General features: G+C 70.2%; 116 protein-coding genes, 3 tRNA genes, 1 other RNA gene and 1 pseudogene (1 of these 121 only partly in view). 48 read left to right on the top strand and 73 right to left on the bottom strand.

Annotated elements, in window-relative coordinates:
• Both IEY12_RS06770 and IEY12_RS06765 read left to right on the top strand, forming a co-directional pair.
• Window positions 1-91: pseudogene (locus IEY12_RS06770) on the top strand (cbb3-type cytochrome c oxidase subunit I); its annotated part reaches 1,747 nt to the left of the window's first position; the annotation flags it as partial.
• 88 nt (window positions 92-179) lie between these two features.
• Window positions 180-455 carry a DUF7520 family protein gene (locus IEY12_RS06765; RefSeq protein ID WP_188881059.1) on the top strand — a complete coding sequence of 92 codons (276 nt, stop codon included), beginning with the start codon at window positions 180-182 and terminating at the stop codon, window positions 453-455.
• Here IEY12_RS06765 and IEY12_RS06760 read toward each other — a convergent pair whose 3' ends face one another.
• From IEY12_RS06760 to IEY12_RS06675, 18 genes are all read right to left on the bottom strand, one after another.
• Window positions 456-1,124, bottom strand: a complete 669-nt coding sequence (locus IEY12_RS06760; protein WP_188881056.1) for a haloacid dehalogenase type II — start codon at window positions 1,122-1,124, stop codon at window positions 456-458.
• Between the two features lie 90 nt (window positions 1,125-1,214).
• Window positions 1,215-3,224, bottom strand: a complete 2,010-nt coding sequence (acs, locus tag IEY12_RS06755; RefSeq protein ID WP_188881048.1) for an acetate--CoA ligase — start codon at window positions 3,222-3,224, stop codon at window positions 1,215-1,217.
• A gap of 146 nt (window positions 3,225-3,370) precedes the next feature.
• Window positions 3,371-4,177 carry a CBS domain-containing protein gene (locus IEY12_RS06750; RefSeq protein ID WP_188881045.1) on the bottom strand — a complete coding sequence of 269 codons (807 nt, stop codon included), beginning with the start codon at window positions 4,175-4,177 and terminating at the stop codon, window positions 3,371-3,373.
• A 46-nt stretch (window positions 4,178-4,223) separates the two neighbouring features.
• Complete coding sequence (locus IEY12_RS06745; RefSeq protein ID WP_188881024.1) at window positions 4,224-5,735, bottom strand: DHH family phosphoesterase; 1,512 nt, start codon at window positions 5,733-5,735, stop codon at window positions 4,224-4,226.
• 54 nt (window positions 5,736-5,789) lie between these two features.
• Window positions 5,790-7,262, bottom strand: a complete 1,473-nt coding sequence (locus IEY12_RS06740; RefSeq protein WP_188881014.1) for an NADH-quinone oxidoreductase subunit N — start codon at window positions 7,260-7,262, stop codon at window positions 5,790-5,792.
• Window positions 7,263-8,780, bottom strand: coding sequence for a complex I subunit 4 family protein (locus IEY12_RS06735; protein WP_188881005.1), 1,518 nt, complete (start codon window positions 8,778-8,780; stop codon window positions 7,263-7,265). It lies immediately after the preceding gene.
• Window positions 8,781-10,811 carry an NADH-quinone oxidoreductase subunit L gene (gene nuoL / locus IEY12_RS06730; protein WP_188880997.1) on the bottom strand — a complete coding sequence of 677 codons (2,031 nt, stop codon included), beginning with the start codon at window positions 10,809-10,811 and terminating at the stop codon, window positions 8,781-8,783.
• A gap of 1 nt (window position 10,812) precedes the next feature.
• Window positions 10,813-11,115, bottom strand: a complete 303-nt coding sequence (gene nuoK / locus IEY12_RS06725; protein ID WP_188880985.1) for an NADH-quinone oxidoreductase subunit NuoK — start codon at window positions 11,113-11,115, stop codon at window positions 10,813-10,815.
• Window positions 11,115-11,411, bottom strand: a complete 297-nt coding sequence (locus IEY12_RS06720) for a hypothetical protein (protein ID WP_188880967.1) — start codon at window positions 11,409-11,411, stop codon at window positions 11,115-11,117. Before IEY12_RS06720 ends, nuoK begins: the two co-directional genes overlap by 1 nt.
• The gene (locus tag IEY12_RS06715; protein ID WP_188880964.1) at window positions 11,408-11,671 is read right to left on the bottom strand and encodes an NADH-quinone oxidoreductase subunit J; all 264 of its coding nucleotides are present in this window, start codon (window positions 11,669-11,671) and stop codon (window positions 11,408-11,410) included. The genes IEY12_RS06720 and IEY12_RS06715 overlap by 4 nt, the downstream gene beginning before the upstream one ends.
• A complete protein-coding gene (locus IEY12_RS06710; RefSeq protein WP_123073988.1) occupies window positions 11,668-12,129 on the bottom strand; it encodes a NuoI/complex I 23 kDa subunit family protein in 462 nt (153 codons plus the stop codon). Before IEY12_RS06710 ends, IEY12_RS06715 begins: the two co-directional genes overlap by 4 nt.
• Window positions 12,126-13,178, bottom strand: a complete 1,053-nt coding sequence (locus IEY12_RS06705; protein ID WP_123073987.1) for a complex I subunit 1/NuoH family protein — start codon at window positions 13,176-13,178, stop codon at window positions 12,126-12,128. Before IEY12_RS06705 ends, IEY12_RS06710 begins: the two co-directional genes overlap by 4 nt.
• Window positions 13,178-14,860, bottom strand: coding sequence for an NADH-quinone oxidoreductase subunit D (locus IEY12_RS06700; protein WP_188880961.1), 1,683 nt, complete (start codon window positions 14,858-14,860; stop codon window positions 13,178-13,180). Before IEY12_RS06700 ends, IEY12_RS06705 begins: the two co-directional genes overlap by 1 nt.
• Window positions 14,857-15,561 (bottom strand): NADH-quinone oxidoreductase subunit B, encoded by a 705-nt coding sequence (locus tag IEY12_RS06695; RefSeq protein ID WP_188880959.1) that lies wholly within the window; start codon window positions 15,559-15,561, stop codon window positions 14,857-14,859. Before IEY12_RS06695 ends, IEY12_RS06700 begins: the two co-directional genes overlap by 4 nt.
• Window positions 15,558-15,953, bottom strand: a complete 396-nt coding sequence (locus IEY12_RS06690; RefSeq protein ID WP_123077226.1) for an NADH-quinone oxidoreductase subunit A — start codon at window positions 15,951-15,953, stop codon at window positions 15,558-15,560. The genes IEY12_RS06695 and IEY12_RS06690 overlap by 4 nt, the downstream gene beginning before the upstream one ends.
• 85 nt (window positions 15,954-16,038) lie before the next feature.
• A complete protein-coding gene (gene purE / locus IEY12_RS06685; RefSeq protein WP_188880956.1) occupies window positions 16,039-16,674 on the bottom strand; it encodes a 5-(carboxyamino)imidazole ribonucleotide mutase in 636 nt (211 codons plus the stop codon).
• A gap of 7 nt (window positions 16,675-16,681) precedes the next feature.
• Complete coding sequence (locus IEY12_RS06680; RefSeq protein ID WP_188880914.1) at window positions 16,682-17,806, bottom strand: 5-(carboxyamino)imidazole ribonucleotide synthase; 1,125 nt, start codon at window positions 17,804-17,806, stop codon at window positions 16,682-16,684.
• Between the two features lie 67 nt (window positions 17,807-17,873).
• The gene (locus IEY12_RS06675; RefSeq protein ID WP_188880897.1) at window positions 17,874-19,631 is read right to left on the bottom strand and encodes a flippase activity-associated protein Agl23; all 1,758 of its coding nucleotides are present in this window, start codon (window positions 19,629-19,631) and stop codon (window positions 17,874-17,876) included.
• Between the two features lie 81 nt (window positions 19,632-19,712).
• On the opposite strand from IEY12_RS06675, the gene ribH reads away from it, so the two are divergent.
• The 5 genes from ribH (at window position 19,713) to IEY12_RS06650 (ending at window position 24,035) form a co-directional block, all read left to right on the top strand.
• On the top strand, window positions 19,713-20,123 hold the full coding sequence (gene ribH / locus IEY12_RS06670; RefSeq protein ID WP_188880883.1) for a 6,7-dimethyl-8-ribityllumazine synthase: 411 nt from the start codon (window positions 19,713-19,715) through the stop codon (window positions 20,121-20,123).
• A 2-nt stretch (window positions 20,124-20,125) separates the two neighbouring features.
• Complete coding sequence (locus tag IEY12_RS06665) at window positions 20,126-21,268, top strand: pyridoxal phosphate-dependent aminotransferase (protein WP_188880872.1); 1,143 nt, start codon at window positions 20,126-20,128, stop codon at window positions 21,266-21,268.
• Window positions 21,269-21,357: 89 nt separating this feature from the next.
• Window positions 21,358-22,266: a LysO family transporter gene (locus tag IEY12_RS06660; protein ID WP_188880868.1), complete on the top strand. Its 909-nt coding sequence runs from the start codon at window positions 21,358-21,360 to the stop codon at window positions 22,264-22,266.
• A 58-nt stretch (window positions 22,267-22,324) separates the two neighbouring features.
• Window positions 22,325-22,750: a DUF7112 family protein gene (locus tag IEY12_RS06655; RefSeq protein ID WP_188880862.1), complete on the top strand. Its 426-nt coding sequence runs from the start codon at window positions 22,325-22,327 to the stop codon at window positions 22,748-22,750.
• Window positions 22,751-23,054: 304 nt separating this feature from the next.
• A complete protein-coding gene (locus IEY12_RS06650) occupies window positions 23,055-24,035 on the top strand; it encodes a transcription initiation factor IIB (RefSeq protein ID WP_188880858.1) in 981 nt (326 codons plus the stop codon).
• 30 nt (window positions 24,036-24,065) lie between these two features.
• Here IEY12_RS06650 and IEY12_RS06645 read toward each other — a convergent pair whose 3' ends face one another.
• Window positions 24,066-24,614: a DUF1684 domain-containing protein gene (locus tag IEY12_RS06645; protein ID WP_188880848.1), complete on the bottom strand. Its 549-nt coding sequence runs from the start codon at window positions 24,612-24,614 to the stop codon at window positions 24,066-24,068.
• Window positions 24,615-24,738: 124 nt separating this feature from the next.
• Here IEY12_RS06645 and rtcA point away from each other — a divergent pair, with 124 nt between their 5' ends.
• Window positions 24,739-25,746 (top strand): RNA 3'-terminal phosphate cyclase, encoded by a 1,008-nt coding sequence (gene rtcA, locus IEY12_RS06640; protein WP_188880844.1) that lies wholly within the window; start codon window positions 24,739-24,741, stop codon window positions 25,744-25,746.
• On the opposite strand, the gene IEY12_RS06635 is transcribed toward rtcA, so the two are convergent.
• From IEY12_RS06635 to ppc, 3 genes are all read right to left on the bottom strand, one after another.
• Window positions 25,736-26,509, bottom strand: coding sequence for an ABC transporter permease (locus IEY12_RS06635; protein ID WP_188880834.1), 774 nt, complete (start codon window positions 26,507-26,509; stop codon window positions 25,736-25,738). The genes rtcA and IEY12_RS06635 overlap by 11 nt on opposite strands.
• Entirely contained in the window at window positions 26,506-27,507 is a 1,002-nt protein-coding gene (locus tag IEY12_RS06630) for an ABC transporter ATP-binding protein (protein ID WP_188880831.1), read from the bottom strand. Before IEY12_RS06630 ends, IEY12_RS06635 begins: the two co-directional genes overlap by 4 nt.
• A gap of 194 nt (window positions 27,508-27,701) precedes the next feature.
• Entirely contained in the window at window positions 27,702-30,419 is a 2,718-nt protein-coding gene (gene ppc / locus IEY12_RS06625) for a phosphoenolpyruvate carboxylase (RefSeq protein WP_188880824.1), read from the bottom strand.
• A gap of 290 nt (window positions 30,420-30,709) precedes the next feature.
• Between ppc and IEY12_RS06620 the strand changes: the two genes are divergently transcribed.
• Window positions 30,710-31,318, top strand: a complete 609-nt coding sequence (locus IEY12_RS06620; RefSeq protein WP_188880815.1) for a response regulator transcription factor — start codon at window positions 30,710-30,712, stop codon at window positions 31,316-31,318.
• On the opposite strand, the gene IEY12_RS06615 is transcribed toward IEY12_RS06620, so the two are convergent.
• The gene (locus IEY12_RS06615) at window positions 31,319-33,109 is read right to left on the bottom strand and encodes a DUF7261 family protein (RefSeq protein ID WP_188880813.1); all 1,791 of its coding nucleotides are present in this window, start codon (window positions 33,107-33,109) and stop codon (window positions 31,319-31,321) included.
• Between the two features lie 115 nt (window positions 33,110-33,224).
• On the opposite strand from IEY12_RS06615, the gene IEY12_RS06610 reads away from it, so the two are divergent.
• A complete protein-coding gene (locus IEY12_RS06610; RefSeq protein WP_188880805.1) occupies window positions 33,225-34,127 on the top strand; it encodes a ketopantoate reductase family protein in 903 nt (300 codons plus the stop codon).
• Here IEY12_RS06610 and IEY12_RS06605 read toward each other — a convergent pair.
• The 4 genes from IEY12_RS06605 to IEY12_RS06590 are packed head-to-tail and all read right to left on the bottom strand — an operon-like array spanning window position 34,124 to window position 36,710.
• A complete protein-coding gene (locus tag IEY12_RS06605; protein WP_188880801.1) occupies window positions 34,124-34,705 on the bottom strand; it encodes a DUF6663 family protein in 582 nt (193 codons plus the stop codon). The genes IEY12_RS06610 and IEY12_RS06605 overlap by 4 nt on opposite strands.
• 45 nt (window positions 34,706-34,750) lie before the next feature.
• On the bottom strand, window positions 34,751-35,227 hold the full coding sequence (locus IEY12_RS06600) for a metal-dependent hydrolase (protein ID WP_188880799.1): 477 nt from the start codon (window positions 35,225-35,227) through the stop codon (window positions 34,751-34,753).
• A gap of 53 nt (window positions 35,228-35,280) precedes the next feature.
• A complete protein-coding gene (locus IEY12_RS06595) occupies window positions 35,281-36,450 on the bottom strand; it encodes an MFS transporter (protein WP_188880797.1) in 1,170 nt (389 codons plus the stop codon).
• Entirely contained in the window at window positions 36,447-36,710 is a 264-nt protein-coding gene (locus IEY12_RS06590; RefSeq protein WP_123077210.1) for a hypothetical protein, read from the bottom strand. Before IEY12_RS06590 ends, IEY12_RS06595 begins: the two co-directional genes overlap by 4 nt.
• A gap of 135 nt (window positions 36,711-36,845) precedes the next feature.
• Between IEY12_RS06590 and IEY12_RS06585 the strand changes: the two genes are divergently transcribed.
• Window positions 36,846-37,958 carry a M24 family metallopeptidase gene (locus IEY12_RS06585; RefSeq protein ID WP_188880790.1) on the top strand — a complete coding sequence of 371 codons (1,113 nt, stop codon included), beginning with the start codon at window positions 36,846-36,848 and terminating at the stop codon, window positions 37,956-37,958.
• Here IEY12_RS06585 and IEY12_RS06580 read toward each other — a convergent pair.
• Window positions 37,955-39,361, bottom strand: coding sequence for a PGF-CTERM sorting domain-containing protein (locus IEY12_RS06580; protein ID WP_188880786.1), 1,407 nt, complete (start codon window positions 39,359-39,361; stop codon window positions 37,955-37,957). The two genes, IEY12_RS06585 and IEY12_RS06580, sit on opposite strands and share 4 nt — an antisense overlap.
• A 132-nt stretch (window positions 39,362-39,493) precedes the next feature.
• Here IEY12_RS06580 and IEY12_RS06575 point away from each other — a divergent pair, with 132 nt between their 5' ends.
• The 3 genes from IEY12_RS06575 to IEY12_RS06565 are packed head-to-tail and all read left to right on the top strand — an operon-like array spanning window position 39,494 to window position 41,682.
• On the top strand, window positions 39,494-39,940 hold the full coding sequence (locus IEY12_RS06575; RefSeq protein ID WP_188880780.1) for an acyl-CoA thioesterase: 447 nt from the start codon (window positions 39,494-39,496) through the stop codon (window positions 39,938-39,940).
• Window positions 39,941-39,993: 53 nt separating this feature from the next.
• Entirely contained in the window at window positions 39,994-40,671 is a 678-nt protein-coding gene (locus IEY12_RS06570) for a phosphoglycolate phosphatase (protein WP_188880777.1), read from the top strand.
• Window positions 40,672-41,682 carry a PfkB family carbohydrate kinase gene (locus IEY12_RS06565; RefSeq protein ID WP_188880753.1) on the top strand — a complete coding sequence of 337 codons (1,011 nt, stop codon included), beginning with the start codon at window positions 40,672-40,674 and terminating at the stop codon, window positions 41,680-41,682. It begins immediately after the preceding gene.
• 159 nt (window positions 41,683-41,841) lie between these two features.
• On the opposite strand, the gene IEY12_RS06560 is transcribed toward IEY12_RS06565, so the two are convergent.
• Window positions 41,842-42,180 carry a DUF5789 family protein gene (locus tag IEY12_RS06560; protein ID WP_188880751.1) on the bottom strand — a complete coding sequence of 113 codons (339 nt, stop codon included), beginning with the start codon at window positions 42,178-42,180 and terminating at the stop codon, window positions 41,842-41,844.
• Window positions 42,181-42,279: 99 nt separating this feature from the next.
• Entirely contained in the window at window positions 42,280-43,029 is a 750-nt protein-coding gene (locus tag IEY12_RS06555; protein ID WP_188880748.1) for a ribonuclease H-like domain-containing protein, read from the bottom strand.
• Window positions 43,030-43,163: 134 nt separating this feature from the next.
• Between IEY12_RS06555 and IEY12_RS06550 the strand changes: the two genes are divergently transcribed.
• Together IEY12_RS06550 and IEY12_RS06545 are read left to right on the top strand one after the other, a co-directional pair.
• The gene (locus tag IEY12_RS06550) at window positions 43,164-44,267 is read left to right on the top strand and encodes a DUF7345 domain-containing protein (protein ID WP_188880739.1); all 1,104 of its coding nucleotides are present in this window, start codon (window positions 43,164-43,166) and stop codon (window positions 44,265-44,267) included.
• A gap of 181 nt (window positions 44,268-44,448) precedes the next feature.
• The gene (locus IEY12_RS06545; RefSeq protein WP_188880731.1) at window positions 44,449-45,438 is read left to right on the top strand and encodes a hypothetical protein; all 990 of its coding nucleotides are present in this window, start codon (window positions 44,449-44,451) and stop codon (window positions 45,436-45,438) included.
• Between the two features lie 38 nt (window positions 45,439-45,476).
• On the opposite strand, the gene IEY12_RS06540 is transcribed toward IEY12_RS06545, so the two are convergent.
• Window positions 45,477-45,677, bottom strand: coding sequence for a hypothetical protein (locus tag IEY12_RS06540; protein WP_188880727.1), 201 nt, complete (start codon window positions 45,675-45,677; stop codon window positions 45,477-45,479).
• Window positions 45,678-45,774: 97 nt separating this feature from the next.
• Here IEY12_RS06540 and IEY12_RS06535 point away from each other — a divergent pair, with 97 nt between their 5' ends.
• Window positions 45,775-47,151 (top strand): NAD(P)/FAD-dependent oxidoreductase, encoded by a 1,377-nt coding sequence (locus IEY12_RS06535; protein WP_188880725.1) that lies wholly within the window; start codon window positions 45,775-45,777, stop codon window positions 47,149-47,151.
• Here IEY12_RS06535 and IEY12_RS06530 read toward each other — a convergent pair.
• From IEY12_RS06530 to IEY12_RS06505, 6 genes are all read right to left on the bottom strand, one after another.
• Window positions 47,148-48,224 (bottom strand): Gfo/Idh/MocA family protein, encoded by a 1,077-nt coding sequence (locus tag IEY12_RS06530; RefSeq protein ID WP_188880718.1) that lies wholly within the window; start codon window positions 48,222-48,224, stop codon window positions 47,148-47,150. The genes IEY12_RS06535 and IEY12_RS06530 overlap by 4 nt on opposite strands.
• A 90-nt stretch (window positions 48,225-48,314) precedes the next feature.
• Window positions 48,315-48,518, bottom strand: coding sequence for a DUF8005 family protein (locus tag IEY12_RS06525; RefSeq protein ID WP_188880717.1), 204 nt, complete (start codon window positions 48,516-48,518; stop codon window positions 48,315-48,317).
• A 2-nt stretch (window positions 48,519-48,520) separates the two neighbouring features.
• Window positions 48,521-49,660 carry an ABC transporter ATP-binding protein gene (locus IEY12_RS06520; protein ID WP_188880711.1) on the bottom strand — a complete coding sequence of 380 codons (1,140 nt, stop codon included), beginning with the start codon at window positions 49,658-49,660 and terminating at the stop codon, window positions 48,521-48,523.
• Window positions 49,661-49,663: 3 nt separating this feature from the next.
• A complete protein-coding gene (locus tag IEY12_RS06515) occupies window positions 49,664-50,650 on the bottom strand; it encodes a carbohydrate ABC transporter permease (RefSeq protein WP_188880706.1) in 987 nt (328 codons plus the stop codon).
• A 1-nt stretch (window position 50,651) separates the two neighbouring features.
• Window positions 50,652-51,638 (bottom strand): carbohydrate ABC transporter permease, encoded by a 987-nt coding sequence (locus IEY12_RS06510; RefSeq protein ID WP_188880703.1) that lies wholly within the window; start codon window positions 51,636-51,638, stop codon window positions 50,652-50,654.
• Window positions 51,639-51,662: 24 nt separating this feature from the next.
• Complete coding sequence (locus IEY12_RS06505) at window positions 51,663-53,153, bottom strand: extracellular solute-binding protein (protein ID WP_188880702.1); 1,491 nt, start codon at window positions 53,151-53,153, stop codon at window positions 51,663-51,665.
• A gap of 135 nt (window positions 53,154-53,288) precedes the next feature.
• Here IEY12_RS06505 and IEY12_RS06500 point away from each other — a divergent pair, with 135 nt between their 5' ends.
• From IEY12_RS06500 to IEY12_RS06485, 4 genes are all read left to right on the top strand, one after another.
• A complete protein-coding gene (locus IEY12_RS06500; protein WP_188880684.1) occupies window positions 53,289-54,128 on the top strand; it encodes a DUF8054 domain-containing protein in 840 nt (279 codons plus the stop codon).
• 58 nt (window positions 54,129-54,186) lie between these two features.
• Window positions 54,187-55,263, top strand: a complete 1,077-nt coding sequence (locus tag IEY12_RS06495) for a M24 family metallopeptidase (RefSeq protein ID WP_188880676.1) — start codon at window positions 54,187-54,189, stop codon at window positions 55,261-55,263.
• A 37-nt stretch (window positions 55,264-55,300) separates the two neighbouring features.
• Window positions 55,301-55,531 carry a DUF7543 family protein gene (locus tag IEY12_RS06490; protein WP_188880657.1) on the top strand — a complete coding sequence of 77 codons (231 nt, stop codon included), beginning with the start codon at window positions 55,301-55,303 and terminating at the stop codon, window positions 55,529-55,531.
• 114 nt (window positions 55,532-55,645) lie between these two features.
• On the top strand, window positions 55,646-56,395 hold the full coding sequence (locus IEY12_RS06485) for a PGF-CTERM sorting domain-containing protein (RefSeq protein WP_188880641.1): 750 nt from the start codon (window positions 55,646-55,648) through the stop codon (window positions 56,393-56,395).
• 30 nt (window positions 56,396-56,425) lie between these two features.
• On the opposite strand, the gene IEY12_RS06480 is transcribed toward IEY12_RS06485, so the two are convergent.
• The 3 genes from IEY12_RS06480 to IEY12_RS06470 form a co-directional block, all read right to left on the bottom strand.
• Window positions 56,426-57,088: an O-methyltransferase gene (locus IEY12_RS06480; RefSeq protein ID WP_188880592.1), complete on the bottom strand. Its 663-nt coding sequence runs from the start codon at window positions 57,086-57,088 to the stop codon at window positions 56,426-56,428.
• Window positions 57,089-57,124: 36 nt separating this feature from the next.
• Entirely contained in the window at window positions 57,125-58,078 is a 954-nt protein-coding gene (locus tag IEY12_RS06475) for a mechanosensitive ion channel family protein (RefSeq protein WP_229871018.1), read from the bottom strand.
• 219 nt (window positions 58,079-58,297) lie between these two features.
• Window positions 58,298-58,936: a uracil-DNA glycosylase family protein gene (locus IEY12_RS06470; protein WP_188880588.1), complete on the bottom strand. Its 639-nt coding sequence runs from the start codon at window positions 58,934-58,936 to the stop codon at window positions 58,298-58,300.
• A 200-nt stretch (window positions 58,937-59,136) separates the two neighbouring features.
• On the opposite strand from IEY12_RS06470, the gene IEY12_RS06465 reads away from it, so the two are divergent.
• Window positions 59,137-59,505, top strand: coding sequence for a winged helix-turn-helix transcriptional regulator (locus tag IEY12_RS06465; RefSeq protein WP_188880586.1), 369 nt, complete (start codon window positions 59,137-59,139; stop codon window positions 59,503-59,505).
• Window positions 59,506-59,567: 62 nt separating this feature from the next.
• Here the strand turns inward: IEY12_RS06465 and IEY12_RS06460 are convergent, their stop codons facing one another.
• From IEY12_RS06460 to IEY12_RS06450, 3 genes are all read right to left on the bottom strand, one after another.
• A complete protein-coding gene (locus IEY12_RS06460; protein WP_123077163.1) occupies window positions 59,568-59,831 on the bottom strand; it encodes a MarR family transcriptional regulator in 264 nt (87 codons plus the stop codon).
• Between the two features lie 79 nt (window positions 59,832-59,910).
• Window positions 59,911-60,207 (bottom strand): PadR family transcriptional regulator, encoded by a 297-nt coding sequence (locus tag IEY12_RS06455; protein WP_188880584.1) that lies wholly within the window; start codon window positions 60,205-60,207, stop codon window positions 59,911-59,913.
• Between the two features lie 81 nt (window positions 60,208-60,288).
• Entirely contained in the window at window positions 60,289-60,522 is a 234-nt protein-coding gene (locus IEY12_RS06450) for a heavy-metal-associated domain-containing protein (protein ID WP_188880573.1), read from the bottom strand.
• Window positions 60,523-60,621: 99 nt separating this feature from the next.
• On the opposite strand from IEY12_RS06450, the gene IEY12_RS06445 reads away from it, so the two are divergent.
• Window positions 60,622-62,298, top strand: coding sequence for a potassium channel family protein (locus IEY12_RS06445; protein ID WP_188880566.1), 1,677 nt, complete (start codon window positions 60,622-60,624; stop codon window positions 62,296-62,298).
• A 100-nt stretch (window positions 62,299-62,398) separates the two neighbouring features.
• On the top strand, window positions 62,399-63,055 hold the full coding sequence (locus tag IEY12_RS06440) for an RAD55 family ATPase (protein WP_188880558.1): 657 nt from the start codon (window positions 62,399-62,401) through the stop codon (window positions 63,053-63,055).
• A 12-nt stretch (window positions 63,056-63,067) separates the two neighbouring features.
• Here the strand turns inward: IEY12_RS06440 and IEY12_RS06435 are convergent, their stop codons facing one another.
• The gene (locus IEY12_RS06435) at window positions 63,068-63,484 is read right to left on the bottom strand and encodes a GIY-YIG nuclease family protein (protein WP_188880555.1); all 417 of its coding nucleotides are present in this window, start codon (window positions 63,482-63,484) and stop codon (window positions 63,068-63,070) included.
• Window positions 63,485-63,569: 85 nt separating this feature from the next.
• Here IEY12_RS06435 and IEY12_RS06430 point away from each other — a divergent pair, with 85 nt between their 5' ends.
• Complete coding sequence (locus tag IEY12_RS06430) at window positions 63,570-63,998, top strand: EamA family transporter (RefSeq protein ID WP_188880546.1); 429 nt, start codon at window positions 63,570-63,572, stop codon at window positions 63,996-63,998.
• 88 nt (window positions 63,999-64,086) lie between these two features.
• Here IEY12_RS06430 and IEY12_RS06425 read toward each other — a convergent pair whose 3' ends face one another.
• From IEY12_RS06425 to IEY12_RS06375, 11 genes are all read right to left on the bottom strand, one after another.
• Window positions 64,087-65,061, bottom strand: coding sequence for an aldo/keto reductase (locus IEY12_RS06425; protein ID WP_188880543.1), 975 nt, complete (start codon window positions 65,059-65,061; stop codon window positions 64,087-64,089).
• 31 nt (window positions 65,062-65,092) lie between these two features.
• Window positions 65,093-66,139 (bottom strand): ABC transporter permease, encoded by a 1,047-nt coding sequence (locus IEY12_RS06420; RefSeq protein ID WP_188880541.1) that lies wholly within the window; start codon window positions 66,137-66,139, stop codon window positions 65,093-65,095.
• Entirely contained in the window at window positions 66,132-67,904 is a 1,773-nt protein-coding gene (locus tag IEY12_RS06415; protein WP_188880518.1) for an ABC transporter permease family protein, read from the bottom strand. The genes IEY12_RS06420 and IEY12_RS06415 overlap by 8 nt, the downstream gene beginning before the upstream one ends.
• Window positions 67,901-68,773 carry an ABC transporter ATP-binding protein gene (locus tag IEY12_RS06410; protein ID WP_188880495.1) on the bottom strand — a complete coding sequence of 291 codons (873 nt, stop codon included), beginning with the start codon at window positions 68,771-68,773 and terminating at the stop codon, window positions 67,901-67,903. Before IEY12_RS06410 ends, IEY12_RS06415 begins: the two co-directional genes overlap by 4 nt.
• A gap of 165 nt (window positions 68,774-68,938) precedes the next feature.
• Window positions 68,939-69,703 carry a helix-turn-helix transcriptional regulator gene (locus IEY12_RS06405; RefSeq protein ID WP_188880490.1) on the bottom strand — a complete coding sequence of 255 codons (765 nt, stop codon included), beginning with the start codon at window positions 69,701-69,703 and terminating at the stop codon, window positions 68,939-68,941.
• A gap of 444 nt (window positions 69,704-70,147) precedes the next feature.
• Window positions 70,148-71,188, bottom strand: coding sequence for a lysylphosphatidylglycerol synthase transmembrane domain-containing protein (locus tag IEY12_RS06400; RefSeq protein WP_188880485.1), 1,041 nt, complete (start codon window positions 71,186-71,188; stop codon window positions 70,148-70,150).
• Between the two features lie 102 nt (window positions 71,189-71,290).
• A complete protein-coding gene (locus tag IEY12_RS06395) occupies window positions 71,291-71,971 on the bottom strand; it encodes an SOS response-associated peptidase (protein WP_188880474.1) in 681 nt (226 codons plus the stop codon).
• Window positions 71,972-72,068: 97 nt separating this feature from the next.
• Window positions 72,069-73,205: an ABC transporter permease gene (locus IEY12_RS06390; protein ID WP_188880470.1), complete on the bottom strand. Its 1,137-nt coding sequence runs from the start codon at window positions 73,203-73,205 to the stop codon at window positions 72,069-72,071.
• Window positions 73,202-73,864 (bottom strand): ABC transporter ATP-binding protein, encoded by a 663-nt coding sequence (locus IEY12_RS06385; protein ID WP_188880452.1) that lies wholly within the window; start codon window positions 73,862-73,864, stop codon window positions 73,202-73,204. Before IEY12_RS06385 ends, IEY12_RS06390 begins: the two co-directional genes overlap by 4 nt.
• Window positions 73,865-73,867: 3 nt before the next feature.
• Window positions 73,868-75,343 (bottom strand): COG1361 family protein, encoded by a 1,476-nt coding sequence (locus IEY12_RS06380; protein WP_188880447.1) that lies wholly within the window; start codon window positions 75,341-75,343, stop codon window positions 73,868-73,870.
• Between the two features lie 93 nt (window positions 75,344-75,436).
• Window positions 75,437-76,081 carry a Yip1 family protein gene (locus tag IEY12_RS06375; protein WP_188880445.1) on the bottom strand — a complete coding sequence of 215 codons (645 nt, stop codon included), beginning with the start codon at window positions 76,079-76,081 and terminating at the stop codon, window positions 75,437-75,439.
• An 85-nt stretch (window positions 76,082-76,166) separates the two neighbouring features.
• Between IEY12_RS06375 and IEY12_RS06370 the strand changes: the two genes are divergently transcribed.
• The 4 genes from IEY12_RS06370 to IEY12_RS06355 are packed head-to-tail and all read left to right on the top strand — an operon-like array spanning window position 76,167 to window position 78,794.
• Window positions 76,167-76,931: a DUF2797 domain-containing protein gene (locus tag IEY12_RS06370; RefSeq protein WP_229871016.1), complete on the top strand. Its 765-nt coding sequence runs from the start codon at window positions 76,167-76,169 to the stop codon at window positions 76,929-76,931.
• Between the two features lie 40 nt (window positions 76,932-76,971).
• The gene (locus IEY12_RS06365; protein ID WP_188880436.1) at window positions 76,972-77,970 is read left to right on the top strand and encodes a DUF7490 domain-containing protein; all 999 of its coding nucleotides are present in this window, start codon (window positions 76,972-76,974) and stop codon (window positions 77,968-77,970) included.
• Window positions 77,967-78,308, top strand: a complete 342-nt coding sequence (locus tag IEY12_RS06360) for a DUF8060 family membrane protein (protein ID WP_188880407.1) — start codon at window positions 77,967-77,969, stop codon at window positions 78,306-78,308. Before IEY12_RS06365 ends, IEY12_RS06360 begins: the two co-directional genes overlap by 4 nt.
• A 57-nt stretch (window positions 78,309-78,365) precedes the next feature.
• Window positions 78,366-78,794 (top strand): hypothetical protein, encoded by a 429-nt coding sequence (locus IEY12_RS06355; protein WP_188880406.1) that lies wholly within the window; start codon window positions 78,366-78,368, stop codon window positions 78,792-78,794.
• Here IEY12_RS06355 and IEY12_RS06350 read toward each other — a convergent pair.
• Window positions 78,791-79,888 carry a glycosyltransferase gene (locus IEY12_RS06350; RefSeq protein ID WP_188880405.1) on the bottom strand — a complete coding sequence of 366 codons (1,098 nt, stop codon included), beginning with the start codon at window positions 79,886-79,888 and terminating at the stop codon, window positions 78,791-78,793. The genes IEY12_RS06355 and IEY12_RS06350 overlap by 4 nt on opposite strands.
• 23 nt (window positions 79,889-79,911) lie before the next feature.
• Complete coding sequence (locus IEY12_RS06345; protein WP_188880404.1) at window positions 79,912-80,997, bottom strand: glycosyltransferase family 4 protein; 1,086 nt, start codon at window positions 80,995-80,997, stop codon at window positions 79,912-79,914.
• A gap of 72 nt (window positions 80,998-81,069) precedes the next feature.
• Here IEY12_RS06345 and IEY12_RS06340 point away from each other — a divergent pair, with 72 nt between their 5' ends.
• From IEY12_RS06340 to IEY12_RS06330, 3 genes are all read left to right on the top strand, one after another.
• Complete coding sequence (locus IEY12_RS06340; protein ID WP_188880403.1) at window positions 81,070-81,345, top strand: ribonuclease P protein component 4; 276 nt, start codon at window positions 81,070-81,072, stop codon at window positions 81,343-81,345.
• A gap of 71 nt (window positions 81,346-81,416) precedes the next feature.
• On the top strand, window positions 81,417-81,659 hold the full coding sequence (locus tag IEY12_RS06335; RefSeq protein WP_188880402.1) for a YhbY family RNA-binding protein: 243 nt from the start codon (window positions 81,417-81,419) through the stop codon (window positions 81,657-81,659).
• On the top strand, window positions 81,656-82,576 hold the full coding sequence (locus IEY12_RS06330) for a mechanosensitive ion channel family protein (RefSeq protein ID WP_188880401.1): 921 nt from the start codon (window positions 81,656-81,658) through the stop codon (window positions 82,574-82,576). The genes IEY12_RS06335 and IEY12_RS06330 overlap by 4 nt, the downstream gene beginning before the upstream one ends.
• 88 nt (window positions 82,577-82,664) lie before the next feature.
• Here the strand turns inward: IEY12_RS06330 and ffs are convergent.
• Window positions 82,665-82,980: signal recognition particle sRNA (gene ffs / locus IEY12_RS06325), an RNA gene on the bottom strand.
• A gap of 86 nt (window positions 82,981-83,066) precedes the next feature.
• Between ffs and IEY12_RS06320 the strand changes: the two genes are divergently transcribed.
• Window positions 83,067-83,330: a DUF5798 family protein gene (locus IEY12_RS06320; RefSeq protein WP_188880400.1), complete on the top strand. Its 264-nt coding sequence runs from the start codon at window positions 83,067-83,069 to the stop codon at window positions 83,328-83,330.
• Between the two features lie 2 nt (window positions 83,331-83,332).
• On the opposite strand, the gene IEY12_RS06315 is transcribed toward IEY12_RS06320, so the two are convergent.
• Both IEY12_RS06315 and IEY12_RS06310 read right to left on the bottom strand, forming a co-directional pair.
• A complete protein-coding gene (locus tag IEY12_RS06315; RefSeq protein ID WP_188880399.1) occupies window positions 83,333-83,740 on the bottom strand; it encodes a CoA-binding protein in 408 nt (135 codons plus the stop codon).
• Window positions 83,741-83,791: 51 nt separating this feature from the next.
• Window positions 83,792-84,622 (bottom strand): geranylgeranylglycerol-phosphate geranylgeranyltransferase, encoded by an 831-nt coding sequence (locus tag IEY12_RS06310; protein ID WP_188880398.1) that lies wholly within the window; start codon window positions 84,620-84,622, stop codon window positions 83,792-83,794.
• A gap of 95 nt (window positions 84,623-84,717) precedes the next feature.
• On the opposite strand from IEY12_RS06310, the gene IEY12_RS06305 reads away from it, so the two are divergent.
• From IEY12_RS06305 to IEY12_RS06295, 3 genes are all read left to right on the top strand, one after another.
• A tRNA-Arg gene (locus tag IEY12_RS06305) sits at window positions 84,718-84,792 on the top strand.
• Window positions 84,793-85,021: 229 nt separating this feature from the next.
• Window positions 85,022-86,887 carry an SLC13 family permease gene (locus IEY12_RS06300; RefSeq protein ID WP_188880397.1) on the top strand — a complete coding sequence of 622 codons (1,866 nt, stop codon included), beginning with the start codon at window positions 85,022-85,024 and terminating at the stop codon, window positions 86,885-86,887.
• A 67-nt stretch (window positions 86,888-86,954) separates the two neighbouring features.
• On the top strand, window positions 86,955-87,146 hold the full coding sequence (locus IEY12_RS06295) for a hypothetical protein (RefSeq protein WP_188880396.1): 192 nt from the start codon (window positions 86,955-86,957) through the stop codon (window positions 87,144-87,146).
• On the opposite strand, the gene IEY12_RS06290 is transcribed toward IEY12_RS06295, so the two are convergent.
• The 3 genes from IEY12_RS06290 to mvaD all read right to left on the bottom strand — a co-directional run bounded on the left by IEY12_RS06290 (window position 87,147) and on the right by mvaD (window position 90,185).
• The gene (locus tag IEY12_RS06290; RefSeq protein ID WP_188880395.1) at window positions 87,147-87,926 is read right to left on the bottom strand and encodes a proteasome assembly chaperone family protein; all 780 of its coding nucleotides are present in this window, start codon (window positions 87,924-87,926) and stop codon (window positions 87,147-87,149) included.
• 90 nt (window positions 87,927-88,016) lie between these two features.
• Window positions 88,017-89,168 carry an NAD(P)/FAD-dependent oxidoreductase gene (locus IEY12_RS06285; RefSeq protein WP_188880394.1) on the bottom strand — a complete coding sequence of 384 codons (1,152 nt, stop codon included), beginning with the start codon at window positions 89,166-89,168 and terminating at the stop codon, window positions 88,017-88,019.
• Between the two features lie 39 nt (window positions 89,169-89,207).
• Entirely contained in the window at window positions 89,208-90,185 is a 978-nt protein-coding gene (mvaD, locus tag IEY12_RS06280) for a phosphomevalonate decarboxylase MvaD (RefSeq protein ID WP_188880393.1), read from the bottom strand.
• Window positions 90,186-90,284: 99 nt separating this feature from the next.
• Between mvaD and nth the strand changes: the two genes are divergently transcribed.
• Window positions 90,285-90,971: an endonuclease III gene (gene nth, locus IEY12_RS06275; RefSeq protein WP_188880392.1), complete on the top strand. Its 687-nt coding sequence runs from the start codon at window positions 90,285-90,287 to the stop codon at window positions 90,969-90,971.
• Window positions 90,972-91,027: 56 nt separating this feature from the next.
• Here the strand turns inward: nth and IEY12_RS06270 are convergent, their stop codons facing one another.
• A complete protein-coding gene (locus tag IEY12_RS06270) occupies window positions 91,028-91,765 on the bottom strand; it encodes an NAD(+)/NADH kinase (protein ID WP_188880391.1) in 738 nt (245 codons plus the stop codon).
• A gap of 37 nt (window positions 91,766-91,802) precedes the next feature.
• A complete protein-coding gene (locus tag IEY12_RS06265) occupies window positions 91,803-93,104 on the bottom strand; it encodes a M28 family peptidase (RefSeq protein WP_188880390.1) in 1,302 nt (433 codons plus the stop codon).
• A gap of 96 nt (window positions 93,105-93,200) precedes the next feature.
• On the opposite strand from IEY12_RS06265, the gene IEY12_RS06260 reads away from it, so the two are divergent.
• Window positions 93,201-93,530: a hypothetical protein gene (locus tag IEY12_RS06260; protein WP_188880389.1), complete on the top strand. Its 330-nt coding sequence runs from the start codon at window positions 93,201-93,203 to the stop codon at window positions 93,528-93,530.
• On the opposite strand, the gene IEY12_RS06255 is transcribed toward IEY12_RS06260, so the two are convergent.
• Complete coding sequence (locus tag IEY12_RS06255; protein ID WP_188880388.1) at window positions 93,527-93,784, bottom strand: MTH865 family protein; 258 nt, start codon at window positions 93,782-93,784, stop codon at window positions 93,527-93,529. The two genes, IEY12_RS06260 and IEY12_RS06255, sit on opposite strands and share 4 nt — an antisense overlap.
• Window positions 93,785-93,881: 97 nt before the next feature.
• Entirely contained in the window at window positions 93,882-95,108 is a 1,227-nt protein-coding gene (locus tag IEY12_RS06250) for an orc1/cdc6 family replication initiation protein (RefSeq protein ID WP_188880387.1), read from the bottom strand.
• A 761-nt stretch (window positions 95,109-95,869) separates the two neighbouring features.
• Between IEY12_RS06250 and IEY12_RS06245 the strand changes: the two genes are divergently transcribed.
• Window positions 95,870-96,922, top strand: coding sequence for a M42 family metallopeptidase (locus IEY12_RS06245; RefSeq protein ID WP_188880386.1), 1,053 nt, complete (start codon window positions 95,870-95,872; stop codon window positions 96,920-96,922).
• A 323-nt stretch (window positions 96,923-97,245) separates the two neighbouring features.
• On the opposite strand, the gene IEY12_RS06240 is transcribed toward IEY12_RS06245, so the two are convergent.
• Window positions 97,246-97,845, bottom strand: a complete 600-nt coding sequence (locus IEY12_RS06240) for an SRPBCC family protein (protein WP_425433163.1) — start codon at window positions 97,843-97,845, stop codon at window positions 97,246-97,248.
• A gap of 129 nt (window positions 97,846-97,974) precedes the next feature.
• Between IEY12_RS06240 and IEY12_RS06235 the strand changes: the two genes are divergently transcribed.
• Together IEY12_RS06235 and coaBC are read left to right on the top strand one after the other, a co-directional pair.
• Window positions 97,975-98,724, top strand: a complete 750-nt coding sequence (locus tag IEY12_RS06235) for an FAD-dependent oxidoreductase (protein WP_188880384.1) — start codon at window positions 97,975-97,977, stop codon at window positions 98,722-98,724.
• Window positions 98,725-98,770: 46 nt separating this feature from the next.
• On the top strand, window positions 98,771-99,922 hold the full coding sequence (coaBC, locus tag IEY12_RS06230; protein WP_188880383.1) for a bifunctional phosphopantothenoylcysteine decarboxylase/phosphopantothenate--cysteine ligase CoaBC: 1,152 nt from the start codon (window positions 98,771-98,773) through the stop codon (window positions 99,920-99,922).
• Here coaBC and guaB read toward each other — a convergent pair.
• On the bottom strand, window positions 99,919-101,418 hold the full coding sequence (gene guaB, locus IEY12_RS06225) for an IMP dehydrogenase (RefSeq protein ID WP_188880382.1): 1,500 nt from the start codon (window positions 101,416-101,418) through the stop codon (window positions 99,919-99,921). The genes coaBC and guaB overlap by 4 nt on opposite strands.
• Window positions 101,419-101,694: 276 nt before the next feature.
• Here guaB and IEY12_RS16065 point away from each other — a divergent pair, with 276 nt between their 5' ends.
• The 4 genes from IEY12_RS16065 (at window position 101,695) to IEY12_RS06210 (ending at window position 103,288) form a co-directional block, all read left to right on the top strand.
• A complete protein-coding gene (locus IEY12_RS16065; protein ID WP_483866963.1) occupies window positions 101,695-101,919 on the top strand; it encodes a DUF8099 family protein in 225 nt (74 codons plus the stop codon).
• A 3-nt stretch (window positions 101,920-101,922) separates the two neighbouring features.
• On the top strand, window positions 101,923-102,795 hold the full coding sequence (locus IEY12_RS06220; RefSeq protein WP_188880381.1) for a DUF5794 domain-containing protein: 873 nt from the start codon (window positions 101,923-101,925) through the stop codon (window positions 102,793-102,795).
• Between the two features lie 45 nt (window positions 102,796-102,840).
• Window positions 102,841-103,068, top strand: coding sequence for a DUF5795 family protein (locus IEY12_RS06215; RefSeq protein WP_188880380.1), 228 nt, complete (start codon window positions 102,841-102,843; stop codon window positions 103,066-103,068).
• 43 nt (window positions 103,069-103,111) lie between these two features.
• Window positions 103,112-103,288, top strand: a tRNA-Trp gene (locus tag IEY12_RS06210).
• A 65-nt stretch (window positions 103,289-103,353) separates the two neighbouring features.
• Here IEY12_RS06210 and IEY12_RS06205 read toward each other — a convergent pair.
• Both IEY12_RS06205 and IEY12_RS06200 read right to left on the bottom strand, forming a co-directional pair.
• Window positions 103,354-103,707: a TRAM domain-containing protein gene (locus IEY12_RS06205; protein WP_188880379.1), complete on the bottom strand. Its 354-nt coding sequence runs from the start codon at window positions 103,705-103,707 to the stop codon at window positions 103,354-103,356.
• Window positions 103,708-103,749: 42 nt separating this feature from the next.
• Window positions 103,750-104,262: a DUF7549 family protein gene (locus IEY12_RS06200; RefSeq protein WP_188880378.1), complete on the bottom strand. Its 513-nt coding sequence runs from the start codon at window positions 104,260-104,262 to the stop codon at window positions 103,750-103,752.
• A gap of 204 nt (window positions 104,263-104,466) precedes the next feature.
• Here IEY12_RS06200 and hpt point away from each other — a divergent pair, with 204 nt between their 5' ends.
• From hpt to IEY12_RS06185, 3 genes are all read left to right on the top strand, one after another.
• Window positions 104,467-105,033 carry a hypoxanthine/guanine phosphoribosyltransferase gene (hpt, locus tag IEY12_RS06195; protein ID WP_123076988.1) on the top strand — a complete coding sequence of 189 codons (567 nt, stop codon included), beginning with the start codon at window positions 104,467-104,469 and terminating at the stop codon, window positions 105,031-105,033.
• A 93-nt stretch (window positions 105,034-105,126) separates the two neighbouring features.
• Window positions 105,127-105,807 carry a type 1 glutamine amidotransferase domain-containing protein gene (locus tag IEY12_RS06190; protein ID WP_188880377.1) on the top strand — a complete coding sequence of 227 codons (681 nt, stop codon included), beginning with the start codon at window positions 105,127-105,129 and terminating at the stop codon, window positions 105,805-105,807.
• A 71-nt stretch (window positions 105,808-105,878) separates the two neighbouring features.
• A tRNA-Met gene (locus IEY12_RS06185) sits at window positions 105,879-105,953 on the top strand.
• Window positions 105,954-106,108: 155 nt separating this feature from the next.
• Here the strand turns inward: IEY12_RS06185 and IEY12_RS06180 are convergent.
• Together IEY12_RS06180 and IEY12_RS06175 are read right to left on the bottom strand one after the other, a co-directional pair.
• Window positions 106,109-106,381: an HAH_0734 family protein gene (locus IEY12_RS06180; protein ID WP_123076984.1), complete on the bottom strand. Its 273-nt coding sequence runs from the start codon at window positions 106,379-106,381 to the stop codon at window positions 106,109-106,111.
• 48 nt (window positions 106,382-106,429) lie between these two features.
• Window positions 106,430-107,287, bottom strand: coding sequence for a hypothetical protein (locus IEY12_RS06175; RefSeq protein WP_188880376.1), 858 nt, complete (start codon window positions 107,285-107,287; stop codon window positions 106,430-106,432).
• Window positions 107,288-107,373 lie beyond the last annotated feature (86 nt).

Below are 107,373 nucleotides of genomic sequence, written 5' to 3'. Positions count from 1 at the left end.
CGAACTAGACCGGGTTACTCGCTTTTCGCGTTCACTACGAGACGGCGACGGCGATGGCGGCCGCCATCATCACGACCGCGATACCGAAGAGCATGACGAGGAGTTTCTCCTTCTCTTGCATGGCCGTTCGTACGGTCGACAGCGCAAAAGGCTAATCGCTCCGGGCCCAAACGCCGCCTATGTCCTTCGCCACCGGCGGTCGTCGCGTCGTCTTCACGATCTACGGCGCGGCGGTCGCGATCGCGGGCCTGTTCGGGTACGCGCTCGGTTACGTCATCCAGCCGAACCTCCTCGACGGCCACGTCGGCTCGCTCGGCCCCGTGACGTTCGCGCTGACGCCGCTGAACCTCGCGATTTACGGGATGGTGATGGTCGGGGCGATGCTCGGCGTCCTCCTCCTTCTCGTCTCCTACGTCTCGCGTTTCGACGACGCGACGCCCGTCGAGGTCGAGTAACTAGAGGGCGTCGGCGAGCGCGGCGAGCGAGTCGACTTCGAGGTCGGCGTCGCCGCCCACTCGCTCACGCGGTTCGTTCGCTCTGTTCACCCACGCGGTCCGCATGCCGGCGGCGCTCGCGCCCGCGACGTCCCACGCGTTCGAGGAGACGAGCCGACAGTCCGCGAGCGCTCGCCCGCGTTCGCGCGCGACGTGCTCGTACACGGCCGGCGTGGGTTTGAGTGCGCCCGCGCCGTCCGCGCTCACGAGGCCGTCCACGTGCGCGTCGATGTCGGTGTTCGCGGCGAGCGCGTCGAGCATCGCCGGCGTCCCGTTCGAGAAGACGACGGTCTCGTAGTCGGCACTCAGCGCCTCGAGCGCGTCCAGCGTGTCCGGGTACGGGTCGAGGTCGTCGTACGCGTCGACGAGCGCGTCCGCGACGCCGGCGTCGAGGCCGTAGTAGTCGAGCGCGTACTCGAGCGCGTCGCGCGTCACGACGTCGAAGGGCGCGTAGCGCTCGGTCGCACCCCGGTGAAAGGCGTACTCGAGTTGTTTCTCGCGCCAGAGCGCGTCGACGTCCGCGGCGATGGCGGCGGGGACGTCGAACTCGGATTCGATGGCGTCCGCGACGCTGGAGACGTCGCAGAGCGTCCCGTACATGTCGAAGCAGAGCAGTTCGTCGTCGGCCATACGTGCGTCCGGGGTCGCGACGCCCCTAAGCCCCCCGGTCGCGGGGGTGTCCGTCGCGACTCGCGCGAGAACCGAGCGGACCGTCGTCCCTCAGTCCCCGCTGTGGACCTTATCGCGGATGTCGCCGACGATGTCGGGGTTCTGGAGGGTCGAGGTGTCGCCGAGTTCGGCTTCGTTCGCGATGTCCTCGAGGAGGCGGCGCATGATCTTCCCGGAGCGGGTCTTCGGGAGCTCGGGCGTGAAGACGACGGATTCGGGGCGTGCGATGGGGCCGATGGCGTCCTCGACGCCCTCGACGATGCGCCCGCGCATCTCCTCGTCGCCGTCGTAGCCCTCTTCGAGGATGACGTAGGCGTAGACGGCTTCGCCCTTCAGGTCGTGCTCGCCGCCGACGACGGCGGCTTCCGCGACGCCTTCGACGCCGACGATGGCGGACTCGATCTCCATGGTTCCGAGGCGGTGCCCGGAGACGTTGATGACGTCGTCGACGCGCCCGAGGACGGTGATGTAGTCCTCGTCGTCGATCTTCGCGCCGTCCTCGGGGAAGTAGACCCAGTCCTCGGGGTCGTCGGAGTCGGTGTCCGAGTACTCGGCCCAGTACTCCTCGATGAAGCGCTCGTCGTTCTGATAGAGGGTGCGCAGCATCCCGGGCCACGGCTTCTGGACGGTCAGGTAGCCCGCGCGGCCGGGTTCGACCTGCTCGGCGTTCGTGTCGACGATTTCGACGTCGAGGCCGGGGAGTGCGGGGCCGGCGCTCCCGGGCTTCATGTCGTTGACGGCGGGGAGCGTCGTCACCATGTGGCCGCCGGTCTCGGTCTGCCACCACGTGTCGACGATGGGGCACTCCTCGTTGCCGATGTGCTTGTAGTACCACTTCCACGCGCGCGGGTTGATGGGTTCGCCGACGGTCCCGAGGAGGCGGAGACTGGAGAGGTCGTGGTTCGCGGGGTACTCCTCGCCCCACTTCATGAACGAGCGGATGGCGGTGGGCGCGGTGTAGAGCTGGTCGGCCTCGTACTCCTCGATGATCTGCCAGAGGCGCTCGCGGGTGGGGTAGTCCGGGGTGCCCTCGTACATCATGGAGGTGGTGCCGAGCGCGAGCGGGCCGTAGACGATGTAGGAGTGGCCGGTGATCCAGCCGATGTCGGCGGCGCAGAAGTAGGTGTCCTCGGGCTTGATGTCGAGGACGGCCTGCGAGGTCCACGCGGTCCACGCGAGATAGCCGCCGGTGGTGTGTTTGACGCCCTTGGGTTGGCCGGTGGTGCCGGAGGTGTACATGAGGAAGAGCATGTCCTCGGCGTCGCGCTCGACGGGCTCGACCTCCGCGCCGGCGTGGTCGGCGACGAGGTCGTCGTAGTCGTACTGGTCGTCGCCGAGTTCGTGGCCGAAGTCGTCACCGTTCGGACCGAGGCGGTCGACGACGACGGTGTCGACGTCGTGGTCGGCGTCGGCGAGGCCCTCGTTGGTCTTCCCGAGGTGGTCGAGGGGGTCGCCGCGCCGGTAGTAGCCGTCGCAGGTGACGAGGTAGTCGGAGTCGGCGGCGTTCAGCCGAGTGGCGAGCGCTTCGGCGGAGAACCCGGCGAAGACGACGGAATGGGGGGCGCCGATGCGCGCACACGCGAGCATGGCGACGGGGAGCTCCGGAATCATCGGCATGTACATCGTGACGACGTCGTCCTCGCCGACGCCGAGGTCGCGGAGCGCGGCGGCGAACTCGTTGACCTCCTCGTGGAGCTCCTCGTAGGTGATCGAGCGGTTCTCCTCCTCGACGGGCTCGCCGACCCACTCGAGCGCGACTTCGTCGCCGCGCTCCTCGAGGTGGCGGTCGACACAGTTGTACGAGGCGTTGAGCTTCCCGTCGGTGAACCACTCGTAGAACGGCGGGTTCGAGTCGTCGAGCACCTCGTCGTACCCCTCGTCCCAGCTCAGGAGGTCGGCGGCGCCCTCCCAGCACTCCGGCCAGTTCTCCTCGAACTCCTCGTAGATGTCCTCGTCGGTGACGTTAGCCTGCTCCACGAAGGACGCGGGCGGCTCGAATACCTCCTGCTCCGCGAGATGTGCCTCCAGTTCCACGTCTTCGGGGTCTGCTTCGCCAGCCATGTTCATCTACACAGTAACCCATGAACGCTATAAATCTTGCCGATGGATAGTGATAGATAACTCTTACCACGCCCCTCGATCGCCGCGCCGTGGCCGTCACGTCTGGCGATTCGACGGCCCGCCGACCGGCCGCGACGACCGGGGCGTTACTGGAGGCGCTCGGTCGTCTCGACGAGCGGATGGCGCGCGTAATCGACGACGTTCACGTCCTCCACGGACTCGAGGCCCTCGTTGCGTGCCGTACGCGCCATCCCGAGGTCGACGCGCTCGGCGAGCACGATCACGTACGCGTCCATCTCCTCGACGTCCGTCGTGTGTGCGGCCATCGCGCGATGGTGGCCGTCCGCGAGCAGGAGGTCGCCGGCGTTGTCGATGACGACCAGCGGCTCCGTCAGCCCGTGCTCGAGTTCGTAGCGCCGTCCCTCGAGCTCGTCCGCGTACACCTTCCCCTGCGTCGGCACGAGGTCGTCGATTGCGACGCGCCGGCGCTCCTCGTCCGCGCGTACGTCGTGGATCGTCTCCAGCGTTCGCAGGAGCTTCCCGACCTTCTCGGGCGTCGCGCGCTCGATCTGCGAGCGGATGACGTCCGCGTTCGAGATGATGCCGACGAGCGTCCCCGCGTCGTCCACCACGGGGAGCTTTTGGATGCCCGAGCGGAGGATGACGCGCGCCGCGTCGTTCACGTCCATCTCCGGGTGCGCGACGATCAGGTCGTCCGACATCACGCGGAACATCGGGGCGGCGTCGTCGGCGCGCAGGAGGTCGCGCGCCGTCACGAACCCCTCAACCTTCCGGCCCTGCGCGACCGGGAAGCCGTTGTGGCCGTCGCTCTCCACGATCCGCCGCGAGACCTCCCCGACCGTGTCCTCCGGGGCGACCGTCGCGACGTCCCGCGTCATGTAGTCTCGCACCCGTGGTTTCCCCTCGGTGCTCGCGTCGAACGGCTCGTCCATTACGCACAGGGAGGCGAGCGACGGACAAAAAGCCGTTGCCGCCGCCTCACACGCCGCTGTCGTCGTCCACCGCCCCCTCCGTCCCGCCGTCGCTCCCGCTGTCGCCGTCCCGGCCGCCCGCCGGTACCGTGCCGCTCGTCGCGGTGCGCCCGCGCTTGCGGACGGCGTCGAAGAACCGTGGCGTGATCGTGTCCGCGAGGACGGACGCGAGCGTCTCGCCCTCCTCCTCCTGGAGCACGTCGAAGATGCCGAGCGGGATCTGCGCGCCCGCCATGTCCGTGTGGCCGCCCGCGCTCCCCATCCCGTCGAACGCCGCGCGCAGCGCCTCCCCGAGGTCGACGTCGTTTCCGCGACCCCGCGCGGACGCGTAAATCGTCCCGTCCGTGAACCCGTAGACGAACGTCACGGTCACGCCCTGGATCGCGAGCAGGCGGTCGGCGGCCTGCGCGAGCGCGTCTCGGTCGGCGATCTGGCCGACGCAGGAGGCGAGCACGGAGCCGTCGAGCTCGCGATTGCGGATGCCGCGCGCCACCACCTCGAAGGTGTCCGCGCTGATCGACGGGCTCTCGATGCGCTCCAGCACGTCGACGTCCGCGTCCGGCAGGAGCGTCGCCGCCGCCTCGAAGTCCTGCTGGGTGATCTCGCGGCGGAAGTCCTTCGTGTCGATGCGGATGCCGTAGAGGAGCGCCGTCGCGATGTCGCGCTCGACGGTGACGCCGAACCGCTCCAAGTACTGCGTGAGGATCGTGCTCGTCGCGCCGACGTCCTCGCGGATGTCAGAGAAGCGCGCCGTCACCGCGCCCTTCGGCGGGTGGTGGTCGACGACGACGTCCACCGGCGTCTCGGGGTCGAGTTGGTCGTTCACGCCCGGCGCGGAGTGATCGACGAGCGCGACCGCGTCGAACTCGCGCTCCTCCTCCGGGTCGAGGCGTGTCAACTCCAACTCGAGGAGGTTGACGAACGCGCGGTTCTCCTGGTGGCTTATCTCCCCGAAGTAGCACGGTTCGGCGTCGACGCCCACGGATTCCGCGATGCGACAGAGCGCGACCGCGGCCGCGATCGCGTCCGGGTCGGGGTTGTCGTGTGCGAGCACCGTCAGCGTCCCCTCGACCGATTGGAGGGTCTCGCGCAAGCGCCGGACGCGCGTGTCCATCCCGTGCTCGAGAACGGCCCCGACCTCGTCGAGTATCGCCGCGCCCGCCGAGCAGACGCGGTCCGCCGTCTCGGTGAGCGTTCGACGCTGGTCGGCGGTCGCACCCGTCCCGGTGTACGCGACGAGGTACGTCCCCGGGAAGGCCTCGGCGGCCGCCTCGGCCGCGAGTACGTTCGTGGTCGGGTCGTCGCCGCCGACGAATACGACGTCCGGGGCGCCCCCCATCCGCCGGAGGTCCGTGGCGTCGGTGACGTCCGCGACCTCGGCGGCGACCTTCTCGTTGCGCAGCGACTCGATGCGGCTCTCGTCGGGGTCGAGAACAAGGAGGTCGCCGGACCGCTCGCGAACCGTCTCGAGGACGGCGTGACAGACCGTCCCGCTACCGAGCACCAGCCGAGATACCATCTGCTCCGAACATCGGGCGGGTGGAAAGTAAAGTGTGCCGTCTGTGACTCGCGTTCAGGCGCCGACGAGGACGGACGCGGCGGAGAACGCGGCGTCGGAGACGACGCCGAAACCGACGAGGAGCGCGACGGTCGCGACAGCCGCGACGATGACGGCGGCGTAGATGCCGGTCGGCCGCTCGCGGATGTCGAAGTCGCCCTCCGGTTCGTTCACCCAGACGGCCTTCACGAGGCGGCTGTAGTAGAACAGCGAGAGTGCGCTGTTCACGACGCCGAGCGCGGCGAGCCACCAGAGCCCCGAGTCGACCGCGCCGAGGAAGAGGAAGAGCTTCGAGAGGGCGCCCGCGCCGACGGGGATGCCGGCGAGGCTGAAGAGGAAGACGGCGAGCGCGGCGCACGCCACGGGCGCTTCGCGCGCGAGGCCGTTGTAGTCCTCGAACGTCCGCCCGACGCCCCACTGCTCGGCGAGCGCGACAACGAGGAACGCCCCCGTGTTCATGAACCCGTAGACGAGCAGGTGCGCGAGCGCGGCGCCGACGACGAACGTCTCCGCCGGCCCGCCGAGCGCGGCGAGCGCGATGAGCACGTAGCCGGCGTGCCCGATGCTCGAGTAGGCGAGCATCCGCTTGACGTTCTCCTGTGTCGCCGCCGCGAAGTTCCCGAGCGTCATCGTGACCGCGGCGAGCACCGCGAAGACGACCGGCCACGGGACGCCGACGTCGGCGAGCGTGCCGGCGGGGAGCGCGAGCGTGAAGACGCGGAAGGCGAGCGCGAACCCGGCGGCCTTCGAGGCCGACGAGAGGAACGCGCTGACGGGCGCGGGCGCGCCCTCGTAGGCCTCGGGCGCCCAGAAGTGGAACGGGACGCTCGCGGTCTTGAACGCGAACCCGCCGATGACCATGACGATACCGACGCCGAGCAACTCGACGTGCTCGTTCCCGGCGACGGCCGACGCGAGCGCGTCGAAGCCGAAGACACCGGTCGCGGCGTAGATGAGCGCGATACCGTAGACGAGCACGCCCGAGGAGAGCGCGCCGATGAGGAAGTACTTCAGGCCGGCCTCGACGCTCCCCTCGTCGTGTTTGAGGTACGCGGCGAGCGCGTACGCGGGGAGGCTGACGAGTTCGAGCGCGACGAACCCGGTGACGAGCGAGTTCGCCGCCCCCATCAGCGACATCCCGGCGGTCGCGAGGAGGACGAGCGAGTAGTAGGCGGCGCGATGCGGCTCATCGCGGACGTAGTCGTAGCTCGCGAGCGAGACGAGCGCCGCGACGCTCCCGACGATCACGGTGACGAAGAGCGCGAACTGGTCGACGGCGAGCGCGCCGTCGAAGCGCGACAGCGGCGTCACGCCGACGCCGGCGGCGAGGAACCACGCGGCGATACCGGCGCTCCCCGCGCTCGCGAGCGTCGCGATGCCGGCGAGCAGGCTGTTCTTGCGGTCCGTCGGCCACAGCGCGTCCGCGGCGAGCACGAGCAGCGCGGCGAGGCCGAGGACGTACTGCGGTGTGAGGGCTGGGAGTTCCATCTAGAGACCACCTCCGAGGACGCCGACGAGCGCGCCGGCGGCGTTCTGAATCATCCCCATGAGCGTCCCGGGGGCGACCCCGAGCAGGATCGAGAGGAGCACGAGGACGACGGCGGGCGCGAGGTCGCGTCGCGACACCGCCGACACCGACTCGGGCGCCTCGAACGGTCCCATGAGGACGCGCTGGAGGAGCCTGAGGAGGTAGCCGGCGACGACGACGATGCCGAACATCGCGACTGCCGTGACGAGCGGGGCGTTCGCGTAGCCGGCGGCGAACGAGCCGGTGAAGACGAAGAACTCGCCCGCGAACCCGCTCATGAGCGGGAGGCCCATGTAGCCGAACGCGCCCGCGACGAGGACGGCGGCCGCGACCGGCATCCGGTCGGCGAGGCCGCTGACCTTATCCAGCATCCGCGTGCCGGTCTCGTTCTCGACGTAGCCGACGCCGAGGAAGAGTACGCTGACGAGCAGGCCGTGGCTCACCATCTGGAAGGTGGCGCCGGCGACACCGTAGCTCGTCGTCGCGACCAGCCCGAGGAGGACGAACCCCATCGACGGGATGGACGTGTAGGCGACGAGGCGCTTGGCGTCGCGCTGGGCGAGCGCGGCGAGCGAGCCGTAGAGCACGGTCACGACGGCGACGACGGCGAGCGGGAGCGCCCACTCGCGCAGGAGGTCGGGGAACATCGTGACGTTGAAGCGCAGCAGCGAGTACGTCCCCATCTTCGTGACGACGCCCGCGAGGAGCACCGTCACGGCCGTCGGCGCTTCCGTGTAGGCGTCCGGGAGCCACGTGTGGAACGGGACGAACGCGCTCTTGACGGCGAAGCCGAAGAAGAGCGCGAGGAACGCGACGGCGGTGATCGTGCTCCCGGCGAGGCCGAACGCCGAGCCGACTTCGCCGGCGCGGACGGCGGCGGCGATGGCGCCGAACTCGAAGCTCGTGACGGGCGTCGCGACGACGAGCGCCATCAGCCCGACGAAGAGCACGAGGCTCGCGACGTTCGTGTAGACGAAGAACTTGATCGCGGCGTAGCGCCGGCGCGGGCCGCCGTACACCGAGACGAGGAAGTACATCGGCACGAGCACGAACTCCCAGAAGACGAACCAGACGAAGAAGTCGAGCGCGGAGAAGACGCCGAGCAGGCTCGCCTCCGTGAACAGGAGGAGCGCGTAGAACAGCGACTTGCGCTCCGAGACGTCGCCCCACGCGGCGACGACGGCGAGCGTCGTCAGCACGGTGGTGAGGAGGACGAGCGGCAGGCTGATACCGTCGAGACCGACGTGCCAGTCGATGGTGTAGGCACCGGCCTGAATCCACTCCGCTGTCGTCTCGAACGCGGGCGTCCCGCCGAGGACGGCGTTACCGCTCGCGTCGAACGTCGCGTACGCGTAGAGGCTCCCGACGAGCGGGAGCAGGCTCAGCGCGGCGGCGAGTCGACCCGCGTACTTCTCCGGGGCGAGCAACACCGCGAACGCGCTGGCGAACGTGACGGCGAGTAGGGCTTCGATGAGCATTTAGAACCACCTCCCGAGCAGCAGGACCAGAACGAGCAGGACGACGAGCCCGAAGACGAGCTGCGTCGCGTACGTCGTCACGACGCCGGTCTGGGCGCGCCGAACGCGGTCGCCGGCGGTGAGGCTCACGGAGGAGACGCCGTTGACGACGCCGTCGACGATACTGCCGTCGAAGACGTCGACGCCGCGCGCGACCGGTGCGGCGACGCCTTCCGCGAGCCACGTCTGGAACTCGTCCTGGTAGTAGTTGTTGTACAGTACGGTCTTCGCCGGGCCGAGCGCGTCCGTGCGCTCGCTCGGGTTCGGTACGTTGTACCACGACCACGCGAGCATGACGCCGAGCAGCGCGACGACGAGCGTCACGCCGGCGGCGACGAGCGGACTGAGCGACGCCGCGTGGAAGCCCGCGACGTCGACGACGAGTTCGTGGTAGTGCTCGGCGGTGTGCCCGGCGAGGCCGGGGAGTTCGCCGTCGAGCCATCGCTCGAGGAAGAGCACCTGACTGCCGACGAGGCCGCGGATCGCGTCGACGTTCACGAGGCCGACGACTGCGGCACCGACGCCGAGCACCGCGACGGGATAGCGCATGTTCGCGGACGCCGGCGTGGCCTCGCGCGCGGCGTCGCTCCGGGGCTCGCCGTGGAACGTGAGGAACACCATCCGGAAGGTGTAGAGCCCCGTGAAGAACACCGCGAGGAGGCCCATGGCGTAGGCGAGCAGGACCAGCGGCTGCCCGCCGAGGCCGACGGTCAGGGCGTGGTAGAGCACGGCGTCCTTCGACCAGAAGCCCGCGAACGGCACGATGCCGGCGAGCGCGAGCGACCCCGCGAGGAACGCCCAATAGACCGTGGGCATCCGCTCCTTGAGGCCGCCCATCTTCCACATGTCCTCGTCGTGGTGCATCGCGACGATGATGGCGCCGGCGCCGAGGAAGAGGAGCGCCTTGAACGTCGCGTGCGTGAGCAGGTGGAAGACGCCGGCGACGTACCCACCGGAGCCGAGGCCGAGCATGATATACCCGTACTGACTGATCGTCGAGTAGGCGAGCACCTGCTTGATCTCGCGTTTGACGAGGGCCATCGTCGCGGCGAACAGCGCGGTGAAGCCCCCAATGAGCGCGATGACGGTGAGTGCGGTCGGGGTGAGCGCGTAGAAGCCGTAGATGCGCGCGACGAGGTAGACGCCGGCCGCGACCATCGTCGCGGCGTGGATGAGCGCGGAGACGGGCGTCGGGCCCTCCATCGCGTCCGGGAGCCACGTCTGGAGCGGGAACTGCGCGGACTTCCCGATGACGCCGCCGAGGATCAGGAGGCCGAGGAGCGTGAACCACGTCTGCGGGTCGAACCCGAACGTGTTCACGGACGCCTCGCCTTCGAGGGCGGCGTGCGCGAGCGCGGGGAAGGACTCCGCGCCGGCGAACGCGGCGGTGCCGAACGTCCCGAGGACGCCGACGAGGCCGACGAGGAGGAAGTAGTCACCGAAGCGGGTGACGAGGAACGCCTTCTTCGCGGCGGACGCCGGGCCGGGCTCGCGGAACCAGAAGCCGATGAGCCACCACGAGCAGAAGCCGACGAGCTCGAAGAAGACGAACGCCTGCAGGAGGTTCGACGCGAGCGAGAACGCGAGCATGCTCGCGGTGAAGAGGCCGAGGCCGGCGTAGTACCGGGGGAGGCCGCGCTCGCCCTCGTCGTTCATGTAGCCGAGGCTGAAGACGTGGACGAGCAGGGAGACGCCGGAGACGATGACGACCATCAGCGCGGAGAGCGGGTCGACGAGCACGCCGAACGTCAGTTCGTACGCGCCGTTCGCCGCCGGCACCCACGTCCAGACCTGCGAGTACGTCGTCTGGCCGACGCTCACCGCGAGGAGCGCCCACGCGGAGAGGGCGAGCGAAACCGCCGTCGCGGCGATTCCGACGAACGCGCCGCCCTTCGGGAGGGCGCGCGGCCGGTAGTGGCCGACGAGGAGCGTGACGAGGAACGCCGCGAACGGCAGCAGCGCGATCATCGCGAAGGAGAGTGCACCCGACATGTTACCACCTCATAGCCGTCGCTTTCGTGACGTCCACGCCTTTGAACTTCCGATACACCACGAGCACGATGCCGATGCCGACCGCGACTTCGGCGGCGGCGAGCGCCATCGTGAACAGGCTGAACACCTGCCCGCTGATGGTGCCGTACTGGCCGCTCGCCGCGACGAAGACGAGGTTCGCGGCGTTCAGCATGAGCTCGACGCTCATCAGGAAGATGAGCGCGTTCCGGCGCGCGAGCACGCCGAAGACGCCGATGCAGAACACCGCCGCCGAGAGCACGAGGTAGTACTCGAGGGGGACCATCAGGCCTCACCCCCGTCCCGGCGTGCGAGCGTCACCGCGGCGACGAGCGCGGCGACGAGCACGAAGTCGACCGTCTCGAACGCCGCGAGGAACCCATCGCTGACGAGCGGCGTCTGCGCGCTCATGTCGAAGAGCGCGTAGCCGATGCCGGCGGTGATGGACGCGCCCTCGGGGTACCACGCCGCCGGGCCGAACTCCGTGAGGAGGAACGCGCCGGCGAGCACGACGAAGAGGACGAGCGCGCCGAGGCCGCGCGCGAGGTTCGCGTCCGTCGCGAGCGACGGGCGCGTCGTCATGCGGCCACCTCCTGCTCACCCTCGGTGAGCATGACGGCGAACGCGAGCAGCACGAGGACGCCGCCGACGTACACCAGCACCTGCATCGCGGCGACGAACTCGGCGTCGAGCATCACGTAGTGGATGGCGACCGTGAAGAGCGCGCCGCCGAGCGAGAGCGCGGAGTGCCACGCCTCCTTCGCGAGCACGACGCCGAGACTGAAGCCCACCGTCGTGAGCGCGAAGAGCGCGAACGCCGCGAGTTCGAGCGTGGAGCTCACTGGTAGTCGACCTCCCCGTCACCCTCGCCGACCCACGCGCCCCGGTCGGGCTCGCGGGCCGCCAGCGGGTCGATGTCCTTGTACCACGGGACGTTCCCGAGCTGTTCTTTGTTGTAGACGAGGTCGTGTTTCGTGTCGCCGTTGAACTCGAAGTTCTCCGTGAGGAGGATGGCGTCAACGGGACAGACCTCCTCGCAGAGCCGGCAGTAGATGCACTGCGCGACGTGGAGGTTGTACTGTTCGCCCTGCCGTTTGTCGTCGGTGACGATCTGGATGGTGTCGTTCGGACACACCTTCTCGCACTGGCGACACCAGATACAGCGCTCCTGGCTGAACTTGTGGATGCCGCGGAACCGCGGGGAGACCTCCGGGGCCTCCTCGGGGTACTCGACGGTGAACGTCTTGCCGTCCAGTGCGTGCTTCATCGTCGTCGCCATCGACTTGAGGAGTCCGATCATGCTATCACTCCCACGATGATGGCCGTGAGAACCAGGTTCGCGAAGGAGAGGACGAGGAGTCCCTTCCAGCCGATTTCGAGCATCTGGTCGATCCGTACGCGCGGGACCGCAGAGCGACACCACTGGGTGAAGAGGAAGACCGCCCAGATCTTCACGACGAACCAGACGATGCCGAGCCACGCGGGGCCGGGCCCGGCGGGGCCGCCGAGGAAGAGCGTCGTGATGACGGCGCCGCTGAGGAAGATGTGGAGGAACTCACCGAGGAAGAAGAGCACGAAGTAGATGCTCGAGTACTCGGTGATGTAGCCGCCGACGATCTCCGTCGCCGCTTCGCCGATGTCGAAGGGGTTGCGCCCGACCTCGGCGAGGCTTGCGACGAGGAAGAGCGCGAGCGCGAACGGGTTGAGGAAGCCGTACCACGCGGGCACCGCGATGGGCCCGAGCGCGAACAGCGTCCCCTGCTGTGCGGCGACGATTTCGCTGAGCTGGAGCGTCCCCGTGAGGAGGACGATGGAGGCGGCGGTGACGACGAGCGGGATCTCGTAGGCGATGCTTTCCGCGACCGAGCGCATCGACCCCAAGAGCGAGTACTTGCTCCCGGAGGCGTAGCCGCCGACGACCATGCCGACGCTCGCGATGCCGGAGACGGCGAAGACGTAGACGAGGCCGATCTCGGGGTCGGCGAGCTGGAGCCCGCTTCCCATCGGGATGACGGCGAAGCCGAGCAGCGCGGAGAGCGGGAGGATCGCGGGCGCGATGTCGAAGGCGGGGCGGTCGGCGCCGTCGGGGATGATGAGTTCCTTCGACATCAGGCGGACGGCGTCGGAGACGATGGTGAGGACGCCGAACGGCCCGATGCGGTCGACGGCGATGCGGTCGGTGAACATCGCCGTGATCTTCCGCTTCGCCCACGGGCCGGCGACGGCGGACGTGAGCAGGAGGATGGTGACGATGACGCCCGCGACGAGCGCGTCGAGCACGAGCTCGAGCCAGAGCGGCGGCGTCGCGTAGCCGAGCCACTCCGCGAGCGCGACGGGTGCCGTCGTCATTACCGGTCCACCTCGCCGAGGATGATGTCGAGGCTCCCGAGGGTGGCGACGAGGTCGGGGATGTACTCGCCCTCGGCCATCTCGGGGAGCGCCTGCAGGTTACTGAAGCAGGGACTGCGGATCTTGAAGCGCGCGGGCTTGTCCGTCCCGTCCGAGCGGACGTAGATGCCCAGTTCTCCCTTCGCGCCCTCGACGGCGCGGTAGGCTTCGGTGTCCGGGTCCGGGTTGAGGGTGCGCGGGACGTTCGACTGGATCTCGCGGTCGTCTTCGTCCCAGTCCTCGAGGAGGTCGACGCACTGCTGGATGATGCGCGCGGACTGTTCGACCTCGCGCATGCGGACGAGGAGCCGGGAGTAGTTGTCCTTCCCGTCGTCAGTGACGACCTTCCAGTCGAGGTTCTCGTAGTAGCCGTAGGGGTCGTCGCGCCGGAGGTCGTAGTCGATGCCGGAGGCGCGCGCGACCGGCCCGGTCACGCCGTAGTCCTTCGCGACGTCGGGTTCGAGGACGCCCGTGTTCACGGTGCGGGCCTGGAAGATCTCGTTCTCCGTGATGAGGTCGTGGTACTCCTCCATGCGACCGGGGAGCTGGTCGAGGAACTCCTGGACGGTCGCGAAGAACTCCTCGCGGGGCTCGGGGACGTCCCAGACCACACCCCCGAGACGGAGGTAGTTGAACATCATCCGCTGGCCGGTGAGGTCCTCGAGGATGTTCTGGACGACTTCGCGGTCCCGCATCGCGTACATGAAGATGGCGGTGAAGTCGCCGTAGATGTCGAGGCAGAACGTCCCGAGCGCGAGCAGGTGGGCGGCGATGCGGCAGAGCTCGGCGCTCATCGTCCGCACGACCTGCGCGTACTCGGGGACCTCGATGTCGTTCAGGTCCTCGGCGACGCGCGCGTACGCCCACTCGTTCAGGATGCCGGCGGAGCCGTAGTCCCAGCGGTCGGGGTACGGCATGATCTGGTGGCGATACGTCCCGGACTGGGCCATCTGCTCCTCGCAGCGGTGCAGGTAGCCGATGTCGGGTTCGACGTCCGCGACCTGCTCGCCGTCGAGGATCGTCTTCAGGTGGAGGACGCCGTGCGTGGCGGGGTGGTGGGGCCCGATGTTGAGGAGCATCGTGTCCTCGTCGCGGTGGTCGTCCGCGAGCGGGTTCTCGTGCTCCTCGAACGTGACGATCTGCGGTTTGTCCTGGTTGTAGTCGCGCCCGAGCGGGTGGCCCTGCCACGTCTCCGGGAGGAGAATGCGCCGGAGGTCGGGGTGCTCGTCGTACTCGACGCCGACGAGGTCGTAGGCCTCGCGCTCGTGCCAGTCGGCCGTCCGAAAGACCGGCTCGGCGCTCTGGCTGACGGGGTCGTCGCGCGTCGTCGGCACCACCACGGAGACCTCCTGCGTGGGGTCGTCGTACTTCTTCAGATGGTAGATGGACTCGAAGCGGTCCGCGTACTCCTGTGCGGAGACGTTCGAGAGGTGGTCGAAGCCCGCCTCCTGCTTGAGCGTCGAGAGGGCGTCCTGCACGCGGTCGGCGCGCACGACGAAGCCCTCGGCGTTCGTGTGCGTCTCGCGACGCACCACGGCGTCGCCGAGGAGCGCCTCGATGGCGTCGTAATCGACGCCCTCTACGGGGACGCTCTCGGGGTCGATCTCGGCGTCCTCGGCCGGGTCCTCGGTGGCCTGACTCATGGCGAATCAGCCCAGTTGTAGCGCATGACGAGGTCGTCCTCGTCGATCTCGGCGGCGAGTTTCTGGACGAGCTCGTCCTGTTCGAGGTCGCCGAACTCCTCGAGCTCGTAGGGCTTGACGGTCACGGGCGACGTCTCGCCGTTCTTGATGCGCTCCTGGAGCTTGACGACGCCGTAGACGAGGGCTTCGGGGCGCGGCGGGCAGCCGGGGATGTGGATGTCGACGGGGATGACCTCCTCGGCGCCCTTGACGACGTTGTAGCCCTGCTGGAACGGGCCGCCGGAGGTCGAGCAGCTGCCCATGTTCACGACGAACTTCGGCTCGGGCATCTGGTCGTAGACGCGCTTCATGCGCGGGGCGAACTTGGAGACGATCGTCCCGGGGACGATCATCACGTCCGCCTGCCGGGGCGACGCGCGCGGGACGCCGGAGCCGAAGCGGTCGAGGTCGTGCTTGACGGCGTACGTGTGCATCATCTCGATGCTGCAGCACGCGATGCCGAACTGGAGCATGAACATGGAGGAGCCGCGAACCCAGTTCATGAACTCGTCGAACTTCGTGAGGATGAACGGCGTGGAGCCGAAGGCCTCCCGGAGCGTCGAGTTGAACCGGGAGTCGACCTCGCCCATCCGGTCCTCCCGTGTCTTCGTCTGCGGTGCGGTCGTGTCGATGATGTCGTCTCGGGGGTGGTCGCTACTCATGTGTTGAACTCCGATTTGGGTGTGCTCGCCCACCGGATGGCACCGGTGCGCCAGGCCCAGACGAGACCGACGACGAGGACAGCGATGAAGGCCAGCATCGGGTAGAGCGCTGCGCCGAGACCGACGGCGCTGACGGCGTCCTGATAGATAACGGTCCACGGAAAGATCAGGACGGTCTCGATGTCGAAGACGAGGAAGAGGAGCGCGACCAGGTAGTACTGGATGTTGAAGTTGAGCCGCGTCCCTCCCGTCGGGACCTCACCGCTCTCGTAGACGGTTTCTTTCCCTTTCTCCGGCACGCTCGGCCGCAGCAGCTTCGACGTCTGCACCATCACGGCTGGTATCGAAGCGGCCACGACGGCGAACACGCCGACGGCGATCCATTCGTTCATCGTCCGTATCACGCGGCACTTCACCCCCCATGCGTATAAACGTTGATTCTTCCGGATAGGTCCTAAAACGCCGTATTCCGGCGCTTCAGGCGTCCTTCTCGAATCCGGGCGTCCCTCTCTCGTGCAGGCGACGGGAGACGTCGCCGACGCCGTCGCGCTGCTCGTCGTGGAGGGCGACGAGCCGGTCACGGAGGTCGTCGTGTTCGCGGGCCAACACCTGTGCGGCGGAGAGCGCGGCGTTGTAGGACTTCCCGGCGTCGACTGCGGTGATAGGCGCGCCGGTCGGCATCCCGAGGACGGAGTCGACGGACTTCTCCTGCACGGGGACGCCGACGACGGGCACCGGGTAGGCGATGGACGCGGTCATGTTCGGGAGGTCGGCGGACTTCCCGCCCGCGCCCGCGACGATGACGTCGAGGCCGCGCGCTTCGGCGGTCTCCGCGTACGCGTACATGAGGTCGGGCGTGCGGTGGGCGGAGACGACGTACGTCTCGAAGGTGAAGCGCTCCTCGGGCGGGTCGTCGTAGTCGGTGACCTCGGCGAAACCGAGGTCGGTGAGCGCCTCGTAGGCGCCGCGCATCGTCGGGAGGTCCGAATCGCTCCCCATCACGATGCCGACGTCCGGGGTCCGCTCGCGCTCGCGGTCGGCTTCCTCCCGGAAGGTCTCGCAGAGTTCGTCCACGCTGTCCTGCACGTCGTCGGGGTCGGAGAGGCTGGTCATGGTCGGATCACTCGAAGTGGAGTTCGTCGCGCGCCTCGTTCGCGCGCGCGCTCGCTTCGTCGACGTCGTCGCCGAGGGCGGTGACGTGGCCCATCTTCCGCAGCGGGCGCACGTCGCGCTTGCCGTACCAGTGGAGCGCGGCGGTCGGCACCGCGAGCGCCCCGGGGACGCCGCCGAGGTCGGCGCGCTTCGTCTCCTCGACGTCGCCGAGGACGTTCACCATCGCGGTCGGCCCTCGCAGCGAGGGGTCGCCGAGCGGGAGGCCGAGGACGGCCCGGACGTGCTGTTCGAACTGGGAGGTGACGGCGCCCTCGATGGTGTAGTGCCCGGAGTTGTGCGGGCGCGGGGCGATCTCGTTCACGAGCACCTCCCCAGAGACCTCGAAGAGCTCGACGCCGTAGACGCCCCGGCCCTCCAGGACGTCGAGGACGTCGCCGACGACGTCGCGGGCCGTTCGAACCACGTCCGAGTCGGCGGCGGGCGGGACGCGCGTCTCGCGCAGTATCTCCGCCTCGTGGACGTTCTCGACGACGGGGAACTGCGCGTCCTCGCTCGCGCCCTTCGCCCCGATGACGGAGAGCTCGCGCTCGAAGTCGACGAGCTCCTCGGCGACTAACCCCTCGAGGTCGTCGAAGTACTCCTCGGCGTCCGCGACGCTCTCGGTGACGTGGTTGCCACGGCCGTCGTACCCCCCGTGGCGCGCCTTCAGCATGAGGGGCGCCCCGAGGTCGTCGAACGCGCTCTCGAGGTGGGCGGCGTCGTCGACGCACCGGAACGCGGGGACGGGGACGCCCGCCTCGGCGAGCGCCTCCTTCTCCGCGAGTTTGTCCTCGGTCGTGCGGAGCGTCGCGGGCTTCGGATGCACCGGAATATCGACGTCCGCGAGGAGGTCGGCGTCGGCGAGTTCGATCTCGAACGTGAGCGCGTCCGAGCGCGCCGCGAGTTCGGCGAACGCCGCCGGGTCGTCGAAGTCGCCTTCGATGTGGTCGGCGGCGGGCGTCGACGCGGAGCAGTCCGGTGTGGGGTCGAGGACGACCACGTCGACGCCGAGCGGTGAGGCGGCCTCGGCCAGCATCCGACCGAGTTGGCCGCCGCCGACGACGCCGAGCGTGGTCCCGGGTGGCGTCTGCATACGCGAGGGATGTGGACGGGAGTGTATAAGGATTGCCGAACCGTTCGCTCAGGTACGCACGAACGTGCTACCCCGCGGTGGATGCGGGCGCGGGTGCGGCGGGGAGCGTCGGCGTCGCGGCGCCCGCCGCCGACGCGTTCGCGGCCGCACCCGGACTCGCGTTCGCCGCGCTCGCGTTTCCGGCACCGCTCTGACGGACGAAGAACACCGTCGGCGTCCCCGCCGAGGTGAGTTCGTACGTCGTCGCGTCGTACCCCTCGAGACGGGGGGCGACCTCGCCGTAGTTCGACGCGCGCGTTACGACGACCGGCGGCGTCGACCCGTTCAGCGCGGCGAGGTCGGTGGTACTCGCCGTCTCGGCGCCCATTCCCTCGAAGTACCACGGGAGCGGGAGGCGCCACGTCCAGTGGCCGGGTTCCGAGAAGTTCTCGTCGGGCGCCGGCGAGGGCTCGCTCGCGGCGTAGAAGTGCGCCCCGTAGTAGAGGACGTCCGGGCCCGACCCGCCCTGATGGGCCTGCACGGCCTCATCGATCTCGGCGAGCGTCGGGTGGAGGTCGCCGTTCGGCTGGCCGTACTGGACGAGCGGCCCCGGCTCCTGTGGGTGGACGAAGGCCGCCGTGACGCCCGTGAACGCCATCCAGCCGACGACGGCGGCGACGAGGACGAGCGCAATGGCGGTGCCGGCGTCGTCGCCGTCGTGGCGCGTCGAGCCGACGGCCGAGAGGAGGAGGCCGCCGCCGACGGCCGCCGGCACCGCGAGCGGGACGACGACGTGAATCATCGCCCACGGCGCCTGAATGTCGGAGACGGCGGGGTAGATGACGAGCGAGGCGAGCGCCCAGTAGCCCGCGAAGGAGACGAGTGCGCGCGGGCGCTCACCCCGGTAGCGGTCGTGGACGAAGCCCGCGACTCCGAGCACGCAGACGGCGGCCGCGCCCGCGACGAGCGTCTCGACGTCCCCCACGAAGAAGTCGACGTAGCTGTGCGGGTGCCCGCCCACCCACGTGCTCGCGAACTTCTCGACGGAGCTGACGGTGGCGCGCCGGACGACGTCACCGAACAGGACGGGGGTCGAGAACGCGCGCCAGAGCTCCGGGCGCGGCGCGTAGAAGAACACGACGACGGCGAGGAAGAGGAGGGCGCTCGCGGCGACGTCGCGCGCCCACGCCCGGAGGCCGCGTGCGGTCGCGAACAGCCGCTCGGCGAGGACGGCCGTCGGGTCCTCGCCGCGCTGTCTGGCGGCGAGGAGCGCCCAGTCGAGGAGGAGGACGAGCGCGCCGACCCAGCAGGCGACGTAGACGAGGACGTTCTCCTTGGTTGTGAACGCGAGCGCGAGCGAGAGCGCGCCCGCGTAGAGGTGGCGCCGACGGCCGGTGTCGTGCGCGCGGACGAGGAACGCGAGCGCGGCGAACGCGAACGCGCCGACGAGCACGTCGCTGCGCATGAACCGCGAGTAGTAGAGGAGGAGCGGGTTCGCGGCGAGGAGGACGGCGAGCGAGACGGTCTCGGCGGGCTTCAGTCGGTCGCGGAGGAGCCACGCCGTCGCGGGGAGGAGGCCACCGATGAGCGCGACGACGGCGCGCATCGACGCGTCGCCCGCGCCGACGAGGTCGAAGACGACGCCGTTGACGTGAAAGAGGAACGGGCCGTGAACGATCGGGTGGTAGGTGTATTGGCCGGTCTCGACGTAGCGTAGCACCCAGTAGCCGACGCGGCCCTCGTCCCAGTGGGCGACGCGGGCACCGAGGGCGACGAGGCGGGCGACGAGTGCGACGGCGGTCGCGGCGGCGACGGCCGCGGCGACGCGGCGGTCCGAGTCGGGCATCTATCCCTGTAGTTCGGGGGGACCCATACGGGCTTTTCGGAGAACGGTAGCGTTTTGACGGCGCGCGTGAACGAATCCGGTATGGTATCCCTGGGTCTGGTCGTCGCCGAGTTCAACCGCAGCGTCACCGGGGGCATGGAGGAAGCCGCGCTCTCGGCCGCCGCGGACGCCGACGCGACCGTCGCCGAAACCGTCCGCGTCCCGGGCGCCTACGACGCGCCGCTGGTGGCGGACCGACTCGCTCGACGCGCGGACGTCGACGCCGTCGCGGTGCTCGGCGCCATCGTCACCGGCGACACCGACCACGACCAAGTCATCGGCCACGCCATCGCAGAGAAGCTCACGGACGTGAGCCTCGAGCGCGACGTCCCGGTGACGCTCGGCGTCATGGGTCCGGGGATGTCCGGTGCGGAGGCGCGCGAGCGCGTCGAGAAGGGCGCGGACGCCGTCGTCGCCGCCGTCGACCTCGCGGAAACACTGGAGGACCTCTAACAATGGAATTCGCAGACCGAGTCACGCGTGTCGAACCGAGCGCGACGCTCGCGGTGAGCAACCTCGCGAAGGAACTGGAAGCCGAGGGCCACGACGTCGTCGACCTCTCGGTTGGTGAGCCGGACTTCGAGACCCCGGAGAACATCGTCGAGGCCGCCGAGGAGTCCGTCGAGCGCGGCGACACGGGCTACGCGCCGTCGAACGGCGTGCCCGCGCTCCGCGAGGCCATCGCGACGAAACTGCAGGACGACGGTCTCGACTACGAGGCCGGGAACGTCATCGTGACGCCGGGCGCGAAGCAGGCGCTCTTCGAGACGTTCCAGACCGTCGTCGACGAGGGCGACGAGGTCGTCCTCCTCGACCCCGCGTGGGTTTCCTACGAGGCGATGGCGAAGGTGGCGGGCGGCGACCTCACGCGCGTCGACCTCTCGCCCCACGGCTTCCAGCTCGAACCCGCGCTCGACGACCTCGCGGACGCGGTGAGCGACGACACCGAGCTCCTCGTCGTGAACTCCCCGAGCAATCCGACGGGCGCCGTCTACAGCCGGGCGGCGATGGAGGGCGTGCGCGACCTCGCCGTCGAGCACGACATCACCGTCATCAGCGACGAGATCTACCAGCACATCAACTACGGCCCCGAGCACGTCAGCCTCGCCGGCCTTGAGGGGATGTACGAGCGCACCGTCACCATCAACGGCTTCTCGAAGGCCTACTCGATGACCGGGTGGCGTCTCGGCTACCTCGCCGCGCCCGAGGACGTCGTCGCGGAAGCCGGGAAGATCCAGTCCCACTCCGTCTCCTCGGCGACGCACTTCGTCCAGTACGCGGGCGTCGAGGCCCTCGAGAACACGGACATCGCGGTCGAGGAGATGGTCGAGGCGTTCGCGGAGCGCCGCGAGTTCCTCCTCGAGTTGCTCGCCGAGCACGGCGTCGAACCCGCCACGCCCGAGGGCGCGTTCTACATGATGCTCCCCGTCGACGAGGACGACGAGTCGTGGTGTACGAACGCCCTCGAGGACGCGCACGTCGCCACCGTCCCCGGGTCGGCGTTCGGCGCGCCCGGCTACGCGCGCATCTCCTACGCGAACAGCAAGCAGCGCCTCGCCGAGGCCGTCGAGCGCCTCGCCGCCGAGGACTACCTATAAGCGCGCCCGCCCCGACGCCGCCCTGCGAAACCACACCACGGCGGCGACGTTCCGACGTGTATTTCTCCGCGAGCCGACTCCGATAGCGCGTGCTCTGGCTCTTCGTCTCCCTGCTCGGCGGCGGCGTCGCCGGCCGTCTCGCGCCGGACGCGTGGCCGGTGGCGCGCGTCGCGGACCGCGCGCTCGAAGCCGGTCTGCTCGTCCTCCTCGCGATGATGGGCGTGCGCCTGGGCGCGAGCGAGCGCGTGCTCTCGAACCTCGGACCGCTCGGACTTCGTGCGGTGGCGCTCGCCGCCGGGAGCATCGCGGGGAGCGTCCTCCTCGTGGTGGCGGCGGGCCGCTACCTCCCGTCGCTCGAACCCGACGGCGGGGCGTCCGCGACGCCGGACGCCACCGACGAGGGCGCGACGCTCCCCGCGCTCGTCCTCGCCGCGCTCCTCGTCGGCGGGGTCGTCGGCTGGGTCGCCCCCGACCGTGTCGTGGCGCTCGTGGCGGCGGCGACGACGCCCACGCTCTACGCGCTCCTCGTCGCAGTCGGTGCGACGCTCGCGGCGGGCGCGGACGTGTTCGCGTCCGCGCGACGCCTCGGACCCACGGTGCTCGTCCTCCCGGCCTGCATCGCGCTCGGCAGTCTCGCCGGCGCTGTCCTCGTCGGGTCGGCGTTCGGGATGGCGAGCGCGGAGGCCGCCGCCGTCGGTGCGGGCTTCGGGTGGTACTCGCTCTCCGGCGTGCTCGTGAGCGACCTCCACGGCGTCTATCTCGGGTCGCTGACGTTCCTCGCGAACGTCCTGCGCGAGCTCCTAACGTTCCTCGTCCTCCCGTTCGTCGTGCGCCACTTCGGCCGGGCAGCGGGCGTCGCGCCCGGCGGCGCGACGGCGATGGACGTCACCCTCCCGGCGGTGCGTCGCACGGCCGGCCGCGAAGCGGTGGTGCCGGCGGTCGTGAGCGGCGCGACGCTCAGCCTGCTGGTGCCGATACTGATTCCGTCGCTCGTCTAGCCGTACTCGCCCGCCCGGCGACGAAACGGCCTTCCGGGGTGACGCCGTTCGGTTCCGTATGGCCGATCGCGTCACGAGCGAGGGCGTTCGCACCGTGGAGACGACTCTCGAGCGCTACGGACCGACGAACCGCCCGCAGCTACGGGTGGGTGACCCCGACGCCGTCCCCGTGGGTGAGGTGGTTCGCCTCGTCGTCGACGGGACGGAGTATCGCGCGCGCGTCGAGTCGAACGCGGACGGCGAACCCGTGCTCAGGGGGGCGTTCGAGACGCCGCGGCTCGCGCGGACACCCGGCGAGGGGGGGAACCACCTGCGGGCGTGGCTCGACGACGTCGGCCTCGATTACGGGCGGACGGTCCACCTCGACGTCGTCACGCCCGACTACAAGTACGGGGTGCGAGCGCCGGGCGAGCGCGCGACGTACGCGGCGACGGAGACGCCGGATTCGGGGCTGGCGTCGATCGCGCGCGACCTCGACGGCTAGACGCCGGTGGCGTCGCGGCCGACCGCGCTCGGCGCTGACCGACGCGTGCCCCCGTTCTCCACCGATCTTCCGTGGCCGGGAAGAAAGACACATATAGGTCTACCGGAGACCCCATCGCGTATTAGGTGGGCCAAAAACAACCGCGAGTGTACACGTCACGCACGCTCCGTCCCTATTGGTACTAGATAACACACGTTACATTGGCGAAAGGTTTAAGTAGGTTACGGCCTTATCTGTGGTTAGGAAGAAGCGGGTCGGAGGCCTTTATACGTTCCTCCTCCACCCGGTCCCAGAGTACCCCATAATGAGCGACACCAGCATCCGCACGTTCACCAGCGACCGCCAGCACACCGAGAGCACCGTCGAGGAGGAGTCCGAGACGCGAACCGACACCACGATCTGTCCCGAGTGTGGGGGCGACCTCCGCACCGACGAGGGGCACGGCGAAACCGTCTGTTCGGACTGTGGCCTCGTCGTCGAGGACGACGCCATCGACCGCGGGCCCGAGTGGCGGGCGTTCAACTCCCAGGAGAAGGACCAGAAATCGCGCGTCGGGGCCCCCACCACGAACATGATGCACGACAAGGGCCTCTCGACGAACATCGGCTGGCAGGACAAGGACGCCTACGGCAACTCCCTCTCGAGCCGCCAACGCCAGAAGATGCAGCGCCTCCGCACCTGGAACGAGCGCTTCCGCACCCGTAACAGCAAGGAGCGAAACCTGAAGCAGGCGCTCGGCGAAATCGAGCGCATGAGCTCCGCCCTCGGCCTCCCGAAGGAGGTCCGCGAGACGGCGTCGGTCATCTATCGCCGCGCGCTCAACGAGGACCTCCTCCCCGGGCGCTCCATCGAGGGCGTCGCCACCGCCGCACTCTACGCGGCGGCGCGCCAGATGCAGACGCCGCGCTCCATCGACGAGGTCGCGACCGTCTCGCGCATCGACGACATGGAGTTCAAGCGGACGTATCGCTACATCGTCCGCGAGCTCAAGCTCGAAGTCGCGCCCGCCGACCCCGCGAGCTACGTCCCGCGCTTCGTCAGCGAACTCGACCTCAACGACGAGGTCGAGCGACGCGCACGCGACCTGCTCAAGACCGCCGGCGACAAGGGCGTCACCAGCGGGAAGTCGCCGGTCGGCCTCGCCGCCGCCGCGATCTACGCGGCGAGCCTGCTCGCCAACCAGAAGGTCACCCAGAGCGAGGTCAGCGCCGTGACCGACGTCTCCGAGGTCACCATCCGCAACCGCTATCAGGAGCTCCTCGAGGCCGCCGAAACGGTCCAGTAAGGACCTCCCGGCGCGGATTCTGGTGTTCTTCTAGGGCGCTCGCTCGCCCGCTCGTACCGGTACGCTGACGTGGTTCTTTTCCGGTGGAATGACGCACGCGAAGCCCTCGTTGTACGCGCAGAAGGGGCTGTACGCGGTGTTGAAGTCGACGGCGACGTCGTCGCCCGTCTCGAACGTCTCGACGTCGAGTTCGAGATAGCGCCCCTTCCCGTAGGTCTCCTCGCCGCTCGTCGCGTCCGTGAAGGGCACGAAGAGCCCCTCCTGTGACGGCGCGGCGTACGCCTCTAAGACGTGGTGCTCGTCCTCGAGCGTGAACCCGAGCGTCGCGACCCGCTCGTACGTCCGGTCGGGGCCGCTCGTCGTCTCCAACTCGACCTCTTCGATCTCGCTCGGCTCCTGGATGCGCGCGACCACGCGGTATTTGGGGTCGGGCGCGTAGTAGTCGAGGCCGTCGAAGTCGTCGCGCTCCTCGGGCGGAATCGGCGACTGGGGGTGCTCGGCGAGGAACTCGTCCTTTTCCGCGCGGTACTCCTCGATACGCTCGCGCCACGCCGGCTCGTCGAAGTCCTGCTCGGGCATGGGTCGTCCTCGGGGAGCCGTGGCGGTAAGGCTACTGGATGCGCGCGAGTCCCCTCGGGTCCACCACGTCGAACTCGCGGCCGCGAACGCCGACGTTTTGCCTCCGACGCGCCTCCGGGCGGGCATGATGTCGGTCGACGGCTCGATGGGGGGTGGCCAGCTCGTCCGGACGGCCGCGACGTTCGCGGCGCTCACCGGCGAGTCCGTGGAAGTGACGGACGTCCGCGGGGCGCGCGAGGAACCCGGCTTGAAGCGCCAGCACGTCGCGGCGCTGGAGGCGGTCGCAGCGGCGTGCGACGCGGACCTCGCGGGCGCCGAGGCGGGGTCCGAGCGCGTCGCCGTCGACCCGGGCGCGCTCGATGGTGGCGAAACGCGCGTCGACGTCGGGACGGCGGGGAGCGTGCCGCTCATCCTCGACGCCGTCCTCCCGCTCGCGGCGCGCCTCGAGGCGCCCTATCGCGTGACGGTGTCGGGCGGGACGGACGTGCAGTGGGCGCCGCCGCTCGACTACCTCACCGACGTGAAGCTTCCGGTGCTCCGCGCGCACGGCCTCGACGCGAGCGTGACGCCGACCCGTCGCGGGTTCTACCCGGCGGGCGGCGGCGCGGTGACGCTGACCGTGCGGCCCTCAACGCTCACTCCGCTCGACCTCCGGGAGCGCGGGCGACTGCGACACCTCGCGGTCGAATCGGCGGCGAGCGAGTCGCTCCGCGAGGCCGACGTCGCCGAGCGGCAGGCGGACGCGGCCGTCGAGGCGCTCCAGTCGACGGCGGCGGTGCCCGTCCTCCGCGAGTCCGCCTACGACGAGACGGCCTCGTCGGGGTCGGTGGTGACGGTGGTCGCGGCGTACGAGCACGCTCGCGCGGGGTTCTCGGCGCTCGGGGAGCGCGGGACGCCGGCCGAGGCGGTGGCCGAGGGCGCCGTCGAGTCGTTCCGTGCGTTCGACCGGACGCCGGCGAGCGCCGACGCCCACCTCGCCGACCAGCTCCTCCCGTACCTCGCGCTCGCGGGCGGGGTGTACACGACGCCCGAGCGGACGGCACACCTCGAGACGCACGCCGACCTCCTCGGGACGTTCGGGTTCGACGTCGACGTCGCGGACGCGGACGGGGTCGTCCGCGTCAGTCGGTGAGGCCGTAGCCGCGCTTGAAGAGGTAGACGTCGACGGCGAGCACGACGACGGTCAGTCCCGTCAGGACGCCCAGCGCCTCGTTCACGGGGATGTCAGACACTCCGAGGACGCCGTAGCGGACGCCGTTCACCATGTAGACCATGGGGTTGAGGTAGGAGGCGGTGAGCGCCGCGCCTTCGAGGGCGTCCAGCGAGTAGAAGACGCCGCCGAAGAAGACGAGCGGCCGGAGGATGAACTGGTTGAGGACCGTGAGGTGGTCGAAGTCCTCGGCGACGAGGCCGCCGATGACGCCGAAGCCGGCGAAGAGCACGGTGATGATGAGGAGGAACGCGACGGCGTACGCCGGGTGGGCGAGCGAGTGGACGGGCGTGAAGAACGCGCCGATGACGGCGATGAGGACGCCGATGATGATACCCCGGAGCGCCGAGGAGGCGACGTAGCTGAACACCATCGACCGATAGGAGAGCGGGGACGTGAGCGGTTCGTGGATGTACTCGTTCCAGCGCCCGTGGAAGATGGAGAACGAGGCGTTCTCGAAGGCGTTCCCGATGGCGCCGAGGACGACGAGGCCGGGGAGGATGAACTGGATGTAGGGGACGCCGCCGACCTCGCGGATGCGCGCGCCGAGGATGACGCCGAAGACGGAGAAGTAGAGGACGTTCGTGATGAACGGCGGGAGGAAGGTGTTCCACGGCCGGCGGAGGAAGCGCAGGATCTCGCGCTTCGTGAGCGTCTTCAGTCCCGTCGGGAACAGCGCACTCATCGCTGTGTCTCCGCGACGGCGCGCTCCGCGTCCGCCGCGTCGTCCTCGCCGTCGGTGTCGTTCGATTCGCGCGTCTCCTCCTCGTCGCGGCGCGTCAGCTCGACGAACACCTCCTCGAGCGACGTGCGCTCGATGTCGATGTCGACTGCGGTGTAGCCCTGCGCGTCGAGTTGGCGGACGACCTCGGGGACGAGTTCGCTCGCCGACGGCGTGCGGACCACGAGCTCGTCGCCGTCGAGTTCGAGGCTCTCGACGCGCTCGTCGTCGATGTCCGGTACGTCGTCGGGTTCGGCGTCGAGCGCGACGGTGAGGGTGTCACCGCCCTTCTCGGTGAGTTCGTCGGGCGTCGCGACCGTCACCTTCCGCCCGGAGTCGATGATCGCGACCTCGTCACAGAGGCGTTCGGCCTCCTCGATGTAGTGCGTGGTGAGGAGGACGGTGGTTCCCTCGTCGTTCAGGTCGGTGATGACCTCCCAGAGGTCGTGGCGCAACTCGACGTCGACGCCGGCCGTGGGTTCGTCGAGGATGAGGAGGTCGGGGTCGGTGACCAGAGCGCGCGCGAGCATGAAGCGCCGCTTCATCCCGCCGGAAAGCCAGTCGAAGCGGACGTCGCGCTTGTCGTAGATGCCGACGCGCTTCAGCGCGCGCTCGGCGCGCTCGGCGGCCTCGTCCTCGGGGACGCCGTGGTAGCCCGCCTTGTGCATCAGCACCTCGCGGATGGGGAAGAAGCGGTCGACGTTGAACTCCTGTGGCGCGAGGCCGATGGCGTCGCGCGCGCCCTGGTAGTCGTCCTCGACGTCGTGGCCGAACACCTCGGCGCGGCCGCCGCTCTTGCGCACGAGGCCGACGAGGACGTTGATGAACGTCGTCTTCCCCGCGCCGTTCGGCCCGAGGAGCCCGAAGAACGACCCCTCGGGAACGGTGAGGTCGAGGCCGTCGAGCGCCCGGACGTCGCCGTAGTCCTTCTCCAGGCCCTCGACGCGTATCGCTGGTGGCATTCGTGGTCGGGACGACGCCGCGTACGGGATTAAGGCCGACGGAACCCGAACGCCGGGCCGAGAACCGCGAGACGGAGTGACACGCTCGCCGTCCGGTGGTCGGCGGGGCCTCGCGTCGCACGGGTCGCTCGCGGGTCGTAGGCTCCCCGCTCGCCGTCCGGCGGGCCCTCGCTCCGCTCGGTCCCGCCGACCGCCTACCCGGTGTTCTTCATGCCGGCGGCGATCCCCTTCACGCTCAGGCGCAGCGTCTGCTCGGCCGCCTCGGTGCGGTGGCTCTGCCGGAGGAGGTCCACCTGCAGGAGGTTGAGCGGGTCGACGTAGGGGTTGCGGCGTTCGAGGCTCTCGGTGAGCCACTCGCGCGTGATGAGCGCGTCCGCCTCGGTGATGTCGAGGACGGCGTCGCTCGAGCGCCCGTACTCGGACTCGATGGTGGGGAAGATGCGCTCGCGGAGGTCGGGGTCGGCGAGGTCGGCGTACTCCTCGGCGATCTCCATCTCGGTGCGCGCGAGCGCCATGGACGCCCGGTCGAGCATCGTCCGGAAGAACGGCCACGCCTCGTACATCTCGCGTAGGGTCTCGACGTCACCGCCGGCGTCGAGATAGGCCTCGATGCCGGTGCCGACGCCGAACCACCCGGGGACGATACAGCGGCTCTGCGTCCACGAGAACACCCACGGGATCGCCCGCAGGTCCTCCACGGAGCGCTCCTTCGAGCGGCTCGCGGGCCGCGAGCCCATGTTCAGCTCCTCGATGACCGTGATGGGGGTCGCCTGCTCGAAGTACTGGACGAACCCCTCGGTGCCGAGGAGGTCGACGTACGCGTCGCGGGCGGCGCTCGCCATCGTCTCCATCGCCGTCTCCCACTCGGCGTCGATGTCGGAGCCGGGGTCGTCGAGGGCCGTCGAGTCGCCCCGGGAGACCGCGTCGTGGCGCGCGCGGATCTGCGCGTTCAGCATCTGTTCGAGGTTCCGCTCGGCGATGTAGGGGTTGCCGTAGGTTTCGGCGATGGACTCGCCCTGCTGGGTGAACTTCACCTCGCCCGTGACGGTCTCCGGCGGGAGCGCGAGGAGCGCCTCGTTCATCGGGCCGCCGCCGCGGGAGATGGAGCCGCCGCGACCGTGGAAGAGGCGCAACTCGACGCCGAGGTCGTCCGTGATCGCCGCGAGTTTGCGCTGGGCCTCGTTGAGCGCCCAGTTCGCGGCGAGGAAGCCGTTCTCCTTGTTCGAGTCGCTGTAGCCGAGCATGACTTCCTGAACGGTGCCCCGCGCTTCGAGGGCCGCGCCGTAGGCGTCGTTGTCGAAGAGGGTCTCCATGGTCTCGCGGGCGTTCGCGAGCGCGGACTCCGTCTCGAGGAGGGGGACGACGTCGAGCCCGCAGTGCTCGGGGAGGTCGACGACGCCCGCCTGATCGGCGAGGAAGAGCACTTCGAGGACGTGGCTCGGGCGCTCGGTCATGCTGATGCAGTAGGTGTCGATGGCCTCCTCGCCGTACTCCTCGTGCCAGCCGCCGAGCGCGTCGAAGCGCGAGAGCACGCGCGCGGCCTCGTCGCTCAGGTCCTCGGTGTCGGTGAGGTCGAGGACGTTCTCCGTCTGGAGCGTGGCCTCGGTGAGGAACTCGACGCGCTCGTCCTCGTCCATACTCCTATAATCGACGCCCTCGCGCTCCAGTGCCTCCTCGAGCGCGCCCGTGTGCATCTCCTGGTGGTCGCGGAGGTCGAGGCTCGCGAGGTGGAAGCGGAACGTCCGGACCTGGCGCTCGAGCGGGTCGATGTACTCGTCGGCGATGCGGTCGGCGTCGTTCGCGCGCAGGGCGTCCTCGACGACGTCGATGTCCGCGAGGAACTCCTCGTAGTCGTCGTAGCCGCCGGGACGGACGTCGGTGATGCGCCCGAGCCGGCGCCACATCACGAGCACCTTCTGGCGCAGCGGCTCGTCGGGGTAGCGCTCGCGCGCGCCGGAGACGAGCGAGGGGACGCGCTCGGCGTCCCGGTCGAGCGACGCCTCGACGCTGGCGAGGTCCATCCGCGTCGCGTCCTGACTGAGGACGCCCGAGACGTCGTCGAGGGCGTCGCGGTAGTTCTCGACGACGAGGTCGCGCTGGCGCTCGAGGGTCTTCGTCGTCACCTCCGGGGTGACGAACGGGTTACCGTCCCGGTCGCTCCCGGCCCACGAGCGGAAGTCGAGGATTTCGGGGACGGCCGGCGGCTCCTCGTAGTGCTCCTCGAGGGCGTCCTCGAGACGCGCGTACATCTCGGGGACCTGGTCGAAGATGACGTTCGCGAGGTACCAGTGGACGTTGCGCGCCTCGTCGAACGGCTCGGGGCGGCGCCCGCGGACCTGCTTCGTCGTCCAGAGACTCTCGACGAGCGCGTCGAGGCGCGCGAGTTTGTTCGCGCGCTCGCGCTTCGTGAGGCGGTGCTGGTCGAGTTCCTCGAGGAGGTCGGTCACCCGGACGAGCGTCGCCTTCACCGTCTTCCGGCGCGCTTCGGTCGGGTGCGCCGTGAACGTCGGGACGACGCGAACCGCCTCGAGGACGTCCCGAACGTCGGACGGAGCGGCGCCGTCGTCGGCGAGGCGCTCGACGGCGGCGGGGAGGCTGTCGGCGAGCGTGCCGTCGTCCTCGTCCTCGCGGAGCGAGCGGACGCGCTCTCGCTCCTCGGCCAAGTTCACTAATTCGAAATACGTCGTGAACGCCCGGGCGACGGAGGCGTTGACTTCCTCGTCGTTCTCCGCGAGGACGTTCCGGAGTTCGTCGCGCGTCGACGTCTCCCCCTGACGATAGTCGATCGCGGCGGTTCGCGCGTCTTCGACGGCCTCGAAGGCGTCTCGGGACGCGTGTCGTTCGACCGCTTCACCCAGGAGGTCGCCTAACTCCCGTACGTCCTGCCGGACGCTCCGTCCGTGTAAACCCATGCCTCGACATTACGTACCACTGTAGTTAAATCCCAGGAAGCGCGCAAATCGTTTCCGATAGGCGGGACGAATTCCCAATGCGTTCGCTCATGTAGAACGAGGCTGTGTGGTAGCGTGCAACGACCACGCCGCCGGGCTCCCCCCGGATCGCCGTCCGCGATGCCGACACCGAGGGCCGCGCTTTCGGGTGTCACGGCGTGCGTGCGCGCGATCGAGTGCCCGTCAACTAGGCCACAAGACTATACCGTCACGCCACCCTACCCACCAAGCGACGACCGAGTCCCCCCACTATGATACCCGACTCCCCGGCCGACGGCACACCCTCCGGCGTCGACACCACCGAGGAGGACCGACCGACCGTTCTCGCCGTCGACGACGACGAGGACCTCGCCGACACGTACGCCATCTGGCTCGACGGCGACTACGACGTCCGAACCACCTACGACGGGGAGAGCGCTATCGACGCCGTCGACTCCGACGTCGACGTCGTCCTCCTCGACCGCCGCATGCCCGACATGTCCGGCGGCGACGTGCTCGACGCCATCCGCGAGCGGGGCTACGACGTCCGGGTCTCCATGCTCACCGCCGTCGAGCCGGACGAGGACATCCTCGACATGCCCTTCGACGAGTACCTCGTGAAGCCCGTGACGCGCGACGACGTCGTCGACACCGTCGAGAACCTGCTCGCGCGCTCCGAGTACGACGACGACCTGCAGGCGTACTTCGCCGTCTCCGCGAAGCTCGCCACACTCGAGGCCCAACTCACCCCCGACGAGCGCGACGAGAGCGCCGCCTATCGGGACCTCCAACGCCGCAAGGCCGACCTCGAAGCGCGCGTTCAGGACTCCCTCGACGACGTCGAGGGGTTCGAGGACGCCTTTCGGGAAGTCGAGAACTAGTTACGCGACGCCGGTCGACGGATCGACGGGGATCTGACTCCCCGTCGCATTCTCGAACTTGATGGCGTTCGCTGACGCAGTCACGTCGTCGATGTACGCGATTTTTCCGTTTTCGTTTACGTAGACAAGCTCGGGGCGGCCGTCACCATCCACGTCGAATCCCGCCATCGGTGCGGTGAGCGCTAGGTCGTCGACGAGCGACTCGGAGTCGAGTCCGCTCGCGTCTCCGAGATATATGTGGGACGACTGCACGACCGGTATCTTCGCCCGTCCGTCCCCGTCGAAGTCTATCGGCGGACCGACGCCGCGTCCGCTCGGATTTCCGTCGTTTGTATACGCCTTGAACATCTCCCCCTCCGCGGTATCGTACTTACCGCTTGGGTCATGGTACGTGACGATTCCGCTATTGTCGACGAAGACTAGCTCGTCCTCCCCGTCTCCGTCGATGTCGCCGATCCCGGAGACGGCAGAGACACCGTCGTTATCCAGATCGGCGAACAGTCGCTCAGGTGTGTCCATTGAGGGATTGACCCGATAGACGTAGTCGTTGTTACTGCCCGCGTAGAAGACCGATGGACGACTCCCGTTCCAGCTTCCGACTGCGAGGAGCGAGCCCGATTGCTCCGCATTCTCAGCTATGACGAACGACCCGCTCTCGTTCGCGAGCCGGACGTCCCCCGAATCGTTCACGTACGGCGTGTCGAGCACGTCGTCGCCCGTGAAGTCGTACTCGCGCGGGCCGATGACGGTGGCGTTCGTCGGCGCGAAGCGCGTCACGCCGCCGAGCGCGTCGACGGTGGAGAGGTTCGTCGGGTCGTTCGCGTACGTGAAGACGACGCGATCCGCGAGCGGGACGACGCCGTAGCGCGGTCCCTGCGGGGCGGCGTCCGGTTCGAGGCGGACCTGCGTCTCGTATTCGATATCGGGCGCGCGGTAGGTGAGGTTCAGCGTCGCGGCGTAGACGGCGTCGAGCGCGTACGGCGACGGCGTGTCCGCCGTGTAGTAGTGGTCCGTGTAGCTCCCGCTCGCGTAGAGGTCGCCGGTCGTGGCGTTCGCGACGACGACGTAGCGGCCGGTGACGGCGTCGCCGTTCGTGAAGGCGATCTCCTCGACCGTCCCGCTCGTGAACCCCTCGAGCGCGGCGCAGTGCGCGCCGTCGACGCTCGCGCTCGAGAAGTCGACGGTGGCGGGCGCGGGCGCCGAACAGCCGCCGTCGACGGTGACGTTCGAGCCGGTGTCGACGTCCACGCTGTGCGTCGAGCCGTCGGCGAACGTCGTCGTGACGGTGAGCGTACCGGACCGGTCGTCGGTGAGGTTCATCTTGAAGCGCCGCGCGCCGTCCGCGTCGTCGAAGAGCGACCAGTCCGCCGCCCCGCTCCGGTCGGTGAACTCGCGCACGCTCGCCTGATGGATCCCCGTGCCGTTCGTGACGTCGTGTATCGCGACGCTCGTGAGCGTCCCCTGGGCGGCGTACTGCCGGAGCGTGAGGTTCGCCCACTCGGCGGTGTCGTCGCGGAAGGCGGCGTCGAGCGCGCCGTGGCGGACGTACTCGCGCTCGTTCGCCTCCGCGAGGACGCCGCCGACGCCCTCGACGACGACGTCCTGATACTCCATGGCGTCCGCGCCGCTCGCGGAGGGGCGCGTCGCGAGGTTGTGCGTGAAGACGACGCTGTTCACGACGAGCGCGAGCGCGACGAACGCGACGGCGATACCGAGGCCGGCGACGAGGAGGAGCTGACCGCGGTCGCGTCGCTGGTCGGTCGCCGCCTCAGAGGGTGGCCCACGCTGCATTCGCCTCCCCTTCCGGCGGCGCGCGGAAATAGTTTCGCTCGCCGACGAGCGCCGAGCGTGCTCCGACGGCCGCCGAATGGACGGGTACAAGCGGGCGGCGCCGCCACCGTCGGGTATGCGTATCGGCGTGCTCGGCGCGGGGTCGATGGGGTCGCTGTTCGCGGGCCTGCTCGCGGCGAGGGAGACGGAGACGGTACTGTTCGCGCGGGAGAGCGACCACGTCGCGGCGCTCCGGGAGTCTGGGCTGCGCGTCGTCCACGCTGACGGGACGGCCGAGACAGTCGACGTCCCCGTGGTGTGTGACCCCGGCGCGGCGCCGCGCTGTGACTACGTGCTCGTCTGCGTGAAGAGCTACCAGACGGACGACGCGCTCGCGACGTGGGCCGGGGCGTTCGGGGACGCGGCGGTCGCGACGCTCCAGAACGGCCTCGGGAACGCGGAAGCGCTCGCCGCGTACGTCCCTGAGGAGCGCGTGCTCGCGGGGGCGACGAGTCACGGCGCCCACGTGCCCGAGCCGGGCGTCGTTCGGCACGCCGGGCGGGGCGACACCCGCCTCGGGAGCTACTTCGCGCTGAACGACGCGAACGTGCGCGCGCTCGCGACGCAGCTGTCGCTCGCCGGCATCGAGACGCACGTCGTCGACGACGTCCGGCGTGCCATCTGGCGGAAGGCGCTCGTGAACGTCGGCATCAACGCGGCGACCGCGCTCGCGGGCGTCGAGAACGGCGCGCTCGCGGCGACGGCGCCCGGGACGCGACTCGTCCGGCGGTCGGTCGCGGAGGCCGCGCGGGTCGCGCGCCACGAGGGCGTCGACACCGAGGGAGTCATCGAGGAGACGCTGACGGTGGCGCGGCGGACCGCGTCGAACGTCTCCTCGATGCGCCAGGACGTCGAGGCGGGACGCGAGACGGAGGTGGAGGCGATTCACGGCGCCGTCGTCTCGCGCGCGGAGGACGCGGGGCTGCCGGCGCCAGTGAACCGGACGCTCGCGGACCTCGTGCGGCTCGCGGACGCCTAAGGCTCCGAGGGGCGCGGACAGCCGTAGGTGTCGCGCATCGTGTCCGCGTACGTGCCGCCCTTCTCGGCGACGAGCGCGACGAGGACGAACTGGTGAGTGGCGGGCCGGAGGACGAACACCTCGTTCGGGGCGTCGAAGTCGGAGTCCTCGCGGAAGCGCGCGAGGAGCGGTTCGAGCGGCGCGGTGCCGTCGCGGAGTTCGGCGTAGACGTCGCGTTCGCCCTGCTGTTCGGCGAACGTGTAGACGGCGCCGTTCGGGTCGCCGCCGGTGTCGTAGGTCGGGCGGGCGTTCACGCCGAGGCCCTCGTGGCGCGCCTCCTCCCACGTGTCGAGGGCGACCTCGAAGAGGTTCGCGACGCCCTCGGCGTACGCGAAGAGCGTCCGGTCCTCGACGGTGAAGTCGGTGAGGCGGGCGTCGCCGTCCTCCCACGCGAGGTCGCCGGTGAAGCGATAGCCCGGTCGGAGGCCGTCCGCGGGCGCGACGTCGACGGCCTCGCCGTCGTCGAGGTCGACGCAGCGAAGCGTCCCCTCGGGGCGTCGCGAGCGCACGCGGTAGGTCCCGGTCGTCGTGGGTGTCACGCCTCCGAGGAGGGGCCGGAGGGAGAAAAGCCACCCGACACCGCGTCAGGCGAGGAGGAGGAGGACGGCGACGGTGGCGGCGACGCCCGCACCGAGCAGGCCGTAGTTCGCGAGCGCGTTATCGGCCGTCCAGAGCGCGAGCGAATAGCGGGTGTCCCGGAGCGGCCAGAGCGGCCTGATGCCGGCGGGCGTGAGGACGTCGCCGAGGAGGTGGGCGACAACGCCGAGGGCGCCGACGCCGAAGCCGAAGCTGGCGAGCGCGAGGCGCTCCGGGCCGGCGGCCGGGAGGAAGAGGGTGAGGCCGGCGAGCGTCGTCCCGACGAGCCACGCGAAGACGAGCGTGTGGGTGACGCCGCGATGCGTCACGAACGGGACGCGCTGGTCGTAGTCGGGGAGGGGCGCGAGCGCGAGCATCGCGGCGCCGCCGACGAGCGCGGGGACGCGGTAGCCGGCGGCGAGGAGGGCGGCACCGAGCGGAGCGTACACGAGCAGGGAGACGCCGTAGTGCCCGGTGCGGTACATACGGTGGATGGGAGGGCCGACGCGCAGTTAAACCCACCACCCGAGCCGGGGCGTCAGTCGGTGAGGCGGCCGGCGACGAGCGCGCAGGCGACGCCGGCGGCGACGCAGACGGCGAGGAGGTTCCAGCCGGCCGCGTAGCCCGCCGTATCGGCGAGCCACCCGAACGTCGGCGGGACGAGGAGGCCGCCGAGGTTGATGGTGGTCTGGCCGGCTGCGGTCGCGGCGCCGGACTCCTCGTCGCTCGCGAGCGCGACGAGCGCGCCGTGATAGAGGCCGGTGACGCCGAGGAGGCTCACGCCGAGTATCGCGAAGCCGGCGGCGGCGCCCGGCATCGCGAGGAGCGGGATCGCGGCCATCGCGAGCGCGCCGACGCCGGTCTGCCAGTTGAAGACGCGGATGGACGCGCGCGCGGCCGTCCCGCGAACGCGGTCGGCGACCCAGCCGGCGCCGATGCGGCCGACGCTCCCCGTCACCTGCGTGAGGCCGAGGACGACGCCGGCGGTCGCCTTCGAGGCGGTGGTGTCCGCTTCGAGGTAGGGGACGGCGTAGCCGGTCGTGGTGAAGATGGCGGCGCCGACGAAGAAGCCGCCGGCGGCGAGCGCCATCAGCGCGCGGTTCCCCCAGAGCGCGCGGACGTCCGGGAAGCCCACGTCGCCCGTCCCGCCGGTGCCCTCGTAGGCGACGAGGAAGCCGAGCGCGACGACGCCCGCTGCGCCCGCCGCGACGAGGAAGCCGAGTTGCCAGCCGAGCGCGAGCGCGGCGAGGCCGGCGACGACGAACGCGGCGAGCGCGGAGCCGGCGGTGACGCCGACCTGCTTCACGCCGACGGCGAGGTTGTACGCGCCGCGCGGGGCGCGCTCGGCGACCGCGATGTTCGTCGCGGGCATCGCCGTCGAGTACGCGGCGCCGAGGACGAACACCGCGAGGAGCAGGGTGAGGTAGCTCGTCGCGAGCGAGACGCCGACGGCGCCGAGCGCGAGGCCGACGAGGCCGGCGACCATCGCGGGGCGGTCACCGTAGGCGTCGACGAACGCGCCCGCCGGGAAGAGGAAGAGCGTGTAGCCGAGCGTGAGCGTCGTGATGACGAGGCCGACCTGCACGCCGGTGAGCCCGAAGTCCGTCTGGAAGGAGTCCGTCGCGGGGAACGCCGAGTAGTAGCAGAGGCTCGCGACGACCTGCCAGAGCGCGACGGCGAGGACGCCGCGCCAGCTCCCCTCGCTCACTGCCGCGCGGCGCCGACGATGGCGATGCCGACGACGAACGCGAGGACGTACGCCGGGTGGGTGCTCGCGTACCCGCCGAAGCCGCCGGCGGCGAGGGAGAGCTGGCCGGCCTGCAGGTCGGCGAGCGCGCGCGTGCCGTCGCCGTTCGCCGCCCACGCGGCGAAGTGCAGGAGGCCGACGCAACTGAGCGCGACGCCGAGGAGCTCCTGGACGCGGGAGCTCACGGCGCCGAGGAGACGGGAGGCGAGACCGGAACTCATCGCTGGAGAATCGGGCCGGCACGAGCAAAAACGTGGCGGGCTCGGGTCGCGGACGCCCGCTCGCAGTCGGGCGGTTCTCCCGCCGGCGTGTGTCCGGCACGGCACTTTCTTGCTCGCTCGCGTCCACGTGGCGGTATGTCCGAGACGCCGTTCGAGCGCCGCACTCGCGACGCACAGGCCCGCCTCCGCGAGCGCGGGGCGAGCGCGCTCGCGCTCTTCCCGAGCCCGAACACCTACTACCTCGGCGGCTTCGAGGAATCGCCCGGCGAGCGTCACTTCTTCCTCTTCGTCCCGGCCTCGGGCGACCCGGTGTTCGTCGTGCCCGCCCTCTACGGCGCGCAGGTCCGCGACGCGACGTGGGTCGCGGACGTGCGGACGTGGGCGGACGGGGACGACCCGCTCGCCGTCGTCGCGGACGCGCTCGCCGACCTCGGCGTCGCGAGCGGCGAGGTGCTCCTCGACCCGACGATGCACGCGCGCTTCACGCTCGACCTGCGCGACTGCCTCCCCGCGTGCGAGTTCGGCCTCGCCGGCGCCGTCCTCGACGCCCTCCGGGTTCGCAAGGACGCCGCCGAACTCGACGCGCTCCGTGCGGCCGGGCGCGCGGCGGACGCCGCGATGCGCGACGTCCGAGAGCTGGGCGCGGACGCCGTCGGGATGACCGAGACGGCGCTCGCGCGCTACGTCGAGGAGCGCCTCGTCGCGCACGGCGGGACGGGCACGTCCTTCGAGCCCATCGTCGCGTCGGGGCCGAACGCCGCGAACCCGCACCACGGGCACGGCGAGCGCGAGATACGCGCGGGCGACCCCGTGACGCTCGACTTCGGGACGCGCGTCGAGCAGTACCCGAGCGACCAGACGCGCACCGTCGTCTTCGCGGGCGACCCGCCCGAGGGCTACGCGGAAGCGCACGACGCGGTCGTCGAGGCCCAGCGCGCCGCCGTGGACGCCGTCGAACCCGGGGTCGAGGCGCAGGCCGTCGACGCGGCCGCCCGCGACGTGCTCGAGACGGCGGGCTACGGCGACGCGTTCGTCCACCGGACGGGCCACGGCGTCGGTCTCGACGTCCACGAGGAACCCTACATCGTCGCCGGGAACGACCGCGCGCTCGAAGCGGGGATGGTGTTCAGCGTCGAACCCGGCGTCTACGTCGAGGGCGAGTGGGGCGTCCGCGTCGAGGACCTCGTCGTCGTCACCGAGTCGGGCTGTGAGCGGCTGAACGACACGCCGCGCGGGTGGCGCGTCTAGTCGCCGTCTCGACGCGCGAGGAGCGCCGCACCGGCGAGCGCGAGGACGCCGGCGACGAGGCCGAACCCGGGCGAGTCGCCGACCGTCGTCCCACCGCCGGTGCCGTCGGTGGTCGTGGTCGCGTTCGTCGTCGTGGTGGCGCTCGTCGTGGTGCTCGTGGTGGTTGTCTCGCTCGCGCCGTTCTCGCCGGGCGCCGTCGCGGTGCTGTTCGCCTCGCCGCTCGCCGGAGCGGAGGCCGCGAGCGTGACGGTCGCGTCGTCGCGGACGCCCGTGTCGCCCGCTATCGCGGTCAGGTCGTAGCTCCCGCTCGCGAGCGCGGACGCGTCGAGGTCGAGGGTGGCGTTCGCGCCCACGTCACCGACGAGGACGCGGCCGTCGCGAACCGCGCTCGCGGGGACGAGCGCGTGGAGTTCGTCGGTCGTGAGCGCGTCGGAGCGGAGGACGAGCGGGTAGTCCGCGCGGTTCGACGTGACCGTGAGCGTCCCCTCGGAGCCCGTCGCGTCGAGCGACTGGCGGGCGACGCTGAACGCGGCGGCGTCGGTGGCTGTCAGCCGGTAGTCGCCGACGTCGAGTGACGCCGTCTCGAGGGTGACGTGCCCGTCGTCGGCGGCGAGCTGGCGCACGAACGCGCCGTCGCCGGTTCGAAGCGTGGCGTCCCCCTCGACGTCGAAGCGGAGCGTGAGGCCCCGCCAGTAGACGCCGCCGTCCTCGGCGTCGACGGTTCGGTCGAGCGGCGCATCGGCCTCGGACCCGGCGCGCTCGTCGGCTGTCGTGGTGGTCGGAGTCGTCGTGGTCGTCTCGTCCACGCCGTCGACGGTGAACGAGGCGACGACGGTGCCGTCGGCGTCGACGAGTCGGTACGGGCCGTCGAGGTCGCCGGTGTCGAACGCCACCGTCCCGCCGTCGGCGGCGAGCTGTCGCACGAACGCGCCGTCGCCGGTGCGGAGGACGTACTCCTCGCCGGCGACGTCGCGAGTGAGCGTCACGCCGGCGTCGTGGGTGGCGCCGTCCTCGAGCGCCACCGTCTCGCCACCGTCGTCGGTGTCGTCGGTCGTGTTCGCCGTCGTCGTGGTCGTCGTGGTCGGCGCGCCGTCGACGCCGAAGGCGAACACCGTCGCGCCGTCACCGTTCCTGAGCGTGTAGTCGCCGTTCCGGAGGGCGCCGGTGTCGATCAGTACGGTTCCGTTCTCGGCGGCGAACTCCGCGACGAACGCACCGTCGGCGTTCCGGAGGACGTGGCTCTCGTTCGTCGAGACATCGACGGCGATGATGGTGCCGTGGTCGTAGGTGGTTCCGTTCGTCGCCTCGACGGGGTCGGCGGCGACGGCGGGGCCCGCGAGGAGGGCGGCCGTCACCCCGACGAGGAGGAGCGATCCGAGCGCGAGTGCGTGTGGAGGGCGCATCGTCACGGCTGTTCGACAGGTCCGCCCATAACGGTTCGGTAGGGTACAGTCGCCGCTTCACGGCCCGCCGGACGCGGTGGCTCTACCTGCCGCCGTCGCGGGATTCATTGCCGTCCACATCCACGCCAAGGTATGGCACGCGTCGAGGAGACCTATATAGAGAACCGGAACCGGGTTCAGCCGAACCACGCGAACAACTACGAGACCGTCCACGGGGGGAACGTCATGAAGTGGATGGACGAGGTCGGTGCGATGAGCGCGATGCGCCACGCGGGCGAGACGTGCGTCACCGCGAGCATCGACCACATGGACTTCATGCGCCCCGTCCCGGTCGGCGACATCGTCGTCATCGAGGCCTACGTCTACGACGTCGGCCGGACGAGCGTGAAGGTCCGCCTCAGGGCGTTCGGCGAGAACCCGCGCACGGGCGAGCGCCACCAGACGACCGAGTCCTACTTCGTCTTCGTCGCCGTCGACCAGGACGGCCGCCCGACCGAAGTGCCGGACCTCGACGTCGAGACCGAACGCGACGAAGCCCTCGTCGAGGCCGCACGCGAGGGCGAGAACGGCGAGGAGTGAGCGCGCGAGCGGGTGACGCCGACTTTTTGTCCGCGCGCGTCCGACGCGTAGCTATGGTACCACCGCTCGCCGTCGACATCGACGGCACGCTCACCGACGGCGACGGCGCCGTCGACCCGCGGATATTCGCGGCGCTCCAGTCGTGGGGGGCGCCGGTCGTCGTCGCGACCGGGAAGGCCTTCCCGTACCCGGTGGCGCTCGCGCACTTCCTCCGCATCGAACGCACCGTCATCGCCGAGAACGGCGGTATCTCGCTCGTCGGCGACGACCTCGTCGTCCACGGCGACCGCACGGGCGCACAGGCCGTCGCGGACGCCTACCGCGAACGCGGCCACGACCTCGGCTGGGGCGAGTTGGACCTGACGAACCGCTGGCGCGAGACCGAGGTCGCGGTGAGTCGCGACCGGCCGCTTGAGCCCCTCGAAGCGCTCGCCGCCGAACAGGGCCTCGAAGTCGTCGACACCGGCTACGCCTACCACGTGAAGGACCCGACGATAAGCAAGGGCCGCGCGCTCGCGAGCGTCGCCGACCGCCTCGGCTACGACGTGACCGAGTTCGCGGCCGTCGGGGACTCACAGAACGACGCCCACATGTTCGAGACGGTCGGTGTCGCCTACGCCGTCGCGAACGCGGACGAGCACGCCAGCGCGGCCGCCGACTACGTCACGGACGCCGCGTACGCCGACGGCTTCCTCGAAGCCGTCGCGGAGATCGAGGCGGCGAGCGAATAGATGGAGGAGATCGAGGCCCGACTCGCCGAGTCCCCCGCAGTCACCGTGACGTGTCTGCCGGACGGGAGCGTCGACCGGCGCTACGCGGTCGAGGACGCCGCCGGCCACGTCGAGTCCCGCGCCGACCTCGGCGAGCGCATCGCGAGCGGGCACGCGAAGTCCTTCCTCGTCGACCACGAGACGACGGAACCGGGCGGGCAGGCCGTGAACGCCGCCCGACAGGCGCACGCGCTCGGCGCCGACACCGCGCTCTACGGCCACCTCGACCACGCGGTCTTCGACGCACTCGACTGCGAGACGCACTCGATGGGCCGGCCCGCCGACGTCGCGGTCTTCGAGTTCGAAGACGACGCCGTGATGTTCACCGAGGAGTCGCCCGACATCGCGGACTGGGCGCTCGCCGACCTCGACCGCGTCGCCGACCTCGACGCCGCCCTCGGCGCGGACGCCGTCGTCTGGACGAACTGGGCGTCCGTGCAGGCCGGGACGCTCGCCCTCGACGCGCTCGCCGAGCGGGCCGCCGGCGACGGGGACTGGCTCGTCGTCGACCCCGGCGACGTGACCGTCCGCGAAGCGCGCGCCGTCGCGCCGTTCCTCGACGCGCTCGCCGGCCTCGAGGAATGGCGCGTCGCGCTCAGCGTGAACGACGACGAACTCGCCTTCCTCGCCGAGGCGGTGTCGGACGCCGAGGAGGCGCCGGCCACGCGCGCCGACGCGTTGGCGCTCCTGCGCGGCCTCGGCGCGCTCGACGTCGCCGTCCTCCACGCCGAGGACGCGGCCGTCGCCGCCGACGCCGCCGGCGTCACGCGCTGTCCGACCCTCAGCGTGGACGCCGTGCGCTACACGGGCGCGGGCGACCGGTTCAGCGCCGGCCTCGCGTACGCGCTCGCCGCCGGCTGGCCACTCGGTGAGGCGCTCACGCTTGCGAACGCCTGTGCGACCTTCTACGTCACGCACGCGCGCTCCGGCGACCGCGAGGCGCTGGCCGCTTGGCTCGCCGAGCGCCGTTAACCGACGTGCTCCGGCGTGCACCCGTGGCCGCACGCCGTACACCGATAGGAACCGAGTCCGCGCGTCCGTACCGCGTCCGTCCGCCCGCACGCCGGACGGGGGATGTCGAGGACTATCACGGCCGCCATACGCCTCCGGCGGCGACGAACCGCTCGCCCGCTACCGGAGCACGCTCGGGATGAGCGAGCGGACGTAGCCGAGGACGCCCGCCGCCCCCGACTGGCGCGCGTCCTCGAGGACCGGATGGAGCGCGTTCAGGAGGTCGCGACGCGAGTCGAAGCGCTCCCGCTCGGTGCGTTCGAGTGCCGTCGAGAAGGCGATGGTGCGACCGCGCGTGTCGATGGGCACCTCGGGGTCGCCGGTCGCGGCGACGAGCGCCTCGCGGTCAACGGGATACGTGATGTCGGCCGCGTCGAGGAACGATTCCGCGGCCGGGATGCCGAACTCGACGACGTCCGGTCCGTCGTCGTCGTCGCTCGTTGGCGGGCGTGCAGCCATGCGCGTAGATAGCTGTCTGCTCCGCCGAAAGCGCTACGGTATTCGCGACGACGCGCGGGAACCGCCGTCGTCCCGGCGGGCCGACCGGTCGGGGGCGACTCAGCGGTGCGGGACGAACGTCTCCTCGTGGAGGTCGCTCGTCACCCGGTCGGCGAGCGCGCGGAGGTTCTCCGCGTCGTAGCGGTTGTACGTGACGAGTCGGTCGAGCGCCGCCTCGTCGTTCTCGCGCTCGTAGCGCTTCCAGAGCCGGACGGCCTCGCGGCCGTCCACGTCCTCGACGCCGTCGCGCTCGAGGCCGAGGTCGGACTCGATGGCCTTCAGCCCGCCCGAGAGGTCGAGCTTCTTGCAGGTGTACATGAGGTCGAGGTGCGGCGTCGTGACGTCGAGGTCGAAGCTCTGCGCGAGGAACGGGACGTCGAAGCGCTTGCCGTTGAACGAGACGAGCAGGTCCGCCGAGTCGAGTTCCGCGCGGACGGTCTCGCGCGTCAGGTCGTCCCCGCGAACGAGCGTCCGCGTCCCGTCCGAGCGGTGGAAGCTCACCGTCGTCACGTCGTTCGTCGCGGCGTCCAAGCCCGTCGTCTCGATGTCGAAGAAGCACGCGCCGTCCGCGAAGTTCTCGTACGCCCGCCAGAGCTCGCCCGACGGGAGCGTCTCCGCGAAGAACGACGCGTCGCCCGATTCGAGGCGCGCGCGGCCCGTCTCGATGTAGTCGGCGACTCGCCGGCCGGTCTTCTCGCCGAGGTAGTCGGTGTCGAAGTCGTCCCAGTGGTGGACGCCGTCCGCCCAGAGCGAGCGCTCGGTCGCGGGACCGACGCCCTCGGCGGCGATGAAGGAGTTCTCGACGCGCATACCCGTCCGTGGGCGTCGAGGCGTATGAGTCCTCCGTCAGGGCGCCGTCGGGCGAACGGAGGGCGGGCGCTACCCGAGCGCGGCGCCATCGCCGGAGAGAAACGGCTTTCAGTCGCCCGCCCCCCCACACGGGTATGCAGCGGACGGTCGCGGCGGCGCTCGCGTGCGTCGTCCTCCTACTCGCGACGCCGGTCGGGGCGGCGAGCGGCGGGTTCGCCGCGCTCGCCCCCGGTGGCGTTTCGCCCGACAGCGTCGACCTCACCGTCGACGTCGCCGAGAACGGGTCGGCGACGTGGACCGTCACCTATCGGCTGGCGCTCGCGACGGAGAACGAGACGGCGGCGTTCGAGGACCTCCAGCGGGACGTCCGGGCGAACCGGAGCGCCTACCTCGACCCGTTCGCCGAGCGCATCCGAACGACGGTGCGGACGGCCGAGAACGCGACCGGCCGGCCGATGAACGCCACGGCCTTCTCGGTGTCGACGCGCGTCCAGTCCATCGGCTCGCAGTACGGCGTCGTCGCCTACCAGTTCACGTGGCACGGGTTCGCCGCCGTCGACGGTCGGACGGTGCGGGCCGGGGACGCCATCGCGGGCTTCTATATCGACGAGGACACCACGCTCACCCTGAGCGCGCCCGAGGGCTACCGCGTGGCCTCGGTGTCGCCGCCGCCGACGACGCGGAGTGAGACCGCGGTCGCCTGGGAGGGCCCGGTGACGTTCACGGACGAGCAACCGCGCGCGACGTTCGCCCCGCCCGCATCGCCGGTCCCGTGGCCGCTCGTCGCGGGCGTCGTCGCCCTCCTCGCCGCCCTCGCGGGCGCCGGTCTCTGGTACCGGCGTCGCGCGCGGGCCGGCGGTACTGCGGGGAGCGACGGGGAGGCGGATGGCGAGGCGGACGGGACGGCCGCGGGTGGCGCGAATGCGGGGAGCGGGTCGGACGCCGCCGCGTCGGACGCCGAGCCGGACGCGGCCGCCGGCGAGCGTGAGCGCGACGGTGCGGACGAGCGACCGCCGGCGGAGCTGTTGAGTAACGAGGAGCGCGTGAAACGCGTGCTCCGCGAGCACGGCGGGCGCGCGCGCCAGCAGGAGGTCGTCGCCGAGACCGGGTGGACGGAGGCGAAGACGAGTCAGGTCGTGAGCGGGATGCGCGAATCCGGCGACCTGGAGTCGTTCCGGATCGGTCGCGAGAACGTGCTGAAGCTTCCCGACGCCGACGAGGGGGTCGAGGAGTCGTGAATCGCCCGACTGCGTACGGGTCGAAACCGTTCAAATCCGGCTTAACCGTTCGAAATTCGAGTCAACGGTCTGCCGAGTATATGGTCCCCACCGACCTACGGAGGACTGCATGGTGACGACCCGTGTCCGTCTCGTGGTGCTCGCGCTGGTCGTAGCCACGGCCGGGGTCGGTCTCCCGGCCGTGGCGGCACAGCCGGGCCCGTCGAGTACGACGACCACAGCGTCGAACGCGAGCGCGAACGCCGTCGCGCCCGGGGCACAGCTCGCCGGCGCAATCGGCGCGCAGGGCGCGACCGTCGACGGGGCGCTCGAGTCCCGAGCGTTCGACCACGCGCTCGCCACCATGCAGTCGAACGCGTCGAAGGCGCGACTCGTCGCGTCGCGACAGGCGGCCCTGAGCGACCGCGTCGACGCGCTCGCCGACCAACGGGCCGCGCTCGTCGCCGCCCACCGTAACGGGTCGCTGAGCGACGGCGCCTTCGCCGCGCGAATGGCGGCGCTCGCCGCACGCGGTCAGTCCGCGAGCGCGCTCGCCGACCGGGCCGCCGCCGCCGCGGACGCGCTTCCCGCATCCGTCCGCACCAGCCACGGCGCCGACCCGCAGGCGCTCCGCGCGACCGGCGCACGGGCGCGCTCGCTCGCCAACGTCACCGAGTTCCCGGGGGCCGACGCCGTCGTCACTCCCCCCACTCCCCCCATCGCGACCTCCGGGAACGCGAACGCCACGGGCGCGCTCGAACGCGCGTCGAGCGCCGTCGAGCGCCTCGACGCCGCCGTAAACGCGACGCCCGACGCGAGCGCGGACGCCCGCTCGGCACTCGAACGGGCGCACACCGCGCTCGAGGCCGCCCGCGACGCTCGCGAGGCCGGGAACGAGACCCGCGCGGCCCGCCTCGCGACGCGGGCGGTCGTGCGTGCCGAGACGGCGCGCTCGCACCTGAACGCGAGCGCCGACGTGGCCGTCGGAACGGGGGCGGTCGACACGACGACCGCCGACTCGGATGGGAACGCGACGGCCACGCACACGTCGACGGCGGCGCCCGACGGCGCGCCGTCCACCAGCACCGCCTCCGTCGGTGACGTGGTGAACGAGACGGTGAGCGCCACGCGGGACGGCGTGCTCGACGCCGCGTCGAACACCACCGACGCGGACGCGAACGAGACCGTCTAGAGGCACGGTGTCTCGTCGACGCACGTCGCCCGCCGGTTCTACGTCTCGAAGTACGTGAGGAGGCCGACCGTCACGAGCACGAGGAAGCCGAAGCCGCCGAGCGAGAACCAGAGGACCGCCACCGTCGGTCGCGCGACGACCGCCGGGGCGAACAGCCAGACGCCCGTGAGCAGGCCGACGACGACGAGGGAGGCGACGTAGAGCGCGACGACCCGATAGAGAAGGCGGCCCGCGTCCATGCCCGTCGATGCGCGAGTCGGTGGCATAAGCGTAGGGGAGGGCGGATCGGATACCGGAAGTTGAAGGCTTTTAGTCGGCGGGTATAGAGGAAGTGGTATGAACCACGTAGACGTGGCCGTCGTCGGCGGTGGGCCCGCCGGCACCGCCGCCGCGGAGCGTGCGGCCGACGAGGGCGCCGACGTCGTCGTCTTCGAGAAGGGCGTTCCGCGTGCCGACCGCGACCGACTCGGCCCGGACTCCACGGACGCCGCCGGCTTCCTGAACTACTGGGTGGACATCGCGCAACTCGACGTCGAGGAGCTCCCCGAGGGCGTCGTGCAACGCGAACTGAACGCGGCCGAGTTCATCGGCCCCGAGGAGTCGGTCGTCGTCGACCGCACGGGCATCGACTCGACCTACGAGGGCTTCGGCTTCACCTTCCAGCGCGCGCGCTTCGACGACTGGCTCCGCGAGCGCGCGCAAGAGGCGGGCGCGGACTACCGCGTCGGCGACAGCGTCCTCGACGTCGAGACGGACCTCTCGGACGGTCACGAGCACACGCTCACGCTCTCGAACGGCGAGGAGTGGACGGCCGACTACGTCGTCCTCGCGGACGGCCCGCAGCGCCGCATCACCATCCCCGTCCTCGACTCCTTCCTCCCCGAGGACAAGCCGGCGAGCGAGCGCCTCAGCCCCCCCGAGACGAACCACATCGCCTACCAGGAATACCGGAAGTTCCCCGAGGGGGCCCTCGAACAGGACCGCATCAAGTTCTGGTGGGGATGGATGCCGGGCGAGACCGCCTACCCGTGGGTGTTCCCGAACGCCGACAACGTCGCGCGCGTCGGCCTCACGATGCCGATCGGCATGGACATCGACGACTTCGAGAAGGGCGACTATCGCCTCCTCCGCGAGGACGACGACGCCATCCCGAAGGGCGCCGAGTACATCCGCCGGCTCCTCGAGGAGCTCTACGGCGACGAGTACGACGTCGAGGAGGACTTCCCGGTCGTCGAGGAGGGCTACGGGAAGTCGAAGGGGACGGAGACCTACTCCATCTCCTCGACGCGCCCCATCGACTCGCCCACGGACGCCGGAATCGCCGTCGTCGGCGGCGCGATGGGTACCACGTCGGCGTTCCACGAGGGCGGCGACCACGTCGCGCTCCGCACCGGGAAGCTCGCCGGCGAGCTCGCCGCGCTCGGCGAACTCGACGCCTACAACGACGCGTGGAAGGACGCCATCGGCGACGAGATACTGCGCAACGTCGCGATCGCCGACGTCGTCGAGGAGTACGGGCCCGGCGAGTGGGACACGACGTTCCGCGTCGCCAGCAAGATGCTCGACGCCGCGGACTCCGGGAAGATACTCACCCGGCAGAACGCGAGCGTCGGCGTCGACGGCCTCCGTCTCTACAAGGACTACAAACAGGCGAAGTTCCGCTACCGCAAGGGGAAGTACGTCCAGCTGCGCGAGGCCGAGTACCGCTACTAGTCGAGGCGGACGGCCGCGCCGGATTCGCTGGAGCGGTAGATGGCGTCGATGACGCGCTGGACCTGCAAGCCCTGCTCGACGGTGTTGCGCTCGGGCGCCTCGCCCGCACGCACCGCGTCGAAGAAGCACTCCTGTTCGGCCTCGTGGATGTCGACGTCCCGAGTCTCCACGACGGTGTCCTCGTGGTGCGGTGCGCCCTCGTCGCTCGTCTCGTGGACGGTGAGCTCGCCGCTCTCGCGGTCGAAGGACGCGCCCGCCTTCGTGCCCTGTATCGAGAACTCGTTCTTCGGCGGGCGGTTCGCCGCCCACGCGACCTCGAGGGCGATACTCGCGCCGCTCTCGGTGCGGAGGTAGGCGGTCACGGAGTCGTCGACGTCGAAGGAGATCTCGGCCTGATCCTCGCCCCACATCTCGAGGTAGGTGTAGTCCTCGCGGCCGCCGAACTCCGCGCGCGTCTCACCGGAGACCTCGACGACCTCCGGGAAGCCCGCGAAGTGCAGCGCGAGGTCGATGATGTGGACGCCGATGTCGATGAGCGCGCCGCCGCCCGAGATCTCCTTCGTGGTGAACCAGCCGCCGCGTCCGGGGACGCCGCGTCGCCGTACCCAGTTCGCCTCGACGTGCATCACGTCGCCGAAGCGGCCCGCCGCCTGCTCGGCCTTGAACACCTCGACGCCGGGGTGGAAGCGGTTGTTGAAGCCGACCATGCAGAAGCCCTCGGCCTCGCGGGCGGCCGCTGCGATGCGCTCCGCGGATTCGAGGGTGTTCGCGAGCGGTTTCTCGAGGAGGACGTCGACGCCCGATTCGAGGGCCTGAACGGCGTACTGCTCGTGGAACTTGTTCGGGGTCGTGACGATGACGGCGTCGATGCCGGCCTCGTAGAGGTCGTCGTAGCTCTCGTAGGTCGGGACGTCCCAGCGCCCGCTGAACGCGTTCCGGGCGTCCTCGACGACGTCGACGCCGCCGACGAGGTGCTCGCCGAGGTCGGTGAGTCGCTGCGCGTGGTGGTTGCCGATGCCGCCGAGTCCGACGATGCCGACGCGGACTCGGTTCTCCGTGTCTGTCGTGCTCATTGTAGCTAGTTCGTACGGGAGTCAGTTATCAATACGGGTGCGCACTGAGGGGCGCCGATGGCGTTCCGCACGGCGGCCGCGCGGCCGCCGCTAGTAGAGTTGCTGTTCCTGCTCTTCGCGCTCGCGCTCGGCTTCCTCCTCGGCCTTCGCGCGCTTGCGCTCGCGCCAGAGCGTGCGCACGGCCGGCACGAACTTGTTCTTCACGTCGAGGACGAACGACACGATGCCGTACGCCCAGAAGAAGAACAGGAGCGTGCCGCCGATGAGGTAGACCCAGCCGAGCGTCGTGACCATCCCTATCGCCCCCCGAGTCCGTGTGTGATGGCCTCGCCGGTCTCGACGTCGAAGAGGTGGAGTTTCGAGCGGTCGAGCACGACGGTGAGCTCGTCGTCCTCGCTGATGTCGCTGTCCGGGTCGACGGACATCAGGAGCTGGTTCGCGCTCGACTCCGCGTCCATGCTCGGGCGTTCCTCGGTGCCGCCGAGCAGGAGGTAGACGAAGATCTCGTCACCCATCGGTTCGAGGACGTCCGTCGTCACCTCGATCTCCGTGCTCGGTCGGTCGAGGTCGGCCGCCTCCTCGGCGGGATAGACGTCCTCGGGGCGGATGCCGGCGCGGACGCGGTCGCCGACGGAGACGCCGGCGCCCTCGGGGTCGACCGCGAGCGTGAAGTGCTCGGAGACGAGGCCGTCCGCCGTGACCTCGGCGTCGAGGAAGTTCATCGACGGGCTGCCGATGAAGCCCGCGACGAACTCGTTCGCGGGCTCGTTGTAGCAGACGAGCGGCGGGTCGATCTGCTGGAGCTCGCCGCCGTCGATGATGGCGATGCGGTCGCTCATCGTCATCGCCTCCGCCTGATCGTGCGTGACGTAGATGATGGTGGTGTCGAGCTCCTTGTGGAGGCGCTGGAGCTCCGTCCGCATGTGGACGCGGAGCTTCGCGTCGAGGTTCGCGAGCGGCTCGTCCATCAGGAACGCCTCGGGCTCGCGGACGATGGCGCGCGCGATGGCGACGCGCTGGCGCTGGCCGCCGCTCATCTCGTCCGGCATCCGGTCCATCATCCCTTCGAGCTGGACGATTTCGGCGGCGCGCTCGACGCGCCGGTCGATCTCGTCCTTCGGGTAGTCCCGGAGGCGGAGACCGAACGAGATGTTGTCGTAGACGTCCATGTGCGGGAAGAGCGCGATGTTCTGGAAGACCATCGAGATACCCCGGTCCTTCGGCGGGAGCATCGTGACGTCCGTGCCCGCGATGTCGATGGTGCCGGAGGTGGGCTTGGTCAGGCCCGCGATGGTCTCGAGCGTGGTGGATTTCCCGCACCCCGAGGGACCGACGAGCGTGACGAACTCGCCGTCCCGAATGTCCAAGTTCATGTCGTCGACCGCGACGACGTCGCCGTACTCCTTCGTGACGTGTTCGAGTGTTACGTTACCCATAGATTACTCCTTGAGTGCGCCCTGCGTGAGGCCGCTGACGATTTTCTCCTGTGCGACGACGACGAGGATGGCGACCGGAAGGACGCCGACGATGCTCGCCGCAGCCATGAGGTTGTAGAACTTCTGATACTGTCCCTGGTACTGGATGATCCCCTGCACGAGGGGCGCCCAGTGGTTCTGCGAGCTCGCGATGCCGGCGAGCGTGGCCGGAATGAGGCCGTCGGTCATCAGGAACGAGAAGAAGAACTCGTTGTAGACGCTGATGAACGTGAGGACGCCGGCCGTCGCGACGCCGGGGGCGGACAGCGGCATGATGACGCGGAAGAGCGCGCCGATGCGCGTCGTCCCCTCGATGCGGGCCGCGTCCTCCAGTCCGTCCGGGATCTGCCCGTAGAACGTCGCGAGGATGAAGATGCTCAGCGGCATGAACAGCGCCGTGAACGGCAGCATCATCGCCCATGGCGTGTTGTAGAGCTCCGGTGAGCTGACGCCGAACAGCACGATGTTGCCGTTGAACAGGCTGAACAGCGGCAGGAGGAACGCCGCCGGCGGGAAGTACGAGATGGCGAGCACGCCCAGCATGAGCGGCGCGCGCCCCGGGAACTCGAGGCGGCCGAAGACGTAGCCCGCGAGGCTCGCGATCAGGAGGACGATGACCGTCGTCCCGATTGCGAGGATGAGGCTGTTGGCGACGTAGATGTGGAACGGCAACACCTGGAAGACCTCGATGAAGGCCGCCGGGTTGAAGCCGTTCGGCAGCAGGCCGACGTGGTAGATGAAGCGGTTCGGCGTCAGCGCGAGGACGAGCAGCCAGTAGAACGGGAAGAGCGTCGTCACCATGAAGAACGCCGCCGCGACGTAGAACATGGCCCGGTAGACGTTCCCGGGGTTCTCGATGGCTCGCCGCGTCCAGCGCTGGAGGACGTTCCGGCGCGGTCCCTCCTCCTCTTCCTCCTCGGTGTCCAGCGGCGTGTCGGCGCTCGCGGACATCTCAGAGATCACCCGAGTCTGCGAATTTGATGATGTACACGGATACGAACAGTGCGATGATGAACGCCGTCACGAACGCGAGGGTGGCGGCGCTCCCGTAGCGGTGTTGGCTGAACGACGAGACGACCATACAGGACAGCGACGGGACGGTGCTACACGAGGAGACCGTCTCGATGATCCCGTACACCCGCATCGCCGCGATGGTGCGAAAGAGCATCGCGACGATGATCGACGGCAGGACGAGCGGGAACGTGATCAGCTTGAACTGCTGCCACTTCGAGGCGCCCGCGACCTTCGCGACGTCGTAGAGCTGTCTGTCGATGCTCTGGAGGCCGGCGAGGATGATGAGCGCCATGAACGCGCTCGTTTTCCAGACGTCGGCCACGGTGACGATGATGAACGAGTCGACGCTGTTCGAGAGCGGCGTCGAACTGAACAGGCCGATCGACTGCAGCGGCGCCGTCAGGAACCCGATCTGGGGCTGGAAGAGCAGGTAGAAGATCATCCCCTGAATGACGATGGGGACCGCCCACGGGAGGATGACCGCGACCCGCACCCAGCGGCGCCCCCGGAAGTCCTGGTCGAGGACGAGCGCCTGTCCGAGTCCGATTATCGTCTCGAAGAAGACGGAGACGACGGTGAACAGGAGCGTAACGGTGAGCGCGCTCTGGAACGGCTGCGAGAGGTCGAAGAACGGCCTGACGAGCAGCGGGTCGAGCTCGCCGGTGAGCAACCGGCGGTAGTTCTGGAGGCCGACGAACTCCCCGACCTGATTGTTGGTGAGGAGCGCGTCGGCGTGGAGCGACATCTTGAGCGTCTCGAAGAGCGGCCAGACGGCGATGATGAGCAGGATGGCTATCGCTGGCACGAGCAGGAGATAGGCGAACCCGGCTTCACCGAGGTTCTCTACCCGTCTCGCCGCGAGCGTCAGCGGTCCCGCCGACCCCTGCCGAACGCCGTCTGACGGTGCATCAGTTTCTGTCGACATGCTAAAGAATGAGGGTGAGCGCGTTTAGACGCTGCTCTCGATGGCCTCGAGGGACTGCTTCAGCGAGGACATCGCGTTTTCGGCGCTCTTTTCTCCGCTGAGTGCGGCGTTGGCCTCCTGGGAGACCTTCGTGGACTCCTGCGGCCAGACGGCGGTGACGGGGCGCGGAACGGCGTTCTCGCCGGCGACCTTCAGCTGCTCCGTGTAGCGGCCGATGACGTCGACGCTCTTCGCGCGGTCCGTAGTGAGGTGCTCGGGCACCGGCGGGATCCAGCCGATGATGCCGAACATGTCGAGCGCGAAGCTCTCCGTCGCCATCGCCTGAATGATCTCGACGGCGGCGTCCTTGTTCGCCTCCGGGGCGTTCGGGTTCATGGTGACGTGCCAGCCGCCGAGCGCGGAGACCGGGCCACCGGTGCCGTCGTACTTCGTCTCCGAGGGCTCCTTCGCGTAGGGGATCGGCATGACGCCGAGGTCCTCGCCGAAGACGTCGTCGGCGCCACAGATGTTGATGGAGTACGGCCAGTTGCGAAGCGCGACGGCGTTGCCGTTCTGGAACGGCGCGAGCGAGTCGTCCTCGACCCACTGGAGACAGGAATCGGGCGAGATCTTGCCCGCGTAGTCGCCCTCGAGACCGGGGTCGAAGTCGTCGTCGAGGAACGAGCGCACCATCTTGAGGGAGTTGACGACCGGCTCCTCCTCGACGGTGATGGGTCGGTCGCCGATGGGGCCGAAGAGGTTGTCGTGGTCGCCGAAGTAGGCGCCGCCCCACGAGGTGAGCCACTCGTTGAAGTCACAGCAGGAGAGGCCCTCGTAGACGGAGGCCTGGAAGTTGTACCCCATGTCGACGTCCGGACTGTCCATCGTGTCCGAGACGACGTGGGAGAACTCGTCCCACTTCATCGATTCCGTGGCCCAGTTCTCGCTCTCGGGGTTGTAGCCGGCGTCCTCGACGAGGTCCTTGCGGTACTGCATCGTCGGGAAGTCCGGGAAGAGCGGGACGCCGTAGAGCGCGTCGGTCTGGGGCGCCTGCGCGGTCGCGACGCTCGCTTGGTAGTAGTCGTCCTTGACGTGGCTGAGGAGGTCGGAGGGGAGGACGTCGTCGAGCTTCTGGAGCTGTCCGCGAACGATGAACGGAATCGTCCACCCGGAGTCCATCATCAGCAGCGTGGGCTGTGAGCGGTTCGCGGAGAGCCACTGAGTGTACTGCTGTTGGCGGTTGTCGGTGACCTGCGAGCCGGCGAGGATGGACACCTCGATGTCCTGTGAGAGGCCGGCGTTGTGGAGCGCCTCGTTGATGGCGTCCTCGTTGTCGGCCGCGCGGGAGTCGGCCGCGAACTGGATCGTCGTCGTGCCACCGCTTCCGCCGCTCGACGTCGTGGTCCCGGTCGTCGTGCTGCCCTCGCCGCCGTTCCCACCACAGCCGGCGAGACCGGCCGCGATGCCGGTCGCTCCGACGGTCTTGACGAAGGTTCGACGCGAGAAGTCGTCCCTGCCTGGCGTGTTCGATGCCATACTCGTTCCTCAGTGATGGACACTATTTATAATTTAGGACAGGTACAACTACTGTTGTAGTACACGATTGTCAGCCGGTCGTGCCGTGGCGGAGTCGGCACAACCCTGAAACCGGCGTGTAGCCAACCGACCCCCATGTCACTCCGAGACCGCCTCGTCCGCGAGGAGTACGTCGGCGCCAACCGCTGCTGGCCCTGTACGGCCCTCAACGGCGCTATCGTGGCCGTCGTCGCGCTCGCGCTCGCGCTCGTCTGGACGCCGCTCGCGGTCGTCGCGGCCGGCCTCGGTGGTGCCGCCATCGCCTACCGGGGATACGTCGTCCCCGGCACCCCCCGGTTCGCCCCGCGACTCGCCAAACGGCTCCCGTTCTCGTTCGGTCATTCTGAACGGTCGCCGACGCGCTCCACGACCGACGGCGCGAACCGTGGGCCGGACGAGCGCGGCGGCGAAGCGGGCGCCGACCCCGACGCCGCCGCGACCGACTCAGACTCCACCGACGGGGACGCTGTCTTCGACGCGCTCCGAGACGCGGGCGTGCTCGTCGGAAGCGACGCGGACGTCGCGCTCGACGAGGCCTTCCGAACCGCGTGGCGCGAACGCATGCGCGACGTCCGCTCGGGCGACGTCGTCGCCGCCGTCGGCGAGACGCGCCCGAACGCGGTCGTCGAGCGCCAAATCGACGAGTCCGGCGACGAATGGGTCGTCGTCGGCGCCGGGACGCCGGACGAGTCGTGGCTCGCGCCCGCCGTCGCCGTCGCCGACGTCGCCGCGGTCGACGCGCTCGCGAAGTACGGCGTCCCCCGCGAGAGCGCGCTCCCCGCTGCGAGCGCACTCCGCGCGTTCCTCGAGCGGTGCCCGAGCTGTGACGGCGAGCTCGCGTGGGAGACCGAGGGCTGCTGTGGCGGCTACGGCCCCGACGGCCCCGACCGCCTCCTCGCGTGTCAGGCCTGCGGCGCGGCGGTCTTCGCCGAGTGACGGGTGTTCGCGGCGTCGAAGGCGCACATTCAAGAGCGTCGGCGTGACACACCACGCCATGCGACGACGCGAGCGACTCGACGCCTACCTGGACCGCACCGACAACGAGGCCGTCTGGTTCGCCCGGCCGAACGGGTTCGCGTGGCTGACCGGCGGCGACAACGTCGTGGACCACGCGGGGGACGTCGGCGTCGCGGCGGCGGGCTACGATGGCGAGCGACTGCGCGTCGTCACGGACGACATCGAAGCCGAGCGCCTCGCGGCCGAGGAACTGCCCGAGGAGGCCGTCGTCGAGTCGTTCCCGTGGTTCGCGGACGGCCTCGCGGACGCGCTCGCCGAGCGGAGTCCGACGCCGGCGGCCGCCGACTTCGACGTCCCGGGCTTCGCGTCCGTCGACGCGACGGAGCTGCGCCAGCCGCTCACGGACGCGGACGTCGAGGCGTATCGCGAACTCGGGGCGGACGCCGCCGAGGCCGTCGAGGCGGTCTGCCGTACCGTCGACGCGCGAACGACCGAGTCGGAGGCGGCGGCGGCGCTCACGAGCGAACTCGCGGAGCGCGACGCCCGCGCGCCCGTCGTCCTCGTCGGGAGCGAGGAGCGCGCCCCGAAGTACCGCCACTACACGCCCCAAGACGTCGAGCTCGACGGGTACGCGTTGCTCTCTGTGACGGCGGAGCGCGACGGCCTCTGGGCGAGCCTGACGCGCGCGGTGCGCTTCGACGCGCCAACGTGGTACGACGAGCGGCAGACGGCGGCGGCGCGCGTCGCCTCCACGGCGCTCGCGGCGACCCGGCAGGTCGGACGCGACGGCGGGACGGCGGGCGACGTCTTCGCGCACGTGCAGGACGCCTACGCGGCGGCGGGCTACGACGGCGAGTGGCGCCGACACCACCAGGGCGGCGCCGCCGGGTTCGCGGGCCGCGAGTGGATCGCGACGCCCGACCTCGAGCGGTCCGTCCACCTCCCGATGGCGTACGCGTGGAACCCGACCGTGCAGGGGACGAAGACGGAGGACACGTGGCTCGTCACCGAGGACGGCTTCGAGTGCCTGACTGCGGGCGACGTCGCGCGCGAGCCGGCGACGGCGTTCGACTTCGACGTCGAGCTCGCACACCCGGTGGCGTTCGAGCGCTGACGACGGCCCTATACGCGCGGGCCACCTCTCTCGCGGCATGGAGTGGCACGAGCAGTCCGCCGAGAGCGGCGAGCGCTGGGAGCGCGAGGACGGATACGCCGTGGTGTGGGTGCGCGAGACGGCGGCCGGCGACTGGGCGGTGACGTACGACCGTCTCCGACAGGCGCCCGGAGGGTCGGCCTATCGACACCGGACGGTCGCGACGGAGGCGGACGCCCGCTCGCTCGCCGCCGAGTGGCGCGGCGCCGAGTCCGCGGTCGAGTCCTGAGCCAGCCCGGGTCGTCGCTCCGAAACACCCGTCCCGCGGGTGTGAGTGTCTGGCACGCTTTTCTCCACCGGCCCCAAGCCATTTACTTTACCGAGCCGTCGGTCGAAACGACACATGACTAGAGCGTTCTCGCGCAGCGTCCTCGCTGCACTCCTCGCACTGACAGTCGTCGCCGGCACCGCCGGTCTCGGCGCCGCCGCCGGCACCGCGACGCTCGGCGCGGACCCCGCAACGCCCGGCGACACCGCGACGCACACCGTGACGCAGACGGTCGGTAGCGACGTCGCGAGCGCGTCGTGGACCGGCTACGCGGTGACCTACACCGACGGCGGCACCGACGTGAGCAACGTCACGACCGCCGACGTCGAGGCCATCGGCATCGACCGCGGGAACGACGCCAGCGGCGCGACGGTCGACGTGAACGTCTCCGACGACCTCGACGGCGTCACCGCCAGCAACAACGGCGGGACGCTCACGCTCAACCTCGGCGGCTCCTACAGCCTCAACGAGAGCGATCAGGTCGTCGTCGTCTACGACAACGCGACGAACCCGAGCGAGGCGGGCGACTACAACGTCTCCGTCGACATCAACCCGCAGTCCAGCGGCGGGGAGTCCACCGCGACGCTGAGCATCGCGGCGTCCTCCGAGACGACCACGACGTCTACCACGACCGAGACGACGACCACGGAGACCACCACGACGACCACGGCCTCCACCACCGAGGACACCACGACGGCCGAGACGACGTCGACGACGACGGCGGCCGGGACGTCCACGACGTCCGGCGGGTCGCCCGGCTTCGGTGCCGGTCTCGCCATCGTCGCGCTCGCCGGTGCGGCGCTCGTCGCCGCCCGCATGCGCTAAACAGCCCTCCGACTCTCCTCTCGTCCCTCGTTACTCCGGCCGATACGTGCTGATCGCGATGCCCTCGCCCAGCGGGACGAGCGCCGTCTCGAAGTCGGGATCGTCGCGCACCGCCTCGAGGTAGGCCGCGACGCCGACGGCGGCCTCCGAGGGGGCCTCGGCCTCGCCGGTGAGCGCGGCGCGCACCTCCTCGGGCGTCACCGGGCCCTCCATCACGTTGTCCGCGACGACGACGGCGCCCGGGCTCAGGTCGTCGCGAATCAGTTCAAGAGCCTCCGGATAGCGGTCCTTGTCGTGGTCGATGAGCACGGCGTCCCACGGTCCCTCGTGGCGCCCGTAGCTGTCGAAGGCGTCGCCGACCTCGTAGCGGAACGTCGGCGGATAGCTATCCTCGAGAAATCCGCGGGCGTCCACGAGGTTCGACTCGTCGAAGTCCGTGAGCACTATCTCGCCGTCCTCGGGGAGGGCGGCCGCCCACCACGCCGCCGAGTAGCCGAAGCCGGAGCCGAACTCGAAGACGCGCTCCGCGCCGTTCGTCGCCGCGAGCGTGCGGAGGAGCTGGCCGACCGCCGGCCCGACGAACGGGAACCCGCGCTCGCGGGCGTGTGCGGCCATCTCTTCGAGGAGCGACTCGGGCTCGGGGTTCGCGGCGGCGAGGAGCGCCGCGACGTCGTCCGTGAGTACGTCCGCCATATCGGGGCGTGCGCGCGCAGCGAGTTAGCTCTAGGCTTAGCGGTTGCGGCCGACGGGGAACGCGACGCGGTCGGGGTGGTCGTTGAAGCGCGCGATGATGCGCTGGTAGAGCTCGTTCTTCGTCCGCTGGCCGCGCTTGGGCGAGACGAGGTACCGAAGGCGGAGCGTCACGAACGTGTTCTCCGGCTGGACGTTCACGCTCGGGCGCTCGTTCACCTCGAGCTCGACCGGCGTCTCCGCGAGCAGGTCGCGGTAGCGCGAGACGGCGCGCTCCATCTCGTCGCCGAGGAACCCCTCGGCGGCCGCGCGCATCTGCGCGCTCGCGAACTCCAAGTCCGTCTCGTAAGCGACCTGCACCTCGACCTCGTTCCAGACGTACGGGAAGTCGTCGTGCGAGAAGTTCGTGATCTGCGTCGAGAGCACGACGCTGTTCGGGACGGTGACGTGCCGGCCCGAGGGCTGGTTCGAGGAGACGAGCTCGCCGTTCACCTCCCAGAGCGTCGTCACGAGGAAGTCGACGTCGATGATGTCGCCCTTCGAGCCCTCGATGGCGACCCGGTCGCCCACCTGATAGGGCTCCTTCACCATGATGTAGACCCAGCCGAACAGCGAGAGCAGCGGCTGCTGGAGCGCGAACGTGATGGCGAAACCGACGACGCCGAGGGAGACGAGCGCGGGCACCCAGCGGTCGGTGGCGACGCCGAGGACGGCGAGCGTCCCGAGCGTGATGAAGAGCAACTGCAGGATGGAGACGGCCTTGTGTCGAGCGACCTTGTCCGTGGTCCGATGGACGAGGAAGCCACGTGCGAGCGCGTACGCGCCGTAGAAGCCGGCGACGACGGCGACCGTGGCGAGCGCCTTCCCGGCGATTTCACCCACCGCGTAGCCGTAGAACATCGTCGTCGCGAGCCAACCGCCGGCCTGGAGGACGACGCCGCCGAGGAGCGCGAAGCCGACGGCGAACGCGAGCGCGACGTACCCACGGTTCACTCGGACGACTGCGTCGCGACGGCACAAAAAACCGACCGGTCGGGGGCTGGTGGTGGCCGGCCGACGGGGCGTGGTCGGCCGGCGGCAGTAGTCGGGGAGCGGTGGGGCGGACGCTCCCCGGCAGAGGCACGGTGCCTGTCGAGCAGGCGTATGCGACTGCGTTCCTCTCCCAGTTACGGCCTCTGCATGAATATTCCTGTGTTTAAGTCGGTGCCCCGGCTATCGGACCCAGTAGGGTTCGGGGCCGGTGAGGAAGCGCCCGAGGTCGGACTCGCGCCGATAGTCGCGCTCCATGAGTTCGGCGAGCGACTCCGCGAGCGCGCGGCCGTCGCCGTCCGTCCACTCGCGCGGGTCGCGGACGGGGACGACGAGGAAGCCGCTCCCGTAGACCTCCTCGCCGTGGAGGGCGGCCATGTCGGTGGTGTCGACCTTCTCGCGGCGCGCCGTGTACTGCCCGAGGACGTGCTCGGTGGCGTCGCGTCCGACCGGGAGGAGGACGTGCGCGGTGATCGCGCGGAGCTCGGCGTCGAAGAACATCTCGAGGTCCGCGTACTCCGCGGCCGTCGGCTCGCGCTCCGCGTCGAGGACGCGCATGTGCCGGTAGGAGAGGAAGCAGTTGTCCACGGCGGGTTCCTCGCCGGGGTCGGTGACGAGGCCGACGGCGGCGAGCGCGTGCTGGAGGCGGACGCCCGCCTCGGTTCCGGTGAAGGGGACGCCGGTCTCCGCGCCGCCGTGCGCACCGGGGTGGTCGCCGACCACGTGGAAGTCCGCGTTCGCGTCCCCGTAGCCGTAGACGTGCGCGTCGCCCGCCGGCTGCATGCCGAACGGGTTGCACGTTCGGTCGGTCACGTTCTCCATACGACTGCGAAGGGGATTCGCGGATAAGAGTCGTGTGCTTCCCCGAACCGCCGGCGGTCGCGTCTCCTTGTTACCGCGTGACGAGCCCGCTACACGGCTTTCACGCCCCAATCGCGCGTGCGGTCGCGACACCCGACTACCGTAACGTAACCCCCTTTCTAGACGTAATCCTTTTTGACGGTGCGCGCCCCACTAGGGGTGTGTCCGAAACCGACAGCCTTCCGACGAGCTGTCCCGGGAACGAGTGGTGCTCGATCACCGCGACGGCGTCGCTCATCGGGAAGAAGTGGCACCCCGTCATCATCCACCGCCTCCTCAACAACGGCTCCGCCGGCTTCAACGAACTCCAAGAGCAGGTCGACGGCATCTCGAGCAAGGTGCTCTCCGAGAGCCTCGACGACCTCGAGGAGAAGGGCCTCCTCGACCGCGAGGTCATCGAGGAGAAACCCGTCCGGGTCCGCTACTCGCTCACCGAGACGGGCGAGTCGCTCGAGACGGTCGTGCGGGCGCTCGCGGAGTGGGGCGACGAGCACCTCGAACCGGCCGAGGACGGCTCGACGCCGGCGTGACCCGACCGCGTCGCTCGGCGGCCTGAGGTACGATCGCGAAAAATCCCGGTTCTGCGCCGTCGTTAGTCGAGGAGCGCCGCGCTCTGCTCGGCTTCGGCGTCCGTCTCGACGTCGAGCTGGTAGAGGTTCTGCCGGGCGTCCGGGATGTAGATGTCCTTCTCGACGATATCGTTCTCCTGAAGCCGTTCGAGGGCGTCGCGGACGGTCCGCTGGGAGAGACGGGACTTCTCGACGATCTCCTTCTGGGTCAGGCCACCGTTGTACTCGAGTACCTTGAGGACGAGCTTCGCACTCGGCGGGAGGTCCTGGACCGTCTCTTCGTTCATCGTACCAAAACGGAGGGGCGCCAGCACTATAGTACCTCGGTAACGGCCGCGTGACGGGGTTACGTGCAGGTAACCGGCATCAGTCGTCGGCCGGCGTGACGGCGTCGTCGACGTACCCCTGCTCCCACGCGCGCCGGCGCTCGATTCGCTCGCGGCCCGCGTCGGTGAGCCGATAGTAGTTCGTCCGCGAGTCGCGCTCGCCCTTCTCGATGAGGCCTGCCTCGTGGAGGTCGTCGAGGTTCTGGTAGACGCGGGCAGGAAGGACCGACGAGCCGTAATACTCCTCGAGCTCGTCCTGTACGCGCATCCCCTTCGGATCGCCGAGACCCGCGACGACGTAGAGAATATCGCGCTGAAATCCCGTTATTTCGTTCATTCCAAGGGTGATATATACGGATTCCACGGATAAACCATCCACCTAAAGGAAAGGGAGGTTACACGATTCGGCGCCGTCGCCTCACTCCTCCGTCTCGCCCATGGGTTCGCGCTCGACGACCTCGGCCTCGTACCCGGCTCGATCGACCTTCCCCAGCAGTTCGTCCGCGTCGGTGTCGCCCTCAACGACGGCCGTGCCCGCCTCGAAGTCGACGTCCACGTCGCCGGCACCCGGCACCTCCGAGAGCGCGTTCGAGACGATATCGGCGCAGCCCTCACAACCCATGCCACTGACGCGAAGTCGTGTCGTCACCATACGCTAGCCTTCGGGTGGCGGCCCTTAGGGCGTTGTGGCGTCGGCGGTGGCGTCTCGATTCGCCGGGGTTTATGCCGTTCCCCGGGCACGAATCGGTAGATGAACACGCAGCGGCGCCGCGCGGCCGGCTACTTCGCGCTGCTCGTCGTCGTCGCCGTCTCCTACGCCCTCGTCTATCAGTGGGGGATGGCGCACCTCGAAGGGCGGCCCGTCACCTTCGTCCACGCCCTCGAGGTCACCGTGCAGTCGTTCACCTCCACCGGCTACGGCGAGGACGCCCCGTGGACGACCGCGCCGATGCACGTCCTCGTCATCGCGATGCAGCTCACCGGCCTCGTCCTCCTCGTCCTCACCCTCCCGCTCTTCGCCGCGCCGTGGGTCGAACGCCGCCTCGAAGTGAACCCGCCGACCAGCGTCGACACCGACGACCACGTCGTCGTCGCGGGCTTCTCCGCGCGCGGCGAGACGCTCGTCGACGAGCTCGACGCCGCCGGCGTCCCCTACGCCGTCCTCCTCGACGACCGAGAGACCGCCCGCGACCTCTACACCGACGGCCGGAGCGTCGTCGTCGGCGACCCCGAAACCGCCGACGGCCTCGAGGCCGCGAACGTCGCGCGCGCCCGGAGCGTCGTCCTCGACGACTCCGACGAGCGCAACGCGATGATGGCGCTCTCCGTCCGCGCCGTCGACGACGACGTCCGCATCGTCAGCTTCGCCGAGGACCGCGACGTCGCCACCTACCTCGAGTACGCGGGCGCCGACGAGGTGCTCAGCCCGAACGACATCCTCGGGCACAGCCTCGCCGACAAGGTCACCTCGGCAGTGAGCACCGACCTCGGCGGGACCGTCGACATCGGCGAGGACTTCGTCGTCGCCGAGATGCCGATTCAGTCCGACTCCGACCTCGACGGCGTCACGCTCGCCGAGAGCGCCGTCCGCGAACGCACCGGCGTCCACGTCATCGGCGCGTGGTTCGAGGGCGAGTTCGCGGGCAGCCCCGATCCCGACCGCGTCATCCACCGCAACACCATCCTCCTCGTCGCCGGCCCCGAGGACGCCCTCCGCGACCTGAAGGAACTCACGCTCGCCGAGCACCGCGTTCACACCCGTGGCCCCGTTGTCGTCGCCGGCCACGGCGAGGTCGGCTCCACCGTCAGAGCCGTCCTCGACAGTCAGGGCGTCGAAAACACCGTCGTCGACATCGAGGACAAACAGGGCGTCGACGTCGTCGGCGACGTCTCCGACCCGAGCGTGCTCTCCGAGGCCGGCGTCGCCGACGCCACCGCGCTCGTGCTCGCACTCGGCGACGACACCACCACCGTCTTCAGCACGCTCGTCGCGCGCGAGGAAGTCGAGGAACTCGACGTGGTCGCACGCGTCGACGAAGCCGACTCCGCCTCGAAGCTCTACGCCGCCGGCGCCGACTACGTCCTCGCGCTCGCCACCGTCAGCGGCCGGATGCTCGCCGACACCATCCTCGGCGAGGACGTCATGAGCCTCGACACCGGCGTCACCATCGTCCGCACCGCCGCACCCCGCCTTGCCGGGCGCACGCTCGCCGGCGCGGACGTCCGCCGGCGCACCGGCTGTACCGTCATCGCCGTCGAGCGCGACGGGGCCGTGCGTGCCGACCTCGACCCGGACTTCGAGTTCCGCCGCGACGACACGCTCGTCGTCGCCGGCAACGACGACTCCGTCGCCACCTTCAACGAGTTCGTCGGGAACGAGACGACGCCCGCAAACGCCGACGCTCGGCCGGGAGCGAGCGGGCCGTAACCGGTCGGGGTGAGGACGGAGCCATCCCGCACATACTTAAGTTGGCTGGGCATAGACGAACCAAGGACGGCACCGAGAGGAGATGTCGGTTCATCCAGCAATGCCATACAAGATTGACGACGTCCTCCCGCCGGAGCTGCTGACGGAGGTCGATCCGGGCACGAACCTTCTCGTTAGTGGTCCGGCGATGTCGGGGAAACGCCAGCTCCTGCTTCAGTTGCTCGCACGCGGTACGAGCGAGGGGGAGGGCTCCGTCGTGGTCACCTCGCGCAACCCCGCCGAGGACGTCACCCAGTCCTACCGCGACGTCCTCGACGGCGACTTCGGCTACTTCCGCATCATCGACTGCGTCAGCTCGCGCAGCGGTGCGGAAGTCGACGGCGCGCGCGTCCACGAAGTCTCCTCCCCCGGCGACCTCACCGGCATCGGGATCGAGTTCTCCGAAATCGCCCGCGACGCCGAGGCCGCGGACATCGAGCGCCTCCGCGTCGGCTTCGACTCCCTCTCCCCGCTCCTCATGTACGTCGACCTCCAGCGCCTCTTCCGCTTCCTCCACGTCTTCACGAGCCAGATCCAGTCGCGCGACTGGCTCGGCCTCTTCGCCATCGACCCCGATAGCCACGACCAGCAGGAGGTCAACACCATCAGTCAGCTCTTCGACGGCATGATCGAGATCCGCCTCGGTGACGACGGCCGCGAAGCCCGCGTGCGCGGCGTCACCGACGCACCCACCGACTGGGTCGCGCTCGACGAGTGAGGTTCCCGGCGCTCAGCGCCGCGTCTCGTGTTCCGCACGCGCGACCGCCGCGAGCGTCGCCCGCGCCGGGGCGTACGCGAGATGGCTCTCGCAGTCGCAATCGGACGCACCGAGCCCCGCGAGCGCGTCGCCCGCGTCGTTCAGTGCCCGTGCGACCGCGCACTCGCGGTCATCGCCCTCGCTCACGTAGACGGCGTCGAGTTCCGTGTCGGAGTGGCCGGTGAGGTAGTCGACGTGCCAGTGCCGGACGTCGTGCTCGCCGCGCGCGACCCGCCGGTGGCGCGCCACGCGCGAGAGCCCGCCGGGCCCGAACGCCGACCCCGTGTAGGCGTACCAGCCGGCCTCGAGGTCGTAGTCACCCGCCGCGCCGAACGTGACCGTGGCCGCCGCCGGCAGTTCGAGTAGGAGCGTGTACGTGCCGTCGGGCATCACTCGACCCGACGTGTGGCACCGGCATGGCTCGTTCGGAAGCCGACTCCGACACGCGTTTCTCGTCGACGCACTACCCCCCACTGTGAACTACGTGAAGTGGGCGTTCGTCGCGCTCGCCGGCTACACCTTCGTCGCGCCGCTGATGAAGGTCGCAACCGCGCCCGGCGGCATCCCCGCCACCGTCGCCGCGCTCGTCGCGAACACCGTCCTCGTCGTCGCCTCGGTCGGCGTCGTCCTCTACTCCGGCATCCCCGTCCTCGAGTACGCCACCCACCCGCGGATGCTCTACGTCCTCGCCGCCGGCGTCTGCCTCGCCGTCGGCATCCTCGCCTACTACGAGGCGCTCTCGCGGGGTCCGGTGAGCGTGGTCGTCCCCGTCTTCGGGATGTTCCTCGTCACGAGCTCGCTCGTCAGCGTGCTCTGGCTGGGCGACGACCTCACGCTCCGCAAAGTCGCCGGCATCGGGTTCGCCATCGCCGCCGTCTACCTCACCGCCGGCCCGCGCGCGTGACGCCGCCGGTCGGTCTTCACCATCGCTCAGAACGGCGGTTACTCGCGGCTACCGCCGCTCGTCGTTCGGTCGTCCCGGAGGGACGACCCTACTCGTGCCCGGACACCCGCACCGGCTCGTAGGGCTCCTCCAAGTACGCGATGTCGCTCTGCGAGAGCGAGAGCTCCGTGGCCTCGACGGCGTCCTCGAGGTGCTCGACGCTCGTCGTCCCGACGATGGGTGACGTCACCCAGTCCTTGTGGAGGAGCCACGCGAGGCTTATCTGCGCCATCTTCACACCCTTCTCGGCGGCGAGTTCCTGCACGCGCTCGTTCACCTCGGGGCCGCCGCCCTCCCGGTAGGGGTGTTCGTACATGTGCTCCTCGCTCGCGCCGCGCTCGGTCGCGTCGATGTCCTCGTGGGGGCGCGTGAGGTAGCCGCGTGCGAGCGGGCTCCACGGGAGCACGCCGACGTCTTCTTTCTCACACAGGGGAAGCATCTCGCGCTCCTCCTCGCGGTAGACGAGGTTGTAGTGGTCCTGCATCGTCGCGAACGACTCCACGTTCAGCGAGTCGCTGGTGTGGAGGGCGTCGGCGAACTGGTGGGCCCACATCGACGACGCGCCGACGTAGCGCACCTGTCCACGGCGGACGGCGTCGTCGAGGGCTTTCAGGGTCTCCCCGATGGGCGTCTCCGGGTCCCAGCGGTGGATCTGGTAGAGGTCGACGGTGTCCATGCCGAGCCGTTCGAGAGAGTTCTCCAACTCCTGCTCGATGGCCTTCCGGGAGAGCCCCTGCTTGTTCGGGTCCTCGCCCATCTCGCCGAACACCTTCGTCGCCACCACCTGCTCGTCCCGGTCGTAATCATCGAGCACGTTTCCGAGGATCTCCTCGGACTCGCCGGTCGAGTAGACGTTCGCCGTGTCGAAGAAGTTGATCCCCAGGTCGATCGCCCGCTCGATTATCTCCCGTGACTCCTCCTCCTCGAGCACCCACGGCCGCCAGTCGCTCGACCCGAAGCTCATACAGCCCAGACAGAGCTCGCTCACCGACGTGCCCGTGTTCCCGAGCGTCGTGTACTCCATGCAGGGGCCCACGCGCGGCTCCGGCAAAAGCCTACGCGCCGCCCGCGCGGGCTGCCGCGACTCGAGCCGCCGCGTAGCCGGCGACGCCGAGCGCGAGCGCGCCGGCGACGGAGAGCCACGTGACGGTCGTGGGCGAGCCGATGGCGAGCTTCGCGACGACGTTCTGCGGGCTCTCCGGGAGGAGGCTCGCCGCGCCGAACGCCGCGAGCGCGCCGAAGGAGTAGACGAGTTGGGCCTCGCGGCGCTTCGGCGCGAGGAGCGCGGTGGCGATGCCGGCGCCGACGAGCACCGCGGAGACGGCGGCGACGAGGCCGAGCACGGCGACCGGGTGGCCGAGCGGCGTGCCGTTCAGCGCGAGGAACGCGAACCAGCAGGCGGCCTGCGCGGGCGCGATGGCGACGAACGCGAGCGCCTTCCCGTCGACGATGTCGGCGACGGAGAGCGGCGCGACCCGGAGCAGCTCGAACGTCCCGCGGTCGAGTTCCTCCGCGACGCTGTCGGCGGCGATGGAGCCGCTGATGAACGCCGGGAGGAAGGCGAGCACGGGCACGAGCACGGTGTAGGTGAACCCGAAGTATGGGTTGCCGCCGCGCTCCGGCGGGAGATCGAGGGGCTGTCTGTCGAGGCGGTCGGCGAGCTCCGCGCGGCGCTGGCGCTCGTAGTCGGTGAGCGCGTCCTTCAGTTGGGTGACGACGAGCGTCGTCTCGAAGGAGCCCTCGGGCGCGACGGCGTCGACGTGCGTCCGGCCGGACGGGGCGCGCTCCGCGACGACGTAGGCGTCCACGGTCCCCTCCTCGAAGGCGGCGCGCGCGAGTGCGGGGTTCTCGTACTCGATGGCGGTCCGCGCCCCGCCCGCGTCGACGACGGGCGCGAGGTCGCCGCTCGCGTTCCCGGCGACGCCCACGGTGACGACGTACGCGCCGGCGGTCGCGCCGGGCGCGTAGAGGCTGACGAGGCCGACGACGAGGAACGAGCTGAAGGCCGCGACGAAGAGCTGGATGGCGAGCGCGAGGACGATGGTCTTCTCGCGGCCGAGCGACGCGAGCTCCCGTCGCGCGACGACGAGGCGGCTATCCAAGGAGCACCACCACCGCGTAGTCGTAGGCGACGTGGAGGAGTATCGCCCCCGAGAGGCCGGCGGCGTACCAGCCCCACGAGCGCCGCGCGCCGAGCGCCGCGACGACGGCGGCGGCGACGTGGAGGGCGAGCGGCGCGAGGAAGAGCGCGGGGGAGCCGACGCCGAGTTCCGCGCTCCCGAAGGCGGCCCGCCCGACGGTGAGGTCGGGGAGGCCGACGAGACGCGTCAACAGGAGGAGCTTCTCGCCGAGGAAGAAGCCGACGCCCGAGGCGACGCCGACGGCGACTGCGATGCGGTCGCGGCGCTCGAAGCGCCCGCCAGCGAAGCCGGCGTACGCGGGGAGGCTCTTCGCGCCCTCCTCGATGACGGCGACGAGGGCGAGGAGCGCGGGGACGGCGAGCGCGCCGGGGACGACGAAGAGGACGGCGACGCTGAACAACTCGGCGACGAGGACGAACGGGATGAGGAGCGCGCTCCAGAGGCCGACGCGCCAGACGGACGACAGCGGCGCGGCGAGGGCGTCGAGCGCCTTCGCGGGGAGGCGTTTCTGCGTGAAGAGGTCCTCCTCGCGGTAGACGCCAGTGCCGAGCGCGTAGCAGACGGCGGCGGCGGTCCCCACGGGAACCGTCGAGAGGAGGAACCCGCCGAGGGCGACGGGGTCGCCCCGGACGTCGCGGACGACGACGGAGAGCGGCGAGATGGCGGCGATGGGGTGGACTTCGGTGAACACCGCCGGCACGAAGGCGTAGGCGGTGAGGCCGACACTGACGGCGACGGTGACGAAGGTGAGCTCCTTGTAGGAGCGCGCGAAGAGCGCGCCGAGGAACGTCACGCCGAGGAAGAGGCCGGCGAGCGGGAGGACGGCGAGGACGGCCGAGAGGCCGGCGCCGACGCCGAGCGCGATGACGGCGGTGATGGCGGCGGCACCACACAGATACGGGAGGGTCTTCCCGGCGACGATGTCGCCCCGGGAGGCGGGAGAGACGAGCAGCGGCTCCCCCCGTCGGCCGATGCGCTCGTCGATGACGCTGGAGCCGTAGGACTGGATGACGACGTTCAGGGGGAGGAGGAACGCGAACGCGAGCACGAGCGATTCGAGGGGGAACGGCGGGGAGAGGCCGCCCGGCGTCGTCGGGCGCACACCCGCACCCGAGCCGGCGTCGGGGAGCGTCGTCGCGGGCGCGCCGGCCGTGTCCGTCGTCGTCTCGCGGCCGGTGTCGCTCGTCGTGGCGTCCGCGCTCGTCGTGTCCATTCCCGTGGTCGCCCCGCCGTCCGCGACGGTCGTCGTGTCGCCGCCGGTGCCGTCCGCGACCGGCGTCGTCCCGCGCTCGACGTACGCGAGGTCGACGGTGACGGGGAACGCGGCGGCGGGGTCGTCGTCGAGCGCCATGCGGCGGTCGTTGTACGCGGCGACCGCGCTCCGGAAGTCGGCGAGCGCCGCGCGCCCCTTCTCGGTGTCGGCGACGCGGAACGCGCTCCCCGCAACCGCGACCTCGGCGCGGCCGCCCGCGACGGCCTCGCTTCCGGGCGGGACGGCGCGCAACTGGTCGTCGGCGGCGACGGGCGCGTAGTACGGACTCGACTCGGCGACGCTCACGCGATAGACGCCCTCGCCGGGCGCGGGCGGGGACGCGACGAGGGCGGGCGCGAGCGCGGCACACGAGAGGATGACGACGGCGAGGACGGCGGCGGTCCGCCGGTCGAGCGCGCCCGCGCCGCGCGTCACCTCCCAGCGCGCGATCCGCAGGGTCCTGCGCGGGCTCACGGCTCGCTCCCCGTGACGGCGAGGAAGACGTCCTCGAGCGTGGACTCGCGCGTCCGGACGTCCACGACGTCGCCGCCCGCCGCTCGCGCGCGCTCGCGGAGCGCGTCCATCCCCGCCATCGACTCGACGGTCGTTCGGTGGCGTCCCGGTTCGACCTCCTCGCTCCCCTCCAGTGCGACGTCCGTGAACACCCGGTACTCGACGCGGCCGTGTTCCTCGCGGATCTCCGCGAGCGTCCCTTGGGCGGCGATCTCTCCCGCCGAGAGGATGGCGACGCGGTCGCAGACGGATTCGACGTGGTGGAGGTCGTGCGCGCTGAAGACGACGGTCTTCCCGCGCTCGGCGAGCTCGCCGACGTACTCCACGACGACGTTCGTCGTCGTCGGGTCGAGGCCGGACGCGGGTTCGTCGTAGACGAGGACGTCCGGGTCGTTGACGAGCGAGCGCGCGATGGCGACCTTCCGCTTCATCCCCTTCGAGAAGTCGCCGACGGGCCGATCGCGGGCGTCGAGGGCGAGGCGGTCGAGCGTCGCGGCGATGCGCTCGTCCGCCGTCTCCCGGTCGACGCCGTAGAGATCCGCGAAGAAGCGCAGGTACGAGCGCGGCGTCATGTCCTCGTAGAGCGGGGACTCCTCGGGGAGGAACCCGAGGGTGTGGCGCATCTCGGGGTCCGTGGAGTCGTAGCCGTTCACGACGACGTCGCCCGCGGTCGGTTCGAGGAGGCCGGCGAGCGTCTTCAGGGTCGACGTCTTCCCGGCGCCGTTCGGGCCGACGAGGCCGAACACCTCGCCGTCGGCGACCTCGAAGTCGACGCCGCGAACGGCCTCAACGTCGCCGTAGGTCTTCCGGAGGCCGGAGACGGAGAGCACGCCCTAGCGCGTGGGCTCGACGCCCATGGTCGTTGCGGGGGCCTCGGTGCGTGAGTCGGCGTCGGACCGTGGGTCGTCCTCGGGGTGTGGGCGGGGACGCGACTGACGGACGTAGCGTCCCGGTCGAGCGCGACTACGACGGCGCGACGCTCGCCGGCCGCCGGGTCAGGTGAGCACGGTGGCGTCGTCCCCGAGGTCGTCGAGCCGGGTCTGTGCCCACGCGAGCGCGTCGGCGGTGTCGTTGACGAGGAGTTCGTCGACGCCGTGTGCGCCGTAGGCGAGAGCGGTGACCTGCCGGCCGTCGGCGAGGTCGAAGCGCGCGAAGTCGAAGCGGTAGTCGGCGGTGGTTTCGGCGACGGTGACGCGGCTGCTGTCGAGGACGCGCGTCGCCGTCTCGCTGTGGTCGGCGAGGAGCGCGTCGAGGGCGTCACCGTTCAGGTAGGCGTCGACGGTGAGGCCGTCCTCGATGCGGCGTGCGATGGCGTCGACGACGGTCGGGAGGACCATCGTGGCGTAGAGGTCGACGTGGACGGCGTCCTCGACGAAGTCGACGAACGCGGAGACGGGCTGGTGTGGCGCGCCCGCCGAGGCGGTGACGGTGGTGGCGCCGCGAACGACGTCGAGCGTGACCGGCGTGTCGGCGTCGAGATGGGCGAGGCCGTCGCAGCCGGTGAGCGAGTGCAGGTCGGTCTGGAAGGCGTCGTAGGCGGTGAGCGCGAGGCGACCGACGAGCGTGAGCGTGACGGTGCCGTCGCGACGCTCGACGGCGCACACGGATTCGAGGTCCCGAACGGCGCGGTCGACGGTGGAGCGCGAGACGCCGAGGTCGTCCGCCAGCTCGGCTTTGCTCGCGTTCGCGGCGGCGAGCGAGTGGAGGACCGGCGCGCGCTGAACGAGCAGTCGGGCGAAGCGCTCGGGGTCGCCGGTCATACGCCTTCGTGGTGTCGGGCCGCGTATAAATACTCGCTTGTGTCACGACCAGCCCCCGACAGTATATAAAAGACAGGCAGTTTTATTACGTACGACGAGTTGGTGGTTCCGCCCGCAGTACGTGAGTTAATACGGGTCGGCCACAATGGTACGCGTGCTGGTGCACACGCACCGGCTGTGCCTCTGAACTGCTCTCGGTCGCCATCCGGCGACCGATGGGCGTTCGTCGCGAGACGCCGCGTGCGACGGTGCTTCGGCGATTTTCACGGCCCCATCGAACGGCTCTGAGTCGCGGCTTCGTTCGCGAACGCGACCGGGCGCTCCGATACGGTGGTCCATCGGTCCTCCTCGCACTCCCTGGGTACGGCAAGCGACGGACGCCGACGACGCCTTCGGACGCGACGGGGACGCCCCCGTCGTCTCCCGCGTCGAGGTCGGCTATCGCTAGTCGGCGCTCGGTTCCACCCGGCGGTCGACCGACCAGAGATAGGCGGCCGCGCCGCCGCCGAGCGACGTCGTCAGGAGGAAGCCGCCGACGCGATGGACGGCGACGACGGCCGCAACCGTCGACGCGGGCACCGGGGTCGCGCCGGTGAGCAGGAGGACGTGGACGGCCTCGATAGCGCCGAGGCCACCCGGCGTCGGTGACGCGCTCGCTATCGTGCCGATGGGGATGACGAAGAGCGCGATGTAGATGGGGATGGCGGCGCCGAACGCCCGGAACGCCACCCAGAGCCCGACCGCTTGGCAGAGCCAGCCGGCCGCCGAGAAGCCGAGCGCGAGCGCGAGGCGTCGCGGGCTCGTCGCGATGCGCTCGATCGCGTGGAAGAACCCCTCGATGCGCGCCTTCACGCCCGCCGGCGTCGGGGGCGAGAGCCACGGGAGCGCGGCGTCGAGGCGCGCGAGGACGGGCGCGCTCGCGCCGAGGAGGGAGGCCTCGACCGTGTAGCGATAGCGCCAGCCGACCGCGAGGAGGGCGGGCGCGGCGATCGCGAGCACGAGCACGCCGGTCGCGACGGTTTCGAGGCGTCCGGTGAGCCCGACCTGCGTCGCGTAGTACGCGACGCCGAGGACGGCGAGCAGGATGGAGGGCACGAAGTTGAGCGCGTCCGTGCTCGCGATGGTGGCGAGGCCGCGCTCGTACTCGACGTCAGCGGTGTCGGAGATGAGGAGCGCGGTGATGGGTTCGCCGCCCGCTTGCCCGAACGGCGTGACGTTGTTCGCGAACGTCGCGGCCGCGTAGACGAGCAGCGAGTCGCGGACGGAGAGCGTCTGGCCGAGCGCGCCGAGGACGGTACGGAGGACGACCGTCCACGCGCAGAGCCACGCGACGGCCATCGCGCCGACGAGCGCGACGAGGCCGAGGTCCGCGTCGGCGAGCTCCGCGAACACCTCGGCGGCGCCGACGTACCAGAAGAGCCCCGCGAGCAGGAGCGCCGCCGCGAGGAACCCGACGCCGGCGGCCTGACGACGGTTGTCGAGCATGGCGGCTCTTGGGTGAACGGGGACGTGAACCCCACGGCTTCGTCCCGCCGTCGCTGATTTGCTATCGCGGTATCGTGTTTATCGGTGGGGTCACGTCGGCGCTCAGACGCGTTCGACGAGCGCCGGCCGGTCGTTCGCGGGGTCGTTCACCGCCCGGGAGACCGGGTGGGCGGAGACGTCGAGCGCGTTCTCGCGCTCCCGGACGTCGAGATCGCCGTCGAGCCAGCGCGTCTCCTCGGTGCGCGAGAGGACGACGGACTCGCGGTGGTGGTAGTCGGCGACGACGCCGGACGCCTCGGTGGTGAGGATCGCGAACGAGTGGACGGCGTCGGCCTCCTGGTCCGGTCCGCCGGCGTCCGCGAACTCCCCGAGGCCGGTCTGTTTCGTCTCGGGCTCGTAGCGCGCCCAGATGCCGGCCATCGCGAACGGCGCGCCGTCCGCGCGCGCGAAGAAGTAGGGCTGGTTCGTGCCGCCCTCCTCGCGCCACTCGTAGAAGCCGTCGCAGGGGACGAGGCAGCGCCGCGTCTCGACGCTCTCGGCGAACGTCGGCTTCTCGTGCGCCGTCTCGACGCGGGCGTTGATGGGGCCGGGGTCGGCGTCGCCCGCCCACGACGGCACGAGGCCCCACTGGAACGACTGGAGCACGCCGGGGTCGTCGTTCGTCACGACGGGGAGCGACTGGGAGGGCGCGGCGTTGTACGTCGGATCGTACTCCGCGACGGTGACGTCGAAGCGGTGGGCGAGCGTCTCCGAATCACTGAAGAGCGCGTAGCGGCCGCACATACGTCTCGATACGCGCGGAGCGCCTAAGCCTCGCCGGTCCGCTCGACTCGTTCGGACCGGGAGAGTATAGTGGATGCCGCGATACGAAAGACGAGGACTACGACCGGAGCGCCTCGACGGGGTTGCGGTTCGCGGCCTTCCACGCGGGGTAGAGGCCGCTGAGGAGGCTGGTGACGAACGCGAACGCGAACGCGGCACCGAAGTAGCCGAGGTTCGCGGCGCTGAACGTGAACAGCGGGTCGCCGAGGACGACCTGATTGATGACGAGGCCGGCGGCCATACTGAGGAGGACGCCGACGCCGCCGCCGACGATGCCGAGGAGGACGGCTTCGGCGAGCATGATGATGAGGACGTCGCGTTTCTGGTAGCCGACGGCGCGGAGGACGCCGATCTCTTGGCGGCGCTCGACGGCGCTCATCAGCATGACGTTGAGGATGCTGACGCCGGCGACGACGAGCGAGATGGAGCCGACGCCGATGAGGAAGGTGTTGACGACGCCGAAGACGTTCGATATCTGGCTCGTGAGCGACGCGTACTCGAAGACGCTGACGCGCTCTTGGCGGTCGTTCAGGCGCTCGCGGATGTTCTGTGCGGAGGCGTTCGCGGTGGCGGCGCTCTCCGCGCGGACGACGACCTGGTCGTAGCCCGCGTGGTCGACGGCGCTCGGCGGGACGACGAGGCCGCCCCCGGGATTCAGCGCGGTGATACCGCCCTGCGATTCGAGGACGGCCTTCACGCGATAGGTCTTCCCGTCGACGCTGAGCGAGTTCCCGGCGTGGACGTCGAGGCTGTCCGCGAGCGTCGACCCGACGAGGACGCCGCTACGCAGGGGCGAGGGGATGCGGCCGTCGCGCGCCTCGAACAGCCGCCCGGGGCGTTCGATCCCGTACAGCGCCACCGCCGTCCGCTGTCTGCCGTAGGTGACGACGCCGCGGTCCTGCTTGACGGGGACGACGGTCTCGGTGGTGACGGCGCGCTCGATGTCTCGGACGTCCCGGTCGCTGAGGTACCGCTCGCCGGTGTCGGCGGCGGGCGAGACGGTGACGTCGTTGCCGACGTCGCCGAGGTTCTGCGTGACCGAGTACTGGAGCGTCGTCCCGAACACACCTAAGGAAGCGATCGCGAGGACGCCGATGACGATGCCGAGCGCGGCGAGCGCGGAGCGGACCGGGGTGCGCGCGACGTTCCGGCGCGCCATCAGTAGCCACGGGAAGCGCTCGTAGAGCGGGTTCATCGCGTGAGTTCACCGTCCACGATCTCGACCGTGCGGTCCACGTACTCCTCGAGGAGTTCGTCGTGCGTGACGGCGATGACGGCGACGCCCTCCCCGCAGATGCGCTGGAACTCTTCGAGTATCTTCGTGCTCGTGGTCCGGTCGAGGTTCCCGGTGGGTTCGTCCGCGAGCACGAGACGCGGGTCGTTGATGAGCGAGCGCGCGATGGCGACGCGCTGTTTCTGCCCACCGGAGAGCTCGTCCGGGGTGTGGTCGAGGCGCTCACCGAGGCCGAACTGCGTGAGGAGGTCGGCGGCGCGCTCGGCGGTGTGGGGGTCGTGCTCGAGGAGTCGCGGCACTTCGACGTTCTCCTGTGCGGTGAGCGTCGGGATGAGGAAGAACTGCTGGAAGACGAAGCCGATGAAGCGCTTGCGGGTGCGGGTGCGCTCGCGCTCCTCGAGCGCGGTGGCGTCCTCGCCGGCGACGTAGAGGTCGCCGGCGGTCGGCTGGTCGAGGAGGCCGAGCATGTTGAGGAGCGTGGTCTTCCCGCTCCCGGACGGGCCGACGATGGAGACGAACTCGCCTTCCTCGACCGCGAAGTCGACGTCGACGAGGGCGTCGACGGTCTCGGGGCCGGACTCGTAGGTCTTCGTCAGGCCGCGGGTTTCGATGACGGCCACGAGCTACTCCCCGCGAGCGTAGTTCGTCCATCCGACGTAGACGGCGGCGGCGACGCCGGCGACGACGAGGAGGCCGACGAGACCGGGGACGAGCCAGCCGCCACCGCCGTCGCTCGATTCGGTGGGTTGGGTGGCGGGTCGGGCGTCGTCGATCGGCACCTCGACGGTGGTCGTCTGTCGCGCGCCGTCGGTGAGGTAGGTGACTTCGAGCGGGACGCTCGTCGCGTTCGCGCTCGTCGCCGCGTAGACGTCGAAGCTCACGAAGTCGCTCTCCGGGACGGTGCCGACGAAGTACTCCTTGCCGGGGTAGGCGGGCTGGACGCCCTCACCGGGGAGGACGCTGACGACGACGCTGTCGACGGCGCCGAGGCCGACGTTGCTCGCGCTCCCGGTGATGTGGAGGTCGCCGTTCTCCCGTTCGAGCGCGAGGCCGGTGAGTCGGATCTGCCCGGGGTTCGCGGCGACGGTGGCGTCCGCGCTCACGGTTCCGCTCCGGGTGTCGGGGCCGTAGTCGTAGCTGGCGACGACGCGGACGGGCGTCTCGCCGCTGAGGCCGCTCGCGTTCACGACGGCCGTCCGGGTCTCGCCGGCGGGAACGCTCGCGAGGGTGGCGCCGGTGACGGTGGCGCGCTCGCTCTCCCCGCGAATCGAGACGTCGCGCAGGGCGGCGTTCCCGAGGTTGGTGACGGCGACGCGGAGCGCGCTCCCGTCGCCGACGCGCTCGGTCGTGAGCGCGACGTCCTCGCGGAGCGGCGCGAACGTGACGGGGACGGTGTAGGTGGTTTCGCGGTCGGCGTCGCTCGTGCTGTAGTGGACGGTGGCACTGAGGTCGTGGACGCCCGCGTCGGCGGCGATGGCGTCGAAGGTGACCGTCTCGCTCGCGCCGGACTCGACGGTGGCGGCGACGCGCCGTGGTTGGACGACGCGCACGCCCTCGCCCGAGAGGGTGACGCGGACGTTCCTGACGGCGGTGTCGAGGCCGTTCGCGACGGTGACGTCGACGGGGGAGGCGGCGCCCGCGACGGCGTTCGGCACGTCCACGTCGACGGCGGGACCGCGTTCGCCGACGCGCACGACGACGGGGTACTTCACGGTCTTCTCCTCGCCGGTGTCGGTGGTGCCGTGCGCTTCGACGCGGAGGTGGTAGGTGCCCGCCGAGTCGAAGGTGGTGGTGAGCGGGACGCCGATTTCGCTGCCCGGTGCGAGCGTGCCGAGGTCGCCCGCGTACCCGCGAACGCGCCCGGCGTCGGTCAGGAGACGGACGTAGTCGATGCTGAAGCCCGACCCGCTCGACGCGAGGTTGCGGACGGTGGCGTCGACGGTGACGGTGTCGCCGGGCGCGGGCGACCCTGGCGTGACGGTCGCGTCCGTGATGGAGACGTAGGTCGCGCTCGCGCCGATGGCGGGCGCGACGGGCGCGACGAGAAGGGCGAGCAGGAGGGCGGCGACGACGGCGGTCCGCGAGCGCGAGCGGGTCATCGTCGCCCCCTCGCGTCGGGTGTGAACGCGCGTTCAATCATGTGCGTGACGTGACGCGCCAGCGCTAAAACGCTGCCGCCACCGGTCCGCGGGTCACAGCCGAAGGTACGAGGAGAGTTGGTAGAGCGCGTAGAGGCCGACGGGGACGAGCACCGAGATCGCGGCCTGCCGGACGTCGAGGTCGCGCGCGTGCTTCAGCGCGAACGTCCAGACGAACCCCGCCCAGAGGAGGAAGACGACGCCGACGGCGGTGGAAACGAGGAATATCGGGCGCTGTTGGAGCTGCTGGACGAACGCCTGATACTGCGAGGCGTCGCTCGGCGGCGTGAGCCCGCGGAGGCCGACGTAGGTGAGCGCGAGGCTGACGACCGAGCCGAGCAGCTGCGGGAGGTAGCCCCAGCCGACGTACGCGAGCGTCTTCTTCAGCGACCCCTCGCCGTCGAAGAGCGCGCTGAGGGCGAAGAAGACGACGGCGAGGACGCCCCAGATGAGGACGGTGCCGACGAAGGCACCGAGCGCGCCGACGACGCCGATGAAGGCGCCGACGCCTTGGGCGTCCTCGGGGAGGGCGCTCACCACGAGACTCGTCATCAGGTAGGCGGAGGCCGCGCCGACGACGCCGGTGGCGGCGACGAGGAGCGCGGGACGGAGGAGTCCCCACTCCTCGGCGTCCTCCTTCGCGGCGAAGAAGCCGTTCGGGTCGGTGAGGAGCCTGCGGACCGTCGAGTTGGAGGGCATGTGGGCGTCGGTTCGCCGGGTCGCCACTTGGCTCTTGTCCCGCGCACTCGCCACGGCTTTACGCCGCCCCGGCGTAGCGTCGCGCGTGCAGTTCGTGGGCTACCGGCCGAGCCGACCCGGGGACGACGCGGCGCTCCGCCTCGCGAGCGACGGCGACCTCACTCGCCTCATCCTCGAACCCGGCACCGACCTCGCGTACGCCCTCGGCGAGCGGCGCTGCGCGGGCACGATAACCGAGGGTCGCCACGTCGCCTGCGCGAACGCGGACGCGCCGTACTGTCGCGCGCACACCTCGACGTGGGTCTGCGCGAAGTGCACGGGCGAGTGCCTGAAGGACGAGATGGACTGCCACGAGGCGCACGCGGTCTACCTCGCGGGTTTCGCGCCCGAGACCGTGAAGGTCGGCGTGACGCGCGAGTGGCGCCTCGAGACCCGCCTGCGCGAGCAGGGCGCGGACGTCGCCGCACACCTTCGGACGGTCGAGAACGGCCGGATCGCCCGCGAGCTCGAGGCCGACATCGCGGCCGAGCACGGCATCCCCGACCGCGTGCGCGTCCCGACGAAGGTCGCGGGCCTCCACGAGTCGATGGACGAGGCGGTCTGGCGCGACGCCCTCGCCGACTTCGACCCCGTCGAGGTGCTCGAACTCGACTACGGGTTCGCCCTCGACAGCCAGCCCGTCCCCGAAGTGCTCGCGACCGGGACCGTTCGCGGCGTGCAGGGCCGCGTCTGCTGTCTCGAGCGCGCGGGCACGACGTACGCGGTCGACCTCCGGGACCTCGTCGGCCACGAGGCGCGCGCGGAGGCGAGCGGGCGCGACCTGCAGGCGAGCCTCGGCGCGTTCTCCTGACACCCCGAAAACACTTATCGCTGGCTCGTGATTCGCCGCCGTGAACGCAGAGAGAGCCCTCCTCGGCGGCGCCACCGCGCTCGTCGCGCTGTCGCTCGTCGCCGCCCTCGCCGTCCCCGGCGCGCTCGCGCCGCCCGACCGGGACCGCCCGCCCGCACGTATCGCGTACACGGAGATGACCGTCGCGCCGACCGCCGTCGCCGGCGACACCGTCACGCTCGGCGTGACGAACTACGTCACCCACGACGGCGGCCCCGCTCGGAACGTCACCGTGCTCACGCGCGCCATCGACCTCGAGAGCGGGTTCGTCGCGACGAGCGCCACCGCCTCGCTCGGCACGCTCACCACTGGGGGCGAGCGCGCCCCGACGGCGACACTCACCGTCGAGCGCTCGGGCGGCTACCGGATCGAGACGGTCGTCTACGAGAACGGCAGTCGAGTCGCGACCGGCCACCGCTCGGTGCGCGGCGTCGGCGCGCTCACGCCCGCGTACGCGCGGAGTCCGATCCGTTTCCACGAGTTCGCCGGCGGGGTCATCCCGACGGTCGCCGTCGCCGTCCGCGAAGCGGGCGACGAGCGCACGACGCTCGACGTCGCCGCGCACGTGACGAACACGGGCGGGGAGAGCGAGCCGGTCACGGTCGAGTACGTCGCGCGGCAGGCCGACTCGAACCTCGTCGCGGACCGCGCGAGCGTCGCCGTCTCGGACGTCGCGTCCGGGCACACCGTCACGCCGAACGCGACGCTCGCCGTCCCGAGCGACTACAACTACTACGTGGACGCGATCCTCCGAAAGGACGGCGTCATCGTCGACTCGACGACGGCCGCCGCGAACCTCGACCCGTCGCGCACCCTCAGCGTGAACGAAACCACCCGAGACGTCGAACTGGACGTCAGCGACTTCGAAACCGAGCGCGAGGGCGGAAAGCCGTCTCGGACGACCACCGAGACGAGCGGCGGGACGCCCGGCTTCGGCGTCCCCGCCGCGCTCGCCGCGCTCGCTGGCGTCGCCCTCCTCGCGCGGAGGTGGTCGGCGTGAGCGACCCCGCACGCGACCCGGACGAGCCGGCGGACGCCGTCGAACGCGTCGACGACGCGTCGGCGACGGGAGCCGACGACGGCGCGGAGCCGGCCGGTTCGACCGACTCGACCGGCCGCTCGCTTGTGCGCGTCGCGCGCTGGCTCGGCATCGCCATCGCGGGCGTGCTCGCGCTCGTCGCCGCCGTGAACCTCTACACGACCGTCGGCACGCTCATCGGGGTCTGGGCGAGCGCGCGCTACCAACCGCTCTTTCGTGCGGGCTTCGACGTCGTCGTCCTCCTCGTCGCCGCCGCCGTCGTCGCTCGGCTCGCGCGCGACGCGGACGCGTTCTCGTAGGCTCCCTCACTGGCCGGTGACACAGGGCTTTTCACACCGACACGTGAAAGACCGCGTATGGCAGACGACGACCACGAGAACGAGGGTACCGACGCCGACGCCGGCGAAGGAGACGAGGAGACGAAGTCCTTCCGCGAGCGCGTCGAGGAGATCCGCGAGCAGCGCGAGGAGCGCGAGGGCGACGAGGGCGACCGTCGCGAGGAGCTCCGCGAGCGCATGGGCGGCGAAGGCGGCCCCGGCGGGATGGGCGGCGGTGGCGGCCCCGGCGGTGCCGGCGGCAACCCGTTCGCGCAGATGATGGGCGGCATGATGGGCGGCGGTGGCGGCCCCGGCGGGATGGGCGGCGGTCCCGGCGGCCGCGGCGGCGAGGAGGAATCGGGCGCACAGAAGAAGATCGGCCGCGAGCTCGAACAGCTCCGCAAGGAGGTCGAGCGAACGAACAACAAGCTCGACCGCATCGCGAACGCGCTCGAGGACCGCGACTAATCGAGGACGCGGGCGTACGCCGTCTCTAAGCGGTCGATCGCCCGCGAAACGCTCACTTCTTCACGCCGCGTGACGCACGCCTCGGAGAGCGACGCCCGTTCGTCGAGCGCGCGCCGGATCGCGTCGCGGAACGCATCAACGTCGCCCACCGGGTAGTGGTAGCCGGTCTCGCCGTCGTCGACCGTCTCGACGAGCGCGCCGGCGTCCGCGCCGACGACCGGCGTCCCGCAGGCGTTCGCCTCCAGCGCGACGAGGCCCTCGGTCTCGACGGGGCTCGGGAACGCGAAGACGTCGAGCGCGCTGTAGAACGCCGGGAGCTCCTCGCGGTCGAGGAAGCCGAGGAAGCGCGCGTCGACGTCACGCTCGCGGGCGCGGGCTTCCAGGTCGTCGCGCGCGGGGCCGTCCCCGCCGACGACGAGCGTCGCGTCGAGCCCCGCGACGGCGTCCACGAGGTCGTGCAGGCGCTTCTCGTAGCCGTGGCGGCCCGTGTAGCCGACGAGCGGGCCGTCGCCGAGGCCGTGGCGCTCGCGGAACGCTGCGCTCTCCGTCGGCGCGAAGAACTCGACGTCCACGCCGTTCGAGAGCGCCTCGACGGGCGTGGTGACGCCGAGGTCGCGGACGTGTGCGCAGGTTCGCTCGCTCGGCGCGAGCACGAGGTCCGCCCGGTCGAGGAAGGACCGCTCCCAGCGCTCGCTCGCGCGTTCGAGGGGCGCGACGAGCGCGTCCGGCGCGAGGTACTCGACGTACTCGCTCGTCGGCGTGTGGTAGGAGACGACGAACGGCGCGTCCTGACGGCGGGCGTAGCGGTAGCCCGCGAGCCCGACCGCGAACGGCGAGTGGGCGTGGACGACGTCCGGGGTGACGACGCCGCGCGGCGTGTGCGGGAGCGCGAGGCGATAGCCCTCGTAGAAGGGGAAGTCGAGGCTGGCCACGGGATGCTCGCCGGGGTCGGGCTCGTAGTCCGCGTCCGGGTAGACGACGTCCATCCGACCGCCGCGGGCCTGCCAGCGCTCGCGCCACGTCCGCACCGTGTAGGTCGCGCCGTTGACCGTCGGGAGGTAGGTGTCCGTGAACGCCGCGACGCGTGGCTGCATACGCCCGACTGTGGCGCGCGGGCCTATCCGTCCATCGGTTCGGTCGACTCGGGCGGCACCTCCCCGTTCAACAGCGCCCGGTAGACGTCCGTGAGGCGCTCGCCGACGCGCGCGAGCGAGTGCTCGTTCGCCGTCTCGCGCGCGTTCGCCCCGAGGCGCTCGCGCAGTTCGGGTTCGGCGGCGAGTCGCTCGAGGGCGTCGCGGAACTCCGCTTCGGTCTCGCACTTCAGGCAGTCGTGGCCGTCCTCGAAGAACTCCTCGAAGACCGGGATGTCCCGGAGCACGACCGGCTTCCCGGTCGCCATCGCCTCGAGGACGGCGATCCCCTGGTTCTCGTTCTTCGTCGGGAAGCAGTAGACGTCGCCCGCGCCGAACGCCATCCGCTTGTCCTCGACGAACCCCGTGAACGTCACGTTCTCCGGGGGGTTTTGCGTCCACTTCGTGACCTCGGCGCTCGCCGCCGCGCCCGTCTCGTAGTGGCCGAACCACGCGAAGTCGTAGTCGGTGCGCTCCGCGAGTCGGCAGAACGTCGAGAGGCCCTTGCGCTCGAAGACCTCGCCGACGGAGAAGACCACCATCCCCTCGAGGTCGAAGCGCTCGCGCGTCTCCTCGCGGAACGACTCGTACCCCTCGAGGCTCTCGACGTCCACGCCGTTCGACACCGTGCGTATCGGGGCGTCGACGGGGTAGGACTCGAGGACCGAGCGCGTGTAGTCGCTCGGGCAGAGCACGACGTCCGCCTGCGCGTAGAAGCGCTTCAGGTAGGCCTTCAGCGCGGGGACGGCGCGCTCGGAGTACCGGAACGAGCCCGCGAAGTCCTCGCCCGTCGTGTGCGCGTGGAGGACGAGCGGGACGTCCTCGCGTTTCGCGTGCCGGGCGACCGCGAGCGACCCGGGGCCGATGGTGTTGCAGTGCGCGACGTCGTAGTCGTCGAAGTAGCCCAGCCCCGCGAACGCGGTGCCGAGCGAACGCACCGGATCGCCCGCGCGCCACGGCGACTCGGCGACGTCAACCCCCTGCCTGCGGAGGGCTTTGCGCTGCTGGCGGGTCGCCGTGACGATGCCGCCGCGCAGGCGGTCCTCGAATTCGAGGTAGTCGAGGGTGCGCATACGGTGTGGTGCGGGGCGGCGGCGAAAGACCTACCGGAACGGTTTTCGGGCGCCGTCGCCGACTCTCGGGGTATGACCGTCGCGGAGGAACGCATCGAGCGACTCACCGCGCTCGCCGAAGCCGCCGCGCGCGACGGCGAGTACGGGCGCTCGCGCGAGTACGTCCGACTCGCCCGCCGTATCGCCGAGCGCAACCGCCTGCGCCTCCCCCGCGACCTCGTCCGCTTCACCTGCGACGCCTGCAACACCTACCTGATTCCCGGGCGGAACGCCCGCGTCCGCCTGCAGGACGGCCACGTCGTCGTCACCTGCGACTGCGGTGCGCAGGCGCGCTACCCGTATCACTGAGCTCCCGGTCGTCGCGTGACGCGGCCGAAGGCCGAAGCTTCAAACCCTCTCCGCGAGTTAGCGGGGACGTAATGGCTGATCTACGCACGAAAGCCCACGAGGCGGACGTGACCGTCTGGGTCGGGAAGGCCGGAATCGCGTCCGTCGTCGACGAACTCGACGACCAACTCGGTGACCGGGACGTGGTGAAGGTGAAGTTCCTCCGCGCGTCGCGGGGCGGGACGACTACCGAGGAGCTCGCCGAGGAGCTCGCGGAGAAGGCGAACGCGGAGGTCTTCGAAACGCGCGGGAACACTGCCGTCTACACCCGATGACGGGCGTCGCGCTCCCGCTTCAGGCTGGCGCGTCCACCGGGAATGCAGTCGGTGACTTCCTCGCGCGCTACATCGACGCCTCCTACGCGGGACCGGTCGGGAAGGCGATCACCTTCCTCGTCGCCGCCACCGTCCTCTACTACGTCGGGAAGGCGGTCGTGCTCCCCCTCGTGAGTCGCGTTCTCGAGCGTCGCGGCCTCGACGAGCACGCTAAACGCCCGCTCCGGAAGGTCACGTCGATCGTCGTGCTGTTCGTCGCCGTCGGCGTCGCGTTCGCGTTCGCGGGCTTCGGGAACATCCTCACCGCCGTCGCCACCATCGGCGCGGCCGCGACGCTCGCCATCGGCTTCGCGATGCAGGACGTCCTGAAGAACTTCGTCGCGGGTATCTTCATCTACACGGACAAACCGTTCAAGATCGGCGACTGGATCGAGTGGGACGGCAACTCCGGCATCGTCGAGGACATCAGCCTCCGCGTCAGTCGCGTGCGCACCTTCGACAACGAACTCCTCACCGTCCCGAACTCGAACCTCACCGACGGCGTCATCAAGAACCCCGTCGCGAAGGACAAGCTCCGCGTCCAGTTCGAGTTCGGCATCAGCTACGACGACGACATCGAGACGGCCACGGCCATCATCGTCGAGGAGGCCGAGAAGCGCGACGACATCCTCGACGACCCGGGCGTCTCCGTGCGCCTCACCCAGCTCGGCGACTCCTTCGTCGGCCTCAAGAGCCGCTTCTGGATCGCCGATCCCTCGCGCGCCGACTTCGTGCGGACCCGCAGCGAGTACGTGCAGGCCGTCAAGGAGCGCTTCGACGAGGAGGGCATCGACATCCCCTACCCGACGCGCACGCTCGAAGGCGCCGTCACCGTCAACGGCGACGCCGTCGACCCCGAGGCCTTCGACGCCGAATAGCGACGCCTGCCTCTCCTCCGCTTTTGCGGTCCGCACGCGTCGAGCACCACCGAGCCGGCGGCTCGTGGGCGGTGAAAACCGATATGAATGGTGGACAGGCCGTGGTCGCCTGACCGTTCCGGGACGGATAGTCCCGGTCGCCTCCTCCACCCCGCGACCCTTCGAGCGACGACCGTCCGGTGCTCCGCTGCTCACTTCCGTGCCTGGCGGGATCGCACCGACGAACCGTGCTACGACGCCCCTGCAGGCGCGTAGACGACGGACCGTCGCCCCCGAAGGACGAGGTTTCGACGTCGGCTTCCGGGGTCCGACCCGGGCGGGCCGGACTCCCACGGCGTTCGGTCCCCGCTAATGACCATTTCGCGGGCGAGGGGCGGGGCCAAACCGCCCGACCTAGTCCATCTCTGCGTAGTCGGGTTTCACATAAGGGCCTTTCGTTAACCCGGGCGACGGGGGAAGACCTTAGGGTCGGGACGGCCGAGAGTGGTGTATGGGACTGGCGAACACGGCGAGCAAGGTGAGTAAGCTGACGGACCTCGCGGAGAAACTCTACAAGCGCGTGGAGTCGATGCGCGAGCAGATACACGAGATGCGCGACACCGTGAGCGAGACGAACGAGCGCGTCGCCGACCTCGAGGACGACCTCGCCGAGCAGCGCGCGCTCCTCGAAGCCATCGCCGCCGAGAACGCCGTAGACGCCGAGGCGGTGCTCGCCGACCTCGACGACGAGGACCTCGACGACGCGGACGCGTAAGCCTACTTCAGGCGGCCGTGTTCGACCTTCAGACAGCGGTCCTGCACGACGAGCAGGCCCCCCTCCTCCGCGCGACGCGCCGCCTCGTCGTCCTCGATGCCGAGTTGCGTCCAGACGACCCGCACGTCCTCGCGCGCGAGCGCCTCCTCGACGATGCCCGCGACCTCCTCGCTCGGCCGGAAGACGTCCACGACATCGACTTCCTCCTCGACGTCCGCGAGCGAGTCGTACGCGCGCTCCCCGAGCACCTCCTCGGCCGTCGGGTTCACCGGGACGATACGGTAGCCGTGCTCCTGCAAGTACTTCGGGACGTCGTGGGCGGCCTTCCCGGGCGTGCTCGAACAGCCGACGACCGCGATCGTCTCGTAGTCGAGTATCTCCGCGAGCGTCTCGTCGTCCTCGACGGGCATACGTGGGCGTTCGCACGCGACGCCGAAAAACCTAGAGGCCCCGACCCTCACTCACGCGAACGTCCGCCCGACGACGAACGCCGCCGCCGCGAGCACCATCCCGTACTTCAGGAGGCCCTGCGCGCGCGTCGGGTCCGAGAACGCCAGATAGGCCGCGTACGCCATGACGGCGTCCGCCGGCACGACGACCGCGAGGTAGGCGACACCGAACAGGTCGGTGACGTAGGGGAGCGGGCTCGCCAGAACCGCTAGCGCGAGCACGCCCGCCGCGACGAGGAGCGCGGGTCGCTCGCCGACCGCGATCGGGAGCGTGTTCAGCCCCTCCTCGCGGTCGCCCGCGACGTCCTCGACGTCCTTTACCACCTCGCGCGCGAGCGTCGAGAGCGCCGCGAGCAGCGCGAGCACCGCGCCCGCGAGCGGCCGGCCGACCGCCGCCGCACCGAAGAGGAACGTGCTCCCACCGAGGTACGCGACGACAGCGTTTCCCGCGCCCGGCAGACCCTTGAAGAGCTTCGTGTACGCGACGAGCGCGACGAGGTTCACCGCCGCGATCGCGACCGCGACCATCGGGAGGGAGAGCGCGAGCACCACCGCCGCTGCGAAGAGGGCGACGCTGAACGCGAGCGCCGCGCGCGGCGACACCGCACCCCGCGGAATCGGGCGCTCGGGTGCGTTGATCCGGTCGATCTCACGGTCGAAGTAGTCGTTGATCGCGTTCCCCGCCGCCACCGCGAACACCGTCGCAAGCGCCGCCACCAGCGCGGCGCCCGCGAGCGGCCGACCCGCGACGTACGCCCCGATGAGCGTCAATACCCCCGCGAGGACCGCGTTCAGCGGTCGGCAGAGGTCCAAGAGTCCACGCGCCCGCTCGCCGAGAGACATTACGGCAGCGTCGTCGGCCCACCCGCATAAACGCCCGCATCTCGCGCACGCCGAACCGCGGGACTTAAGCGCCACCGCCGGGAACGAACATACGCGGGCGTTTAGCTCAGCTTGGACAGAGCACTTGGCTTCGGACCAAGACGCCGCGGGTTCAAATCCTGCAACGCCCACTCGCAAACCGCCCGAATCGACGCCAACTCGATTCTGGCGTCTCGGGGCGTCTTCCTCTCTTTCACGCCGTTTTAGCTTCGTTCGAGAACGACGTATTTTCTGATCCAAACAGGGTAGTTTGCGCGCCCCGTCTCCGTCTGGCGATCGCGCTCGTACGGAGGGTGGGCACACGCGTGTCGGCGCGCCGGACCACCAATCCTTATACGGGTTTCGCGAGTCCCTGCGGGTATGTTGGGTCCCGTTCTCTCAGTGCTTCCAGCGCAGGCGGGCGCCACCGGGTTGACGCCGTCGATCGTGGTCGTCCTCGTGGTCGTCCTGCTCGCGCTCGTGCTCTTCGTGACGGAGGCGCTCCCGATCGACGTCACCGCCATCACGATCATGGTGGTGTTGATGGTGCTGGGGCCGTGGACGGAAGTCTCGGTCGCGGAGGGGATCTCGGGGTTCTCGAACCCGGCGACGGTCACGGTGCTCGCGATGCTCATCCTCTCCTCGGGCGTCTCGAAGACGGGGCTCGTCCAATCGGTCGGGAAGCGGATGGCGTCGTTCGCGGGCGACAACCCGATGAAGCAACTCGGGGCGACCATCGGCGTCGCGGGGCCGGTCTCGGGGTTCATCAACAACACGCCGGTCGTCGCCATCCTCGTCCCGGTCATCACGGACCTCGCGCACGAGGGGAAGAGCTCGCCCTCGAAGCTCCTGATGCCGCTCTCCTTCGCGTCGATGTTCGGCGGGATGCTGACGCTCATCGGGACGTCGACGAACATCCTCGCGTCGAGCGTCGCGGCGGACCTCGGCGTCGCGGGCGCGCCGTTCTCGATGTTCGAGTTCACGTCGCTCGGCGTCGTGGTGCTCGTCGTCGGCTCGATCTACCTGATGACGGTTGGCTATCGCCTCCTCCCGGAGCGCGTGCCGGCGCGCGACGACTACCTCGAGGAGTACGAGATTCAGGACTACGTGACGGAAGTCGTGGTTCGGGAGGACTCGCCGATCGTCGGCGAGACGGTTGCGCGCGCGATCGACGACGCGGTCTTCGACGCGGACATCCTCCAGATAACGCGCGATCACGAGACGTTCTTCGAGGGGATCGACAGCAAGCGCATCCGCGCGGGCGATGTCCTGATGTTGCGTACGGACCGGGAGACGCTCGCGACCATCGCCGAACTCGACGGCCTCGACCTCACGGGCCTGCCGCGCACCGAGGCGGAGATGGAAGAGGGCCGCGACGAGCAGTCGCTCGTCGAGGTCGTCATCCAGTCGGGGTCGGCGCTCGTCGGCGAGACGCTCACGTCGACGTCGTTTCGCCAGCGCTACGACGCGAACGTCCTCGCGTTCCGGTCGCGCGGTGAGACGGTGCGCTCGCGCCTCGACGACGTCGAGTTGCGGATCGGGGACACGCTCCTCGTGCAGGCGCCCGCTGACAGCATCGACCGACTCGCGCAGAACCCGGACTTCATCGTCGCGCGCGAACCCGAGGAGCCGAGCTATCGGACGGGGAAGATCCCGCACGCGGTCGCGATCATCGTCGGCGTCGTCGCGCTCGCCTCCCAGCCGTTCCTCCCCGTGAACATCGTCGTGACGGCGCTCGGCGGCGTCGTCGCGATGGTGCTCACGGGCGTGTTGCGCCCGAGCGAACTCTACGAGAGCGTCGACTGGGACGTCATCTTCCTGCTCGCGGGCGTCATCCCGCTCGGCATCGCGATCGAGCAGTCGGGTGCCGCCGCGCTCATCGGGCGCCTCGTCGCATCGACCGGAGAGGTGCTCCCGCTCATCGGCGTCCTCTGGGTGTTCTACATCGTGACGGGGTTGGTGACGAGCGTCATCTCGAACAACGCCTCGGTGGTGTTGATGATCCCGGTCGCCGTCGAGACGGCGAGTCGCCTCGGCGCGAACGCGTTCGCGTTCGTCCTCGCCGTCACGTTCGCGGCGTCGACGGCGTTCCTGAGCCCCGTGGGCTACCAGACGAACCTCTTCGTCTACGGGCCGGGCGGCTACAAGTTCAGCGACTACGTCCGCGTCGGCGCCCCCCTGCAGGTGCTCCTCTCGGTGGTGACGGTGCTCGGCATCGTCTTCTTCTGGGGCGTTCGCCCCGCGTGAGCGGCGGCCTCGGCGGACGACGCAGTCGCTACCGTTATACCGGCGCGTGGCTTGAGGCCGACACAGAATGGTGCGGAAGAAGACCCTGAGCCCGAGCGGGGCGAAGGGTGCCGACGGCGAGTACCACAACGCACACGTGAACATCCACGAGGACGAACTCCTCGTCGCGGGACTGGACATCGGCGAGGAGGTCTTCGTGCGGACGCGCGACGGCCGCATCGTCATCCAGCGCGCCGACGCGGTGACCGACGACGCCTAGTTACTGATACATGTTCGAGAGGGTGCGCGATCGCGCCGTCGAGTCGGCGTGTTCCTCCGCCCCCGTCGTCTGTGCACGCCGATACTGCTCGGCCATCTGCTCGAGTCGGTCCTCGATCTGGTGGGCGTCCGCTTCGAGTCGTGCGGTGTCGATGTCGAAGTCGACGAGCGGTTCGAGCGCCTCCTCGATGACGGCCCGCGCGGCGCGCGGGTCGGGGATGTAGGGGTTCGCACGAACCACGAGCGCCGCCGCCGGCACGTCTCGCTGGTGACACGCGGCGAGGAGCGACCCGGTCGCGCCGCCGACGAGACCCGTTCCCTCGGCGAGCGCGATGCCGGCGTCAGAGAGGTCCCGTGCGACGTCGTCCGACGTCGCGATGCCGGCGACGTCACCGACCTGCTGTTGTGAGTCTGCGGGCGCGCCGACGAGGAGCACCACGCGGTCGAGGCGGTCGCCGAGGCCGTCGAGGAGGCCCTCGGCGAGCGCGTCGGCGCCGCCGTCGTCGAGCGTGACGTCGGACTGGAGCGTCATCACGGCGGGATCGTCGCCCGCGTAGACGCGCACCGGGTCGCGCACGCGGCCGTCCGCGAACGAGGCGACGCGGGGGAACGCGGGCGACGTGACGGTGCCGTGGTGGTCGAGGCCGAGTTGGCGCGTGACGAGGTCGACGGCGATCGCGGCGACGAGGCCGTGCCCGGGCAGGCCCTCGACGAGCGTCGCGGGTTCCGCCGGGGCGTCGGTCACGCGCTCGAACGATGCGTTCGGAGTGACATCAGTCATGTACGCCCGTGGGTTCGCCGCGCTCTTAGAACCACTCCCCGGTCGCGCCGCTCCGCGACGGCGCCGGCCGCGTCGCGCGCCACGCGGCGGCTACGGTTCCGGGACGACGCGTTCGTCGCCGAGCTCCTCGCGGAGCACGCGGAGCGCGGCGCGCAGCGACCCGTGCTCGGCCAAGTAGGTGAGGCCGACGCTCGACTTCACGACGTTCGCTGCCGTCCCGCGGAAGACCTCGGGGCCGAGCTGCGCGACGGCGTCGTCGCCGACGCTGATGAGCCAGCCCGGCGTCTCGAACGCCCACTTCTCGAGGTGCGCGGCCGCCTCGTCGTTCCGCGCGGCGTTCAGCACGCGCTCGACGTTCTTCGCGACCGTCGGCGACGCGCGCACCGCGGCCTGTGCGCTCGCGGGCACGCGCTCGCCGTCCGCGTCCACGACGCGCGCGGCGTCACCGACGACGAACGTCCGCTCGTCGAGGCGGAGGTCCGCGCGCACGTCGCGTCGCTCGCCGCCGAGCGCGTCCGGCCCGCGAATCCCGCCCGTCCACGCGAGCGCGTCGTAGCGAAACGACCCCGCGTCGGTCTCGACGTCGTCCTCGCCGACCGCCGTCACGGTCGTCCCCGTCTCGATGCGGACGCCGCAGTCCGCGAGGGCGTCGTGTGCGGCCTCGCGGAAGCGCGCGGGGAAGGTGGGTGCGACCGCGTCCGCCTGCTCGACGAGTACGATTTCGACGGCGTCAGCGACGCCCTCCCCTTCGGCGAGCGCCGCGAGTTCGCCGGCCGTCTGGATGCCGGCGAGGCCCGCGCCGGCGACGACGACGGTGCCGCCGCCGGTGTCGACGACGTCGAAGAACTCCCGGCGGAGCGCGGCGGCGTGCTCGATGCGCTTCAGCGGCGTCGCGTGCTCCGCGACGCCCGGGATGTCGTAGTCGGCCGTCTGCGAGCCGAGCGCGACGACGCCGACGTCGTAGTCGAGCGTCCCGTCGTCGAGTTGGACGACGCGCCCGTCGGTGTCGACGTCCTCGACGGTCGCCTCGCGCACGTCCGCGCGCTCGGTGAGTTCGGTGAGCGGGATCGAGACGTCCTCGACGAGGTCCGGATACCGGAGGAGTCGGTGGAGTTCGTGCTGGACGAGGTGGTCGCCCGTCTCGTCCACGAGCACGAGTTCGTCCCCGGGCGGGAGGCGCTCTTCGAGCTTTCGCGTGACCAGCAGGCCGGCGTAGCCACCGCCGAGTACTGCGACGCGCATACCCGCACTTCGCGGGGGTGGGCCTTCGGGTTTCGGGCCCTAGAAGAGCGACTCGCTCGCGTGCAGCACGCGTGCGGGGCCGCCGACGCGCCAGACGCGCGTGTCGACGCCGGTCGCGGCGATCCGCTCCTCGACGGCGTCGACGTGCTCGGCGTCCGTGTTCACGTAGACGGTCGCGCCCGTGTCCGTGGAGAACCACGCGGGGACCCCCGAATCTCGCAGCTCGCGCACCGCGTCGAACACCTCGAGCGTGTCGGGCTTCCAGTAGACCCACCCTTCGGGGCCCGTCATCGTCGTCGCGGCGAGCGAGAGCGAGTCGTGCTCCGCCGTCTCGAAGACGCGCGCCGTCTCGCCCTCGCGGACGGCGTCGCGCATCTCCGCGAGCTGGTCCTCGACGTGGACGCGCCGCGCGTCGAACATGTGGCTCTCCTCGGCCTCGTCGTGGGCGGCTTGGGTCTCCTTGTACGCGGGGACTTCCGCGATGACGATGCGGACGTCGTCCTCGAGCTCGTCGGCGGCGCCGAGGCGGTGGCTCCGGCACTCCGCGTCGCTCAGCCCGCCCCCGAGGTCGGAGTAGCCGCCGGTGACGGCGCGCGCCGCCGAGGCCGAACCGCGTCGAGCGATGGTGGACATCTCGGGGTGCGAGAGCTCGAGCCCGGCGGCCTCGCAGGCGGCGACGGCGGCCGCCGCGAACCCCGAGGCGGAGGAGCCGAGGCCGATGTTCGTCGGGAAGTCGTTCTCGCTCACGAGCTTCGCGCGCGTCTCGATGCCGGCGCGCTCGCGCACCTCGTCGAGGACGCTCGCGATGCGCTCGGCGCCCCGGCCCTCGACGGCGTCGCCGCCGATGACGTACTCGTCCGCGTCCAGGTCGTCGTCGAACGCGACGGTCGTCTTCGTGTGCGCGGGCGCGGTGCAGACGCTGATGCTGTCGTGGTACGGGTAGCGCGCGTCGTGGTCGCGCATCCCGTGGTACTTCACGAGGCCCTGAATCGGGTGGGCTTTCGCGGTCGCCTTCATACCACATCCGGCGGCGGACGCGGCCATAAAGCCCCCGAATCGCGCGTTTCGGGGCGTCGAACCGACAGGACGAAACCGGTCGCCGCCCGACTCTCGGGCATGGGCGAGCCACTGGAGACGCGCGCCGCACAGGCCGAGGAGGTCATCGACCGACTCAGCGAGGAGTACCCCGACCCCGAAATCTCCCTCAACTTCTCGAACCGCCTCGAGCTCCTCATCGCGGTCGTGCTCTCCGCGCAGTGCACGGACGAGCGCGTCAACAAGGTGACCGCGGAGCTCTTCGAGAAGTACGACGGCGCCGAGGCCTACGCGAACGCCGACGTCGAGGAGCTCGCCTCCGACATCGACTCCATCACCTACTACAACAACAAGGCGGGCTACATCCACGACGCCTGCGAGACCATCATCGCGGAGCACGACGGCGAGGTGCCGGACACGATGAGCGAGCTGACGGACCTCCCCGGCGTCGGGCGCAAGACCGCGAACGTCGTCCTCCAGCACGGCCACGACATCACGGAGGGAATCGTCGTGGATACGCACGTCCAGCGGCTCAGCCGCCGGCTCGGCATCACCGAAGCGGAGCGCCCGGCGAAGATCGAGCGGGACCTCATGGACGGCATCGTCCCCGAGGAGCACTGGCAGAACTACACGCACTGGCTCATCAGCCACGGCCGCGACACGTGCACGGCGCGCAACCCGGACTGCGCGGAGTGCGTCCTGGAGGACGTCTGCCCGTCCTCGAAGCTCGACTCGGACGTCGACCTCGCGGACGGCGAGGCGTGGTGAGCGCGCCGTCGCTCGCGAGAGCGACGCGTCTCGACGGTTGACCGCCGCGAACGGGCTTAGGCGTCCTCGCCGGTGACGGCGAGCGTGACGGGGGCGCCGTGCGCGATGTCGACGGGTGCACCCGGTTCGACGAGGGCGACGTCCGCGTCGTCGACGAGGAGGGCGACGTCCGTCTCGTCGCGTTCGACGCTGAGCGTCGCGGGGAGCGACACCACCCAGTCCGGGCACTCGACGCGGAACGGCGCGATGGGGACGACGGCGACGGCGTCGACGGCCGGCGAGAGGACGGGCCCGTCGTCCGTCCGCGTGTAGCCCCGACTCCCCGCCGGGGTCGCGACGACGACGCCGTCGGCGCGCACCGTGTCCACGTGCTCGGTGCCCGACTCGCCCGTCGCGTCGATGGCGAACTCGGAGATGCGCGCGGCCTCCGCGGTGACGAGCATCACGTCAGCGAGCGCGCGGTACGTCTCGCGGCGCGCGTCCACGGCGAGCGTGGGGCGTTCGCGCTCGGCGTACTCGCCCCGAACGAGGCGTCGGAGCGCGCGGTCGCGGTCGGCCGTGGCGGCGGACGGGACGCCGTCGCCGGCGTTCACGGCGAGGACGGGCGTTCCGGCGGCGAGGCCGGCGCGGACGAGCTCGTAGAGCGCGGACTCCGAGAGCGCGGCGACGGCGTCGACGTCGGCGGCGAGGACGTCGCTCGCGGTGCCGACGTGCGCGTGGCCGCCCGCGTTCCCCACGACGGCGGCGGCGCCGTCCGCGTCCGGGCCGACGAGCCCGACGTGTGCGTCGGTCATCGTCGGAGGGTCGCTTCCCGTGGTGAAAAAGCTGCTGTCAGAAGGGCCAATCGCCGGTGACTCGCATGCCCTCCGCGAGGTCCTGTGCCTCGCAGGCCGCCGCGACGTCCTCGGGGGCGGCGTGCGCGACGCCGAAGCCAGCGTCCGCGAGGTCCACGGCGAGTTCGGCGAGCAGGACCGCCTGCTCCCGGAAGGTGCGCTTCTCGAGTTTGTCGAGGGTGTCCGCTGCGGTGTGCGCCCACCCGCGACCCGCGTCGCCGGTGTCGCTCGACACCATGTACGCGGGGACGCCGTGGACGACGTACTCCCAGTGGTCGGAGTGCGGGCCGAGTTCGGGGTTCGTCACCACCGGGTGCCCGAGGCGCTCGCCGACGGCGTTCGCCGCGTCGGTGAGCGCGTCGAAACCGTTCGTCGTGAACGCGAGCGTGCGCGCCGCCGCGATGCCGTCGAGGTTCAGGACGGCGCGAACGGCGTCCGTGTCGCGCTCGGCGGCGTCGTGCGCGGAGCCGACGAGGCCGACTTCCTCCGCGCCGAAGACGACGAAGCGGACGCGCACGTCCAACTCCGCCTCGCGGGCGGCGAGCACGCGCGCGAGTTCGACGACCATCGCGGTGCCCGCGCCGTTGTCCACCGCGCCCTCGCTGATGTCGTGGGCGTCGACGTGTGCGGTGACGAGCAGTTCTTCGGCCGTGTCCGGGCCGAGTTCCGCGTGGACGTTCTGCGAGGTGGCGTCCGCGAGCGACGCGTCCACCGACACGGTGACGGCCTCGCCGTCGAAGCGCCGTGAGAGGCGCGCGCCGACTTCCTTCGAGACGCCGACCGCCGGGACGTCGCCGACGGGCGACTCCTCGGTGCCGACGCTCCCCGTCGGCGCCAATCCACCCGGATAGTGGTTCGCGAAGACGAAGCCGGCCGCGCCCGCCTCGACGGCGTGATAGTACTTCTCGCGGCGGTGGACGACGCGCTCGTAGTGGTCGGGGACGTCCGAGGAGACCATCACGACCGTCCCGGAGAGGTCGCGGCCCGCGAACTCCTCGGGGAGGCCGTAGCCGAGGTCGACGAGTTCGCCCGACGCCTCGCCCGACGGACTGCGCGGGAGCGCGATGCACCCCTGTTCGGCGTCGCCCGCGGTGAGGCGCGAGTCGCCGCGCTCCCAGCCCTGAATCCCGAACTCCTCGAGGCGCGCGTTCCGGGCGTGCTCGGCGAGCGCGTCCCGCGTCGCCACCGCCGCCGCCCGCTCGCCGTCGCTGCCCGCCATCCGGTTCCCGATGTCCACGAGCGTCTCGAGGTGGTTCCAGCCCGTCTCGCTCGTGACCGTCTCGCCGATCCACTCCGTCATGGCGGTGCGTCGGCGCGGCGGCTACCTAAGCGTTGGCTGTCGGTCCCGAGACGGAGAACCCGTGGGCCTAACTCCCTCGGGGGGGCAACGGGACGTATGACCGACTCACCGCGCGCCGACACGGCCTCGAAACTGCTCGCCGTCGCCGGCCTCCTCGCCGTCGCGATCAGCGCCCTCACCGGCTACGCGCTCGTCGCGCTCGGCGACGGCACGCTCGGCGAACTCGGCCTCGGCGCGCTCGCGTTCGCCGTCGCGCTCGGCGAACTCGCGGCGTGCTGGATGCTCTACACCGGACGCGAGCACGCCCACGACGCCGCCATCATCGCCTTCGCCGTCGGGATGGCGCTCGCGTTCGTCGGCTGGAACGTCGTCGGCGTCGCCGTCTGCGGGCTGCTCGCCGTCCTCGTCTACTGGCGGCGCGACTAGAGCTCGCCCTCTGCTTTGAGGCCAGCGATCACGTCGTCGACGAGGCCCTCGACGTCCTCGTAGGGGAACTCCTCGTGGCCGGAGAGGAGTTTCGCGAGCTCCATCGCGGAGTACGTCCGCTCGCCGGCACTGAACTTCGTCATCGGGCCGCGCGAGAGTTCGGGGAGGAGGCTCGTCATGCTCGTCACGGGGTAGTCCGCGTCCTCGAAGGCCGCCGTGAGCTCCTCGCGGAGGTCGGCTTCTGCATCGCTCATGGGCGTTCGTCGCCGAGAACCCGGAAAAGGATTGTGTCTGGCCGGCGCCCGGAAACCCGGCCGTCGTCGTCTCGACGGCACGCTCGTCCGGACTGCCCTACTCGCTCGCCCAGTCGCCCATCCGGGCGTCCTCGAGGATCGTCTCGCGGACGACCTGCGCGTCCTCGATGAGGCGGTTCTGGAGGTGGATGCCGCCCGCGCTCCCCTTGTTGATCTTCTCGATTTCGACGACGCCGAGGAACGCCTGCTCCTTCAGGATGTCCCGAAAGCGCCGCACGGAGAGGACGTCCATGTCGAGGAACTCGCAGACGCGCTCGTACTGGTCGTAGACCTGACTCGTGAGGAAGGCGTCACCGCTCGCGTTGATGGAGAGCTCAGTGAGCGCGAGGAGCGCCGCCTTCGCCTGCGTCGGCGCGCCGCTGACGAGCTCGCGAAAGCGGTCCTTCTCCGCGTGCTGTTGGGCCTGCCGGACGTGGTGCTCGCGGACGGTGTCGGCCTCCTCCTCGAAGGCGACTTCGCCGGCGTGCCGGAGGATGTCGATGGCCTTCCGGGCGTCCCCGTGCTCCTGTGCGGCGAACGCCGCCGAGAGCGGGATGACGTCCTCCGAGAGGACGCCCTCGCGGAAGGCGTCGCGCCGGTTGTACATGATCTCGCGGAGCTGGTTCGCGTCGTAGGGCTTGAAGAAGAGCTCCTTGTGCTGGAAGCTGCTCTTGACGCGCTCGTTCAGGTCGTCGATGTACTGGATCTTGTTGCTGATGGCGATGATGCCGATGCTCCCGGTTATCTTTCCGGCCTCCTCGGCGCGCGAGAGCTTCATCAGGACGCTGTCGTCGTCCATCAGGTCGACCTCGTCGAGGACGACGATGGTCGAGTCGTACTGGGCGTCGAGCGTCTCCCAGAGGAGCTTGTAGTACTTCGACGTGCTGAGGCCGGTGTGCGGCACGGAGATGCCGGTCTCCGCCTCGTCGTTCAGTTTCGCGGCGAGCGAGGAGACGGCCTGCGTCTCCGTGTCGTCCTCCGCGCAGTCGACGTACGCCGTGCCGATGGTGACGCCGTCCTGCGCGGCGTTGCGCGCGCGCTGACAGACGTGCCGGGAGACGAGGGACTTCCCCGTTCCCGTCTTCCCGTAGACCATCACGTTCTCCGGGGAGTAGCCGTGGACGGCGCCGTTGAGGCGCGTCGCGAGCTTCGAGATCTCCTCGTCGCGGCCGACGATGCGGTCGGCTTCGGGAACGTGGCCGGTCTTCAGGAGGTCCTTGTTCGCGAAGATGTGGTGGCCGGCGTCGAAGAGGGGGTCGTCGATAGAGGAGGAGTCGGGCGCCATTCGCGTGTCCGTCCTGTGTCGACTCGCGGGCATAAACCCCGCGAAGTCGCCACCCCACGTTTCCGACGTGTCCCTGGGGTTGATCGCCAGCCTCCGGGGTTGTGCGTGTGGTTCTATGCGAATGGGGCGTCGAGAGTTGTTTCTCACGCGGCGTGGAACGTGAAACGATGGGGGTCCCACCCACCCCGTGTTTCCGACGTATCGCGGCGGCGAGGGGAGGGGGTGGAGAAGAGGTGGTCGGTGAGGAAGCGAACCGTCCGCCCGCGCGGCGAGGTGCGTGAAGGAAGGCGGGGCGAAGACGCGCCACCAGCGGTGCGTTTCGACCGTCTACACGAACGACGGTTCGTTCCGACAGTACGCGAAAGAGCGTTAGTGGACAGTACGGCGGGTGCGTACTTGAAGGTGCGTGGTTCACGTTCGGTCACCGTGTGGTCTCCAATCCGGTCCGCTCGGCGTCCGGAACTACCCCACCCCGTTCGTGGCGCGTACGACGGAAACGTGGGGTGGGTGGGTCGGTGGATGGATGGGTCCCTGCCCCCGCTCTCGAAAGAGAGACGTCGGAAACGTGGGGTGGGGGAGACTCCCACGGCCCTCGGCTTCCGACGTGGAACGACGGAAACGCGGGGTGGGGGAGGAGCTATCGGTCGCCCTCGGTCTCGGTCTCGGTCGATCGGGTGGGTGCTCCGTCGACGCCCAGTCAGCGGGACGGACGCGGCGACGAGGGTCCGGTGTTTATGTCTCGGCCCCGACTCGTCCCGCGTATGGACGCCAATTACGATCTGCTGCGCGAACTCACCGAGTCGCACGGCGCGCCCGGGCACGAGGACCGCATCCGCGACATCGTCCGGCGCGAACTCGCCGACGTCGTGGACGACATCCGGACGGACGCGATGGGGAACGTCGTCGCCACCGTCGAGGGCGCCGAAACCCCTGACTACGAGGTGGCGGTCGCCGCGCACATGGACGAAATCGGCTTCATGGTGACGCACGTCACCGACGCGGGCTTCCTGAAGCTCGACGCGCTCGGCGGGTGGGACCCCCGCGTCCTGCGCGCCCAGCGCGTCACCGTCCACGCGAGCGAGGGCGACATCGAGGGCGTCATCGGCTCGCCGCCCCCGCACACGATGAGCGAGGAGGAGCGCGAATCGACCGACGAGGTCGCGGACCTCTACGTCGACCTCGGGCGCGACGGCGAGACGGTCGCGGACCTCGTCTCCGTGGGCGACGTCGTGACGATGGCACAGGACACGCGCGTGCTCGGCGACACCGTCACCGGGAAGTCGATGGACGACCGGGTCTGTCTCTTCGCGATGCTCGAAGCCGCCAAACGCATCACCCCCGACGTCACCGTCCACTTCGCGGCGACCGTTCAGGAGGAGGTCGGCCTCCGGGGGGCGAAGGCGCTCGGCGTCGACCTCGACCCCGACCTCGCGCTCGCGCTCGACGTCACCGTCGCGAACGACATCCCGCAGTTCTCCGACGAATCGAAGCACGTCACCGAGCTCGGCGAGGGCGCGGCGATCAAACTCAAGGACGGGAGCGTCATCACGAACCCGAAGGTCCACAAGCGCATGCAGTCCGTCGCGGAGACGCGCGACATCGCGCACCAACTCGAAGTGCTCCCCGCCGGCGGGACGGACACCGCGGGCTTCCAGAACACGAACGGCGCGAAACCCGTCGGCGCGATCAGCGTCCCGCTCCGCTACATGCACACCGTGACGGAGGCCGCCCACGAGGACGACATCGACGCGACCGTCGACCTGCTCGCCGCCGTCCTCGACACCGAGGACGGCGCGCACGACTACCAGCTCTAGACGACCTTTTGCTGCGCTCCCTTCGGTCGCTTGCAAAAGCTCGAACAAAAGTCTGCGAGCCTCCCGCTGGTCGGCTCTTGACCTCGCCTACGGCGAGAGAACCGCGAACCTACCGGGTTCTTCGAACCACTCGATTCGCGGACACCCTATCCGTGGATTGTTCAGCACCGCCACTGTCTCTATCGTTGGCTGCGGCGCGGTCCAGCGTACTCGCGCCTACTGGCGCGAGTTTCACGCGAAGCGTTCGCGCCTTCCCCATCCTTGTGGGACCTGCGGTCACGCTAGTCCCGCGCGCTCCGCTCACCCGTCCCCCGAAAACATGATCAGTAGACCGAGACGTCGAGGTCGACCCTGCGGCGCTCACCCTCGAGGTCGGCGACGACGCGCTCGACGACGCGCTCGCCCTCCTCGACGACGAGGTCCGCGACCTTCTCGATCACCCAGTCGAGCGAGACGAACATCGGGAGGTCGAGGGCCCCGTCGGCCGAGTTCGGGTCGTAGGTGACGACGAGGCGGACGCGACACGCGTCGGCGTCCCCCGTCGCACCCTCGCCGCCCGCCTCACCCTCGTCGGGCACTCCACCGTCCGCGTCGCTCCGGCCATCACCGGCCTCCCGTTCCTCGACGAGCCACTGGCCGGCGGCGTCGAGGTCCTTCGTCACCTCCCAGTCGATGCGTGCGGGGCGCTCGACGTCCGTGACGCGCGAGTGGAGCGTGTAGTCGAGCTTCCACCACGCGAACGTGAGGTGGTACTCGGTTCCCGGCTCGCCGTCGCCGTCCGCGCGGACGGACTCGAGGTGCTTCGAGTAGTCGGCGTATCCGGGGAAGTCGAGCAGGAAGTCGTAGACCTCCTCGCGGGGGGCGTAGACGGTCGTACTGACCTCGACGGTCTTCACGCGTCTCCGTGCGCGCGCGACCGGCATAAGTGGTCGGTGAATCCGTCGCGAGCCGTGGGGCGACCGGGACGCGACGTCGCGCCCGGGTCACGTCAGCGTTCGGCGCCGTCACCGGGTCCGCAACCGTTGTAACCGCTGACTCCGTATCGGTGCGGTATGAGCGACTCCACTCCCCGGCCGAGCGTCGTCGTCGTCGGCGGCGGCGTCGCCGGACTGAACGCCGCACTCTACACAGCCCGCGCGGGCTTCGAGACCACCGTCGTCAACGCCGGCGAGTCCATCCTCCGGCGCAACGGCCACCTCGAGAACGTCCCCGGCTTCCCGGCGGGCGTGAACTCCCGGACGTTCCTCGACCTCCTCGAGGAGCAAGCGACGGAGGCTGGCGCCGACCTCGTCACCGGCGAAGTCGTCTCCCTGCGACGTTCTGAGGGTCGGTTCGTCGCCGACACGGCGGGCGACGAGGCCTACGCGGGCGACTACGCGATCGCGGCGACGAAGTCGAACCCCGGCTACCTCGACGGCTTCGACCTCGACCGCGACCAGCACGGCTCGAAGACGTACGTTCGGGCCGACGACCGCGGGCGGACCGACGTGGCGGGCCTCTACGTCGCGGGCCGCCTCGCCGCCGAACCCCATCAGGCCGCCATCGTCGCCGGCCACGGCGCGAAGGTCGGCCTGTCCGTCGTCGAGGACTCCGACGTCCCCTACTACCACGACTGGGTCGCCCCCGAGGGCTACTTCACGGGCCGCGGGCGCGACGTCCCGCCGGGCGTCGAGGAGATCGACGAGGGCGAGCGCGCGGAACGCGAGCGCGACGCGATGGCGCGCATGCGGGAGGCGTTCGACGAGCGCCACCCCGAGGAACCGACCATGCATCCGAGCGTCGCCGACGACGCGGACGAGTAGGGCGGAAGGCGGACGGTTTTACTGTCGCGGACGCGGAGACTGAGCCATGCTAGAGGGTGTGAACGTCGCGCTCGGCGTCACCGGGAGCATCGCGGCGGTGAAGGTGGTCGAACTCGCGCACGAGCTCCGGCGGCGCGGCGCGTCCGTCCGCGCCGTCATGTCGGAGAGCGCGCGCGGTATCGTCCACCCGTGGGCCGTCGAGTTCGCCACCGAGCGCGACGTCGTCACCGAGATCACGGGCGCCGTCGAGCACGTCGAGCTCTGCGGGGTCGAGGGGTGGGCGGACGTCTACTTGGTCGCGCCCGCGACCGCGAACACCGTCGGGAAGATGGCGGCCGCCGTCGACGACACGCCGGTCACGACGACGGCGACGACGGCGCTCGGCGCGGGCGTCCCCGTCGTCGTCGCGCCCGCGATGCACGAGCCGATGTACGACCATCCCGGCGTGCTGGAGAGCATCGAGCGCGTCGAGTCGTGGGGCGTCGACTTCGTCGACCCGCGCGTCGAGGAGGGGAAAGCGAAGATCGCGAGCGTCGACGCCATCTGCCTCGACGTCGCGCGCGCCGCCGGCGACCGCCCCCTCGACGGCGACCACGTCGTCGTCACGTCGGGCGCGACGAGCGAGCGCATCGACCCCGTGCGCGTGTTGACGAACCGCGCCTCGGGCCGCACCGGCCGCGCCGTCGCGCGCGCCTGCTACGTCCGGGGCGCGGACGTCACGCTCGTTCACGACGGCGAGGACGTCCCGTACGCGGCCGTGACGCACGTCGAGTCGGCCGAGGAGATGCTCGACGCCGTCCTCGAGGCCTGCGCCGACGCCGACGCCGTCTGCTCCGTCGCCGCCATCTCCGACTACACCGTCGAACCGGCCGAGGAGAAGATACGGAGCGGCGGCGAACTCGTCCTCGAGCTCGCGCCGACGCCGAAGCTCCTCGATGCCGTCCGCGAGGCCCACCCCGACCTCACGCTCGTCGGGTTCAAGGCGGAGACGAGCGGCGACGACGACGCGATGGTCGCCCAAGCGCGCCGCATCATGGAGCGCGCGGGTCTCGCGTTCGTCGTCGCGAACGACGCGAGCGTCATGGGTCGCGAGGAAACTCGCGCGCTCGTCGTGCGCGCGGACGGCTACGAGGAGTACACCGGAACGAAGGACGGACTGGGACTGCGCGTCGCGGACGAACTCGCGGCGGAGCGCTAGTTGTCGCCCGGGCTGTAGTTCGGCGCTTCGTCCGTGATCATGACGTCGTGGGCGTGGCCCTCGGTCTGGCCGGCCGAGGAGACGCGGACGAACTCGGAGTCGTTCTTGAACTCGGCGATTGTCGCGGCGCCGACGTAGCCCATCCCCGATTGGATGCCGCCGACGAGCTGGTGGAGCTCGCTCGCGAGCGGGCCCTTGTACGGCGTCGCGGCCTCGACGCCCTCGGGGACGTACTCCTCGTCCTCGTCGTCCTCCTTGAGGTAGCGCTCGCCGCCGCCGGACTGCATCGCGCCGACCGACCCCATGCCGCGGTACTGCTTGTACTTCTTGCCGTTCATGGTGATGACTCGCCCGGGGGCCTCGTCGGTGCCGGCGAAGTAGGAGCCGAGCATCACGGCGTCCGCCCCGGCGGCGAACGCCTTCGCGGCGTCGCCGGAGTAGCGAATGCCGCCGTCGGCGATGACGGGGACGTCGTAGTCGGCGGCGACGTCGGCGACCTGCGAGACGGCGGTGATCTGGGGCATCCCGGCGCCGGAGACGACGCGCGTCGTGCAGATGGAACCGGGGCCGATGCCGACCTTGATGCCGTCCGCGAAGTCCACGATGTCCTCGGCGGCCTCGGCGGTGCCGACGTTCCCGACGACGACGTCAGCGTCGATCTCCGCCTTGATCTCGCGGGCGGAGTCGATGACGTTCAGGTTGTGCGCGTGCGCGCAGTCGATGAAGACGACGTCCGCGCCCGCCCCGTCGGCGGCTTTCGCGCGCTCGACGTCGAAGGGGCCGACGGCGACGCCGACGCGGAGGCCGCCCTCGTCGTCGCGCGCGGCGTCCTCGTGCTCGCGGCGCGCGAGGATGCCCTGCATCGTGACGAGGCCGACGAGCCGGTCGTCCTCGTCCACGATGGGGACGCGCTCGATCTTGTGCTCGTACATGAGTTCGAGGGCGTCGCGCGCGTCGACGTCCTCGCTCGCGGTGATGACTTCGTCCGTCATCGCCTCCCGGACGGTGTCCTCCTCGCCGACCTCGAGGTAGGGGCGGATGTCGGTGCCGGAGATGATCCCCAACACCGTGTCGTCGTCGTCGACGACGGGCGCGCCGGAGACGCCTTCGTGCTCCATCATCGCGTCGACCTCGTCGATGGTCTGCTCGGGGGCGGCGGTGACAACGTCCTCGCGGCGGATGACGAGCTCGTCCGCGCGCTTCACGCGCTCGATCTCGGCGACGAGTTCGTCGTCGTCGAGGTTCTGGTGGAGGACGCCGAGGCCGCCCTCGCGCGCCATCGCGATGGCGAGTTCGCTCTCCGTGACGGTGTCCATCGCGGCGGAGAGAATGGGGACGTTGATCGAGACGTTTCGCGAGACGCGCGTGGAGACGTCGGCCTCGTCCGGTTCGACGCGGCTCTCGGCGGGCCGGAGCAACACGTCGTCGAACGTGAGCGCTTCGGGGACGTCGAGTTTGTCGGAGAATCGGGTGCGTGATCGCTCGTCGTTCGCCATGTAAACCGTGTTCGCGCGATACGCAAAAACGTTCCGTAACCGGCGGAGAATCGGGTGTGATACTGTCACGGTCGTGCATATCCAGAGGCAAGCATTGCCGTGCGAGCGCTCCACGTTCGACCACCGTTCGTGAACGAACGTGTACGATCCGGCCGCGAGAACTCGAAATTTGACCGGACGTCAGTTTAGATAGGGTATTTGTGTGCTATCGTGTCTTGTGGGCGGCGTTCCCGTGACGATCGGACGCTACGTGGCCACTCGTGTCACACAACGTTTATGGACGTGAACCGGAAACACTCACGTATGGACTCCCACGGTCCCGTCGCAGTCCGCATCGCCGGCAACCAGCTCCAGCGCTCCGGCGACTTTACAAAACTCTGCGAGACCACCGGGACATTTACGGGAGCCACCACCTTCTGGCGGCGGCAGATGGCTGTCGAGTCATCGCCGCATCGTCGGGGATATCACCGCTCGGCCGATGGTGACGGCCATCCAGCCTGAGCGATGAGCATCTCACGGCACCCCATCGCCCTTCGCCTAGAGCAGCGTGTCGGCGGCGCGACGCGACTCCTCGCCACCGTCATGCTCCTCCCGCTCGTCGACGGCATCTTCGCCGCGCTCGTCCTCAGCGGCGCGCTCACCCAGACGACGACCGTCGGGTCGCTCGTCATACCTACGGGCATCCTCCAGATCGGCCTGCTCGTCTTCGGCGGGAGCGCCACCGTCGCCGTCGTCCTCGTCGACATGCAGGGGAGTCGCCGCGAGAAGGCTCAGTCCGTCCTCCTCGTCGGCGTCCCGCTCGTCCTCGGGTCGCTCGCCGTCGCCGCGCTCGCCCCCACCGTCGCGAGCCTCCTCGACACGGGGGTCTTCGAGCGCTTCGCCGCCTTCGTCGTGCTCGCCATCGCCGCGAAGACCGCGAGCACGCGCATTGGTGACTACCTCCCCAGCCCCGGTGTCATCGTCGCGCTCGGGCTCCTCGCGAGCGTCCGGCCGTCGTCGTTCGCGCTCGTCGTCGACGTCGATCCCACGATCGTCGCCGGCGCCGCCGGCGCCGCCACCGTCGCCGTCGCGTTCGCGCTCGGCGTCGCGCTCCTCGAACCCCACCTCCGGCGCCTCCTCGACATCGACCGCTTCCGCTTCGGGAGCGCCGTCGCCCTCGGCACTCTCGCGCTCTCGCTCTTCGGCATCGTTCCCGACGGCGCCGCCCTCCCCGTCTTCGCGCTCGCCGGCCTCCTCGCCATCGAACCCGGCCAAGCGGACGCCGTTCCCGCCGCCGCGACCACCGACGGCGGCGAAGAGGAACCCGCCGAAGACGGCCCCGCCCCCTACGGGTACCCCGGCGAGGACGGCGCCGACGAACGCGCCCCCTGGCTGTAGACCGGAGCGGAGCGCTTACCCGCCTTCGGGTCGCACGCTACGCGTATGCCCGATACCCGCGTCGTGCAGGGCCGCATGGTCACGCCCCAGCACCTCGCCGAACTCATCGAGGACGGCGACGTCATGGAAGCCGAAGCCATCGAGGACACCGACCGGGAGTGCCCGAACTGCGGCGGCGACGTCCTCGAAGTCGGCTACATGCCCAGCATCACCGAGTACGTCGTCGGCCGCAAGTGCCAGGAGTGCGACTGGAGCGAGACCGACCGGGACTGAATCGAAACCCATTTAGGCAGAATCGGCATACGAAGCGATGCGAGGGGCTGTGGCCAAGCCAGGGATGGCGACTGACTCCAGAGGCCACGCGCCCGGGACGAAATTCCAGACTGGTATACCGAGCGACCGACTGATCATCGGCTCGCGACGACGACCCTCTGGAGTTCCGAGGCGCACCGGAGATATCAGTCGATCGGGGGTTCAAATCCCTCCGGCCCCATTTCTACTCCGATACAGATCGTCGAGCGATGCGTGTCGTCCACGAGGGCTCTTTTCGGGAGACGGTTAGGCGCGCTCTCGGTAGATCGCGTCGGCGGAGGTGCGGCCGCTGTTGAAGGACGTGACCTTGGCGCGGATGACGTCGCCTTCGGCGAGGTCATCGGGGACGTCTTCGGTGAAGAGGACGAAGCCCTCGACTTTGCCGACGGCGACGCGTTCGCCGGAGTGGTGGTCGCTGAAGTCGGTGACGCCGAACTCGTAGGTCTCGCCGATCTCGACGGGCGGGTCGCGTTCTTGGGCGGCGTCGTGCGCGCGCTTCGAGGCGCGCCGCTCGGCGGTTCGGCGGCGCCACCAGACGGCGAGGGCGGCGAGGAGGACGATTCCGACGCCGACGCCGGCGGCGACCGTGGGGAGGTCCATACGGGCCCGTCGGCCGGGGCTCACTTATCGCGAACGGTTCGCTCAGGCGGGGTCGTTGGTGAGGAGGAGGACGCCGAAGGCGAGTTGGAAGAGCGCGCCGAGTGGGACGTGGAGGCCGGCGAATCCCGTCCGATAGATGGCGCTGGCGGCGACGAGGTAGCCGAGGCCGGTGCAGCAGAGCGCGGCGCCGACGAGTCGCGCGGGGCGGTCGAGTCGGTCGATGACGGCGTCCTCCTCGAGGTAGAAGGCGACACTGAACGCGAGGAGCGCGAGGAAGGCGACGGAGACGACGCTCCAGACGAGGTAGCCGGTGGCAATGGTCGTCGTTCCCTGGTACTGGTAGGCGCCGACGGAGGTGGTGAACATGAGGTCGCTGGCGCCGTCGATGCGACTGGTGACGCGACGCAACTGGAAGAGCGGCCAGCGGACGAAGAGGACGGAGACGTCGGGATTCGAGAGGGTCGCGGAGGCGACTTCCCACGGGAGGAGTGCGCTCACCCAGACGAAGAGGACGGCGAGCGGGTTCTCGTACTCGGCGGCGGTCCAGCGAGGCATAGCGGAGGTATCCGCGACGGCGGCATAAACGTACCCGACTCGGGCGTCGGGCCTTCCCACGAGGAGAGGACGGTGTAGCGCCCATCGTCGCGCTGGGCGAGGCCGTGAGGGTGTCGCGTGCGGTAGTGTCACTGCGCTACGGTACACGCTATCGAAGCGCCGAAAGTTCCGTCAGGCTTTATTGCTCGCGCGAGAAGAGGCGACATGGATAGACTGAAGCAGTCGCTGCTCGATGCGCCGATCATCGAGAAGGAAGGGTATCACTACTTCGTACACCCGATCAGCGACGGCGTCCCGATGCTCGAACCCGAGCTCCTCCGGGAGATCGTCATCCGCATCATCCGGAAGGCCGAGATCGAGGACGTCGACAAGATCGTCACGCCCGCCGCGATGGGTATCCACATCTCGACGGCGGTGTCGCTGATGACCGACATTCCCCTGGTGGTCATCCGCAAGCGGCAGTACGGTCTCGACGGCGAGGTCTCGCTCACGCAGCAGACGGGCTACTCGGAGTCCGAGATGTACATCAACGACGTCTTCGAGGGCGACCGCGTGCTCGTCCTCGACGACGTCCTCTCGACGGGCGGGACGCTGCGCGCGATCACGGACGCCCTCGACCACATCGGCGCGGACGTCTCCGACGTCGTCGCCGTCATCAAGAAGGAGGGCCCGAACGAACTCGACGACTCGGGGGTCGACGTGAAGACGCTCATCAACGTCGACGTCGTCGACGGCGAGGTCGTCATCACGGACGAGCACGGCGACGACTGACGCTCGCGGAGACGCGCGCCGCCGACGCGTGGAGGCGGCAAGCGCCACGACCGAAGACACTGTTTTGCGCGGGACGCACGAACGGGTGGGTGTATGACGTCTGTTCTGTTCGTCGTCAGCGAAGAAGGCTACTGGGGAGAGGAGTGTATCGAGCCGCTCACGACGCTGGACGAGCGCGGCGCCGAGGTCACGGTCGCGACGCCGACCGGTGAGCCGCCGGTGGTGGACGAGCGCTCGGTCGACCCGGAGAGCGTCGGCGAGGAGACGGCCGACTGGGTCCTCGACGTTCACGAGAGCGACGAGCGCCTGAACGACCCCGAACCGCTCGCCGCAGTGGATGCCGGGGACTACGACGCGGTCGTCTTCCCGGGCGGACACGGGACGGCGTGGGACGTGAATCAGGACCGCGACGCCCGCGGCCTCCTCCGCGAGAGCGTCGCCGGCGACGACGGGAAGGCGCTCGTCGTCTGTCACGCCGTCGGCATCCTCGCGTTCACGCGCGACTCCGACGGCGACTTCCTCGTTGCGGGGCGGTCGGTCACGGGCTTCCCGAACGCGTGGGAGGAGGGAATCGTCGACGAGCACGACCGCCTCCCGGACGGGCGTAAGCTCCCCTACTGGGTCGAGGACGAGGTCGTCGCGGCGGGCGCCGAGTGGGACGCCGAACTCGACGCGGACGCGTCGGTCACGGTCGACGGCGACCTCGTCACTGCGCGCGGGCCCGAATCCTCGGCCGCCGCCGCCGAGGCGTTCGCGGACGAACTCGACCTCTGAGCCGAGGTAGAAACTGCCACACGGCACCGCCCTTCGCAAGCCTTATCCGCAGGAGGGCGTTACGAAGAATCAGCGGGATGGGATAGCCAGGAGATTCCGCCGGGCTCATAACCCGGAGATCGGTAGTTCAAATCTACCTCCCGCTACTTCTCCTGCACTCACGCCTCGAAGCGCCGTGCTTCGACGTGCCATCACTTCGACGGCCCATCGCCTTCTGTCGGACTCGATTCGTCTCGGCGGGTTCCCTCGCCCGATATCGTCACTACTCGTGTAGCGGCATCCACGCGGAAAGACCGCGTTCTCAGTCGAAGGAGAGCGACGTCTCCGACTCGGTGACGACGGTGACGTCCTCGGCGTCGACGGTTTCGACGTCGAGCCAGTGGGGGATGTAGTTGCGCTTCTCGTAGTCCTCGTACTCCTCGCGGTCGCCCATGACGCACCAGAGCTGGACGCGCTCGGGGCCGTGCCAGTCGCCGTTGCGGGTCACGCCGAACAGGACCTTCTCGTCGCCGTCGCGCTCGATGACGGCGCCGTTGCGCACGCCGGGGTCCCCGTGGATGATGAGCCGCTTCATGCACGGGGCTTCCGTGGGAGGTCGATTAAACGCTTCGCACTGGCGACGCTAGCGCACGCGCCGCGCGACGACGTGCACGCCGACGCCGACGAGCGAGACGGCGAGGCCGACGGCGAGCACGCTCGCGCGGACGTCTCGGCTGGCGCGGCCGGCGAGTCGCGGGACGCCGCTGAGGAGGAGGCCGAACGGGACGCCGACGAGGAGCGCGTAGACGCCGCCGACGCCGAGCGTCGGGAGGCCGTAGGTAGCGAGGACGACGAGTTCCGCGCGAACGCCCGGGAACGCCGCGCCCGCCGGTGTGAACGTCACGAGGCCGGGCGAGACGCCGGCGTCACCGACACCGGTCGATGCGTTCCAGCGGAGCGTCGTGCCGCCGTCCGCGACGACCATCGCCTCCGGGTGGCCGGTGACCCGGTCGCCCGCTGGCGCCTCGATGGTCACGTCCGCGTCGCCCGGGTAGTAGTCGTTGGTGTAGTCGGCGAACGGCGCGAGGAGGACGCCGCCGCCGGCCTCGTGAACGACGCCGTCGAGGCGATAGGTGACGACGAGCGTGTCGTTCGCGACGCGCGAGCGGAGGTGTGCGGTGTCGCGGTCGAACCGGTGGGCGAAGCGGGCGGCGACGACGGTTTCCCGAAGGCTCGCGTTCTCGCGGAAGGCGTCGGCGGCGTCGGGATCGGTGAGCGTCGTCGACTCCGTCCACGTGCTCGTGCCGTTCGCGTGGACGGCGACGTCAACGGTGACGTCCGCCGTGTCCGTCGATGGGTAGTTCACGGGCGCGTACGCGTCGTCTCCGAACCCGTCGAAGCCCGAGACGGGCTGTGGCGGCGGGCGCGCGGCGGCGGGCGTCGCGACGACGGCGAGTCCCGCGACGAGGATAACGCAGCAGAGGAGGGCGCGGCGGGCCATACGCGGTGGTGTGGCAGACGCGGTGTTTAGTTAAGGCTGAAAAGCGAGGCGGTGCGAGTTTCTGCTGGTTGATGGCTGAAATCGCC

The sequence above is a fragment of the Halarchaeum grantii genome, from assembly GCF_014647455.2.
In the GTDB taxonomy this organism is placed as follows: Archaea; Halobacteriota; Halobacteria; order Halobacteriales; family Halobacteriaceae; genus Halarchaeum; species Halarchaeum grantii.
The sequence above is the reverse complement of the archived record's forward strand: the minus strand, read 5'-3'. Positions and strand labels throughout refer to the sequence as shown.

What these genes read in the sequence shown, in the direction of transcription:
- IEY12_RS06515 (WP_188880706.1), bottom strand. Translation starts at nt 50,650, where the DNA reads ATGTCCGCGAGCGCCGACACGCCGCTGGACACCGAGGAGGAAGAGGAG.
- IEY12_RS06585 (WP_188880790.1), top strand. Translation starts at nt 36,846, where the DNA reads ATGTCCGAGACGCCGTTCGAGCGCCGCACTCGCGACGCACAGGCCCGC.
- IEY12_RS06645 (WP_188880848.1), bottom strand. Translation starts at nt 24,614, where the DNA reads ATGCCCGAGCAGGACTTCGACGAGCCGGCGTGGCGCGAGCGTATCGAG.
- IEY12_RS06630 (WP_188880831.1), bottom strand. Translation starts at nt 27,507, where the DNA reads ATGCCACCAGCGATACGCGTCGAGGGCCTGGAGAAGGACTACGGCGAC.
- IEY12_RS06350 (WP_188880405.1), bottom strand. Translation starts at nt 79,888, where the DNA reads ATGCAGCCACGCGTCGCGGCGTTCACGGACACCTACCTCCCGACGGTC.
- IEY12_RS06705 (WP_123073987.1), bottom strand. Translation starts at nt 13,178, where the DNA reads ATGACGACGGCACCCGTCGCGCTCGCGGAGTGGCTCGGCTACGCGACG.
- IEY12_RS06375 (WP_188880445.1), bottom strand. Translation starts at nt 76,081, where the DNA reads ATGCCCTCCAACTCGACGGTCCGCAGGCTCCTCACCGACCCGAACGGC.
- IEY12_RS06520 (WP_188880711.1), bottom strand. Translation starts at nt 49,660, where the DNA reads ATGGGTAACGTAACACTCGAACACGTCACGAAGGAGTACGGCGACGTC.
- IEY12_RS06665 (WP_188880872.1), top strand. Translation starts at nt 20,126, where the DNA reads ATGGAATTCGCAGACCGAGTCACGCGTGTCGAACCGAGCGCGACGCTC.
- IEY12_RS06740 (WP_188881014.1), bottom strand. Translation starts at nt 7,262, where the DNA reads ATGGAACTCCCAGCCCTCACACCGCAGTACGTCCTCGGCCTCGCCGCG.
- IEY12_RS06535 (WP_188880725.1), top strand. Translation starts at nt 45,775, where the DNA reads ATGAACCACGTAGACGTGGCCGTCGTCGGCGGTGGGCCCGCCGGCACC.
- IEY12_RS06255 (WP_188880388.1), bottom strand. Translation starts at nt 93,784, where the DNA reads ATGAGCGATGCAGAAGCCGACCTCCGCGAGGAGCTCACGGCGGCCTTC.
- IEY12_RS06530 (WP_188880718.1), bottom strand. Translation starts at nt 48,224, where the DNA reads ATGAGCACGACAGACACGGAGAACCGAGTCCGCGTCGGCATCGTCGGA.
- IEY12_RS06265 (WP_188880390.1), bottom strand. Translation starts at nt 93,104, where the DNA reads ATGACGGAGTGGATCGGCGAGACGGTCACGAGCGAGACGGGCTGGAAC.
- IEY12_RS06205 (WP_188880379.1), bottom strand. Translation starts at nt 103,707, where the DNA reads ATGGACCTCCCCACGGTCGCCGCCGGCGTCGGCGTCGGAATCGTCCTC.
- IEY12_RS06600 (WP_188880799.1), bottom strand. Translation starts at nt 35,227, where the DNA reads ATGTACCGCACCGGGCACTACGGCGTCTCCCTGCTCGTGTACGCTCCG.
- IEY12_RS06750 (WP_188881045.1), bottom strand. Translation starts at nt 4,177, where the DNA reads ATGGACGAGCCGTTCGACGCGAGCACCGAGGGGAAACCACGGGTGCGA.
- IEY12_RS06345 (WP_188880404.1), bottom strand. Translation starts at nt 80,997, where the DNA reads ATGCGCACCCTCGACTACCTCGAATTCGAGGACCGCCTGCGCGGCGGC.
- IEY12_RS06570 (WP_188880777.1), top strand. Translation starts at nt 39,994, where the DNA reads ATGGTACCACCGCTCGCCGTCGACATCGACGGCACGCTCACCGACGGC.
- nuoK (WP_188880985.1), bottom strand. Translation starts at nt 11,115, where the DNA reads ATGGTCCCCCTCGAGTACTACCTCGTGCTCTCGGCGGCGGTGTTCTGC.
- IEY12_RS06500 (WP_188880684.1), top strand. Translation starts at nt 53,289, where the DNA reads ATGTCACTCCGAGACCGCCTCGTCCGCGAGGAGTACGTCGGCGCCAAC.
- IEY12_RS06250 (WP_188880387.1), bottom strand. Translation starts at nt 95,108, where the DNA reads ATGGCGCCCGACTCCTCCTCTATCGACGACCCCCTCTTCGACGCCGGC.
- guaB (WP_188880382.1), bottom strand. Translation starts at nt 101,418, where the DNA reads ATGGCGAACGACGAGCGATCACGCACCCGATTCTCCGACAAACTCGAC.
- IEY12_RS06565 (WP_188880753.1), top strand. Translation starts at nt 40,672, where the DNA reads ATGGAGGAGATCGAGGCCCGACTCGCCGAGTCCCCCGCAGTCACCGTG.
- IEY12_RS06455 (WP_188880584.1), bottom strand. Translation starts at nt 60,207, where the DNA reads ATGAACGAAATAACGGGATTTCAGCGCGATATTCTCTACGTCGTCGCG.
- IEY12_RS06580 (WP_188880786.1), bottom strand. Translation starts at nt 39,361, where the DNA reads ATGCGCCCTCCACACGCACTCGCGCTCGGATCGCTCCTCCTCGTCGGG.
- IEY12_RS06295 (WP_188880396.1), top strand. Translation starts at nt 86,955, where the DNA reads ATGGTGCGGAAGAAGACCCTGAGCCCGAGCGGGGCGAAGGGTGCCGAC.
- IEY12_RS06290 (WP_188880395.1), bottom strand. Translation starts at nt 87,926, where the DNA reads ATGACTGATGTCACTCCGAACGCATCGTTCGAGCGCGTGACCGACGCC.
- IEY12_RS06690 (WP_123077226.1), bottom strand. Translation starts at nt 15,953, where the DNA reads ATGAACGAATGGATCGCCGTCGGCGTGTTCGCCGTCGTGGCCGCTTCG.
- IEY12_RS06175 (WP_188880376.1), bottom strand. Translation starts at nt 107,287, where the DNA reads ATGGCCCGCCGCGCCCTCCTCTGCTGCGTTATCCTCGTCGCGGGACTC.
- coaBC (WP_188880383.1), top strand. Translation starts at nt 98,771, where the DNA reads ATGCTAGAGGGTGTGAACGTCGCGCTCGGCGTCACCGGGAGCATCGCG.
- IEY12_RS16065 (WP_483866963.1), top strand. Translation starts at nt 101,695, where the DNA reads ATGGACGTGAACCGGAAACACTCACGTATGGACTCCCACGGTCCCGTC.
- IEY12_RS06245 (WP_188880386.1), top strand. Translation starts at nt 95,870, where the DNA reads ATGGACGCCAATTACGATCTGCTGCGCGAACTCACCGAGTCGCACGGC.
- IEY12_RS06495 (WP_188880676.1), top strand. Translation starts at nt 54,187, where the DNA reads ATGCGACGACGCGAGCGACTCGACGCCTACCTGGACCGCACCGACAAC.
- purE (WP_188880956.1), bottom strand. Translation starts at nt 16,674, where the DNA reads ATGACCAGCCTCTCCGACCCCGACGACGTGCAGGACAGCGTGGACGAA.
- IEY12_RS06400 (WP_188880485.1), bottom strand. Translation starts at nt 71,188, where the DNA reads ATGCTCGACAACCGTCGTCAGGCCGCCGGCGTCGGGTTCCTCGCGGCG.
- IEY12_RS06425 (WP_188880543.1), bottom strand. Translation starts at nt 65,061, where the DNA reads ATGGAGTACACGACGCTCGGGAACACGGGCACGTCGGTGAGCGAGCTC.
- IEY12_RS06435 (WP_188880555.1), bottom strand. Translation starts at nt 63,484, where the DNA reads ATGCCCGACGGCACGTACACGCTCCTACTCGAACTGCCGGCGGCGGCC.
- nth (WP_188880392.1), top strand. Translation starts at nt 90,285, where the DNA reads ATGGGCGAGCCACTGGAGACGCGCGCCGCACAGGCCGAGGAGGTCATC.
- IEY12_RS06235 (WP_188880384.1), top strand. Translation starts at nt 97,975, where the DNA reads ATGAGCGACTCCACTCCCCGGCCGAGCGTCGTCGTCGTCGGCGGCGGC.
- ppc (WP_188880824.1), bottom strand. Translation starts at nt 30,419, where the DNA reads ATGGGTTTACACGGACGGAGCGTCCGGCAGGACGTACGGGAGTTAGGC.
- nuoL (WP_188880997.1), bottom strand. Translation starts at nt 10,811, where the DNA reads ATGTCGGGTGCACTCTCCTTCGCGATGATCGCGCTGCTGCCGTTCGCG.
- ribH (WP_188880883.1), top strand. Translation starts at nt 19,713, where the DNA reads ATGGTATCCCTGGGTCTGGTCGTCGCCGAGTTCAACCGCAGCGTCACC.
- IEY12_RS06380 (WP_188880447.1), bottom strand. Translation starts at nt 75,343, where the DNA reads ATGACCCGCTCGCGCTCGCGGACCGCCGTCGTCGCCGCCCTCCTGCTC.
- IEY12_RS06590 (WP_123077210.1), bottom strand. Translation starts at nt 36,710, where the DNA reads ATGAGTTCCGGTCTCGCCTCCCGTCTCCTCGGCGCCGTGAGCTCCCGC.
- IEY12_RS06285 (WP_188880394.1), bottom strand. Translation starts at nt 89,168, where the DNA reads ATGCGCGTCGCAGTACTCGGCGGTGGCTACGCCGGCCTGCTGGTCACG.
- IEY12_RS06395 (WP_188880474.1), bottom strand. Translation starts at nt 71,971, where the DNA reads ATGTGCGGCCGCTACGCGCTCTTCAGTGATTCGGAGACGCTCGCCCAC.
- IEY12_RS06390 (WP_188880470.1), bottom strand. Translation starts at nt 73,205, where the DNA reads ATGAACCCGCTCTACGAGCGCTTCCCGTGGCTACTGATGGCGCGCCGG.
- IEY12_RS06655 (WP_188880862.1), top strand. Translation starts at nt 22,325, where the DNA reads ATGGCCGATCGCGTCACGAGCGAGGGCGTTCGCACCGTGGAGACGACT.
- rtcA (WP_188880844.1), top strand. Translation starts at nt 24,739, where the DNA reads ATGATGTCGGTCGACGGCTCGATGGGGGGTGGCCAGCTCGTCCGGACG.
- IEY12_RS06680 (WP_188880914.1), bottom strand. Translation starts at nt 17,806, where the DNA reads ATGCAGACGCCACCCGGGACCACGCTCGGCGTCGTCGGCGGCGGCCAA.
- IEY12_RS06675 (WP_188880897.1), bottom strand. Translation starts at nt 19,631, where the DNA reads ATGCCCGACTCGGACCGCCGCGTCGCCGCGGCCGTCGCCGCCGCGACC.
- IEY12_RS06320 (WP_188880400.1), top strand. Translation starts at nt 83,067, where the DNA reads ATGGGACTGGCGAACACGGCGAGCAAGGTGAGTAAGCTGACGGACCTC.
- mvaD (WP_188880393.1), bottom strand. Translation starts at nt 90,185, where the DNA reads ATGAAGGCGACCGCGAAAGCCCACCCGATTCAGGGCCTCGTGAAGTAC.
- IEY12_RS06540 (WP_188880727.1), bottom strand. Translation starts at nt 45,677, where the DNA reads ATGGACGCGGGCCGCCTTCTCTATCGGGTCGTCGCGCTCTACGTCGCC.
- IEY12_RS06720 (WP_188880967.1), bottom strand. Translation starts at nt 11,411, where the DNA reads ATGACGACGCGCCCGTCGCTCGCGACGGACGCGAACCTCGCGCGCGGC.
- IEY12_RS06635 (WP_188880834.1), bottom strand. Translation starts at nt 26,509, where the DNA reads ATGAGTGCGCTGTTCCCGACGGGACTGAAGACGCTCACGAAGCGCGAG.
- IEY12_RS06300 (WP_188880397.1), top strand. Translation starts at nt 85,022, where the DNA reads ATGTTGGGTCCCGTTCTCTCAGTGCTTCCAGCGCAGGCGGGCGCCACC.
- IEY12_RS06610 (WP_188880805.1), top strand. Translation starts at nt 33,225, where the DNA reads ATGCGTATCGGCGTGCTCGGCGCGGGGTCGATGGGGTCGCTGTTCGCG.
- hpt (WP_123076988.1), top strand. Translation starts at nt 104,467, where the DNA reads ATGGATAGACTGAAGCAGTCGCTGCTCGATGCGCCGATCATCGAGAAG.
- IEY12_RS06735 (WP_188881005.1), bottom strand. Translation starts at nt 8,780, where the DNA reads ATGCTCATCGAAGCCCTACTCGCCGTCACGTTCGCCAGCGCGTTCGCG.
- IEY12_RS06550 (WP_188880739.1), top strand. Translation starts at nt 43,164, where the DNA reads ATGCAGCGGACGGTCGCGGCGGCGCTCGCGTGCGTCGTCCTCCTACTC.
- IEY12_RS06315 (WP_188880399.1), bottom strand. Translation starts at nt 83,740, where the DNA reads ATGCCCGTCGAGGACGACGAGACGCTCGCGGAGATACTCGACTACGAG.
- acs (WP_188881048.1), bottom strand. Translation starts at nt 3,224, where the DNA reads ATGGCTGGCGAAGCAGACCCCGAAGACGTGGAACTGGAGGCACATCTC.
- IEY12_RS06485 (WP_188880641.1), top strand. Translation starts at nt 55,646, where the DNA reads ATGACTAGAGCGTTCTCGCGCAGCGTCCTCGCTGCACTCCTCGCACTG.
- IEY12_RS06470 (WP_188880588.1), bottom strand. Translation starts at nt 58,936, where the DNA reads ATGGAGAACGTGACCGACCGAACGTGCAACCCGTTCGGCATGCAGCCG.
- IEY12_RS06445 (WP_188880566.1), top strand. Translation starts at nt 60,622, where the DNA reads ATGAACACGCAGCGGCGCCGCGCGGCCGGCTACTTCGCGCTGCTCGTC.
- IEY12_RS06330 (WP_188880401.1), top strand. Translation starts at nt 81,656, where the DNA reads ATGACGGGCGTCGCGCTCCCGCTTCAGGCTGGCGCGTCCACCGGGAAT.
- IEY12_RS06695 (WP_188880959.1), bottom strand. Translation starts at nt 15,561, where the DNA reads ATGAGTAGCGACCACCCCCGAGACGACATCATCGACACGACCGCACCG.
- IEY12_RS06710 (WP_123073988.1), bottom strand. Translation starts at nt 12,129, where the DNA reads ATGATCGGACTCCTCAAGTCGATGGCGACGACGATGAAGCACGCACTG.
- IEY12_RS06310 (WP_188880398.1), bottom strand. Translation starts at nt 84,622, where the DNA reads ATGTCTCTCGGCGAGCGGGCGCGTGGACTCTTGGACCTCTGCCGACCG.
- IEY12_RS06575 (WP_188880780.1), top strand. Translation starts at nt 39,494, where the DNA reads ATGGCACGCGTCGAGGAGACCTATATAGAGAACCGGAACCGGGTTCAG.
- IEY12_RS06555 (WP_188880748.1), bottom strand. Translation starts at nt 43,029, where the DNA reads ATGCGCGTCGAGAACTCCTTCATCGCCGCCGAGGGCGTCGGTCCCGCG.
- IEY12_RS06440 (WP_188880558.1), top strand. Translation starts at nt 62,399, where the DNA reads ATGCCATACAAGATTGACGACGTCCTCCCGCCGGAGCTGCTGACGGAG.
- IEY12_RS06220 (WP_188880381.1), top strand. Translation starts at nt 101,923, where the DNA reads ATGAGCATCTCACGGCACCCCATCGCCCTTCGCCTAGAGCAGCGTGTC.
- IEY12_RS06270 (WP_188880391.1), bottom strand. Translation starts at nt 91,765, where the DNA reads ATGACCGACGCACACGTCGGGCTCGTCGGCCCGGACGCGGACGGCGCC.
- IEY12_RS06525 (WP_188880717.1), bottom strand. Translation starts at nt 48,518, where the DNA reads ATGGTCACGACGCTCGGCTGGGTCTACCTCATCGGCGGCACGCTCCTG.
- IEY12_RS06340 (WP_188880403.1), top strand. Translation starts at nt 81,070, where the DNA reads ATGACCGTCGCGGAGGAACGCATCGAGCGACTCACCGCGCTCGCCGAA.
- IEY12_RS06355 (WP_188880406.1), top strand. Translation starts at nt 78,366, where the DNA reads ATGGCAGACGACGACCACGAGAACGAGGGTACCGACGCCGACGCCGGC.
- IEY12_RS06240 (WP_425433163.1), bottom strand. Translation starts at nt 97,845, where the DNA reads ATGCCGGTCGCGCGCGCACGGAGACGCGTGAAGACCGTCGAGGTCAGT.
- IEY12_RS06615 (WP_188880813.1), bottom strand. Translation starts at nt 33,109, where the DNA reads ATGCAGCGTGGGCCACCCTCTGAGGCGGCGACCGACCAGCGACGCGAC.
- IEY12_RS06490 (WP_188880657.1), top strand. Translation starts at nt 55,301, where the DNA reads ATGGAGTGGCACGAGCAGTCCGCCGAGAGCGGCGAGCGCTGGGAGCGC.
- IEY12_RS06200 (WP_188880378.1), bottom strand. Translation starts at nt 104,262, where the DNA reads ATGCCTCGCTGGACCGCCGCCGAGTACGAGAACCCGCTCGCCGTCCTC.
- IEY12_RS06215 (WP_188880380.1), top strand. Translation starts at nt 102,841, where the DNA reads ATGCCCGATACCCGCGTCGTGCAGGGCCGCATGGTCACGCCCCAGCAC.
- IEY12_RS06460 (WP_123077163.1), bottom strand. Translation starts at nt 59,831, where the DNA reads ATGAACGAAGAGACGGTCCAGGACCTCCCGCCGAGTGCGAAGCTCGTC.
- IEY12_RS06745 (WP_188881024.1), bottom strand. Translation starts at nt 5,735, where the DNA reads ATGGTATCTCGGCTGGTGCTCGGTAGCGGGACGGTCTGTCACGCCGTC.
- IEY12_RS06700 (WP_188880961.1), bottom strand. Translation starts at nt 14,860, where the DNA reads ATGAGTCAGGCCACCGAGGACCCGGCCGAGGACGCCGAGATCGACCCC.
- IEY12_RS06335 (WP_188880402.1), top strand. Translation starts at nt 81,417, where the DNA reads ATGGCTGATCTACGCACGAAAGCCCACGAGGCGGACGTGACCGTCTGG.
- IEY12_RS06405 (WP_188880490.1), bottom strand. Translation starts at nt 69,703, where the DNA reads ATGACCGGCGACCCCGAGCGCTTCGCCCGACTGCTCGTTCAGCGCGCG.
- IEY12_RS06505 (WP_188880702.1), bottom strand. Translation starts at nt 53,153, where the DNA reads ATGGCATCGAACACGCCAGGCAGGGACGACTTCTCGCGTCGAACCTTC.
- IEY12_RS06450 (WP_188880573.1), bottom strand. Translation starts at nt 60,522, where the DNA reads ATGGTGACGACACGACTTCGCGTCAGTGGCATGGGTTGTGAGGGCTGC.
- IEY12_RS06650 (WP_188880858.1), top strand. Translation starts at nt 23,055, where the DNA reads ATGAGCGACACCAGCATCCGCACGTTCACCAGCGACCGCCAGCACACC.
- IEY12_RS06180 (WP_123076984.1), bottom strand. Translation starts at nt 106,381, where the DNA reads ATGAAGCGGCTCATCATCCACGGGGACCCCGGCGTGCGCAACGGCGCC.
- IEY12_RS06510 (WP_188880703.1), bottom strand. Translation starts at nt 51,638, where the DNA reads ATGTCGACAGAAACTGATGCACCGTCAGACGGCGTTCGGCAGGGGTCG.
- IEY12_RS06260 (WP_188880389.1), top strand. Translation starts at nt 93,201, where the DNA reads ATGACCGACTCACCGCGCGCCGACACGGCCTCGAAACTGCTCGCCGTC.
- IEY12_RS06620 (WP_188880815.1), top strand. Translation starts at nt 30,710, where the DNA reads ATGATACCCGACTCCCCGGCCGACGGCACACCCTCCGGCGTCGACACC.
- IEY12_RS06190 (WP_188880377.1), top strand. Translation starts at nt 105,127, where the DNA reads ATGACGTCTGTTCTGTTCGTCGTCAGCGAAGAAGGCTACTGGGGAGAG.
- IEY12_RS06765 (WP_188881059.1), top strand. Translation starts at nt 180, where the DNA reads ATGTCCTTCGCCACCGGCGGTCGTCGCGTCGTCTTCACGATCTACGGC.
- IEY12_RS06560 (WP_188880751.1), bottom strand. Translation starts at nt 42,180, where the DNA reads ATGGCTGCACGCCCGCCAACGAGCGACGACGACGACGGACCGGACGTC.
- IEY12_RS06480 (WP_188880592.1), bottom strand. Translation starts at nt 57,088, where the DNA reads ATGGCGGACGTACTCACGGACGACGTCGCGGCGCTCCTCGCCGCCGCG.
- IEY12_RS06760 (WP_188881056.1), bottom strand. Translation starts at nt 1,124, where the DNA reads ATGGCCGACGACGAACTGCTCTGCTTCGACATGTACGGGACGCTCTGC.